The sequence below is a fragment of the Acidovorax sp. LjRoot194 genome (assembly GCF_964253015.1).
Classification (GTDB): Bacteria; Pseudomonadota; Gammaproteobacteria; order Burkholderiales; family Burkholderiaceae_C; genus Acidovorax.
In genome coordinates, this window is sequence record NZ_CAXUQB020000001.1 from 1 (window position 1) to 111,581 (window position 111,581).

General features: G+C 67.0%; 101 protein-coding genes and 2 pseudogenes (1 of these 103 running past the window's edge). 63 read left to right on the plus strand and 40 right to left on the minus strand.

From position 1 onward, the window contains the following. From dnaA to ACSQ3N_RS00050, 10 genes are all read left to right on the plus strand, one after another. On the plus strand, positions 1-1,365 hold a 1,365-nt coding region (dnaA, locus tag ACSQ3N_RS00005), incomplete at its 5' end, for a chromosomal replication initiator protein DnaA (RefSeq protein WP_436145289.1). 166 nt (positions 1,366-1,531) lie between these two features. Further along, positions 1,532-2,650, plus strand: coding sequence for a DNA polymerase III subunit beta (dnaN, locus tag ACSQ3N_RS00010; RefSeq protein ID WP_056171502.1), 1,119 nt, complete (start codon positions 1,532-1,534; stop codon positions 2,648-2,650). Positions 2,651-2,831: 181 nt separating this feature from the next. Further along, on the plus strand, positions 2,832-5,447 hold the full coding sequence (gyrB, locus tag ACSQ3N_RS00015) for a DNA topoisomerase (ATP-hydrolyzing) subunit B (protein ID WP_436145290.1): 2,616 nt from the start codon (positions 2,832-2,834) through the stop codon (positions 5,445-5,447). A gap of 165 nt (positions 5,448-5,612) precedes the next feature. Continuing rightward, positions 5,613-5,930 (plus strand): hypothetical protein, encoded by a 318-nt coding sequence (locus tag ACSQ3N_RS00020; RefSeq protein ID WP_436145291.1) that lies wholly within the window; start codon positions 5,613-5,615, stop codon positions 5,928-5,930. Positions 5,931-5,947: 17 nt separating this feature from the next. Further along, a complete protein-coding gene (locus ACSQ3N_RS00025) occupies positions 5,948-7,687 on the plus strand; it encodes an N-6 DNA methylase (RefSeq protein ID WP_436145292.1) in 1,740 nt (579 codons plus the stop codon). Between the two features lie 38 nt (positions 7,688-7,725). Continuing rightward, a complete protein-coding gene (locus ACSQ3N_RS00030; protein ID WP_436145293.1) occupies positions 7,726-9,357 on the plus strand; it encodes an N-6 DNA methylase in 1,632 nt (543 codons plus the stop codon). After that, a complete protein-coding gene (locus ACSQ3N_RS00035; protein ID WP_436145294.1) occupies positions 9,357-10,601 on the plus strand; it encodes a restriction endonuclease subunit S in 1,245 nt (414 codons plus the stop codon). Before ACSQ3N_RS00030 ends, ACSQ3N_RS00035 begins: the two co-directional genes overlap by 1 nt. A 6-nt stretch (positions 10,602-10,607) precedes the next feature. Beyond that, the gene (locus tag ACSQ3N_RS00040) at positions 10,608-11,534 is read left to right on the plus strand and encodes an OST-HTH/LOTUS domain-containing protein (RefSeq protein ID WP_436145295.1); all 927 of its coding nucleotides are present in this window, start codon (positions 10,608-10,610) and stop codon (positions 11,532-11,534) included. A 37-nt stretch (positions 11,535-11,571) separates the two neighbouring features. Further along, positions 11,572-14,868 carry a type I restriction endonuclease subunit R gene (locus tag ACSQ3N_RS00045; protein WP_436145296.1) on the plus strand — a complete coding sequence of 1,099 codons (3,297 nt, stop codon included), beginning with the start codon at positions 11,572-11,574 and terminating at the stop codon, positions 14,866-14,868. A 3-nt stretch (positions 14,869-14,871) separates the two neighbouring features. Next, complete coding sequence (locus ACSQ3N_RS00050) at positions 14,872-15,582, plus strand: M48 family metallopeptidase (RefSeq protein ID WP_436145297.1); 711 nt, start codon at positions 14,872-14,874, stop codon at positions 15,580-15,582. 68 nt (positions 15,583-15,650) lie between these two features. On the opposite strand, the gene ACSQ3N_RS00055 is transcribed toward ACSQ3N_RS00050, so the two are convergent. Then, positions 15,651-17,447, minus strand: a complete 1,797-nt coding sequence (locus tag ACSQ3N_RS00055) for a GmrSD restriction endonuclease domain-containing protein (protein ID WP_436145298.1) — start codon at positions 17,445-17,447, stop codon at positions 15,651-15,653. 119 nt (positions 17,448-17,566) lie between these two features. Here ACSQ3N_RS00055 and ACSQ3N_RS00060 point away from each other — a divergent pair, with 119 nt between their 5' ends. After that, entirely contained in the window at positions 17,567-18,673 is a 1,107-nt protein-coding gene (locus ACSQ3N_RS00060; protein ID WP_436145299.1) for a suppressor of fused domain protein, read from the plus strand. Positions 18,674-18,935: 262 nt separating this feature from the next. Here ACSQ3N_RS00060 and ACSQ3N_RS00065 read toward each other — a convergent pair. Continuing rightward, positions 18,936-19,257 (minus strand): annotated as a pseudogene (locus ACSQ3N_RS00065) (hypothetical protein); the annotation flags it as partial. Positions 19,258-19,451: 194 nt separating this feature from the next. On the opposite strand from ACSQ3N_RS00065, the gene ACSQ3N_RS00070 reads away from it, so the two are divergent. Next, positions 19,452-19,868: a YkgJ family cysteine cluster protein gene (locus ACSQ3N_RS00070; RefSeq protein WP_056171517.1), complete on the plus strand. Its 417-nt coding sequence runs from the start codon at positions 19,452-19,454 to the stop codon at positions 19,866-19,868. A gap of 105 nt (positions 19,869-19,973) precedes the next feature. On the opposite strand, the gene ACSQ3N_RS00075 is transcribed toward ACSQ3N_RS00070, so the two are convergent. After that, on the minus strand, positions 19,974-20,285 hold the full coding sequence (locus tag ACSQ3N_RS00075) for an acylphosphatase (RefSeq protein ID WP_056171755.1): 312 nt from the start codon (positions 20,283-20,285) through the stop codon (positions 19,974-19,976). Between the two features lie 220 nt (positions 20,286-20,505). Here ACSQ3N_RS00075 and ACSQ3N_RS00080 point away from each other — a divergent pair, with 220 nt between their 5' ends. Both ACSQ3N_RS00080 and ACSQ3N_RS00085 read left to right on the plus strand, forming a co-directional pair. After that, positions 20,506-20,757 (plus strand): ATP-binding protein, encoded by a 252-nt coding sequence (locus ACSQ3N_RS00080; protein ID WP_056171757.1) that lies wholly within the window; start codon positions 20,506-20,508, stop codon positions 20,755-20,757. Positions 20,758-20,888: 131 nt separating this feature from the next. After that, positions 20,889-21,326, plus strand: a complete 438-nt coding sequence (locus ACSQ3N_RS00085; protein WP_056171519.1) for an OsmC family protein — start codon at positions 20,889-20,891, stop codon at positions 21,324-21,326. A gap of 157 nt (positions 21,327-21,483) precedes the next feature. Here the strand turns inward: ACSQ3N_RS00085 and ACSQ3N_RS00090 are convergent, their stop codons facing one another. From ACSQ3N_RS00090 to ACSQ3N_RS00105, 4 genes are all read right to left on the minus strand, one after another. Next, complete coding sequence (locus ACSQ3N_RS00090; protein ID WP_436145300.1) at positions 21,484-22,806, minus strand: serine hydrolase domain-containing protein; 1,323 nt, start codon at positions 22,804-22,806, stop codon at positions 21,484-21,486. Between the two features lie 82 nt (positions 22,807-22,888). Then, positions 22,889-23,470, minus strand: a complete 582-nt coding sequence (locus tag ACSQ3N_RS00095; RefSeq protein ID WP_056171523.1) for a thioredoxin family protein — start codon at positions 23,468-23,470, stop codon at positions 22,889-22,891. Positions 23,471-23,496: 26 nt separating this feature from the next. Next, positions 23,497-24,237, minus strand: a complete 741-nt coding sequence (locus ACSQ3N_RS00100) for a cytochrome c biogenesis CcdA family protein (protein WP_082517060.1) — start codon at positions 24,235-24,237, stop codon at positions 23,497-23,499. Continuing rightward, entirely contained in the window at positions 24,234-24,788 is a 555-nt protein-coding gene (locus ACSQ3N_RS00105) for a DUF2147 domain-containing protein (protein ID WP_056171525.1), read from the minus strand. The genes ACSQ3N_RS00100 and ACSQ3N_RS00105 overlap by 4 nt, the downstream gene beginning before the upstream one ends. A 178-nt stretch (positions 24,789-24,966) precedes the next feature. Between ACSQ3N_RS00105 and ACSQ3N_RS00110 the strand changes: the two genes are divergently transcribed. The 5 genes from ACSQ3N_RS00110 (at position 24,967) to ACSQ3N_RS00130 (ending at position 30,042) form a co-directional block, all read left to right on the plus strand. Next, on the plus strand, positions 24,967-25,728 hold the full coding sequence (locus ACSQ3N_RS00110; protein WP_056171527.1) for a response regulator: 762 nt from the start codon (positions 24,967-24,969) through the stop codon (positions 25,726-25,728). Continuing rightward, the gene (locus tag ACSQ3N_RS00115; RefSeq protein WP_056171528.1) at positions 25,725-27,050 is read left to right on the plus strand and encodes an ATP-binding protein; all 1,326 of its coding nucleotides are present in this window, start codon (positions 25,725-25,727) and stop codon (positions 27,048-27,050) included. The genes ACSQ3N_RS00110 and ACSQ3N_RS00115 overlap by 4 nt, the downstream gene beginning before the upstream one ends. Positions 27,051-27,187: 137 nt before the next feature. Then, on the plus strand, positions 27,188-28,036 hold the full coding sequence (locus ACSQ3N_RS00120) for a DUF72 domain-containing protein (RefSeq protein WP_235507454.1): 849 nt from the start codon (positions 27,188-27,190) through the stop codon (positions 28,034-28,036). A gap of 320 nt (positions 28,037-28,356) precedes the next feature. Continuing rightward, complete coding sequence (locus tag ACSQ3N_RS00125; RefSeq protein WP_255354974.1) at positions 28,357-28,488, plus strand: hypothetical protein; 132 nt, start codon at positions 28,357-28,359, stop codon at positions 28,486-28,488. Between the two features lie 144 nt (positions 28,489-28,632). Further along, a complete protein-coding gene (locus tag ACSQ3N_RS00130) occupies positions 28,633-30,042 on the plus strand; it encodes a homoserine dehydrogenase (RefSeq protein WP_436145301.1) in 1,410 nt (469 codons plus the stop codon). 229 nt (positions 30,043-30,271) lie between these two features. Here ACSQ3N_RS00130 and ACSQ3N_RS00135 read toward each other — a convergent pair whose 3' ends face one another. Together ACSQ3N_RS00135 and ACSQ3N_RS00140 are read right to left on the minus strand one after the other, a co-directional pair. Then, a complete protein-coding gene (locus ACSQ3N_RS00135) occupies positions 30,272-30,910 on the minus strand; it encodes an FMN-binding negative transcriptional regulator (RefSeq protein ID WP_436145302.1) in 639 nt (212 codons plus the stop codon). A gap of 1 nt (position 30,911) precedes the next feature. Continuing rightward, a complete protein-coding gene (locus ACSQ3N_RS00140) occupies positions 30,912-31,397 on the minus strand; it encodes an OsmC family protein (RefSeq protein WP_436145303.1) in 486 nt (161 codons plus the stop codon). Positions 31,398-31,502: 105 nt separating this feature from the next. On the opposite strand from ACSQ3N_RS00140, the gene ACSQ3N_RS00145 reads away from it, so the two are divergent. Together ACSQ3N_RS00145 and ACSQ3N_RS00150 are read left to right on the plus strand one after the other, a co-directional pair. Further along, the gene (locus ACSQ3N_RS00145; protein ID WP_436145304.1) at positions 31,503-33,047 is read left to right on the plus strand and encodes a PLP-dependent aminotransferase family protein; all 1,545 of its coding nucleotides are present in this window, start codon (positions 31,503-31,505) and stop codon (positions 33,045-33,047) included. A 32-nt stretch (positions 33,048-33,079) separates the two neighbouring features. Continuing rightward, positions 33,080-34,072 (plus strand): hypothetical protein, encoded by a 993-nt coding sequence (locus ACSQ3N_RS00150; protein ID WP_436145305.1) that lies wholly within the window; start codon positions 33,080-33,082, stop codon positions 34,070-34,072. 41 nt (positions 34,073-34,113) lie between these two features. Here ACSQ3N_RS00150 and ACSQ3N_RS00155 read toward each other — a convergent pair whose 3' ends face one another. Beyond that, complete coding sequence (locus tag ACSQ3N_RS00155; protein ID WP_436147898.1) at positions 34,114-35,190, minus strand: MBL fold metallo-hydrolase; 1,077 nt, start codon at positions 35,188-35,190, stop codon at positions 34,114-34,116. Positions 35,191-35,329: 139 nt separating this feature from the next. Here ACSQ3N_RS00155 and ACSQ3N_RS00160 point away from each other — a divergent pair, with 139 nt between their 5' ends. The 5 genes and pseudogenes from ACSQ3N_RS00160 to ACSQ3N_RS00180 all read left to right on the plus strand — a co-directional run bounded on the left by ACSQ3N_RS00160 (position 35,330) and on the right by ACSQ3N_RS00180 (position 40,396). Then, complete coding sequence (locus ACSQ3N_RS00160; RefSeq protein WP_056171540.1) at positions 35,330-35,983, plus strand: TetR/AcrR family transcriptional regulator; 654 nt, start codon at positions 35,330-35,332, stop codon at positions 35,981-35,983. Between the two features lie 99 nt (positions 35,984-36,082). Then, entirely contained in the window at positions 36,083-36,631 is a 549-nt protein-coding gene (locus tag ACSQ3N_RS00165; RefSeq protein WP_056171542.1) for a gamma carbonic anhydrase family protein, read from the plus strand. Positions 36,632-36,870: 239 nt separating this feature from the next. Continuing rightward, entirely contained in the window at positions 36,871-38,751 is a 1,881-nt protein-coding gene (locus ACSQ3N_RS00170; protein WP_436147899.1) for a B12-binding domain-containing radical SAM protein, read from the plus strand. Positions 38,752-38,974: 223 nt separating this feature from the next. Further along, positions 38,975-39,577 (plus strand): hypothetical protein, encoded by a 603-nt coding sequence (locus tag ACSQ3N_RS00175; RefSeq protein ID WP_436145306.1) that lies wholly within the window; start codon positions 38,975-38,977, stop codon positions 39,575-39,577. Between the two features lie 173 nt (positions 39,578-39,750). Further along, positions 39,751-40,396, plus strand: a pseudogene (locus tag ACSQ3N_RS00180) (HAD family hydrolase). Between the two features lie 148 nt (positions 40,397-40,544). On the opposite strand, the gene ACSQ3N_RS00185 reads toward ACSQ3N_RS00180, so the two are convergent. Next, positions 40,545-40,832 carry a hypothetical protein gene (locus ACSQ3N_RS00185; RefSeq protein WP_396504168.1) on the minus strand — a complete coding sequence of 96 codons (288 nt, stop codon included), beginning with the start codon at positions 40,830-40,832 and terminating at the stop codon, positions 40,545-40,547. Positions 40,833-40,993: 161 nt separating this feature from the next. Between ACSQ3N_RS00185 and dinG the strand changes: the two genes are divergently transcribed. From dinG to ACSQ3N_RS00220, 7 genes are all read left to right on the plus strand, one after another. Next, positions 40,994-43,174: an ATP-dependent DNA helicase DinG gene (dinG, locus tag ACSQ3N_RS00190; protein WP_436145307.1), complete on the plus strand. Its 2,181-nt coding sequence runs from the start codon at positions 40,994-40,996 to the stop codon at positions 43,172-43,174. A gap of 49 nt (positions 43,175-43,223) precedes the next feature. Further along, positions 43,224-43,583, plus strand: a complete 360-nt coding sequence (locus ACSQ3N_RS00195) for a zinc ribbon domain-containing protein YjdM (protein ID WP_396504170.1) — start codon at positions 43,224-43,226, stop codon at positions 43,581-43,583. Positions 43,584-43,589: 6 nt separating this feature from the next. After that, positions 43,590-44,075 (plus strand): macro domain-containing protein, encoded by a 486-nt coding sequence (locus ACSQ3N_RS00200; protein WP_436145308.1) that lies wholly within the window; start codon positions 43,590-43,592, stop codon positions 44,073-44,075. 118 nt (positions 44,076-44,193) lie between these two features. Next, a complete protein-coding gene (locus ACSQ3N_RS00205; protein ID WP_056171553.1) occupies positions 44,194-44,700 on the plus strand; it encodes a pyridoxamine 5'-phosphate oxidase family protein in 507 nt (168 codons plus the stop codon). Between the two features lie 74 nt (positions 44,701-44,774). Further along, positions 44,775-45,038: a hypothetical protein gene (locus ACSQ3N_RS00210; protein WP_436145309.1), complete on the plus strand. Its 264-nt coding sequence runs from the start codon at positions 44,775-44,777 to the stop codon at positions 45,036-45,038. Positions 45,039-45,215: 177 nt separating this feature from the next. Beyond that, positions 45,216-45,644, plus strand: a complete 429-nt coding sequence (locus ACSQ3N_RS00215; RefSeq protein WP_056171770.1) for a hypothetical protein — start codon at positions 45,216-45,218, stop codon at positions 45,642-45,644. Between the two features lie 38 nt (positions 45,645-45,682). Beyond that, complete coding sequence (locus ACSQ3N_RS00220) at positions 45,683-47,071, plus strand: extracellular catalytic domain type 1 short-chain-length polyhydroxyalkanoate depolymerase (RefSeq protein ID WP_436145310.1); 1,389 nt, start codon at positions 45,683-45,685, stop codon at positions 47,069-47,071. A gap of 58 nt (positions 47,072-47,129) precedes the next feature. Here ACSQ3N_RS00220 and ACSQ3N_RS00225 read toward each other — a convergent pair whose 3' ends face one another. Next, the gene (locus tag ACSQ3N_RS00225) at positions 47,130-47,411 is read right to left on the minus strand and encodes a hypothetical protein (protein ID WP_056171556.1); all 282 of its coding nucleotides are present in this window, start codon (positions 47,409-47,411) and stop codon (positions 47,130-47,132) included. A gap of 226 nt (positions 47,412-47,637) precedes the next feature. Between ACSQ3N_RS00225 and ACSQ3N_RS00230 the strand changes: the two genes are divergently transcribed. Continuing rightward, positions 47,638-48,282 carry a 3'-5' exonuclease gene (locus ACSQ3N_RS00230; RefSeq protein WP_436145311.1) on the plus strand — a complete coding sequence of 215 codons (645 nt, stop codon included), beginning with the start codon at positions 47,638-47,640 and terminating at the stop codon, positions 48,280-48,282. A gap of 18 nt (positions 48,283-48,300) precedes the next feature. Here ACSQ3N_RS00230 and ACSQ3N_RS00235 read toward each other — a convergent pair whose 3' ends face one another. The 4 genes from ACSQ3N_RS00235 to ACSQ3N_RS00250 all read right to left on the minus strand — a co-directional run bounded on the left by ACSQ3N_RS00235 (position 48,301) and on the right by ACSQ3N_RS00250 (position 53,654). Next, a complete protein-coding gene (locus ACSQ3N_RS00235) occupies positions 48,301-49,518 on the minus strand; it encodes a PepSY-associated TM helix domain-containing protein (protein ID WP_436145312.1) in 1,218 nt (405 codons plus the stop codon). A 15-nt stretch (positions 49,519-49,533) separates the two neighbouring features. Next, positions 49,534-51,981, minus strand: coding sequence for a TonB-dependent siderophore receptor (locus ACSQ3N_RS00240; protein WP_082517062.1), 2,448 nt, complete (start codon positions 51,979-51,981; stop codon positions 49,534-49,536). Positions 51,982-52,068: 87 nt separating this feature from the next. Further along, positions 52,069-53,118, minus strand: a complete 1,050-nt coding sequence (locus ACSQ3N_RS00245; RefSeq protein ID WP_056171563.1) for a FecR family protein — start codon at positions 53,116-53,118, stop codon at positions 52,069-52,071. A gap of 14 nt (positions 53,119-53,132) precedes the next feature. Beyond that, positions 53,133-53,654: a sigma-70 family RNA polymerase sigma factor gene (locus tag ACSQ3N_RS00250; RefSeq protein WP_056171565.1), complete on the minus strand. Its 522-nt coding sequence runs from the start codon at positions 53,652-53,654 to the stop codon at positions 53,133-53,135. 131 nt (positions 53,655-53,785) lie between these two features. On the opposite strand from ACSQ3N_RS00250, the gene ACSQ3N_RS00255 reads away from it, so the two are divergent. Both ACSQ3N_RS00255 and ACSQ3N_RS00260 read left to right on the plus strand, forming a co-directional pair. Beyond that, the gene (locus ACSQ3N_RS00255) at positions 53,786-54,055 is read left to right on the plus strand and encodes a DUF3297 family protein (protein ID WP_056171566.1); all 270 of its coding nucleotides are present in this window, start codon (positions 53,786-53,788) and stop codon (positions 54,053-54,055) included. 55 nt (positions 54,056-54,110) lie between these two features. Beyond that, positions 54,111-54,614 (plus strand): reverse transcriptase-like protein, encoded by a 504-nt coding sequence (locus ACSQ3N_RS00260; RefSeq protein WP_056171568.1) that lies wholly within the window; start codon positions 54,111-54,113, stop codon positions 54,612-54,614. Positions 54,615-54,736: 122 nt separating this feature from the next. Here the strand turns inward: ACSQ3N_RS00260 and ACSQ3N_RS00265 are convergent, their stop codons facing one another. From ACSQ3N_RS00265 to ACSQ3N_RS00285, 5 genes are all read right to left on the minus strand, one after another. Then, positions 54,737-55,261 (minus strand): GFA family protein, encoded by a 525-nt coding sequence (locus ACSQ3N_RS00265; RefSeq protein ID WP_056171569.1) that lies wholly within the window; start codon positions 55,259-55,261, stop codon positions 54,737-54,739. Between the two features lie 167 nt (positions 55,262-55,428). Beyond that, positions 55,429-56,721 carry an RNA polymerase sigma factor gene (locus ACSQ3N_RS00270; RefSeq protein WP_056171571.1) on the minus strand — a complete coding sequence of 431 codons (1,293 nt, stop codon included), beginning with the start codon at positions 56,719-56,721 and terminating at the stop codon, positions 55,429-55,431. 19 nt (positions 56,722-56,740) lie between these two features. Then, positions 56,741-57,148, minus strand: coding sequence for a VOC family protein (locus ACSQ3N_RS00275; protein WP_056171573.1), 408 nt, complete (start codon positions 57,146-57,148; stop codon positions 56,741-56,743). Between the two features lie 65 nt (positions 57,149-57,213). Continuing rightward, a complete protein-coding gene (locus ACSQ3N_RS00280) occupies positions 57,214-57,753 on the minus strand; it encodes an SRPBCC family protein (protein WP_436145313.1) in 540 nt (179 codons plus the stop codon). Between the two features lie 27 nt (positions 57,754-57,780). Then, on the minus strand, positions 57,781-58,194 hold the full coding sequence (locus ACSQ3N_RS00285; protein ID WP_436145314.1) for a YciI family protein: 414 nt from the start codon (positions 58,192-58,194) through the stop codon (positions 57,781-57,783). A gap of 242 nt (positions 58,195-58,436) precedes the next feature. Between ACSQ3N_RS00285 and ACSQ3N_RS00290 the strand changes: the two genes are divergently transcribed. The 4 genes from ACSQ3N_RS00290 (at position 58,437) to ACSQ3N_RS00305 (ending at position 64,645) form a co-directional block, all read left to right on the plus strand. Next, the gene (locus tag ACSQ3N_RS00290; protein ID WP_436145315.1) at positions 58,437-62,405 is read left to right on the plus strand and encodes a WG repeat-containing protein; all 3,969 of its coding nucleotides are present in this window, start codon (positions 58,437-58,439) and stop codon (positions 62,403-62,405) included. Positions 62,406-62,544: 139 nt separating this feature from the next. Next, entirely contained in the window at positions 62,545-63,111 is a 567-nt protein-coding gene (locus tag ACSQ3N_RS00295; RefSeq protein WP_436145316.1) for a hypothetical protein, read from the plus strand. Positions 63,112-63,164: 53 nt separating this feature from the next. Next, on the plus strand, positions 63,165-63,998 hold the full coding sequence (locus ACSQ3N_RS00300) for a hypothetical protein (RefSeq protein WP_436145317.1): 834 nt from the start codon (positions 63,165-63,167) through the stop codon (positions 63,996-63,998). Between the two features lie 104 nt (positions 63,999-64,102). After that, positions 64,103-64,645, plus strand: a complete 543-nt coding sequence (locus tag ACSQ3N_RS00305; protein WP_156372150.1) for a hypothetical protein — start codon at positions 64,103-64,105, stop codon at positions 64,643-64,645. Positions 64,646-64,725: 80 nt separating this feature from the next. Here ACSQ3N_RS00305 and ACSQ3N_RS00310 read toward each other — a convergent pair whose 3' ends face one another. Then, positions 64,726-65,091 (minus strand): YciI family protein, encoded by a 366-nt coding sequence (locus ACSQ3N_RS00310; RefSeq protein ID WP_436127256.1) that lies wholly within the window; start codon positions 65,089-65,091, stop codon positions 64,726-64,728. 444 nt (positions 65,092-65,535) lie between these two features. Here ACSQ3N_RS00310 and leuA point away from each other — a divergent pair, with 444 nt between their 5' ends. From leuA to ACSQ3N_RS00325, 3 genes are all read left to right on the plus strand, one after another. Continuing rightward, positions 65,536-67,224 carry a 2-isopropylmalate synthase gene (leuA, locus tag ACSQ3N_RS00315; protein WP_056171591.1) on the plus strand — a complete coding sequence of 563 codons (1,689 nt, stop codon included), beginning with the start codon at positions 65,536-65,538 and terminating at the stop codon, positions 67,222-67,224. A 138-nt stretch (positions 67,225-67,362) separates the two neighbouring features. Continuing rightward, positions 67,363-67,887: a C40 family peptidase gene (locus tag ACSQ3N_RS00320; RefSeq protein ID WP_056171593.1), complete on the plus strand. Its 525-nt coding sequence runs from the start codon at positions 67,363-67,365 to the stop codon at positions 67,885-67,887. Positions 67,888-68,077: 190 nt separating this feature from the next. Further along, entirely contained in the window at positions 68,078-69,178 is a 1,101-nt protein-coding gene (locus ACSQ3N_RS00325; RefSeq protein WP_056171595.1) for a 3-deoxy-7-phosphoheptulonate synthase, read from the plus strand. Positions 69,179-69,218: 40 nt separating this feature from the next. On the opposite strand, the gene ACSQ3N_RS00330 is transcribed toward ACSQ3N_RS00325, so the two are convergent. Beyond that, positions 69,219-69,608 carry a PaaI family thioesterase gene (locus ACSQ3N_RS00330; RefSeq protein WP_200912377.1) on the minus strand — a complete coding sequence of 130 codons (390 nt, stop codon included), beginning with the start codon at positions 69,606-69,608 and terminating at the stop codon, positions 69,219-69,221. Positions 69,609-69,703: 95 nt separating this feature from the next. Next, the gene (locus tag ACSQ3N_RS00335) at positions 69,704-70,192 is read right to left on the minus strand and encodes a MerR family DNA-binding transcriptional regulator (protein ID WP_056171600.1); all 489 of its coding nucleotides are present in this window, start codon (positions 70,190-70,192) and stop codon (positions 69,704-69,706) included. A gap of 277 nt (positions 70,193-70,469) precedes the next feature. On the opposite strand from ACSQ3N_RS00335, the gene ACSQ3N_RS00340 reads away from it, so the two are divergent. Continuing rightward, positions 70,470-75,356, plus strand: a complete 4,887-nt coding sequence (locus ACSQ3N_RS00340) for an EAL domain-containing protein (RefSeq protein WP_056171602.1) — start codon at positions 70,470-70,472, stop codon at positions 75,354-75,356. A 1,194-nt stretch (positions 75,357-76,550) separates the two neighbouring features. Here ACSQ3N_RS00340 and ACSQ3N_RS00345 read toward each other — a convergent pair. After that, a complete protein-coding gene (locus tag ACSQ3N_RS00345; protein WP_056171604.1) occupies positions 76,551-77,156 on the minus strand; it encodes a Spy/CpxP family protein refolding chaperone in 606 nt (201 codons plus the stop codon). A gap of 339 nt (positions 77,157-77,495) precedes the next feature. Between ACSQ3N_RS00345 and ACSQ3N_RS00350 the strand changes: the two genes are divergently transcribed. Next, positions 77,496-78,572 (plus strand): recombination-associated protein RdgC, encoded by a 1,077-nt coding sequence (locus ACSQ3N_RS00350; RefSeq protein WP_056171606.1) that lies wholly within the window; start codon positions 77,496-77,498, stop codon positions 78,570-78,572. A 41-nt stretch (positions 78,573-78,613) separates the two neighbouring features. Here the strand turns inward: ACSQ3N_RS00350 and ACSQ3N_RS00355 are convergent, their stop codons facing one another. Beyond that, the gene (locus tag ACSQ3N_RS00355; protein WP_082517063.1) at positions 78,614-79,420 is read right to left on the minus strand and encodes an enoyl-CoA hydratase/isomerase family protein; all 807 of its coding nucleotides are present in this window, start codon (positions 79,418-79,420) and stop codon (positions 78,614-78,616) included. 194 nt (positions 79,421-79,614) lie between these two features. On the opposite strand from ACSQ3N_RS00355, the gene ACSQ3N_RS00360 reads away from it, so the two are divergent. Beyond that, positions 79,615-80,472: a TetR/AcrR family transcriptional regulator gene (locus ACSQ3N_RS00360; RefSeq protein ID WP_436145318.1), complete on the plus strand. Its 858-nt coding sequence runs from the start codon at positions 79,615-79,617 to the stop codon at positions 80,470-80,472. 264 nt (positions 80,473-80,736) lie between these two features. Here the strand turns inward: ACSQ3N_RS00360 and ACSQ3N_RS00365 are convergent, their stop codons facing one another. The 4 genes from ACSQ3N_RS00365 to ACSQ3N_RS00380 form a co-directional block, all read right to left on the minus strand. Continuing rightward, positions 80,737-82,365, minus strand: coding sequence for an ATP-binding protein (locus ACSQ3N_RS00365; RefSeq protein ID WP_056171608.1), 1,629 nt, complete (start codon positions 82,363-82,365; stop codon positions 80,737-80,739). Positions 82,366-82,542: 177 nt separating this feature from the next. Next, positions 82,543-83,031 carry a Cu(I)-responsive transcriptional regulator gene (cueR, locus tag ACSQ3N_RS00370; protein ID WP_436145319.1) on the minus strand — a complete coding sequence of 163 codons (489 nt, stop codon included), beginning with the start codon at positions 83,029-83,031 and terminating at the stop codon, positions 82,543-82,545. After that, positions 83,028-83,258, minus strand: coding sequence for a heavy-metal-associated domain-containing protein (locus tag ACSQ3N_RS00375; protein ID WP_056171610.1), 231 nt, complete (start codon positions 83,256-83,258; stop codon positions 83,028-83,030). The genes cueR and ACSQ3N_RS00375 overlap by 4 nt, the downstream gene beginning before the upstream one ends. Before the next feature lie 217 nt (positions 83,259-83,475). Continuing rightward, the gene (locus ACSQ3N_RS00380; RefSeq protein ID WP_436127266.1) at positions 83,476-84,585 is read right to left on the minus strand and encodes a flavodoxin family protein; all 1,110 of its coding nucleotides are present in this window, start codon (positions 84,583-84,585) and stop codon (positions 83,476-83,478) included. Between the two features lie 259 nt (positions 84,586-84,844). Between ACSQ3N_RS00380 and ACSQ3N_RS00385 the strand changes: the two genes are divergently transcribed. The 3 genes from ACSQ3N_RS00385 to ACSQ3N_RS00395 all read left to right on the plus strand — a co-directional run bounded on the left by ACSQ3N_RS00385 (position 84,845) and on the right by ACSQ3N_RS00395 (position 89,747). After that, positions 84,845-87,145 carry a heavy metal translocating P-type ATPase gene (locus ACSQ3N_RS00385; RefSeq protein ID WP_436145320.1) on the plus strand — a complete coding sequence of 767 codons (2,301 nt, stop codon included), beginning with the start codon at positions 84,845-84,847 and terminating at the stop codon, positions 87,143-87,145. Positions 87,146-87,256: 111 nt separating this feature from the next. Beyond that, positions 87,257-88,936 carry a methyl-accepting chemotaxis protein gene (locus ACSQ3N_RS00390; protein ID WP_436145321.1) on the plus strand — a complete coding sequence of 560 codons (1,680 nt, stop codon included), beginning with the start codon at positions 87,257-87,259 and terminating at the stop codon, positions 88,934-88,936. Between the two features lie 232 nt (positions 88,937-89,168). Next, positions 89,169-89,747 carry a hemerythrin domain-containing protein gene (locus ACSQ3N_RS00395; protein WP_056171618.1) on the plus strand — a complete coding sequence of 193 codons (579 nt, stop codon included), beginning with the start codon at positions 89,169-89,171 and terminating at the stop codon, positions 89,745-89,747. Between the two features lie 224 nt (positions 89,748-89,971). Here ACSQ3N_RS00395 and ACSQ3N_RS00400 read toward each other — a convergent pair whose 3' ends face one another. Then, entirely contained in the window at positions 89,972-91,075 is a 1,104-nt protein-coding gene (locus ACSQ3N_RS00400; protein WP_436145322.1) for an alkene reductase, read from the minus strand. A 210-nt stretch (positions 91,076-91,285) separates the two neighbouring features. On the opposite strand from ACSQ3N_RS00400, the gene ACSQ3N_RS00405 reads away from it, so the two are divergent. From ACSQ3N_RS00405 to ACSQ3N_RS00420, 4 genes are all read left to right on the plus strand, one after another. Beyond that, entirely contained in the window at positions 91,286-92,548 is a 1,263-nt protein-coding gene (locus ACSQ3N_RS00405) for a YbfB/YjiJ family MFS transporter (RefSeq protein WP_056171621.1), read from the plus strand. 189 nt (positions 92,549-92,737) lie between these two features. After that, the gene (tauA, locus tag ACSQ3N_RS00410) at positions 92,738-93,757 is read left to right on the plus strand and encodes a taurine ABC transporter substrate-binding protein (protein ID WP_436145323.1); all 1,020 of its coding nucleotides are present in this window, start codon (positions 92,738-92,740) and stop codon (positions 93,755-93,757) included. Beyond that, on the plus strand, positions 93,747-94,580 hold the full coding sequence (locus tag ACSQ3N_RS00415) for a taurine ABC transporter ATP-binding protein (RefSeq protein WP_056171623.1): 834 nt from the start codon (positions 93,747-93,749) through the stop codon (positions 94,578-94,580). The genes tauA and ACSQ3N_RS00415 overlap by 11 nt, the downstream gene beginning before the upstream one ends. Further along, positions 94,573-95,484, plus strand: coding sequence for an ABC transporter permease subunit (locus tag ACSQ3N_RS00420; protein WP_156372151.1), 912 nt, complete (start codon positions 94,573-94,575; stop codon positions 95,482-95,484). The genes ACSQ3N_RS00415 and ACSQ3N_RS00420 overlap by 8 nt, the downstream gene beginning before the upstream one ends. Positions 95,485-95,654: 170 nt before the next feature. Here the strand turns inward: ACSQ3N_RS00420 and gstA are convergent, their stop codons facing one another. The 9 genes from gstA to ACSQ3N_RS00465 all read right to left on the minus strand — a co-directional run bounded on the left by gstA (position 95,655) and on the right by ACSQ3N_RS00465 (position 101,829). Beyond that, on the minus strand, positions 95,655-96,263 hold the full coding sequence (gene gstA, locus ACSQ3N_RS00425; RefSeq protein WP_056171625.1) for a glutathione transferase GstA: 609 nt from the start codon (positions 96,261-96,263) through the stop codon (positions 95,655-95,657). Between the two features lie 116 nt (positions 96,264-96,379). Further along, positions 96,380-97,150 (minus strand): class II aldolase/adducin family protein, encoded by a 771-nt coding sequence (locus ACSQ3N_RS00430; protein WP_436145324.1) that lies wholly within the window; start codon positions 97,148-97,150, stop codon positions 96,380-96,382. A 146-nt stretch (positions 97,151-97,296) separates the two neighbouring features. Next, positions 97,297-97,737 (minus strand): GNAT family N-acetyltransferase, encoded by a 441-nt coding sequence (locus tag ACSQ3N_RS00435; protein ID WP_436145325.1) that lies wholly within the window; start codon positions 97,735-97,737, stop codon positions 97,297-97,299. 59 nt (positions 97,738-97,796) lie between these two features. Beyond that, the gene (locus ACSQ3N_RS00440) at positions 97,797-98,261 is read right to left on the minus strand and encodes a carboxymuconolactone decarboxylase family protein (RefSeq protein WP_056171631.1); all 465 of its coding nucleotides are present in this window, start codon (positions 98,259-98,261) and stop codon (positions 97,797-97,799) included. Positions 98,262-98,455: 194 nt separating this feature from the next. After that, entirely contained in the window at positions 98,456-99,364 is a 909-nt protein-coding gene (locus tag ACSQ3N_RS00445; protein ID WP_436145326.1) for an RNA polymerase sigma-70 factor, read from the minus strand. Between the two features lie 213 nt (positions 99,365-99,577). Continuing rightward, a complete protein-coding gene (locus ACSQ3N_RS00450; RefSeq protein WP_436145327.1) occupies positions 99,578-99,853 on the minus strand; it encodes a YkgJ family cysteine cluster protein in 276 nt (91 codons plus the stop codon). A 79-nt stretch (positions 99,854-99,932) separates the two neighbouring features. Then, positions 99,933-100,541: an NADPH-dependent FMN reductase gene (locus ACSQ3N_RS00455; RefSeq protein WP_436145328.1), complete on the minus strand. Its 609-nt coding sequence runs from the start codon at positions 100,539-100,541 to the stop codon at positions 99,933-99,935. Positions 100,542-100,610: 69 nt separating this feature from the next. Next, positions 100,611-101,174, minus strand: coding sequence for an anthrone oxygenase family protein (locus tag ACSQ3N_RS00460; RefSeq protein ID WP_436145329.1), 564 nt, complete (start codon positions 101,172-101,174; stop codon positions 100,611-100,613). A gap of 61 nt (positions 101,175-101,235) precedes the next feature. Further along, the gene (locus ACSQ3N_RS00465; RefSeq protein ID WP_436145330.1) at positions 101,236-101,829 is read right to left on the minus strand and encodes a Crp/Fnr family transcriptional regulator; all 594 of its coding nucleotides are present in this window, start codon (positions 101,827-101,829) and stop codon (positions 101,236-101,238) included. 161 nt (positions 101,830-101,990) lie between these two features. Between ACSQ3N_RS00465 and mnmG the strand changes: the two genes are divergently transcribed. The 10 genes from mnmG to ACSQ3N_RS00515 all read left to right on the plus strand — a co-directional run. Next, on the plus strand, positions 101,991-103,979 hold the full coding sequence (gene mnmG / locus ACSQ3N_RS00470) for a tRNA uridine-5-carboxymethylaminomethyl(34) synthesis enzyme MnmG (RefSeq protein ID WP_436145331.1): 1,989 nt from the start codon (positions 101,991-101,993) through the stop codon (positions 103,977-103,979). 2 nt (positions 103,980-103,981) lie between these two features. Then, entirely contained in the window at positions 103,982-104,662 is a 681-nt protein-coding gene (rsmG, locus tag ACSQ3N_RS00475; protein WP_436147900.1) for a 16S rRNA (guanine(527)-N(7))-methyltransferase RsmG, read from the plus strand. Between the two features lie 140 nt (positions 104,663-104,802). Continuing rightward, positions 104,803-105,417: a LysE family transporter gene (locus ACSQ3N_RS00480; protein WP_056171646.1), complete on the plus strand. Its 615-nt coding sequence runs from the start codon at positions 104,803-104,805 to the stop codon at positions 105,415-105,417. 128 nt (positions 105,418-105,545) lie between these two features. Then, a complete protein-coding gene (locus ACSQ3N_RS00485; protein ID WP_436145332.1) occupies positions 105,546-106,388 on the plus strand; it encodes a ParA family protein in 843 nt (280 codons plus the stop codon). Positions 106,389-106,422: 34 nt separating this feature from the next. Then, positions 106,423-106,974: an RBBP9/YdeN family alpha/beta hydrolase gene (locus ACSQ3N_RS00490; protein ID WP_436145333.1), complete on the plus strand. Its 552-nt coding sequence runs from the start codon at positions 106,423-106,425 to the stop codon at positions 106,972-106,974. After that, positions 106,971-107,258: a hypothetical protein gene (locus tag ACSQ3N_RS00495; RefSeq protein WP_056171651.1), complete on the plus strand. Its 288-nt coding sequence runs from the start codon at positions 106,971-106,973 to the stop codon at positions 107,256-107,258. Before ACSQ3N_RS00490 ends, ACSQ3N_RS00495 begins: the two co-directional genes overlap by 4 nt. Positions 107,259-107,344: 86 nt before the next feature. Continuing rightward, a complete protein-coding gene (locus ACSQ3N_RS00500) occupies positions 107,345-107,641 on the plus strand; it encodes a cupin domain-containing protein (RefSeq protein ID WP_436145334.1) in 297 nt (98 codons plus the stop codon). Between the two features lie 61 nt (positions 107,642-107,702). Continuing rightward, the gene (locus tag ACSQ3N_RS00505; RefSeq protein WP_436145335.1) at positions 107,703-108,620 is read left to right on the plus strand and encodes a ParB/RepB/Spo0J family partition protein; all 918 of its coding nucleotides are present in this window, start codon (positions 107,703-107,705) and stop codon (positions 108,618-108,620) included. A 605-nt stretch (positions 108,621-109,225) separates the two neighbouring features. Then, positions 109,226-109,972, plus strand: a complete 747-nt coding sequence (locus tag ACSQ3N_RS00510) for a hypothetical protein (protein WP_056171657.1) — start codon at positions 109,226-109,228, stop codon at positions 109,970-109,972. A gap of 332 nt (positions 109,973-110,304) precedes the next feature. Next, positions 110,305-111,581, plus strand: partial view of a COG3014 family protein gene (locus ACSQ3N_RS00515; RefSeq protein WP_436145336.1) — the 5' portion only. Its footprint extends 262 nt past the window's final position; the window shows 1,277 of its 1,539 coding nt (coding positions 1-1,277); its start codon is at positions 110,305-110,307; its stop codon lies beyond the right edge, outside the window.

The following is a 111,581-nucleotide window of genomic DNA, read 5'->3' on the forward strand; positions in this document are numbered from 1 at the left end:
CTGTGGCAAGCCTGCGTAGAGCAACTGGCGCAAGACCTGCCCGAGCAGCAGTTCAACACCTGGATCAAGCCACTCACCGCCCAGGTGGCCGAAGACTTTTCCAAGGTCACCCTTCTGGTGGCCAACCGCTTCAAGCTCGACTGGATCCGCGCGCAGTACGCGGGCCGCATCGCGTCGCTGCTTGAAGGCCTGTACGGCCAGCCCGTCACGCTGGAGTTAGCGCTCGCTCAGCGGGAATCCGTGGCCCGTACTTACGTTCGCCCCGCTGCAGCCGAGCCATCCAACACCCCGCCGCCCGCCGAATCGCCCGCCGCCAGCAGCGACGATGCCTCGGCCGGCGCCTTCCGCAACCGCCTGAACGCGGCCCTCACCTTCGAGACCCTGGTGGAGGGCACGGCCAACCGCATGGCACGCTCCGCGGCGATGCACGTGGCCGGCATGCCGGGCCATCTGTACAACCCGCTGTTCATCTACGGCGGTGTCGGCCTGGGCAAGACCCACCTGGTGCACGCTGTGGGTAACCGCCTGCTGCAGGACAAGCCCGACGCCAAAGTTCTCTACATCCATGCCGAGCAGTTCGTGTCGGATGTGGTTAAGGCCTACCAGCGCCGCACGTTTGATGAGTTCAAGGAGCGTTACCACTCGCTCGACCTGCTGCTCATCGACGATGTGCAGTTCTTCGCCAACAAGGACCGCACGCAGGAAGAATTCTTCAACGCGTTCGAGGCCCTGCTGGCCAAGAAGTCGCACATCGTGATGACGTCGGACACCTACCCCAAGGGCCTGGCCAACATCCACGAACGGCTGGTCTCGCGCTTCGATTCGGGCCTGACGGTGGCCATCGAACCGCCCGAACTCGAAATGCGCGTGGCCATCCTGATCAACAAGGCCCGCGTCGAAGGCACCGAGATGCCCGAGGAAGTCGCCTTCTTCGTCGCCAAGAACGTGCGCTCCAACGTGCGCGAGCTCGAAGGCGCGCTGCGCAAGATCCTGGCGTACTCGCGCTTCAACCAGAAGGAAATCTCCATCCAGCTGGCCCGCGAGGCGCTGCGCGACCTGCTGTCCATCCAGAACCGGCAGATCAGTGTGGAAAACATCCAGAAGACGGTGGCCGACTACTACAAGATCAAAGTCGCCGACATGTACAGCAAGAAGCGCCCGGCCAGCATTGCCCGCCCGCGCCAGATTGCGATGTACCTGGCCAAGGAACTGACGCAAAAGAGCCTTCCGGAGATCGGAGAATTGTTCGGCGGGCGCGACCACACCACCGTGCTGCATGCCGTTCGCAAGATCTCTGGCGAGCGCCAGCAGCTCACCGAGTTGAACCAGCAGCTGCACGTGCTGGAGCAGACGCTGAAAGGCTGATGCCCCATGCGCTGCGCGAGGCCCGCTTTTGTAAGAACTTGTTCATTGGCCCCCCAAGGAAACGAACAGCCGCTTACAGGGCAAAATGACGGATTGGGCAGCAGGGGGGCACCACCCGTGCCGCTGCCGACGCACCGGTTTAGAAAATCCACTAGAGGTTGATGACATGATCGTCCTGAAGGCAACACAAGATAAGGTTCTCGCGGTACTCCAGTCCGTGGCTGGCATCGTCGAGCGCCGGCACACCCTGCCCATCCTGGCCAATGTGCTGATCCGCAAGACGGGCAATGCCCTGCAGCTGACGACCAGCGACCTCGAAATCCAGATCCGCACCACGGCCGAGCTGGGCGGCGACACCGGCGACTTCACCACCACCGTGGGCGCGCGCAAGCTGATCGACATCCTGCGCACCATGCCCAGCGACCAGACCGTGAGCCTGGAGTCGCAGCAGTCCAAACTCATCCTCAAGGGCGGCAAGAGCCGCTTCACGCTGCAAAGCCTGCCGGCCGAAGACTTCCCGCTGGTGCAGGAATCCGCCGCCTTCGGCCCCGCGTTCAGCGTGCCGCAGAAGGTGCTGAAGGATCTGCTGTCCCAGGTGTCGTTCGCGATGGCCGTGCAGGACATCCGCTACTACCTCAACGGCATCCTCTTCGTGGCCGAAGGCAAGCAGCTGTCCCTGGTGGCCACCGACGGCCACCGCCTGGCCTTTGCCAGCGCCACGCTGGACGTCGAAGTGCCCAAGCAGGAAGTCATCCTGCCGCGCAAGACCGTGATCGAACTGCAGCGCCTGCTGTCGGACGCCGGCGGCGAGAACCAGCCCCACATCGAGATGCAGTTCGCCAACAACCAGGCGAAGTTCACCTTCGGCGGCATGGAGTTCGTCACCAAGCTGGTCGAGGGCAAGTTCCCCGACTACAACCGCGTGATCCCCAAGAACCACAAGAACAGCATCACCCTGGGCCGCGCGCCGCTGCTGGCCAGCCTGCAGCGCACCGCCATCATGACCAGCGACAAGTTCAAGGGCGTGCGCCTGAACCTGGAGCCCGGCACCCTGCGCGTGGCGTCCAACAACGCCGAGCAGGAAGAGGCCGTGGACGAGCTCGACATCGACTACGGTGGCGACACCATCGAGATCGGCTTCAACGTGACCTACCTCATCGACGCCTTGGCCAACATGGGCCAGGACATGGTGAAGGTGGAGCTCTCGGACGGCAACAGCTCCGCGCTGATGACCATCCCCGACAACGAAAGCTTCAAGTACGTGGTGATGCCGATGCGCATCTAGCCACCGGCCCCGGCCCGGCATGCCTGTGCGTCCGCATGTGCATGGCCTGAACGGGGCTGCTTCGCTTTTGCTACTGTAATGATAGCTGCTACCGCAGGATAGACAAGCGGTAGAGTGCTATTAGACCCCTATTGAACACATTGGACGCCGACCCCGGCCTCCACGGATCCCAAGGCCCACCATGACCGCAGACAACATCCCTTCCGAGCCCGAAGACACCGGCGTCTCCGGCCATGTTGAGCCCACCCTCGCCAAGATCGACACCAACCAGGCAGGGGCCAGCGAAAGCTACGGCGAAGGCGCCATCACCATCCTGGAAGGCCTGGAGGCCGTGCGCAAGCGCCCCGGCATGTACATCGGCGACACGTCCGACGGCACCGGCCTGCACCACCTGGTGTTCGAGGTGGTGGACAACTCCATCGACGAGGCCCTGGCCGGCCATTGCGATGACATCGTGGTGACGATCCACAGCGACAACTCCATCAGCGTCACCGACAACGGCCGCGGCATCCCCACCGGCGTGAAGATGGACGACAAGCACGAGCCCAAGCGCAGTGCCGCCGAGATCGCGCTGACCGAACTGCACGCCGGCGGCAAGTTCAATCAGAACAGCTACAAGGTGTCGGGCGGCCTGCACGGCGTGGGCGTGAGCTGCGTGAACGCGCTCAGCAAAATGCTGCGCCTGACCGTGCGCCGCGAAGGCAAGGTCCATGTGCTGGAGTTCAGCAAGGGCTTTGTGCAGAACCGCATCGTCGAGACCGTGAACGGTGTGGAAGTCTCACCCATGCAGGTGCTGGACGACACCGACAAGCGCGGCACCGAAGTGCACTTCTTGCCCGACACCGAGATCTTCAAAGAGAACAACGACTTCCACTACGAGATCCTGGCCAAGCGCCTGCGCGAACTCTCGTTTTTGAACAACGGCGTGCGCATCCGCTTGAAGGACGAGCGCAGCGGCAAGGAAGACGACTTCTCGGGCGCCGGTGGCGTGCGCGGCTTTGTCGAGTTCATCAACAAGGGCAAGACGGTGCTGCACCCCACCTCGTTCTACGCGGCAGGCGAGCGCCCCGCCGAGACGTATGGCGGCATCCCTGGCACGCACATCGGCGTGGAAGTGGCCATGCAGTGGAACAGCGCGTACAGCGAGCAAGTGCTCTGCTTTACCAACAACATCCCCCAGCGTGACGGCGGCACCCACCTGACCGGCCTGCGCGCCGCGATGACCCGCGTCATCAACAAGTACATCGAAGAAAACGAATTCGCCAAGAAGGCCAAGGTCGAAGTGACCGGCGACGACATGCGCGAAGGGCTGTGCTGCGTGCTGAGCGTGAAGGTGCCCGAGCCCAAGTTCAGCAGCCAGACCAAGGACAAGCTGGTATCGAGCGAAGTGCGCGCCCCCGTGGAAGACATCGTGGGCAAGCTGCTGACCGACTACCTGCAGGAAAAGCCCAACGACGCCAAGATCATCTGCGGCAAGATCGTCGAGGCCGCCCGCGCCCGCGAAGCCGCCCGCAAAGCCCGCGAAATGACCCGCCGCAAGGGCGTGCTCGACGGCATGGGCCTGCCCGGCAAACTGGCCGACTGCCAGGAAAAAGACCCCGCCCTGTGCGAGATCTACATCGTCGAGGGTGACTCCGCCGGCGGCTCCGCCAAGCAAGGCCGCGACCGCAAGTTCCAGGCCATCCTGCCCCTGCGCGGCAAGATCCTGAATGTGGAAAAAGCCCGCTACGAAAAGCTGCTGACCAGCAACGAAATCCTGACGCTGATCACCGCCCTGGGCACCGGCATCGGCAAGGCCGGCGGCACCACCGGGGGCGACGACTTCGACGTGGCCAAGCTGCGCTACCACCGCATCATCATCATGACCGACGCCGACGTCGACGGCGCCCACATCCGCACCCTGCTGCTGACTTTCTTCTACCGCCAGATGCCCGAGCTGGTCGAGCGCGGCCACATCTACATTGCGCAGCCACCGCTGTACAAGGTCAAGGCCGGCAAGGAAGAGCTGTACCTGAAGGATGGCCCCGCACTCGACGGCTTCTTGCTGCGCATCGCGCTGAACCACGCCAGCGTGAGCACCGGCGGCGCCAACCCGCAAGTGCTGGCCGGCGAAACTTTGGCCGAACTGGCGCGCAAGCACCAGGTCGCTGAAAGCGTGATCCACCGCCTGTCCAACTTCATGGACGCCGAAGCCCTGCGCGCCGTGGCCGACGGCGTGAGCCTGAAGCTCGACACAGTGGCCGACGCCGAAGCCAGCGCCGTGGCCCTGCAGGTCAAACTGCGCGAGCTGAACGCCACCGGCACCCCCGCCGAAGTGGCCGGCGAATTCGACGTGCGCACCGACAAACCCATCCTGCGCATCAGCCGCCGCCACCACGGCAACGTCAAGAGCAGCGTCATCACGCAAGACTTCGTGCACGGCGCCGACTACGCCGCCCTGGCCGAAGCCGCCGAAACCTTCCGCGGCCTGCTGGGCGAGGGCGCCAAGGCCCTGCGCGGCGAAGGCGAGAAGCAAAAGGAAGAAAAGGTCGGCGACTTCCGCCAAGCCATGAAGTGGCTCATCACTGAAGCCGAACGCACCACCAGCCGCCAGCGCTACAAGGGCCTGGGGGAGATGAACCCTGAGCAGCTGTGGGAAACGACGATGGACCCGAACGTGCGGCGCCTGCTGCGCGTGCAGATCGATGATGCGATCGAGGCGGACCGCGTGTTCACGATGCTGATGGGGGATGAGGTGGAGCCGCGGCGGGATTTCATTGAGACGAATGCGCTGCGGGCGGGGAATATTGACGTTTGACACCTGTAGAGCGCCCCATAAGGCGCGAAATTGAGCCCCATAAGCTGCGAAAGCTATGGGGCTCACACATTTGATCGACAACGTAAAGAGCAGTGCGCTCCTTAAAAAACTGCAAAAACTAGTTGCAACACAATTTCGTAGCGTGCTACACTTCATTTCATCGACATGGAGGTGAACGCCGTGGGCTACAGCAACGAAGGTTATCAAGCGAGCACTCGTCGCGTATCGCGGGTCTCGCGGCACGCTGAGAAGCGAGCGCAGCAACGCTGCATCGACAAAACGTCTCTCCCGCTGGTGCTTGCGTACGGGCAGCGAGAGTTCGACGGACAGGGCGGAATCCGCTATTTGATGACGGCGGACTCCATCGCGTCCCTCCGGCGGGCTGTTGGGCACACCCAGCGCGTCGATGCGCTGGCTGGCGTGTACGCCGTCGTCAGCGCTGAGGACAGCACCCTCATCACCGTCGGTCATCGCTTCGGTTGACGTCAGGAGTTCCATACATGACTCGAACCGAATCGCCGGCGTCTCTCGCGTACTTGCGGCTGGTGGACCTGGCCCGCAAAGACATGTTCGGGGAAGTCTGGCTATTTGCCCTGGCCTGGTTGGCTGCTGGTCGGATGGCAGTCGCCCGCAACATGAGCGTGGACCAACTGGCTGAGGTCGATGCCTGGAAGGCCTTGGTCGACGCAGGCTTCCCGGCGGAAGCGGCGGACCGGGCCGTCCCCCAGCGGACCTCCACGTCCGTTGCGGACATGGGGCGTCGTGCTGCGGCAACGAGCGTCGTTGCGGAACTGCATCGCGAACTCGGAAACCTGCGCTGGGACGTTGTGCCCTGCTTCCTTGATGGAGGCGCACGCCAAGCCGAAGGCTTGGTGGTCCCTGAGCTCACGGCACTGCTGTTCGACCTGGTGGGTGAGCCGGACGGCAGCGAACTTTGGATTCCGTTCGACCTTCGCGGCCAGTTGACCGTTGAAGCCCTGCGTCGTGGATGGCGAGTCCTGGCCGCCTCACCGCTCTCGGTTTGGTCACTTCCCGCCCAGCTACTGTTGACCATCGAAGTGGGTCATCCCGAGCATCCCAAGGTTCGCCGCGAAGTAGAGCGAGACGGCATGGGGCGCCCCATCAGCAGTGCTGACTACGCCTTGGTCATGCCGCCGTTTGGTATCCAGGTAAAGGACAGCAGCATGTCCCTGTGGGACACCACCGGAGGCAAAGGACTCGAGCAATTCGCCCGCAGCGAGTCCTGGGCCATCCACGAGTTCGTGAACCGGACTAAAAAGCGCGCCGTATTCGTCTCCGGGCAAGGCGTGCTCTTTGCCAAAGGTCAGGAGCAACGTCTACGGGAGTACCTCGTGCACCGTGGAGGCGAGTGCAATGAAGTCGAGGCTGTCATCTCCTTGCCGCCCGGCGTGTTCGGTGCCGCGGCCATTGCCGGAGCGGTGCTCATCGTCAATCCAGGCGGTCACACCGACGACGTCTACATGGTCGACCTCGGCAGCGGCCGTAGGTCTTTGCAAGAGGCCGGAGACATCGTCACAGCGGGGCGCGACATCGCACTGGGTAAGGTGCCTACAGACAAGGCGCGCTCCGTGACTCGCGACGAAATTGCGGCCAGTGAATACAGCCTGGCACCGTCCCGATACCTACGCCGTGTCGCAGACCTCGGAGCCAATGCAGTGGCCCTGGGCGAAATCTGCACCGCATTGCGTCCTCCGGCAACCTCCAAGGACCCGAGTCCGTTCGAGATGGCTGAAGTCGGTCAGCAGGACCTGAACCAGTGGTCCGCCATCAGCCACGAGCTTACAAAGGCAACCTACCTGAAAGCGCACCCGAAAGCCGGTACCTTGGTTCAGCCGGGAGACATCGTCTTCTCCATCAAGGGGACGGTTGGCAAGGCAGCCCTGATGGGGAGCGCAGCGCAAGCGAAGCCGACCGTGGTCTCCCAGAGCTGCCTGGCACTTAGGCCTCTGACAGATCGGGTCATGCCGCAGTACCTTCTCATGTACCTGCGGTCACCCCATGGGCAAGCCCAGTTAGAAGGGTTGCAAGTCGGTGCAGGCGTGCAACACATCAGTCCAAGCACTTTGCTGGCCATGCAGGTTCCAGTACCGCCCCTCAATGAGCAACGCGCTGCGTGCCCGGACTACGACCGGCTCTGCGAGCTCGAAGATCAAGTTGCCCGGCTTCAAGGCGAAATCGCTGACCTGACCCGTCATCGCTGGCCCGTTGACGTGCAGTAAGCGGCGGCCTCTGAAAGACACACGACGAACAAACCGACATGGCAAAACAACTCACACTCGACACCCTCGAATCCTGGCTCTGGGAGTCCGCCAACATTCTGCGCGGCTCCATCGACTCGTCGGACTTCAAGAACTACATCTTCGGCCTCCTGTTCCTCAAGCGCTTCAACGACGTGTTCGAGGAGCGCGTCCGGCAGCTAGAGCAGGAAGAAAAGCTCAGCGAGAAGGAAGCGGCCGTGGAGGTGCAGGCCAAGTGGGGCATCTTCCCGCCCGATGCGCGCTGGCCCAGCCTGATCGCGCGCACCGAGAACATCGGTGAGGCGCTGGACAAGGCCTTCGCGGACATCGAGGCCAACAACACCGAGCTGCAGCATGTGCTGACGGCCACGCAGTACGGCGACAAGCGCGTGCTGTCCGACGCCACGCTGCAGCGCCTGCTGCGCCATTTCAACCAGTACCGCCTGGGCAATGCCAACCTCTACAAGGCCGACATGCTGGGTGATGCCTACGAGTACCTCATCAAGCAGTTCGCCGACGATGCCGGCAAGAAGGGGGGCGAGTTCTACACGCCCAAGGCCGTGGTGCAGCTGGTGGTGGAGCTCATCGACCCGCAGCCCGGCCACAGCGTGTACGACCCCACCTGCGGCAGCGGCGGCATGCTGGTGGAAAGCGCCCACCACATCGCAAGGCTGCCCGGCGGCACGCTGATGGGCGACCGACCCAACGCCCTGCTCTACGGCCAGGAGAAGAACCTGGGCACCTGGGCCATTGCCAAGCTCAACCTCTACTTGCACAACATGCGGGCCGAGATTGAGCGCGGCGACACCCTGGTGGAGCCCAAGCACCTGGACGGCGGCTACTTGAAGACTTTCGACCGCGTCATCGCCAACCCACCCTTCTCTGCCAAGGCCTGGTGGACGCCGCTGGAGCTGGAAGCCGAAGCCACACAAGACAGCGAAGGCGGCGCAGGCAGCAACAAGAAGCCCAAGACCCCCAGCTACAAGACCGTCAGCGACCCCTTCGGTCGCTTCAGCTACGGCGTGCCGCCGCGCGGCTATGCCGACCTGGCTTTTGCCCAGCACATGCTGGCCAGCCTGAAGGCCGACGGCCGCTTAGGCATCATCCTGCCGCACGGCGTGCTGTTCCGCAGCGGCGAGGAGGGCAAGATTCGCGAGGGCCTGCTCTTCGGCACCGATGCCGCCAGCGGTGGCCAGCCGGGCGACCTGATAGAGGCCATCGTCGGCCTGCCGCCCGCGCTGTTCTACAACACCGGCATCCCGGCCTGCGTGCTGGTGCTGAACAAGCGCAAGCCCGCCGCGCTGCAGGGCAAGGTCATCATCATCGACGCCAGCCGAGAGTTCCTTGAAGGCAAGGCCCAGAACAGCCTGCGCCCTTCGGACATCGAACACATCGCCCGCACGCACAAGGCTGCCTTCGAGCAGCAAATCGAGGTGGAGAACTACTGCCGCGTGGTCTCGCTGGACGAGATTCGCGGCAATGACGGCAACCTCAACATTGCGCGGTACATCGAAAACGGGGAGACCGAGGAGACCGTCGATGTGGCGGCTACCTTGGTGCAGTTGCAAGCATTGGCCGAGGAAGAGGCGCAGATTGATGCGCGGCTGAACGGGTATTTGGCGGAACTGGGGCTGGCGGAGGGCGTTGAATGATGAATTCAGGCATTCCCGGCAACAGGGAAACGGACGCCGGTTGGATACCGGAGGACTGGACCCCGCTGTCGCTTGGAACTATCGCGTCCGCCAGGAAAAGCAAGGCTGTAGCGCAGCACGGAGTTCGCTGCATAGAACTTGAGCACATTGAACCAGAGACAGGTCGTCTACTGGGATGGGACAGCAGCGGCGCGCAGGCCAGCATCAAGACTGCGTTCAAGCAGGGCGATGTGCTCTTCGGGAAGCTACGGCCGTACCTTCGCAAGTACGCCGTTGCTCCGTTCGACGGAATCTGCACCACGGAGGTACTGGCGATTCACCCAAAGGATGACCTTACCGACAGGACCTTCCTGTTCCAGTTGATGCAAGGCGATGGCGTCTTTTCAACCGTTGAGGCGCTGTCGTACGGCACCAAGATGCCGCGTGTGAGTTGGTCCGACTTGGCAGATATCGTGGTCGGTGTCCCACCGCTACCTGAGCAACGGCATATCGCCGCCATCCTGACAGCCGTGGACGACAAGCTGGACGTGATTTCGCGCCAGATTGAAGCCACCCAAACCCTCAAGCAGGGCCTGATGCAGACGCTGTTCAGCCGTGGCACCAGTAGTCAGGCCGCCGTGGACTGGCCTACCGTTGAACTGCATACGGTGGCCCTAGTGCGGACAGGCGTGGCGAAGGGGAAGAAGGGGCTGAAAGAGCCGGTGGAACTGCCATACCTTCGCGTGGCGAACGTACAGGCGAGGCACATCGACCTTAGCGAGGTGAAGACGATTGAAGTCGAGGCCAGCCACGTGCAGCGCTATGCGCTTCAGGCCGGCGATGTCCTCATGACCGAGGGCGGCGACTTCGATAAGCTGGGCCGCGGAGACGTGTGGCTCGGCCAGATTGAGCCGTGTCTTCATCAGAACCACGTTTTCGCAGTGAGACCCGATCCCACGAAGTTGAACTCGCACTACTTGGCGGAATATGCAGCCAGCGAGCAGGGCCGCAAGTATTTCCTGGCGTGCGCGAAGCGGACCACCAACCTGGCGAGCATCAACTCATCCCAGTTGAAGGCGTTCCCCATCCCGCTGCCTCCCCTGAAAACACAGGTGGAGATTGCAGCGGTTGCGGCATCGGTCAACGCGAAGATCGAACTGCTTGAGGCAAAGCAGCGCGAGCAAGAGAAGCTCAAACGCGGCCTAATGCAAAAGCTCCTGACCGGCGAGTGGCGCATGCAGATCGACGCTGAAATGGCTGCCTGATCCACCATGGACGCTGCCGCCTCGCCAGCCCCCGACAGCACCCGCCTGGCCGAACTGCAGCGCGCGGCGCAGCTCAAGCTGGGAGGCTGCCTATTGCGTTTGCAGCAGTACGAGCGTCTGCTGAAGGCTATGGTGGCGAGCACCGATCTGGCGGGCGAGCCGGGCCAGCTGCAGGCCTTGCGCGACGCCCGGGTGGCGAGCGTCAACAAGACCACGCTGGGCGGACTGGTGACTCTGTTCACGGGCGGCTATCTGCGTGCAGAGGACGAGCCCGCCTCGGCGCAGGAGCGCGACGACACGGCCTCCGGCGACAGGCTCTGGTTCAGCTTCCAGCAGCGCATGGAGATAAGCGCCGAGCGCCTGGAGGCCATCACGGCCGAGCTGAAGGAACTGGTGGAGTTGCGCAACGAGCTGGTGCATCACCTGCTGGAGCGCTTTGACCTGGGCCAGCTCGACCGCAGCGAGGCCGCCGTGGCCTACTTGGACGACAGTCGGGCGACCATCGACCGGCACTACCAGACGCTGTGCAGCTGGGCCAAGGGGATGGACAACGTCAGAGCCTCGGCGGCATCCTTCATGCAGAGCGATGCCTTCAAAGACTTCCTCATCAACGGCATCGCGCCGGATGGTCAGGTGGGCTGGCTTGCTAGTGGAATCGTACGTGGCCTGCGTGCTGCGGAGCAGGCGCTGGCACCCACGGGCAGCCAGGGACACTGGGTCGAGTTGAACGCAGCCATCACCTGGATCGCCAAGCAGCACCCGGGCCAAAACCCCAAGCGCTACGGCTGCAGCAGCTGGCGGCAGGTGCTGCATGAGAGCCGCGAGTTCGAGGTCATGAAGAAGCCGGCCCCGGCGCCCAACACAAGCGCTGGCACGACAACGACAACCGGCTCGGTGGTTTGCTACCGTAGCCGCAGGGAGGATCAAACATGAACAAAAGGCTGACCGCCTTGGCCCGTGGAGCGCACGCATGAGCCAGGCCCCCGAGAAAACCGGCGTGGAAACGCCGGCCCTGGATTGGCTGGTGCGGCTGGGCTACACCCACTTGCCCGGCGCGGCGGTGAAGGTGGAGCACCGCCATCTGGCCCCGGTGCTGGAAGACGTGCTGCGCCCGCGGCTTCTGGCGCTGAACCCCTGGCTGGCCGAGGCGCCCGGCGGCGTGGATGCGGCGCTGATCGAGCTGCGCAAGCGCGCCAACGACGAGCTGCTGGCGGCCAACCAAGCGGTGTGGCAGCAGGTGCTGCACCGCTCGGACATCCAGGTGAAAGACCTGGCGGGGCAGCCGCGCAGCGTGCGCTTTCTGGATGCCACCGACGCCAGCTACAACGACTTCCATGTGGTGGACCAGTATGTGGGCCGCAACGCGGATGGCGAGCTGTTCCGCCCCGACCTGCTGCTGTTCGTCAACGGCCTGCCGCTGGGCATCATCGAGTGCAAGGCTAGCCACCACCGGCTGGACGAGGCGTTGGCCCAGCTGGACGGCTACCAGCGCAGCTTTTCGGCACAGTTCGTGTTCAACCAGGTGTGCGTGGGGCTGAACCGCCGCCAGGGCCTGTACGGCGCCATCCTCACCAAGCCGGCCTTCTACGCACGCTACCGGCTTGAAGCGCCTGAGCTGGCCGAGGTGGTGGAGCTTCTTGGCAGCGAGCCTGCGGAGCAGGAGCAACTGCTGTGGGCGCTGTTCGAGCCCAGCCGCTTCCTGGAGCTGGTGGCGCACTTTGTGCTGTTCGAGACGCGCGACGGCAAGACGGTGAAGAAGCTGCCTCGCTACCAGCAGTGGCGCGCCGTGCGCAAGACGGTGCGGCGGCTGACCGGCGCGACGCCGCTGGGCGGCGTGATCTGGCACACGCAGGGCAGCGGCAAGTCGTTGACCATGGCGCTGCTCGCCCGCCTGCTGCGCGCGGACAGCACCGGCCTGGCCAACCCCACGGTGCTGGTGCTGACCGACCGGCGGGACCTGGACAAGCAAATCTTCGACACCTTTCACGCCGTGGGCATCCGGGCCATCCCGGCGGTGTCGGTGGCCGGGCTGGTGAGGATGCTGGGCAATGACTACGGCAGCGTGTTCACGAGCACGGTGCAGAAGTTCCAGGAGGGTGACGAGCCCTCCGCCCAGGCCGAGGACGGCGCTGATGGCGAGACCGATGACTCGGACGAGGTCTTGCAGGCCACCCGGCACCGACGCGTGCGCGTGGGCAAAGACTTCTTCATGGTGGAGGAGCGCAATGAGCACTTCGGCCAGCATGACGCCGATGGTGTGCTCCTCGACGCAAAGTGGGTGGAACTGAAGCGCGAGAAGATCAGCTTCCGCGTGCTGAGCGCCAAGCCCAACTTCTATGTGCTGGTGGACGAGGCGCACCGCAGCCAGTACGACTTTCTGGCCGCCTTCATGCGCGCCAGCCTGCCCAATGCCAAGTTCATCGCCTTCACCGGCACACCGCTGCTGAACGACGACAAGCACACGCTGGCCGAGTTCGGGGGCGAGACCTACATCGACGAGTACCGCCTGCACGAGGCGGTGGCCGACGGCGCCACGCTGCCCATCAAGTACCAGGACGCCTGGGTCAGGCTGGCTGCCGATGCCAGGCTGGACGAAGCCTTCAACGAACAGTTCGCCCAGGCGCCTGAGGCGCACCAGCTGGCCCTGAAGAAGGCGCTCCTGGCCCGCTGGCGACATGCCGGTGACCGCATGGAGCAGGTGGCGGCGCACTTGGTGGAGCACTTTGTCAGCCACGTCCAGGCCAAGGGCCTGAAGGCCATGCTGGTGTGCAACGGCCGCGACATGGCCGTGCGCTACAAGGACCTTCTGGACGAGCTGATGGCCCAGCGCGCCGCGCAGAGCCTGCCGACCTTCCAGAGCCAGGTGGTCGTTTCCCTGGCTGGGGTCACTGGCACGCGGACGGGCGCTACGGTCGAGGAAGAGGCGGCCGAGTACAAGCTGCCAGTCACCAAGGTGCAGAGCATCGAGGAGCGTATCCGCGATGAGCTGAAGGCCGGCAAGCGGCCGGTGGCCCTGCCAGCCGAGCAGATCAGCCAGTTCGTCAGCAAGCTGTTCCCGCTGTCCTATGGCGACGAGAGCAAGGGCCAGGATGGCCAGCCACATGCGAACAACGTGGGGCTCATCATCGTGTCCGACATGCTGCTGACCGGCTGGGATGCGCCCATCGTGAGCACCATGTACCTGGACAAGCCGCTCAAGGAGCACACGCTGCTGCAGGCGATTGCGCGGGTGAACCGCACGCTGCCGGGCAAGAACGCGGGCTACATCGTGGACTACCACGGTGTGGTGGAGCACCTGGACCAGGCGCTAAAGCTGTACGGCGGCGAGGTGCAGCCGGCGCAGGTGTGGCAGGGCGTGGAGACCGAGCTGCCCAAGCTGCAGAGCACGCAGGAGCGGCTGCTGAAGCTGCTGCCCAAGCAGCACGACCCGGTCAGCGAGCGCGAGGCCTACAAGGACGATGCCGAGCGTTTCCTGGACCCGGCGAGCCGGCTGGATGCGGTGGAGGACTTCCTGACGCTGGCCAAGCAGTTCAACCGCAGCATCGACATCATCCTGCCCGATGTGCGGGGCCTGCCCTTCAAGCCCTACTTCACGCTGTTCGCCGAAATCCGGCTGATGCTGCGCGACAAGCTGCCGGACGCCACCTACCGCGAGCGCATCACGAAGCTGGAGTCCGCCCTGCTGCAGCGGCTGTTGGACGAGTACATCGCTGCCAGTCCGGCCAAAAGCCTGCTGGGGCGCGAGGTGTCCATCCTGGATGCCAGCGACATGGCGCGACTCAAGCAGATGGCCAGTCCGGGCAGCCAGGCGCTGGTGATGAAGAACCAACTCAAGCACACCATCGTCACCGGCCGCGATAAAGACCCGGCCTTCTTCGACAAGTTGGCCGAGGAACTGGAGAAGCTGCTGGAGGAAGAGAAAGCTGGCCGCATCAGCCAGTCGCAGTTCCTGGAACAACTCGAGCTGTTCGGTCAACGCGTGACGGGCAAGGACAAGACGGGCTTCGAGACGCCAGCGCACTCAGCGGTGTACCGCTACCTGGCCAACTTACTGGGCGAGGACACGGCGCGCGCGGCAACGACAAAGCTCTTCGAAGACCCATCGCTGAGGCAGACGCTGGCGGCCAGCAACTGGAAGCAGATGCTGGACCTGCTCCCCGAGATGCGCGACCTGCTGCGCAAGCTGCTGATGCCGCTGGCCGGCTGGGAGCGCGGAGTGGCGCGTGAGCACGCGGCCCGCATCCTTGACATCCTGCTGAGGAACTGAGCCATGCCCCGCCTGCAATACGGTCAGACGACCATTGAGTGGCGCTTCAAGGCCGATGCCACGCTCAAGCGGCACTACGTGACCGTGGAGCGTGGCCGGCCGGTACTACTACGCGGGCCGGCGGTAGGGCTCGAAGAGCAGGAGGCACTGGTGCGGCATCGCGCCCGATGGATTCGCGAGAAGCGGGTTCTGGTCGAGGCGCCGGCCGCAGACGAACAGATCGTCACCGGCAGCCGGCTGCGCTACTGCGGGCGCACCTACTTCACCGAGGTACGGCATGCGCCGAAGCTGGCGCATGCCACGCTGCATTTCACTGCATCACGCTTTGTTATCGAAAACCCGACGGGGCGCACCATCGGGACTGAAGCCTTGGCACCTCTACTATCCGCGTTTTACCGAGACCGCGCGCACGAAAAGCTGCTGGCGCGGGTTCGGCATTGGGAACGGCAGTCCGGTCTGCAGGCTCGGGGGGCCCGCATCAGGACCTTTCAAAGCCGCTGGGCCAGTTGCAGTGCCCACAACGTTCTGGAATTCCATCCTCGCGTTATGGAACTTCCTGCCAGCGTTCAAGACTATGTGGTGATTCACGAACTCTGCCACACGGTAGAAAAAAGTCACACGCGGGCGTTTTGGGCGTTGGTGGCCAAGCAAATACCTGACTGGAAGCGCCAGCACGAAGTACTAGAGCGGGCTGCCTTTGGCGACATGATTTAGCTCAATGGCACGAGCGCTCACTCACTACTCCGGCTAACGCGGCATCGCTTACTTCTCCTTTGTTCTCTTCACAACGCTTTGTAGTAGTCACGGATCTTTGAAGCCATGAGTACGCGCCTCTGGGCCAAGAACTCGGGAAAGTTCGATGCCGTCATCGTCAGAGCGGACGTAGGTACGCAGTTTGCTCGCAGGTTCTCGAGCAGTTCCTCCTGCTGGTCAATGCCACCCAGTGTCATTGGTTGCCCTTGGCACTGAGCTTGCGCATCCGCGAAGTAAAGATGGGGCGATCTGCTGCCAATCTTGATGTTGATCGCGTCTTGCGTATACGCATAGTTGGCGATCTGGTTGTAGTCACCACGACCTTTCCCGTTCGCCTTGAGCAACTGTCTTGGAAAGATGTGATGCACGTCTCCTAAATTGCTGACCAGCTCGCGTACTGTGACATCGCGAGAAAGCAATCCCTTGTCATTAGCTTTGATTTGTGCAGCAACAAACACCCAAAAAAGTGGGTGATTGGTGGAGGCGACATCGAGCGCCTGCACCAATCCGAACTGCCAGAACGCGTCCGAAAGCTCAGCTTGCTCAATTCGAGCGAGGACATCTGCAAAATCCGGCTCATTGATCAATCGAATGTCTCGCTCAAACTGAGTTTCAGCAGCGCCAGAGAATCTGCTCGTCAGAATGGACAACACAAACCAGCGCCGGACCAATCGTTCAATCTTTGACTCATCGACTCCACGCGCACGAAGTCCCAGATAAAGCGCGTATGCAAAGTTCAGTGCGTTCTGCGACCGCACCATGTTGTTCACGATGAAACCCGCTGATTTGATGATGATGACAAATCGCTGGAAGTGGGTTTCGTTGATGTAACGCCGCACCCCGTTGGCCAGTTTTGCAAAGGACTCTTCTGCGATGCTCTCTTCAAATTGCTTCGTGGCGAAGTTACGACCCGAAAGCAAGCTCACCAGATCAGCTAGTTTGCCCCGACCAAATTCGGTACCGAATGTGACACGTAACACGTCCGTGTAGCTTGGGTCATACAGGGTGTCGTTGTCGTTGCGCAGCCAGCTGATTTTTTGGAAGAAGTCACTTGCGGCGAACTCTGGGTCACGCTCCTTCAGCTGATCATGGAAGCCAGGCTCCATTGCCATGTGGCAAAAATAGTCAATGGCTTTTCGAAGCTCTGGACCTCCGAACCTTGTGTCAGCCGCGATCTTGGACATGGCAAAGTCCGCTTGCGAAAGCACGGTGCCTTTTGAGTTGATGCGAATGAAGATCTCAGTCACTGTCTCTATGTCGAGATCGTGATCCAGCTCGATTAGGCCGATCTGCTTTTTAGCGATGTCGGTGAGCGCACTCAATGCCTTCTCGATCAATTCTTCATCTACGCTAGGGTTGGCTTGGTAGTACTCACGGATGGCCTTGAGAAGACTGATCTTGCCACTCACAATGGGAGCTATGTCAGCGATCCAGGAAGCATCGCGCTCAATGGCTGTATTCGATACTTCGAACACTTCCTTCAATGGGTGAAACGCTATTCGAATGTTGACTTTGCGGTAGTCCTTGTTGATGACCTGCTGCCCCAGCACTGCGGCTGTGAGTGCCGTTACGCGCTGTTGGCCGTCGATAAGGATCATCTTCCCCAGCGCCATGCGTCCGTCTTTCAACTTCACATCGGGATTGCGCCATGCGATCAGATAGCCAACTGGATAGCCCTTGTAGAGACTGTCCATAAGGTCACGAACCTGAGACCCGTCCCAAACAAAGGGGCGCTGGATCTCGGGAATGGCGATCTCGCCTTCTCGCACTTTGGCAAGAACACTTTCGATCATGTATTGGTTAACCGCATAACGCTGAACGCCCATTTGTTCCCTCACTCATTGACTAAAAGTTACATGTGAAGTGTAGAGGGCATGTACAACAACCCAGCGCAGAAAATGACCAGTTGTGTGACGCTGACCCACAGCCCTTTACCTCCCCAGACATGACCAGCACCGACGACACCGACGCCCCCTCCCCCGGCTGGGACGCCATCTCCGCCCGCCTGGACAAGCTTTACCACGGCCAGGAGCCCAAGCACTTTGGCACGCTGGTCTCGCACATGCTGGGCGGGCCGGACCCGCTGGATGGCATCAGTGCGTGGCGGCGCACGGACCCGGTGCCGCACTGGCACTTTGTGACTTATGGGCTGAGCGAGCTGTATGCCAAGGAGTCCGATGACCCGGAAGTGAGCGGCTATGGCTTCGAGCTGACCTTTCGGCTGGCCATGGAGCCCAGCGAGTTGTCCGATGCCAATGCCGAGCCGCCGGCCTGGGCGCTGAATTTTTTGCAGAATCTGGCGCGCTATGTGTTCCAGAGCGGCAATGTGTTTCGCGATGGGCATTGGATGACGGCCAACGGCCCGATTGCGCTGGAGCGGGCCACGCAGATCTGCTCCATGGGCTTTGTGACCGACCCGAAGCTGGCCGAGCCGCTGGCCACGCCCAATGGGTCGGTGGAGTTCTTGCAGGTGGTGGGCCTGACGGTGGAGGAGGAGCGCGCGGCCAAGCAGTGGCGCACGCGCAACCTGCTGGAGGTGGTGCTGCCGCACATGCCGCTGTGGGTGACGGACCTGGGCCGCGCGTCGTTACTGGCCCACCCGGCGGTGAAGCAGCAGGTGGCCGAGGGCTTGAGGCGCGATGGGTCTGCCAGCGGGGTCCTTTTCACCGATGTGCTGGGCCTCAAGCAAGTGAAGCGGCTGCTGCGCAAGCCGATCACGCAGGTCACGGTGGGCGCTCGCCAGGTAGACGAGTTGGTGACCCTGCTGCCGCTGCGCCTGCCGTTTGGCCGCCCGCTGCGCGTGGCGGGGCATGAGTGGCAGTTGGTGCTGGAGCCTGCTGGCGCCTACGGCAACAATGCGGTGGAGTGGCAGGGCGAGGGCGACCATGTCGTGGTAATGCGCCTGACCGATGCCACCGTGCAGCAACTGGCGCAGACGCTGCGGCCGCATCAGGGCAGCTATGTAATGCCGCTGCTGCCGCAGGTGGAGTGGGTGGTGGAAAAAACGACGATCAAGGATTCGGCCGGCAAGGTGGTCGATGTCATCGGCTGATTAAATGCCGGCTTGTAATGCGGGCAGCGGTGTGGCCGCTGCTGAGGCACCACACATCCCGCTAACCGCAAGCGTGTGCCGCTCTCTTATTCTTGCTTCGTCTGCTTCCAAATCCGATCCGCCCGTTCCCAAGCCGCCTTGGCTGCAGGCTCCGCATCCTTCCAGTTCAAACGGCTGCTCTCGCGTTCAGTGTCCCAGCGCGTCTGCAGATGGTCGCGGGCGTCGTTCCAGTCGCGGTGGCGTCCGTCGATCACGCTCTGATATCCATGGCGGTACGCAGGGGCGTAGTCGTCGTAGGTAAAGGCATCCGAGTAGTACGGCTCCCGGCCATACGCGTCGCGCCAGTAGGCGTCTTCATCCGTGGGGTTGACGGCTTCGGCCGCGCCCTTGCCGGCCAGGCCGCCCACGACGGCACCGACCACGGCACCCACTGCCGCGCCGATGGGGCCGCCGATGGAGCCAGCGGCTGCGCCCGTGACGGCGCCGCCTGCGGCACCGATGCCCGTGCCGATGGGATGGGCGCCGGGTTCTTTGGTGATGGGGTCCAGGTTCATGTCGCGGGTGGGGTCTTGGGGATGGGTCATGGTGGTCTCCTGTTGGTAGATGTGCATACGTCCAGAACTCCATGTTCCACAGCAATGCGCCACGCTGGCGTAGGCCAAGCGCCACAGGCGGCGACAGGTTTGGAGACCGTGGCGCGGATAGTCGCTGCACCCAGCGCGGGCGGGTGACCGCGATGGCTGCGTGGGGCCAGCCGCCCAGGCACAATTGCAGCCCCATGCGTTCCCCCATTGCCATCGTCGACGTTGACCGTCTGGACACCTGGACCCGCTACCGCGCGGGCCTGTGCGATACCTGTGCGGCCAACTGCTGCACGATGCCGCTGGAGGTGCAACTGCCAGACCTGGTGCGGCTGGAGCTGGTGGACCCTTTCGAGGCCGAGCATGAAGAGCTGCGGCACATTGCCAAGCGGCTTCAGAAGGCGCGGCTGATCGACCACTTCAACCACAAGAACGCGGTGTTCACGATGGCGCGGCGGGCCAGTGGGGACTGCAATTTTCTGGACCCGGCCACACGGCGGTGCACGGTATACGACAAGCGGCCCGAGACGTGCCGCCTGCACCCGCAGACGAAGAGCCCCAAGCCGGGGTACTGCGCCTACGGGGCGCGGGACTTGAAGCGCAAGGGCTGGTGAGAGCGCTGGGCCTGGCCTGCATGCGGGCTGTTGGCCCGCACAGGCAGCAGGTGGGCCGATGTTGCGACAAGGCTTGCAGGCATGCCTACGCCACAGCCCCGCTGGCTACACGGTATCGCGCTGCACAAACCCTGACACAGGCTCCGAAGGGGCAGGCACGCTGCGCGCCTCCACCGCATCCACCCGCGCCTGCGGCGGCCCGTGGTGGGCCCACTCGATGAGGGACTGCACAGCGTCTGCAGGGCCGGTGGCCAGGGCTTCGACGCTGCCGTCGCGGCGGTTGCGCACCCAGCCTTGCAGGCCGCGTTGCTGGGCAGCCTGCACCAGGGACCAGCGGTAGCCCACGCCCTGCACGTGGCCGCGGATGAAGAGGTGCTGGGTGACGTCGGCGTGAGGATGGTCGCTGTGGGGTTGCATGGGCGGCACTGTACCGCCAGCCGGGCGCGGTAGGCCACAGACAGGCCTGGCGTGTCGGTGCTCGACCCGGGCGGTGCAGCGCGGTAAGCTGTGGCGCAGCCGTGGACTCTGCCCCGCCTCTGCACACCCTGCACACCCTGCACACCCTGCACACCCTGCACACCCTACGCGCCTTGTACACAGGCCCAGGCCCCCAACCACGCCCTGAATGCCCCACCGCATGACCCCACCCCGCAAAGCCCTGCCCGCCATCGACACCGACCGCTGCACGGGCTGCGGCTGGTGCGTGGCGGTGTGTGCGCCGCATGTGCTGTCGCTGCAGGTGCAGGGCGATGCCAGCTGGGGGCCCAAGCGGTCTGCGCTGCACGATGCGGCGGGCTGCACCGGGTGCGCGCTGTGCGCCGTGCGCTGCCCGTTCGATGCGATCCGCATGGTGCGCACGGGTGCTGCGCCTGGCGTGCACAACGGTTGACAGGGGCAGAGAACGAAGCGGTTTTGTCCCACAGCCGGGGCACTGTGCCTGTGGTGTGATTCAGGGCCCCGGGTTTTGGCCCGGCCGTTCACCCACCACCACTGCATGCACCATGCACAAGGAGCCACGCCATGTCTGAAAAGAAAGCCAGCGTTCACTGGGAGGGCGCCGGCAAGGCCGGCCAAGGCCAGATCAGCACCGAAACCGGCGCGCTGAACAAGTACCCCTACGGCTTTGCCAGCCGCTTCGGCGACGACCGCAAGGGCACCAACCCCGAAGAGATCGTGGGCGCGGCGCATGCGGCCTGTTTCACCATGGCGTTTTCATTCGCTGCCGACAAGGCAGGCATTGCCACCGAAACCGTGGACACCACGGCCAGCGTGCGCCTGTCCAAGGATGGCGACGGCTTCGTCATCGACCGCATTGCGCTCACGCTGACGGCCAAGGTGCCGGGCCTGGACGATGCGGCGTTTCAAAAGCTGGCGGCCGACGCCAAGGCCAACTGCCCGCTGTCCAAGGCCCTGGCTTCGGTGCCAGAGATCACGCTGACCGCCAAGCTGGTGGAATAACGGCGCCGGGCGGGGGAGGGTGCAGCGCGGTCTGCACACCAGCCCCGGCCCGCGACATGCATCCGACGCCCAGGCGGTGATCGGACCCCAGCGCAGCGCAGGTGCACACGCCCGTCGCTGCGTTTTGCCGTCTGCGTTGCACTGCCGATCGTCTTCGTCACCGTGCCCGCACCGCTGCGGCCAGCGCGGCAAACGCCTGCCGGTCCACCGCATGCGTGAAGGCGGTGTTGGGCACGGGGTGGGTGGACAGCTTCACCACCACCAGCTCCGCCGCCGGGTTGATGTGGATGTGCTGGCCCATCAGGCCTTTGGCTTCCAGCGTGCCGTCCGCATCGTGCGGCACCCACCACTGGTTGTGGTACGAGTAGCCCGCGCGCATGGCTGTGCCGGGCGCCTTGCTGAAGCGGGCCGGGTCCGCACCCTTGCGCAGCTCTGCGATGGTGGCCGGCGCGATGATCTGCTGGCCGTTGTAGCGGCCGTTGGCGCGCAGCATTTCTGCCAGGCGGCCCAGGTCGCGCAGCGTGGCGTTCACGCCCACGCTGGTGGACTGGCCGCCGTTGGGGTCGGCAAACACATACCCATCTTCCTGCGCGCCCAGGCGCGACCAGATGCGCTCGGACAGCAGCGTGGCGTAGCTCTGGCCCGTCACGCGCTGCAGCAGCCAGCCCAGCACTTCCGTGTCCACCGACTTGTAGGCGAACGCGGCCCCGTGCTCGCCGTCCTTCTTCAGCGTGGGCAAGAACTCGGCCATGCTTTTGGGCGCGCTGCTGCCGGGCGGCGCGGGCTGCAGGCCTGCAGCGGCCAGATACTGAAAGACGCCGGACGCGGGGTCGGCAAAGTTCTCGGCGTACTGCACGGCGGTGGTCATGTCCAGCGTCTGCTGCACGGTGGCGTCGGCCCAGGCGCTGGTGGCCAGCTCGGGCAGGTAGCGGGGGATCAGCGCTGTGGGGTCGATCACGCCTTCGTGGATGAGCTCGGTCACCAGCAGGCCGGTGAGCGATTTGCTCATGGACCACAGCACGTGCGGCTGGTGGGGCTGCATGCCGGTGTGGTGGCGCTCGTACACCACCTGGCCGCGGTGCAGCACCAGCAGGCCGTCGGTGTAGGTGGCCTTTTGCCAGTCGGCCAGCGTGGTGGTGCCGCCCTGGCCGTCGGGCAGGGGCAGTGTGTCGTTCAGCGGGCGGTTTGCCGCGGGCAGTGCGCTGGGCGTGCCTGCACCGCGCCACACAGTCGCCGTCGGCCCCAGCTCGCGCAGGTGGTGCGCGGCCCAGCGCACGTTGGGGTACTGCAGGATGTTGGCCAGGCGCACGACCTTGTCGGGCGGCGGCGGAAAGCCCTGCATCAGCCGCAGCGCGGCAGACTGGGTGACATCGGGCGGCGGCAACTGGGGCGCCTGGGCGTGGCCGGCAGAGGCCATGCAGACAGCGGCTGCGGTGGCAGCCAGCGTGACCAGGGCGAAGTGAAGGCGGGGGTAGGGCATGGTGCAAAAGTCCTGCAAAGGTGGGTGGGATGGGGCAGAGCAACGAGGTGACAAGAAAGGGTGAGCTGCTGGTTTGCAGGCCTTAGCCCCGCGCCGCCAGCAGCGCGCGGATCGCTGCCTCGGTGCGGTCGTACTCGCCTTCGCCAAAGTGCTTGTAGCGAATGCGGCCCTGCGCATCGATGAGGTAGGCGGCGGGCCAGTACTGGTTGCTGTAGGCCTTCCAGGTGCCGTAGCGGTTGTCTTGCGCCACGGGGTGCTTCACGCCGTGGCGGCGCATGGCGACCTCGACGTTGCTGGTGGTGCGCTCGAACGGAAACTCCGGCGTGTGCACGCCCACCACGGTGAGGCCCTGGGGCGCGTACATCTCGGCCCAGCGGTTCACGTGGGGCAGGGTGCGTATGCAGTTGATGCAGGCATACGTCCAGAAATCCACCAGCACCACGCGGCCGCGCAGCTGGGCCAGGGTGACGGGATCGGAGTTGAGCCAGCGCTCGATGCCGGTGGACTCGGGCGCGGGGCCCAGGTCGGGCAGCGTGGCGGCCTGCATGGCGGAGCCTGCCGCGTGGGTAGTGGCGGGTGCCGCCACGGCTGCGGCCACGCCAGCGGCAGACGCGAGGAAGGCGCGGCGCTGCAGCGCAAAGGGTGAAGAAGGGTGCGATGTCATGGTGAAAACTCCTTGCTGCGGGCCGCTCACAGCCCGCCAGAAAACGATGGGTAGAACTGCGACAGCCACGCCGTGACCTGGCCATCGATCTCCAGCAACATGGCCAGCGCGACGGCGATGACCACCACGCCGACGACCTGCTGCACGCAGTACGCGTGGCGCGACAGGCGGCGCACTTGGTTGGCCGCCGCCTGGCCGCCGTAGGCGATGGCCAGCATGGGCAGCGCGGCGCCGGTGGAATACGCCAGCAGCAGCACGGCGGTGCCCACACCGGGCGGCTCGGTGGCGATCAGGGTGAGGATGGACGCGAGCACCGGCCCGGCGCAGGGCGTCCACACCGCGCCCAGGCTCAGCCCCAGCAGCAGTCCGCCCCAGTTGCCGCCCGATGACCCCATCCCCACACTGCCCACGCTGCCCATGCGGTGAAGCACGCCCCCCGCGTATTGGCTGAGCCACTGGAAGGGCCGGGGCCACACCGTGAGCACGCCGAACACCAGCAGCATCACGGCGGCGAAGCGGCGCAAACCCTCGGGCGATACGCCCAGCACCTGCGTAAAGCTGCTGAACAGCAGTGCCACGGCCGCGAACGACAACGCAAAGCCCAGCGCGATGAACAGCGGGCGCGTGCGCTGCGCGGGGCCGCCCGCCACCGATGCGCCCAGCACCACCGGCAGCATGGGCAGTACGCAGGGCGCGCCCACGGTCAGCATGCCGGCGGCCACGGCCAGCCAGGGCGATGTGGCAACGGCGGTGGCGGCCATGGTCATGGCGCACCCCCGTGCTCTGCGGCCGGGCGGCGCCACACCTGCGTCTTGCCGAACAGCGGGATGCCGACATAGGCGCGCACCAGCAGCTGGTCGGGCTCGGCGGGGGTGAGGGTGGCGCGGTAGGTCTTGGCGTTTTCGCGGTGGTAGATCTCGCCTTGGTAGTCACCGCTGCCGGTGTCGCGCAGGCCAGACAGCAGCGTCATGCCCAGCGCAGGGCGGGCATCGGCGGCGGCCATGTCGGTGCCGGGGGCGCTCATCGACCGGTGGGCCAGCACGCGCACGACGTTGCCGCACAGGGTGGGGCTGCCACCGGGTTTTGCGCTGATGGAAGTAGCAGTGTTTTTTGCGTCGGCGGCGCACGGAGCGACGTCCACTTCCAGGTTGCCGCTTTCGGTGATCCAGCGGCCCAGCGGGGCCTGGGGGTGGGGGGCTGGTGCCGATGCCGACTGCCCGGCAGTGGCGGGCTGCGCGGCGGCCTCTTGCGCGCTGGCAGCCTGCGCCAGACCCATGGCCAGCGCAGCAGCGGTACCCATGGCGATAGTGGGTTTCATGGCAAGTCCTCGTGAAGTTCAGGAAGACTGCATTGAAGCCAGCGCACGTATCGGCGGTTTGTCGTGCGCGGGCCTTTTGGTATGCGCGCTTGTCGGCAGCGGCGCCAGACAAGTTCAGATACATGCGGGCCTGCTGGGGCATCACCACGCGGCGCCAAAGTCTGGACAATCAACGCCCATGACGACCACGCCCCCGCCCGACCACATCCTGATCGTCGATGACGACGCGGGCATCCGCGAGCTGGCGGCCGAGTACCTGCAGCGCCAGGGCCTGCAGGTCAGCGTGGCGGCCGACGGCCGGCAGATGCGCGAGGTGCTGGCCACGCAGCGCATCGACCTGCTGGTGCTGGACCTGATGCTGCCGGGTACCGACGGCATCACGCTGTGCCGCGAGCTGCGCAGCCCCGGCGCGCCAGCGCTGCCCATCATCATGCTCACCGCACGCAGCGACGAAGCCGACCGCATCCTGGGCCTGGAGCTGGGTGCGGACGACTACCTGACCAAGCCCTTTGCCGCGCGCGAGCTGCTGGCGCGCATCCACGCGGTGCTGCGGCGCACGCGCATGCTGCCGCCCAACCTGGCGGTGGCCGAGCCCGCGCGCCACCTCGCGTTTGGCGACTGGCGGCTCGATACCACGGCGCGCCACCTGCTCGATGCCACGGGCGCGGTGGTGGCGCTGTCGGGCGCCGAATACCGGCTGCTGCGCGTGCTGCTGGACCACCCGCAGCGCATCCTCACGCGCGACCAGTTGCTGCAGCTCACGCAGGGGCGCGATGCCGATGTGTTCGACCGGTCCATCGACCTTTTGGTCAGCCGCGTGCGCCAGCGGCTGGGGGACGGTGCCCGGGGCTCTCGCTACATCAAGACCGTGCGCAACGAGGGCTACGTGTTCTGCGCCGACGTGTTGCCCACGGCAATACCCAAAGAGGCCGCCGCATGACGCTGCGCTGGTGGCCCCGCTCGCTGTTCGGGCGCATCCTGCTGGTGCTGGCGCTGGGCCTGGCGCTGGCGCATGCGCTGACCTTCGTGCTGGCCATCACCGAGCGCAGCATGACCATGCGCCGCGCCATGGTGTCGTACATGGCGAGCGACGTGGCCAGCTCCCTGGCCATGCTGGACCGCCTGCCCGCCGCAGAGCGCGCGCAATGGGTGGATCGGCTGGCACGCCGCAACTACCGCTTCACGCTGACCGCGCCGCTCGACGCGTCCGAGGACCCGTCCGCCATGGCCCGCCTGATTGCCGGCGCCGTGGGTGCCACGCTGCCACCCGGCCGCTCGGTGCGCGTGATCGACCCGCGCATGCCCGGCACCGAGCTGCGCCTGCAGCTGCAGCTGGCCGACGGCACCCCACTGGCCGTGGACATGGCAGAGCCCCGGCTGCAGGTCTCGCCCTGGGTGCTGGGCGCGCTGGCGCTGCAGCTGGCGCTGCTGGTGGGCCTGTGCGCCTGGGCCGTGCGCGCGGCCACGCGGCCCCTGCGCACGCTGGCCGACGCGGCCGATGCGCTGGGTGCCGACCGCCCCGCCGTGCCCCTGGCCGAAGACGGCCCGCGCGAGGTGCAGCGCGCCGCCCAGGCCTTCAACCGCATGCAGCAGCGCATCCAGGCGCACCTGGAGGAGCGCATGCGCATCCTCGCCGCTGTCTCGCACGACCTGCAGACGCCCATCACCCGCCTGCGCCTGCGCGCCGACCTGCTAGACGACACCGCGCTGCAGGGCAAGCTGCACGCGGACCTGGCCGAGATGCAGTCGCTGGTGGAAGAGGGCATTGCCTACGCGCGCTCGTCCCAGGCCGTGCAGGAGCCACTGCAGCGCGTGGACCTGCGCGCGCTGCTGCAGAGCATTGCGTTCGACTACGCCGATGCGGGCCTGCCGGTGACGCTGCTGCACGCCGACCCGGGCACCTGCGACACGCGACCGCGGGCGCTGCGCCGGCTGGTGTGCAACCTGGTGGACAACGCGATCAAGTTTGCAGGCGCAGCCGAACTGAGCCTGGAGGCGCAGGCAGAGGCACAAGCGCAAGGCCCGTGGCTGCTGCGCGTGCTGGACCGCGGCCCCGGCATTGCGCAGGCCGACCTGGCCGCCGTGCTGCAGCCCTACGTGCGGCTGGAGGATTCGCGCAACCGCGGCACGGGCGGTACGGGGCTGGGCCTGGCGATTGCGAACGAGCTCGCCAAGGCGCTGGGCGGCCGCCTGGTGCTCGGGCCGCGCGCCGAGGGGCCGGGGCTGGAGGCGCGGGTCGAGCTGCCCGGGCAGCAGCCGTAGCGCGCGGCAACTTCCCCAAAAGTTCGAAGCGCGTGTGCAGGCGCGCCGCCGCCACCGCGCGCACCCGCCCCACGCTCACGCCAAGACCCAGGCCGCTGCTACAGTGCCTGTTCCGTGGACTCAGCAGGGGAAACGCCGTGGACAGCACCAGCATTAGCAGCACCAGCAGCACCACTACCAACGCAAGCAGTGGCAGTGGCAGTGGCAATAGCAGCAACAGCAGCAGCCCTCAAATCCGCATCGGCATCGGCGGCTGGACCTTCGAGCCCTGGCGCGACAACTTCTACCCCGGGGGCCTCGCGCACAGCAAAGAGCTGCAGTACGCCAGCCGCCAGCTCACCGCCATCGAGGTCAACGGCACCTACTACAGCACCTTCAAGCCGCCGACGTTCGCCAAGTGGCATGGCGAGACGCCCGAGGGCTTCATGTTCTCGCTCAAGGCCAACCGCTTTGCAACCAACCGCCGCGTGCTGGCGGAGGCGGGCGATTCGATCACGCGGTTTGTCGAGAGCGGCATCTCCGAACTCAAGGACAAGCTCGGGCCCATCGTGTGGCAGTTCATGCCCGGCAAGGTTTTCGAGCCCGGCGACTTCGAGGCCTTCCTTGCGCTGCTGCCCCAGCAGGTCGATGGCCACCGCCTGCGCCATGTGCTCGACGTGCGGCACGAGAGTTTTGCCACACCAGATTTCATCACGCTGGCCCGCCGCTACGGCTGTGTGCCGGTGCACACCGACTCCGACAAATTCCCGGCCATCGCCGATGCCGAGGCAGACTTTGCCTACCTGCGGCTGATGCGCAGCCAGGCCGATGTGCCTACCGGCTACACGCCCGAGGCGATTGCGCAGTGGGCGGATGGCGTGCGCGCGTGGACGGGTGGCGAGCGGCCGCGCGATGTGTTCGTGTACTTCATCAACGGCGCGAAAGAGCGGGCCCCGGCAGGGGCGATGGAGCTGATGGCGCAGCTGGGGGTGCGGGGGTTGGAGTGAGTGTCTGAAGCCTTGCGTCGGGGCGTGTCCGCGGCATGCGTGCGGGCCCTGGCTTCGACAGGCTCAGCCCGAACGGGTGGGGTGGGGTGGGGTGGGGTGGGCAGGTAAAACCTTGGGGGCTTCGGCACAGCGTACGACGTCATTTACAAACCAAATCGGCCCCTAACGCTTGCCTGCAAAGCGCTAACAGCTATATTTTTCATAGCAAATCCGCACGAGTGCATTGACACCACAGCCCCGTGCCGGCGCTTGCGCGCAACACTCGCAGGGCGCCGGCGCTTGACGTCCTCCCAAGCCCGTCAGGTACACTGCGCCTCTTCATGCCGTACACCACCCCCGCCCTCGCCGCACGCGCCACTGCCTTCCAAGGCATGGGCATGATGCAGCGCGCGTTCTTCGCGCGGGCTGTGGTTGCACGAATGATTACCACCATTACCCCCGCGGCCACCTGAGCACGCGCAGGTGGCCGTTTCGGCAGCCACCTGGTGATCGCTCTCTTCTCCCCCAAGACGAATGTGAATGAAACCCAGCTCTGGCAGCTGGGTTTTTTTGTTTGTTCGTTTGATTGATTGTTTTGCAGTCGTTTGGAGAAGCCCATGTTCCGCGATCCCGTCCAGTCCCTAGAAGACCCGTCGTTCCAGCCCACAGCTGCGGCCATGCGCCCCCTGCGCGTGGGCATGATCGGCATTGGCACCGTGGGCGCGGGCACCTTCCGCGTGCTGGCGCGCAACCAGGCGCTGATCGCGGGCCGCGCGGGCCGGGGCATCGAGGTGGTGGTGGTCGCAGCGCGCAACCTGGCCCGCGCCGTGAGCGTGGTGGGCAAGGACGTGGCGCTGACCAACGACCCGATGCAGGTCGCCACGCACCCCGACGTGGACGTGCTGGTGGAGGCCGCGGGCGGCACGGGCCCGGCGCGTGACTGGGTGCTGGCCGCCATCCGTGCGGGCAAGCATGTGGTCACGGCCAACAAGGCGCTGCTGGCCGAACACGGCAACGAGATCTTCGCCGCCGCACGCCAGCACGGCGTGGCCGTGGCGTACGAGGGCGCAGTGGCCGTCAGCATCCCCATCGTGAAGGCGCTGCGCGAGGGCCTCACGGCCAACCGCATCGAATGGGTGGCGGGCATCATCAACGGCACCACCAACTTCATCCTGAGCAAGATGCGCGATGACGGCGTGGGCTTTGCCGAAGCGCTGGCCCAGGCACAGGCGCTGGGCTACGCCGAGGCCGACCCGACCTTCGACATCGAAGGCATCGACGCGGCGCACAAGATCACGCTGCTGGCGGCCAACGCGTTCGGCATGCCGCTGCGCTTTGCCGACGCGCAGGTGGAGGGCATCACCGCGCTGCAGGGCCTGGACGTGGCCTGCGCTGAGCAGCTGGGTTTTCGCATCAAGCTGCTGGGCGTGGCCCGCCGCCGCGAGCACGGCGATGGCGTCAACGGCGATGGTGCCGACGGCGTGGAACTGCGCGTGCAGCCCGCGCTGGTGCCCGCCACGCACCTGCTGGCGCATGTGAACGGCTCGATGAACGGCATCATGGTCAAGGGCGACGCCTCGGGCGTGACGATGTACTACGGCGCGGGCGCGGGCTCCGAGCAGACCGCGTCGGCCGTGATCGCCGACCTGGTGGACGTGGCGCGGCTTCACGGCACCCACGCGGCGCAGCGCGTGCCGCACCTGGGCTTTCATGCCCCGGCCATCCACGACCATCTGGCCGTGCTGCCCCGCGCCGCCGTGCACACCCGCCACTACCTGCGCGTGCCCGTGCACCAGGCCCAGCAGATCGAGGCGGTGGGCGCGTGGCTGGCGGCCCAGCACGTGCCCGTGGCGCAGGTGCAGTTGGCCTGCGCGCAGCACCTGCCCGCCGGCGGCACGCCCCAGGTGCTGGTGCTGACCGACGCAGTGGCGCAGGCCACGGTGGACCTGGCCGTGCACGCACTGGGCGCGCACCCTGCGGTGGCGGGGCCGGTGGTGTCGCTGCGGGTGGAGATGCTGGAGGGGTGATGCCGAGGGGTTGCCGCGGGTGGTGCCGAGCTGCACGTCGCGCCCTGCCATCGCCACCCCGCACTCACCCCCACCACCGTTCACGCTGAGCCTGTCGAAGCGCCGCGCAAGGCGTCGACAAGCTCAGCCCGAACGGTATGGGTGGGTTTGACGGTGCTTGAAGACCCCAGCAGGCCCCATCGCTTGCCTATCAAGCGCCAAGAGCTATGAATGGCATAGCAAACAGTGGCTAGATGCCAGGCCCTCGTTCCACCAGCGCCGCCATGGCCAGCGCTTGCGGCGTGCCTTCCGCCGTCAGCCCCTCGACGACGCCGGCGCGGTCCGTGTCCGTGCGGTTCTGGCTCACCTTCCAGATGCCTTCCCAGCGCTCCACCGCCAGCTCCACGCCCACGATGGCGCCCAGCAATTTCTGCAGGTAGTCGGCGGGCGCGTCGTCCACGTGCCAGGGGTGCGGGCGGTGCGATTCATGCGCCTCGGTCAGGGTGTGCAGGATCGCGCGCAGGCGCTCTGGGTCGCCGTCTGTGGCGCTCAACGTGCCGTGGGCATGCACCGCGGCGTAGTTCCAGGTGGGCACCTGTTTGCCATCGATGGCCTTGGACGGGTACCACGACGGCGACACATACGCCTGCGGCCCGTGGAATACGGCCACTGCATGCTGCGGCAGCAGCGCCCACACGCCGTTGCCGCGGCCCACGTGGCCCACCAGCGTGCCGTGCGGGCCGCGCGTGGGGTCGAGGTACAGCGGCACGTGGTTGACGTGTAGGGCGCCTTCGTGCGAGACGACCAGGGTGGCCAGGGGCTGGGCACGCACCAGGCCTTGCAGAACGGCTGGGTCGGTCACCTGAAACTGGCGGTTGGCAATGGTCATGTCAGGCCCCTTCCCCTTCAACTTCCAGCACGGGCGCACAGTCGATCTGCGTCATGACCGAGTTGGCCAAAAAGCACGCCGCATGCGCCTGGTGGTGCAGGTCGGCCAGCACCTCGGTGCTGGGCGCGTGCGCCGCGTCGAAGCGCGTGACGGGCCGCAGCTGCACGTGCGCGACGACCAGGCGGCCCTGCGCGTCCTTGGCCATCGTGCCCACCGCTGCATCGGTGTAGCTGTCCACGCGCCAGCCGGCGCGGCAGGCGAAGTCGAGGAACCACAGCATGTGGCAGCTCGACAGTGCGGCCACGTAGGCTTCTTCAGGGTCCACGGCCGCGGCGTCGGAGTAGGGCAGCGGCACCACATGCGGCGACGATGACCCGGCCACCACGGCGCCGCCATCGAACTGCCAGCTGTGCGCGCGGTGGTAGCGCTTGTCCAGAAAGTCGTCGCTGCCACGGGACCAGGTGATGGTGGCGGTGTGCTCGGCCATGGAAGGGGTCTTTCCTGTGGGGACCGGGCCTGGCAGGCAGCCCGGATGGTTTCTAAAATGGTTCTTCAGTTTATGGCTGCATTGCCACAACGAAGGGGCCAATTCATGCCGGTTGCCAGAGCCAATCCCAAGACTTCCATCGCCGCCGCAGACGCCGCATCCAGCCCACGCCAGGGCCTGTTGCGCCAGCAGGTGTACGAGCAGCTGCGCAGCGCCATCGAGCAAGGGCGGCTGCCCGCAGGCACGCGCCTGCCACCGTCGCGCGAGCACGCGGCCGGCCTGGGCGTGTCGCGCAACACCGTGCTGTGGGCCGTGCAGCGCCTGCAGGCCGAAGGGTATGTGGAGGCCCGCGTGGGCGACGGCACCTATGTGTCGCAGGCCGCGGGTACGGCGCCCACGCAAGGCCTGGTGGCGCCGCCGCGCGGGCTGTCGAAGCGCGGGCAGCTCATTGCCGAGACGGCGGCACGCTGGCGGCCGCCTCACGTGGCGGCGCGCGCGTTTCGCATCGGCGCGCCCGAGGTGGACACCTTTCCGTTCGCGCTGTGGGACCGCCTGGCGCGCCAGGCCAGCCCCGGCCAGCGCAGCGCCCGCGCACAGTACCTGGACCCTGCGGGCGACCCCCAGCTGCGCCAGGCCATTGCGCTGTGGCTGTGGGCGTCGCGCGGCATCCGTTGCGATGCGGCGCAGGTGGTGGTGTGCTCGGGCTCGCAGCAGGGCATCGATCTGATCGCCCGGCTGCTGCTGGACGCAGGCGACGAGGTGCTGGTGGAAGACCCGGGCTACCCCGGCATCCGCGCCAGCCTGCTGGGCCACGGCGTACTGGCGCGGCCGGTGGCGCTGGATGCGCAGGGTCTGCGCATCGGCGAGGGCGCCGCGCAGTGGCCCGGTGCGCGCATGGCCGTGGTCACGCCCACGCACCAGTTCCCCACCGGCGTGTGCATGCACCTGGCGCGGCGCCAGGCCCTGCTGCAGTGGGCCCGCACACACGACGCCTGGGTGGTGGAGGACGACTACGACGGCGAATTCCAGTACGGCAAGCACGACGGCAAGGCCCAGCGCGTGCCCGCGCTGTGCAGCCTGCCGGGCTCGGAGAGGGTGCTGTATGTGGGCACGTTCTCCAAGACCCTGCACCCCGGGCTGCGCCTGGGCTTCGTGGTTGTGCCGCCCGCGCTGGTGGAAGCCTTTGCCATGGCCCGCGCCATCACCGACCGGCACGCGCCGGGCGACGCGCAGGCGGTGCTGGCGCGCTTCATCGCCGAAGGCCACCTGCTGCGCCACCTGCGCCAGATGCGCGAGCTGTACCAGCAGCGCCAGCAGGTGCTGATCGATGCCTTGGCCCAGGCCAGCGACGGCGCACTGCAACTGGCACCCAGCGACCGGGGCATGCACCTGCTGCTGGAGACCGCGCCCGGCAGCAACGATGAGGCCCTGAGCCGCAGCGCGCTTACCGCCGGGGTCATGCTGGCACCCTTGTCACGCTATGCGATGGAATCGAACCGTAGAGGCTGGCTGTTCGGCTATGCGGGCTACAGCGAGGCCGAGATCGTGGCCGCGGCGCGGGTGGTGGCAGCTTTGTCCTTGCTACACGTGCGCGCGCCGCATACAAACGTGTCGTCCACCCCGCCACACACCCGCAGAAAGACGGCATGACCACTTTGAAGAAAATCGCGTTCACCTCGTGCATGTCGACCGAGGTCTACTCCGCCAGCCAACCCATCTGGAACGATATCGGTCACCAGAACCCTGACGTACTGGTACTGCTGGGAGATTCGATCTACATCGACTGTCCGTGGCCCAAGGGGCCCGACGGCATGGTCACCGAGCCGGCGTTGCTGAACCCGGGCGATTTCGCGGCGCATGTGCACCGCCTGTACCGCAAACAATTGGAAGTGCCCGAGTTTCGAAAGCTGCTGCATCGGGAGAAGCTGGCCACGTATGCGATCTGGGACGATCACGATTTTTTGTGGAACGACGCGCGCCAGCAGCAGGCCTTGAGCCACTTGGAACACGCGGTCTACTCCAGCAATCTGTTCCAGTGCTGGACGGACGCGCTGGCGGGTTTGGCGCCTTTCCCAGTCTCAGCGATGGACCCGCGGGTGCGCCGAAACATCGGCCTGCCGCGCGGCCATGTGCGTTATGACGAGGCCATGCCCGGCTACCGCTGCCAGGTGTTGTTTGGTGGGCTGGCGGTGCTGCACCTGACGGACGGGCGCTCCTGGCGCGACGGGCCCACGCTGCTTGGAACCACCCAGAAAGCCACCATCCAGGCACGCATGGCGGACTACCCTAACGCACTGCATCTGATCGCCAGCGGCTCCACGATCAACGGCTGGGAGATCAACGGGTGGAAGCACTACCCCGAAGACCTGAGGTGGCTGTTGGCGTTGGCCGAAACGTACGACGTGCGCGTGCTCAGCGGCGACATCCACGAGATTGATCACAAGGCCACATGGACGGAAAAGGGCGGCCGCCAGTTGCACGAGTACATCGCATCTGGGGCAGCAGTGGATTTCGCTCCACCGCTGCTCGCCGGGTTTTTTCCAGACAACATTCCTGTGACGGCACAGCGCCAGTTCGGGCTCATCACCCTTCGGGATGGCCTGCCGCCCAACGTGCAGTTCTTCAAGGATGGACAGCGGCAGGGCGAAATCAGCGATCCAGTGCCGGGCATTTGAGGCGATGGGCGGGCGCTGGACCCAACATCGCAGCACCGCAATTAACGCGCTGCAGTGCCCGCGCCTGCGTCCGCCGCCGCCCCGCGCCACCACTGCTTCGACAGCGCAGGCTGCCGAATATCCAGCCGCTCTCCCATCACGGGCGCCACCAGCGGCACGCCCGCCTTGTCGGCCAGTGCGGTGATGCGGTCGAACGGGTCGGTCCACACGTGCATCGCCAGATCGAACGTGCCGTTGTGGATGGGCATCAAATGGTGGCCCTTCACGTCCAGGTGGGCCTGCAGGCTTTCCTCGGGCTGCATGTGCACGTCGGGCCACTGCGCGTCGTAGGCGCCGGTTTCGATCATGGTCAGGTCGAACGGGCCGAAGCGCTCGCCGATGGCCTTGAAGCCGTCGAAGTAGCCCGTGTCGCCGCTGAAGAAGAGGCGCGTCGCACCGGTGCCTTCGCCTGCCTCCATCACCCACGACGCCCACAGCGTGCGGTTGCCGTCGGACAGCGTGCGGCCCGAGAAGTGTTGCGCGGGCGTGGCTACCAGCTTCACGCCGGCGATGGTGGTGCCTTGCCACCAGTCGAACTGCTGCACCTTGGCCGCCGGCACGCCCCAGGCGATGAGGCGGTCGCCCACGCCCAGCGGCGTGACGAAGTGCGCGACCTTGGGGGCCAGCTGCAGGATGGCCGCGTGGTCCAGGTGGTCGTAGTGGTCGTGCGACAGCACCACGCCGGTGATGGGCGGCAGCTCGTCGATGGCAATCGGCGGCGCATGGAAGCGCTTGGGGCCCATGAAGGAAAACGGCGAGGCACGCTCGGAGAACACCGGGTCGGTCAGCCAGAACTGGCCCTGCAGCTTGAGCAGCATGGTCGAGTGGCCCAGGCGCCACAGGCTCAGGTCCGGCGCGGCCAGCAGGTCGGTCTGCGTGAGCGGCAGCACCTGGGGCGGCTTTGCGGGCACCGCATCGGCGGGCTTGTCGGTCATGAAGCGCCACATGATGCCCATCGTCTTGGCAAAACCCGGCGCCTGGCGCGGCGCGGCGTTGCGGAACTTGCCGTCCACCTGTTGGGGCGACTGTTCATACGATGTTGCCGGCAGGGAGGTGCAGGAAAGGATGCTGTAGGCCATGGCGGTGACGACGGTAAGGATGAGGAAGATGCGGGGAATTGGTGGAATGCGGCGAAGCATAAGTGCTTTTTCCGAAAAGTGCACTGCACAGTGTAGTTCACTTTTATAAAAAGTAAACTCCCCGGTGTAAAATGGGGCCATGACCGAGCCTGCCACAGTGATTGCCCCCACCCGCCTGACCGACCGCAAGCGCGAGGCCATCGTGCAGGCCGCCATCGGCGAGTTCCGCGAACATGGTTTCAACGGCACCAGCATGGACCGCGTGGCCGCGGCGGCCGAGGTGTCCAAGCGCACGGTGTACAACCACTTTCCCAGCAAGGACGAGCTGTTCGGCGCCATCCTGGACCACCTGTGGGACCGCAGCCATTCGCTGCCCGACGTGGCCTACGACGCGCACCAGCCGCTGCGCGCACAGTTGCTGGCGGTGCTGGACCAGAAGATGGAGCTGCTGAACGACGCGAGCTTCATCGACCTGTCGCGCATGGCGATGGCCGAGATGATGCACACCCCCGAGCGCGCCCGGGCCATGGTGGCGCGCCTGTCCGAGAAGGAGGAGGGCCTGCCCCGCTGGATTCGCGCCGCCCAGCAGGACGGCGCACTGCGCGCGGGCGTGGACCCGCAGTACGCCGCCCACCAGCTGCACGGCATGGTCAAGTCGTTCGCCTTCTGGCCCCAACTGGCCATGGGCGGCGCACCGCTCACCGCGCCCGAGCAGCAGCAGGTACTGGGCGATGCGGTGGACATGTTCCTGGGCTTCTATGCGGTACCGCGCCAGGGCGCTGCAGCCGTTTGAAGCCGTTTTGATGGCGCCTTGATCCTGCCTTTTTGAAACCGCGAGCCGTTACGCTCGCCGCTCCACCGGTCTCTTCATCCACTCACCCGCAGCGCCGCCATGCCCCTCGCCCCCTACCTCGATACCTTCCCCACCGTCGATACCGGCGTCTTCGTGCACGACTCCGCCCAGGTCATCGGCGATGTCACCCTGGGCCGCGACAGCTCGGTGTGGTGCAACGCGGTGCTGCGCGGCGACGTGAACCGCATCGTGGTGGGCGAATGCAGCAATGTGCAGGACCTGACCATGGGCCACGTGTCGCACCGCAATCCAGCCAAGCCCGAGGGCTCGCCGCTCGTCATCGGCAACTACGTGACCATCGGCCATTCGGTCATCCTGCACGGCTGCCGCATCGGCGACGAGTGCCTGATCGGCATGGGCTCGATCGTCATGGACGACACGGTGATCGAAGACCGCGTGATGTTGGGTGCTGGCAGCCTAGTCTCGCCCGGCAAGGTGCTGGAAAGCGGCTACCTCTACATCGGCCGGCCCGCGGTGCGCCAGCGCGCGCTGACCGAGGCTGAGATCGCGTACCTCAAATACTCGGCCGAGCACTATGTGCGGGTGAAGAACAACTACCTTGCGGGCGGCACCGCGATGGGGACCTAGCCACCGGACGGACAGGGTCCCGCCGCCCAGGCGCCCCGCGGGTCCGCACGCATCACGATGCCCGCACCAGCCAGCGTTTGCCGCTGGGCAGCCCGTTCCGCGATCGCATAGCGATGTGTGCACCCAGCCAATGTCTTTCGCCTGCGCCGATAATCGGCATCCGCCCCATGGCGGCCCCCACCATGCCTGCCGCCGCCCTCTCCCCCACCACCACGCGCGTGCTCGCCGTCATCCCGCCGATGACGCAGCTGAACACGCCCTATCCGTCCACCGCGTACCTCACGGGCTTTCTGCGCTCGCGCGGCATCACCGCGTTCCAGGAAGACCTGGCGCTGGCCCTGGTGCTGCGGCTGCTGTCGCCCGACGGCCTGAAGGACGTGGCGGCGCGCGTGGCGGCCCTACCTGCCAAACAGCGCAGCCCCGCCGTGCAGTCGTTTGCCGCGCAGCAGGACCGGTACCTGGCGACCATCGGCCCGGCCATTGCCTTTTTGCAGGGCCGCGACAGCACGCTGGCGCACCGCATTGCCGGGCGGCACTACCTGCCCGAGGGGCCGCGCTTTGCGACGCTGGACGTGTATGTGGACGACGAAGGCGGCGACCCGCTGGGCTGGGCGTTCGGTGCCCTGGGCCTGCACGACAAGGCCAAGCACCTGGCCACGCTGTACCTGAACGACCTGGCCGATGTGCTGCGCGACGCGGTGGACGAGCGCTTCGAGTTTGTGCGCTACGCCGAATCGCTGGCGGGCAGCCAGCCCACGTTCGACCCGCTGGCCACGGCGCTGGCCGCACCGCCCACGCTGGTGGACGACATGCTGGTGCAACTCACGCACGAGGCCATCGAGCGCCACCAGCCCACGGTGGTGCTGCTGTCGGTGCCGTTCCCGGGGTCCGTATACGCGGCATTTCGCATCGCCCAGGCCGTCAAGGCCCGCTGGCCGCGCATCGCCACGGTGCTGGGCGGCGGCTTCGTGAACACCGAGCTGCGCGAGCTGGCCGACCCGCGCGTGTTCGACCATATCGACTTCGTGACGCTGGACGCGGGCGAACGCCCGCTGCTCGCGCTGCTGGAGCACCTGCAGGGCCAGCGCGGCCGCCAGCGGCTGGTGCGCACCTTTGTGCGCAACGACGGCGAGGGTGGCGACGGAGCAGTGCAGTACATCAACATGATGGAAGCCGACGTGGCCTTTGCCGAAGTGGGCACGCCCACCTGGGACGGCCTGCCGCTGGACCGCTACCTGTCGCTGCTGGACATGCTCAACCCCATGCACCGCCTGTGGAGCGACGGGCGCTGGAACAAGCTCACCGTGGCGCACGGCTGCTACTGGAAGAAGTGCAGCTTCTGCGACGTCAGCCTCGACTACATCAGCCGCTACGAAGGCGCGAGCGCCGAGGTGCTGGCCGACCGCATCGAGGCGATCGTCCGCGAGACGGGGCAGACAGGCTTTCACTTCGTGGACGAAGCCGCGCCGCCCAAGGCGCTCAAGGCCCTGGCGACCGAGCTGATCGCGCGCAACGCCGGCATCAGCTGGTGGGGCAATGTGCGGTTCGAGAAAACCTTCACGCCCGACCTGGCCGAACTGATGGCCGACAGCGGCTGCATCGCGATATCGGGCGGGCTCGAGGTCGCATCCGACCGGCTGCTGCAGCTGATGAAAAAAGGCGTGTCGGTGGACCAGGTGGCGCGTGTGACCAAGGCCTTCACCGACGCGGGCATCCTGGTCCATGCGTACCTGATGTACGGCTTTCCGACGCAGACGGTGCAGGACACGGTGGACGCGCTCGAATACGTGCGCCAGTTGTTCGCCAACGGCTGCATCCAGAGCGGGTTCTTCCACCGCTTTGCGTGCACGGTGCACTCGCCCGTCGGCAAGAACCCCGAAGAGTACGGCGTGACGCTGGCACCTTTGCCACCGGGCGACTTTGCGAAGAACGACGTGGCCTTCATCGACCCCACGGGCGTGGACCACGATGCGCTGGGCGCGGGCTTGAAGAAGGCGATTTACAACTACATGCACGGCATCGGGGTGGAAGAGGACGTGCGCATGTGGTTTCCGTTCAAGGTGCCCAAGACGACGGTGCGGCGGGACCGGATTGAGCGGGCGCTGCGGGAGCGGGGTTAGTGCAGACTCAGCATTGTTCGACGGTCGTCTCCACCATTCGCCGAGGGTCGCCACCAGCATGCAGTGCGCGCGCTTGAAGAACGCATAATCCGCCCAAAACAATGTGCCTCCCATCCAGGCACCGGCGGAGGCCGAAATGATGAAGGATCGGAGAGAACCATTACTTCTTGCCCGTCAGCCCACGGCCTGTGTCAACGGGATCAGGCCGGCTGTTGGGGCTGCGATGGCATCCATTTTTCTGTCGCTTCCGGGTTCATTGCTGGCGGCCGGAGGCCCCGGCTTCGGAGGCAGCGCCTTGTGGGAACTGTGGGGGTTGCCCATGCTGGGGTTGGCCGCGACTGGTGTGGTCATGGCTTTGCGAGGGAAAGCGGGCGCGTGGGGTATTACGGTCGGTTGTTTGGGCGCTTTGATGGCCTTGATCTGCTTGAGCGATAAAGGTCTGCTCGGAACACTCTTCCTAGGCCCCTGGGCACTTTTTATCGGCACGCTGCTGTTGGGTGTGCTTCCGGCATTTTTACCCAGCAGCCCACCCCCGGCTCCGGCGTCTGATTGCCACTACGCTGACGGAACTGACATTCAGGTTGGCGATCGGGTGTCCCTGACGGACCTTGACAATTCGCTCGGCACCATCGCCGCTGTTGTCGGCACCAACCAATGGGGTGCGGGGTACTCCAAAGAGTCCTTCAACAACATTTCGCAGGGATTTCTCGTCGTATTGGATGATGGGCGCAAGCTGTTCTTCGACCGATCAAAACAAGCCCTCCATTTCATCGCGAGAGCACGCGACGGCGTGCCGCTTGAAACACTTCCTTCGCGCATGGGCTAGAACTTTCGGTATGGCATGCCGAGCCGGCTGGAGTGCCGCACATTGGCCGGACTGGCCGCGAGGAAGGGGTATCAACACCCAAGGTAGCGACAACGTAGAAGTACAAAGTGCATGCCCGTGCTGTCCACTGCGGCTATCCAAAATGGCTGCCCACTGCGGAGCAACGCAGTCCCATGACTGAACCACAACGCGCACCCCGTTTCCGAGCCGCCATCTTCGACATGGACGGCCTGCTCATCGACTCCGAACGCGTGACCCTGCGCGCCTGGATCGATGCGGCGGCATCTTTGAATTGCGTACTGGCGCAGGCGGACTACCTGCAGGTGGTGGGCCGCGCCTCGCGCGACTCGGACGCCCTGCTGACCGCGATGCTGGGCGGGCGGCCGATGTTCGAGCAGGTGCTGCACGAGGTCGCCACCCGGCTCGCAGACACCGGCAGCGAGCCGCTGTTTCCCATCAAGCCCGGTGCCGCGGTACTGCTGCAAACCCTGCGCGATGCAGGGGTGCCGTGCGCGGTGGCTTCGTCGTCACGCCGCGATGAGATCGAGCACCGCCTCGCCCGCGTGGGCATGCTGCTACCGGCTGGCCGCCGCGCGGCTGGGGGTGGACCCGGCGCAGTGCTTGGCTTTCGAAGACAGCGAGAACGGGGCGCGTGCAGCGCAGGCGGCGGGGGTGGCTGTGGTGGTCGTGCCCGACCTCAAGCACCCTGCGGACGACATCGCAACGCGCTGCCACAGCGTGCTGGCGTCGCTGGAGGTAGCGCACGGACATGTGGGGCGGTGGTTTATCGACACCAGACCAACGCAGCAACGCCTATGAAGCCAGGCCTTGAGGGCAGGGCGCTCTGGAAGACCTGAGCACCTCCGAGCGACGTGTTCTGGTACTCAAACAGGGTTTTCGCGCGCTTGTATGCTGCGCCACTAGCTACCGAATGTGTAGCAAGGCGGCTGCCCCCACCGCGCTATTTCTATTTCTGCTTCTGGTACGCGTTGTGCGCAGGCACCCCGCGGTCCGTGTCCTGCAGCCCGCGTTTGACATCCTTGTACGCCTGCTCGATCTCCGGATGGCGTTCGCCGTCGGTCATGTCGGTGGCCTGGTCGCGTTCGTGGGGCAGGCGGGCCTCCGGGCCGCCCAGGTCTTCAGGGCCGCTGCCGGGCTGCTCTGTCGGGTTGGTGGTGTTCGTGCGGCGCTCGGTACGGGCCGGCACGGGGGCGGATGGGGTGACGTCTTTTTCTTGGCTGGGGGATTGGGCCATGGAGCCTCCGGATACTGGTGGGCGTCGCGCTGCGACGGGGCGGCCGCTGAAGCCGGTGAGCCATGCTATGCAGCCCATGCACGCGCCTGTGTAGGCGGGTGCGCCCACCCGGCGCGGGGCGGTGACCGATCTGCAGCCCGCTCGGCATGCGACACTACTGTATGTCTCAACAGGTGTGGGCCGCGCAGGCCCTTGAATCGTTCGATGCGGTGGTGCAGGCCACCCCGGGTTTTCGCAGCCGCCACGGCCAGCGGCGCATGGCCGAGCAGGTGGCGCACACGTTCAGCTCTGCCACGCTGGGCAAGGTGGACAGCGAAGACGGCGACGCCGCCCCGCCCACGCGCGCCATCGCGGTGATCCAGGCCGGCACGGGCGTGGGCAAGTCGCTGGCCTACTGCGCCCCCGCCATTGCCCTGGCGCTGTCGCGCGGCACGCGGGTGCTGATCTCCACCGCCACCGTCGCGCTGCAGGAGCAGCTGGTCAACAAGGACCTGCCCGCGCTGGCCGCGCTCATGCCGCAGCCCTTCAAGTTTGCGCTGGCCAAGGGGCGCGGCCGCTATGTGTGCAAGCTCAAGCTCGATCGCCTGGCGGGCACGGGCGAGGCCGAAGAGGAGTCCGAGGACGACGATCTGTTTGCAGAGGAAGAGGCCGCCGCCCGCGCCAAGCGCCCGCGGCAGGAGACCGAGGCGCGCATCCAGTTCTACGGCGCCATGGCGCAAACCCTGGCCAAGGGTGCGTGGGACGGCGACCGCGACAGCCTGGAGACCCCGCCCGAGCCTGAGGTGTGGAGCCCCGTGGCGGCCGAGGGCGCGTCGTGCACCGGCAAGCACTGCCCCGCCTTCAGCCAGTGCACCTACTACGACAAGCGCAAGGAGCTGGTGGGCGCGCAGGTCATCGTGGCCAACCACGACCTGCTGCTGTCGTCCCTGGGTGCGCGCGTGCTGCCCGAGCTGGACAACTGCCTGCTGGTGCTGGACGAAGCCCACCACCTGCCCGCCACTGCGCTGCAGCAGTTTGCGTGCAGCATGGACCTGTCGCGCCTGACCTGGATCGACCGCCTCTCCAGCCGGGGCCTGCGCATCGGTGCGCTGCTGGAGGTCGAAGAGATTGCCGACATCCCGCGCCACGCGGCGCAGCTGCGCCAGACGCTGCAGGACCTGGCGCGCATCGTGATGGACGTGTACGGCGCGGCGCTCAAGAGCCAGAAGGACACCTGGGGCCCGGCGCGCGTGCGGGTGCCGCGCGGCGAGCTGCCCGAGCCGCTCATCGCCCCGCTGGGCCTGCTGGCCGCCAGCGCCGACGGGTTCCTTGAGGCTCTGCGCGCCATCAGTAAGGCGCTGCGGGCCGAGATGCGCGACAAGCCGGAGGAGGCCAAGCGCCTGTCCACCCTGTACGCGCAGATCGGCATGCTCGCGCCGCGGCTGGAAGAGCTGCACGCCACCGCGCAGCTGCTGCTGCAGGACGCACCCCAGGGCGCAGACCGCAGCTTCGTGCCGGCCGCCAAGTGGTTCACGCTCGAGGTCGACGGTGACTTCATCGTCGTCAAGGGGCACGCCAGCCCCATCCTGCCCGGCACCACGCTGCGCAACCACCTGTGGAATGCGGTGCGCGGCGCGGTGCTCACATCGGCCACGCTCAACAGCTGCGGCAATTTCGACTTCTTCCTGCGCGAAGCAGGCCTGCACGGCGACGACACCACGACCACGCTGGAGGTCCCGAGCCCCTTCAACTACGCCGCGCAGGGCACGCTGATCGCGGCCGAGACGCGCGCCGACCCCAAGAACGCCGCGCAGTTCACGGCCGAGATGGTCGATGCGCTGCTGCACGACATCGCCCGCGTGGAATACGGCGCGCTGGTGCTGTTCACCTCGCGCGAGCAGATGCGCCAGGCCGTGGATGCGCTGCCCACCGCCATGCGCAGCGTGGTGCTGGTGCAGAACGCGCTGCCGCGCACGCAACTGCTCAAGCGCCACCGCGAGCGGGTGGAGAACGGCGAGCCCTCGGTCATCTTCGGCATGCAGTCCTTCGGTGAAGGGCTGGATTTGCCCGGGCGGCTGTGCGAGTCGGTGTTCATCACCAAGCTGCCGTTCGCCCCGCCCGACGACCCCGTGGGCGAAACCCGTGCCGAGTGGCTGCGCGCCGTGGGGCGCGACCCGTTCAGCGAACTGGTGGTGCCTGCCACCGCCATCCGCCTGGCGCAATGGGTGGGACGCGCCATCCGCACCGAGGACGACCAGGCCCACGTGTACTGCTACGACAAGCGCCTGATGCGCACGAGCTACGGCCAGCGCCTGCTCAAGGGCCTGCCGCCCTTTGCACTGCAGCAGCGTGCGCCGCTGTAGCGCCAACGGCCCCGACGACCATCCACCGATTCCCTGACCTGACACCCCGATGCCCCACACCACCCCCGCCTGCCCCCAATGCGGCCAGGAGAATACCTACCCCGACGCCAGCCTGTACGTGTGCCCCGACTGCGGGCTGGAGTGGCCCCAGGCCGCTGCAGCCGCCGACGAAGAGGCTGCGGACGCAGGCGACGCCACCGTGCGCGATGCCAACGGCAACCCCCTGGCCGACGGTGATGCGGTGATCCTGGTGAAGGACCTCAAGGTGAAGGGATCGTCATCGACGCTCAAGAAGGGCACCAAGATCAAGAGCATCCGCCTGGTGGACGGCGCCGACGGCCACAACGTGGACTGCAAGACGGACCTGGGCAGCATGCTGCTGAAGTCCGAGTTTCTGAAGAAGGCGTGAGCCCCTGTGCAACGCAGCACCGCGGCAGTGAAGGTGGTGGAGGGCGACCTGCTGGACCAGCACGCCGACGTGATCGTCAATGCCTGGAACCGTAACATCGTCCCGTGGTGGTTGCTGCTGCCGCAGGGCGTCTCGGGCGCGATCAAGCGGAGGGCTGGGTACCAGCCGTTTCGCGAACTGGCCCGCCATGGCCCCATACCGCTGGGCGGTGCCGTGCTGACGGGGGCAGGCCGGCTGCCCCACCAGGGCATCATCCACGTGGCGGGCATCAGCCTGTGGTGGGTGTCGTCGCAGCGCTCCATCCAGCAGTCCGTGCTGTCGGCCATGGCGTTGGTTCAGCAGCATGGCTTCGGGTCGGTGGCGTTTCCGATCATCGGCGGCGGGACCGGCGGCACCCGCGCAGACCAGGCGCTGCAGTGGATGCTGCAGAGTCTTGAGAGCGTGGATTACGCGGCTGCAGTGACCATCGTGAAGTACACCGCGCGGCGCTGACGCGGGGCTGCGGCGCATGTCAGACAAGCGCCCACGCACAGGCGGGCAGGCAGACGACGCCGGGCACACGCCAACGGGCCGACAGTCGCTTCATACCTCATCGCACTGGAGCCCTTTCATGCCTAGCAACAGCACACCCGCCCACGACACCCTGTGGAAACTCATCAAGGACATCCGCTTCGGGATGCTCACCCACCGCACCGCGTCGGGCATGCTGCATGCACACCCCCTGACCACGCAAAACCGCAGCATCGATGAGCACAACGAGCTGTACTTCTTCATCTCCAAGTCCGGCGAGCTGTACGAGCGCCTGCTGACCGATGGCGAAGTCAACGTGTCGTACGCCGACCCAGGCGACGACAGCTATGTCTCGCTGTCGGGCCAGGCCCGCTTCATCGACGACCTGGCACAAAAGGAAGCGCTGTGGTCGCCCATGGCCAAGGCCTGGTTCCCGGGCGGCTACACCGATGCCGACCTGGCCCTGCTGGCCGTGCGCATCCGCCACGCCGAGTACTGGGACGTCAAGGAAAGCAAGATGGTCCAGCTGTTCAAGATGGCCAAGGCGGCCGTCACCGGCGAGCCCCCGCGCGAGCTGGGCGAGCACAAGGAACTGACCCTGTCCTGATCCGCAGGCGCTGCCGCACCGCCGGCGCGCCACCTCTGCACACCCACATCCAGCACCGACACCCAGGAGGCTTTATGAGCAGCAAGGAAAACCGCCGTGACGATGGCGACATGAGTACCGAGGCCGATCGCACCACCCAGGACAACGAAGGCTCCGGCAAGGTCGCCCAGGCCCACAACAGCACCGGCGACAAACCCGCTACGCAGCTGAACCAGGGCCGCCGCTCCCCCGAGAGCCGCCACGACCGCGACGCCCACATCGGCAGCGGCAACCAGGTGCAGTCGCGCCGGGGTGCCGCAGCCAGCACCGGTGGCGGCGGCAGCCGCGGCGCGGGCTGAGGCGGCGCAGCGCAGCGCTCCACATCCGGGTTTCCATGGCCCGCTACGAAAAGAGCCTCCGGGCTCTTTTTTATTTTGGGGACGAGCTCTTGAAAAGATGTCGAAGCCATCCAATTGACATCCATAAACCATCCAATAAACATCCATATGGATGGTTAGTCAACAACCGAGAGTACTATGGCATCCACCCCACCTGCACCCGTGGCCGTGCGCGGCAAAGTCCCCGATTCGGAAAAAATCACCATCAACCTGGGGTTCGTGGACCTGGGCCACATCGACCTGCTGGTGTCCGAAGGCTTTTATGCCAACCGCACGGACTTCATCCGCACCGCCATCCGCAACCAGCTGACTGCCCAGGGCGACGCCGTGCGGCAGGTGGTGGCCCGCAAGATGCTTGTGCTCGGTCTGCAGCGATTCGGCCGCGCCGAGCTGGAAGCCGTGCAGGCGGCAGGGCAGGTGCTGGAGATCCGCGTGCTGGGCCTCGTCAGCATCGATAACGACGTACCCGCCCCGCTGGCGGAGGCCACTATCGCCTCCGTCACGGTGCTGGGGGCCTTTCATGCCAGCACCGCCGTCAAGGCGGCGCTGGCCGGGCGCATCCACTGACGGCAGCGCCGCCCACCCTACAACCCCAAGGAACCCCGATGGACTGGAACCACAAACTCAAGCAACTGATGGGAGAAGCCACCCAGCTGGTGCGCACCGGCCATCTGGCGGATGCCACCCGGGCCATTCAGCAGGCGCTGGGCCAACCAGCGACGGCGCCCGCCGCTGCGCAAGGCACCGGCACACCGAATGAACACGCCCCCAGCACCGCCGTGGAGCAGCCGCCAGTGCCCGGTGCCAGCTTTCGCACCGCCGCGCCGTGGCGCACCGGCGTGGCGCCGGATGTGGAAGACGCCGTGGTCATCGAGCGAGACACCCGCCCTGGCGAGGGCAGCGCCGCTACCGACCATGCAGGCCATGCAGGCCACCAGAACGCGGGCACCGGGCAAGCCAGCCCTGCTACCGCCACTTCGCCATCTGCAACACCGTCTGCAGCTCCATTCGCAGCGCCCTCGGGCCCCGCAAAGGCTGCGCGGGCAGGCAATGCCCCCAGTGCCGAGGCACCCGGCAGCTTCACCCGCGTGGTCTTCACGCAGCCCGGCGCGCCACACACTCCGCACCACTACCACCTGTACGTCCCACCCGGCGCGGCGGCTGGCACCCCCATGCCCCTGGTGCTGATGCTGCATGGCTGTACGCAAAACCCCACGGACTTTGCCACCGGCACCGGCATGAACAGCGCTGCCGCACCCGCCAACGCACTGGTGCTGTACCCCGCCCAGCCGAACAGCGCCAACCCCAACGGCTGCTGGAACTGGTTTCGCCCCGAAGACCAGCGCCGCGGCAGCGGCGAGCCCGCGCTGCTGATGGCCATGGTGCGCGACGTGATGGCACGCCACCCGGTGGATGCCCAGCGCGTCTACGTGGCAGGCCTGTCCGCCGGCGGCGCCATGGCCGCCTTGCTGGGCCGCGAGTACCCGGACGTGTTTGCCGCCGTGGGCGTGCACTCGGGCCTTCAGGCCGGTGCCGCACACAACGTGATGGGCGCACTGTCGGCGATGAAAACGGGCGCCAAGCCCCATCCCCGCGGCAACCCTGTGGCAGCGCCAGGCCAGCCGGTCACCCCGGTGATCGTCTTCCATGGCGATGCAGACGCCACGGTCAGCGCGCGCAACGGCGAGCAGGTGGTCGAAGCCGCGCTGGGGGCCGTTGCTGGTGGCGCAGCGGTGCTGCACAAAACCGTGCAGCAAGGCCAGTCAGGCAGCGGACAGCGCTACACGCGGGCGGTTCACCGCCGCGCGGAGGCCGCTGGCGGTGAGTCCGTCAACGCAGGCCCCGTGGTGGCAGAGCACTGGGTGCTGCATGGCGCAGGCCACGCCTGGGCCGGTGGCAACGCGCAGGGCAGCCACACCGACCCGCGCGGGGTGGATGCCACGGGCGAGATGCTGCGGTTCTTTCTGGAGCAGCGGCTTGCGGCCCAAGGTTGACATCGGGGCACACGCCCCGGGTGCGAGAGTCCGCGCCGCGTCTTGGCGACGGGCTGCCTCAATAGGTCACGGTGATGTTGGCATTCCGGGCGCCGACCCTGACATGCTCGGATTCCAGATCTGTCTTGAGAACGTCCTTGGTTCCGCCAGCAGAGACGTTAAACGGATTGCCATAACCGGCTGATGCCTTGATGGCGCTGCTGTAGGTTTTTGAGCCGGCGGGCAGATAGTCGACATGCACTCTGGCCTGGGCGCCAGGGGCGGCAATGTGCATGCCGGTGGAATTGCCGAGATCGATCTCCTTAGAGTCGTCTTGGGCGATGTTGACGGTAGTAGGCATAGAGGATCTCCTGGAAGTTGAGGGAAGCCCGGCGACGTGCCAGGCCCGGAAAGCCAATGTAGGCAGGCGAGATCGGAATGGCGATGACAGGCGATTACATGGCGCCGCGCCGGGCTCTGCATAAAGCCGCACTCCAGACACGCGGGGGTGGGCACACAGCACGCACCGGCTGGCGGGACCTGCGGCAAACACGGCGGCACAATCCTTCTTTTTCGCATCCACACCCATGCCCCCCATCGCCGTCATCGACTTTGAAACCACCGGCGTCTCGCCCGGCCAGGGCGCACGCGCGACCGAAGTCGCCATCGTGCTGCTGGAAAAAGGCCAGGTGGTGGACCGCTTTCAGAGCCTGATGAAGACGGGCGCGTGGATTCCGGCATTCATCACGCAACTGACCGGCATCACCAACGCCATGGTGAACGCCGCGCCCGATGCTGCAGGCGTCATGGCCGACGCGGCGCGGTTTGTGGGGGATGCACCGATGGTGGCGCACAACGCGGCGTTCGACAGCAAGTTCTGGCAGGCCGAATTGGCACTCGCCGGCGTGGCCGCACCGCCCCCGTTTGCCTGCACGGTGCTGCTGTCGCGCCGCCTGTATCCCCAGGCGCCCAGCCACAAGCTCGGGACGCTGGTGGACTACCACGGCCTGCCGCGCACCGGCCAGGCCCACCGCGCGCTCGCCGATGCCGAGATGGCCGCCGCGCTGCTGGCGCGCATCCAGCACGACCTGCGCACGCAGTGGCGCGTGGCCGAGCCAGGCCATGCGCTGCTGATGGCGTTGCAGCGCTGTGCGAAGCCGGGCATAGGAAAACTGCTGGCGCAGCATGGCGAGAGTGCGCCGACCGCGCTGCAGGCCGTGCCGCCCGCGTGATCGTTCTGCCAACGCTGGTCAATCAGAGCGGCCGTGCGCCCTTGCACGGCGCTTGCGGGCCCAGACCATGATGCCGGTCACGCTGAGCATGGCGACCACGACACCCACCAAGCCCACGGCAATGCGGTAGGCCAGGCCCCCGATTTCTCCGGTATGCAACACGCGCAGCCAGGCCGATACCTGGTCGCCTCCCAGTCCCCGGCCCTCGAAGTTCGTGAGCAGCACCGCCCCGGTGTCCCCGTCAATCCAGAGATCGGAGCGTCCGACTTCGTCGCGCAGGTCCCAACTGGTGCGTGTGCGATACAGGTAGGCACCCTGGGCGGGCCGGTACCACAGGCTGTCCTCACGCAGCACCTGGAACCCCTGGCTCGATGCCAGGGACTGCAGGCTGTCGCGCGCGCGGGCATGCGCCACGCGCCAGTCCAGCCCGGGCTCCCACCGCGGCGAAGGCAGGCGGGGCGGCCGCTGCCGCGCTTCGTCCTGGAAAGAAAAAGCGGTCGACATCACCGGGCGGTAGATAGCCTCGCGCAGGTTGAGCATGACACTGGACCAGGCGAACACGAGCAATGCAACCCACAGCCACAAGCCGAATGCACGGTGCAGGTCCAGTGTGAAGCGGTAGGCGGAGGCACCGCGCTTGATGCCCCATGCCGGACGCCATTTGCGCAGAAATGGCTGGCCCCGAGGCAAGGTCAGCCACAGGCCTGTGAAGCAGTCGAGCGTCCACACGAGCGCGACGGCGCCCATGAACCACTTGCCCCACGGATGCGGCAGGGCCAATGCCTCGTGCAGGCGCCAGACGAAGGGCACGAGGTTTTCGGCGTGCCATCGGCCTTCGGACCACAACACGCCCCATTGCCGGTCGCCCAGTACCGCTCCGGTGTACGGGTCGACAAAAACCTGATCCCGCGTGGGCACGATGGGATCGCCCGAGATGGCGTGGGGCCGCGGCATGAGGAAGAACATCAGCGAGTGACCCGGTTGCGGAAAGCCCAGGTAGTCTGCCCGTGCCGCGGGGTAACGCTGCTGCAGCTGCTCGCGCAGCACGAACGGGTCCTGCAGGCTGCGAACCGTGTCTGAACCGTGCGGCACTGCGACCTGAAACAGCTGCGGGTTGAGCAGGGCCTCGAGCTCGTTCTTGAAAGCGAGCACGCTGCCCGTAAGGCCCGCCGCAGCGAGAAACAACGCCGTTGCCAAGCCTGCCCAGCGGTGCAGCCGCCCAGCCAGGACGCGCACTCCAGCCACTCTTTGCTACCAGCGGTAAGCGACGCTGGCGGCCACCGAACGCGGCGCGCCGTAGTCGCAGCCGGTGACACCGTTGTAGCAGACCGAAGGTATGTAGCGCTTGTCAGCCAGGTTGCTCACGTTGACTGCGTAGTGCCACGGACCCTGTTCATAGCCTAGCCGCAGATCCGCCAAGGTGTAGCCTGGCACGCCGGTGCTGGCACTGGCCGCGCTGCCAGGCTTGGCGGACACGTAGCGCACGCCCGCACCCAGTGTCCAACCGGGCAGCCCCCAGTTGCCCAGCCGGTAGTCCGCCCACAGCGAGGCCACATGGTAGGGCGACGCAAAGAACCGCCCACCGGCCTCGCCGGGCACATTGCTGCGGGCCACGCGCGCGTCGGTGTAGGTGTAGGCGGCCATCAGCTGCACGGCCTGACCGAGGCGGGTGTGCGCTTCGATTTCCAGGCCGCGCGACACCACTTCGCCGGTCTGTACGGAAAAGCCCGGCTCTACCGGATCGGGCGTGAGCACGTTCTTGCGCTTGAGCTGGTAAACGGCAGCCGACACGGATGTATCGCGTCCTTCGGGCTGGTAGCGAACGCCGGCTTCGTACTGCAGGCCCTTGTCGGGTGCGAAGGACTTACCCGATCGGTCGGTGCCGCCCGTAGGGTTGAACGATTGGCTGATGCTCAGGTAAGGCGCGAGCCCGCTATCGGTCAGGTAGACCAGACCCGCGCGACCGGTGGTAGCGGTGTTCTTCTGCGTCTGGCCTGCGCCGTTGAAGACATCGTCGTTGCGGAAGCGGTCGTGGCGCCCGCCCACCAGCAGCACCCAGCGGCCGTCGATCTTGATCTGGTCCTGCAGGTAGACGCCGAACTGGCGCCGGTTGTCCTTCAGATGCCGCCAGGTGCTGGTGGTGAAGGGCGCGCCATAAACGGGAGCGAAGACGTCGATGGGCGCCAGCGTGCCGCGCTCGCGCACGGTGTCGTATTCGGAGCGGGCATAGTCCACGCCGCCGAGCAGCGCGTGCTGCACGGCGCCACTGCCCAGGCGGTACTGCAGGTGGGTGTCGGTGGTGAACACCGCCGTGTGATCGTCGTGCATGCGCGACTGGCGGGCGAGCCTCTGGCGAGTCGGCCCGGCCACCCAGCCTCCGCTCAGGAAGTAGTTCGAGTCCAGGCTGGACTGAAAACGGCGCAATGCGTGGCTCAGTTGCAGGGTGTCCGATAGCGCGTGCTCGACGACGTAGCCCAGGGTGCTGATAGTGGTGTCGAAACGGTTGTAGCCCGGCTCACCAAGGTAGCGGCTGCGGGGAATCTCGCCAAGCGGGTGGTCTTGCAACGTACCGATGATGGGCAAGGTGCCGGCATCGCTCTGCCGCGACTTCTGGTGGCTGGCCAGCAGCGTGACCGCTGTGGCCGCCGACGGGCGCCAGGTGAGCGCTGGCGCCACATAGATGCGGTCGTCCCGGCCGAAGTCGATGAAGGTGTCGCTCTTGCGTGCCAGGGCCGTGAGGCGGTAGGACCACACGCCTTCGGCGCCGATGGGGCCCGTGAGGTCGGCCGACACCTGGCGGCGCTGGTGGCTTCCCACTTCGAGATTCACTTCGCGGTAGGCCTCGCGCTGGGGCCGCTTGGTCACGGTGTTGACCACTCCGCCCGGTGCCGCGGCGCCGTAGAGGATGGACGATGGGCCTTTGAGAAACTCCACACGCTCCAGGCCATAGGGTTCCTGCTTGCCGTTGTAGATGTTGGCCATGTAGCGCATGCCGTCGCGGTAGAAGCTGCCGAACTGCATGTCGGCCTGGAAACCGCGCAGGAAGAACGAATCACCCTGGCTGGGGTTGATCGCCGCAGCCCCGGAGGCGATGCCGGCGGTGTAGCCCAGGGCGTCCTGCAGCGTCTGCGCGTGCTGGATCTGCATCTGCTGGCTGCCCACGACCGAGATCGATTGCGGCGTCTCGATCAGCGGGGTGTCCGTGCGGGTGGCGGTGGCGCTACGGGTGGCCGTGTAGCCGCGCAGCGGGCTGGTGGCCGTCTCTACCTCGGCGGCGGCGGTGACGCGCACCTGGGGAAGCGTCTTTCCCGCATCGACAGGCAGAGAGTCTTGTACTCCGGCTTTTTGCGGTGCGGCCACCAGCACATAGCCCGCCGGCGTACGGCCGATGGCGTGGCCACTGCCTCGCAGCAATTCGGAGAATCCGTCCTCCACACCGTAGCTGCCCTGCAGGCCCGGGGTGCGAAGGCCCTGCACACGTGCCGCGTCCACCGCGATCGCCACGCCCGCCTGCTGGGCAAATCGGTTGAGCGCCTCCGCCAGGGGGCCGGCGGGAATGTCGTAAGACCGCGCTGCCTGGGCGGCAGGTTGCGCCTGTACGGGCAACGCGGCCGCCGCCAGCCCGGCCAGGGCCATCTGCAGCGCCAAAGGGGCGAGCCGGGCTCTCAGAACCGGGCGTGCGGGGAGGGTGAAGAGCATAGAAGGGATTCCTGGGGTGACGTTGTTCACTGCATGACGCACGAGAACGCCACAGCGGAACCGGAAACTCCCAAAAATCCAAAAAAATCAGGACTGGACGTCTACCAGAACCAGCCAGGGAGTGAGGGTGCGCACGCGCAGCTGCGGGAAGCTGGTGAGCAGCAGTTGCAAAGCCTGGTCGGTGTCGTCCAGTGGCAGCACGGCCGAAACGCGGATGCCCTCGATGGCACTGCGGTCATAGCGGAGGTGACCGGGACGGTGGCGGGCCAGCTCGTCCAGCACCTCGGACAGCGGCCGGTCGTTGGCCACCAGTTGGTGCGCGGCCCAGGCCTGCGCGGCGCTGCGTACATCGACGGGCTGCACTGCGCCGACGCCGTGGCGGGTGATGCGCACGCGTTCGCCAGCATGCACGCGGGTACCCTCGCCGCCGGCTGGGTGGCCATCAGCCTGCTGCACTGCGACGGTGGACTCCAGCATGGTGAGTTCGGTGACCGGTCCTTCGGCCATATCCATGCGCCGCACAGCGAAACGGGTGCCCAGCGCGCGGATGCGGCCCTCGGGCGTCTCCACATCGAAGGGGCGCGGACCTGCAAGCGCCTGGCCGTCGCGGGCCACGTCCACAAGGATCTCGCCCTGCACCAACTCCACGGTGCGGCCGTCCGCGCCATAGCGGACATTCACGGCACTGGCGCTGCCGAGGGTGAGGTGGCTGCCGTCGGCCAGGATGTGGGACTGCCACTGTCCCGTGGATGTTCGCAGGCCCGCCAGCAGATAGCCAGCAGGCCAGGCCTGCAGCGCGCACCAGGCCGACACGGCGAGCGCGCAGGCCATGGCCACACCAACACGCCGCGCACCGCTGCGCGGGCGTGCCAAGCCGGCGCGCAAGGCGGCCTTGGCAGCCTGGGTGGTCTGGGGGAAACCACCGGCACGTTCACGCATAGACTGGACCTGGCCCAGCAGGGATTCCATCTCGGCCGCGGCGGCCGCATGCCGGGGGTCCGTGGCCTTCCAGGCCTCAAAACCGCGCCGGGCCCGATCCCGCTCGTCTGCACCATCGGCCGTGAGCTGAACGATCCACTCGGCAGCCTGGCGGGCCATCTCCTCCTGAGCGACAGGATCAGGGATAGGGGTGCGCATGGATATGCCCGCGATCAGACCGGGGCACCGTTGGCACGGCACTGCAGCAGAACCTGCACCAGATACTTGCGCACCATGCGATCGGACACACCCAGGCGTGCCGCCACACTGGCATGGCTCTCACCGTCGAGGTAATGCAGAACAAAAGCTTCTCGCGCCTTGGCAGGTGTTCCTTGCAACGCCGTGCTGATCTGCACCAGCGCCTGCACCGCCATCAGCGTGTCTTCCGGGGAGTGGTGGCCGGTTGCGGCACCCGCGGCGTGCGCCAGCTCGGCCAGGTAGGCCTGCTCGACCTGCTGGCGGCGAGCACGGTCTACGAGCAAGCGCTTGGCGGTGGTGGTGAGATAAGCGCGCGGCTCGCGCATGCCCGTCAAAGCATCGCGCGAGGCAATGATGCGCACGAAGGTGTCCTGCGCAACGTCGGCCGCGTTGTGCGCGCAGCCCATGCGCGCACGCAACCACCCGAACAGCCAGCCATGGTGCTTGCTGTACAGAGCGTGCAATTCCTGCTGCAGGGCAGGCTCGGCGGCTGGCATGGGGCCCGTGTTGTAACGAATGAGAATTATTCACAATTGTATCGCCATGCCCTCGACGGTATGTGGCATCTCGCAGGCCCGCCAGCGAATCAAAGAAAATACGCGCTTTTGCTTTGCAACCAGACCACCGCATGACCGACACCACGCCAGCCGCCACGACCGCCACCGGCCGTCCCGCACTCCCCGACCACCTGAGCGTGGACCCGCGCAGCCCGCACCACGTGGCTGCGGTGTTCCAGCATGACATCGGCATCCGCTTCAACGGCAAGGACCGCACCGATGTGGAGGAATACTGCGTCAGCGAGGGCTGGGTGAAGGTGCCTGCGGGCAAGACGGTGGACCGCAAGGGCCACCCGCTGATGATCAAGCTCAAAGGCAAGGTCGAGGCTTTCTACAAGTGACACGGGGCCCGCGCGGCTGCGCCGCGCCGGGATCTGCCGCGCGTCTTTTTTTTCCATGCCTGACGACAACGCCGCACCCTGGGTGATCCATTGCGACGGCAGTGCGGTGCCCAACCCGGGGCGCATGGGCCTGGGTGCCGTGGTGTGTGCGCCCGATGGCACGGTGGCGCAGCAGCTGTCCGAGGCCACCACCTTCACCGGCTGCAACAACGAGGCCGAGCTGCGGGCGCTGGCCCTGGCGCTGCGCTGGCTGCAAAGCCAGGGTGGCGCTGCCGGCAGCGCCGTGATGGCCTACAGCGACAACAGCGTGCTGGTGGAGCAACTGGGCACCACCCGCCCCGCCGGGAGTCCGCGGGTGCCTCCCATCGCCAGGCTGGCCGGCTTGTTCGATGAAGTGCGCGCGATGATGCAGGCCTGCGGCGATGTGAGCGTGCAGTGGATTCCACGCCATCGCAACGGTCAGGCCGATGCACTGGCACGTGGGGCGCTGGGGTTGGCGCCCAAGCCGTCCACGGGGCATCACACCCGTACGAAGAAGAAACGACAGAAGCGGCGGTGAGGAGCCGGGGGCTGGCGCATGCCATCTGCACGCGCCCCTGCCTTGTTCCCTCTCCCGCAAGGGAAGAGAGCGTGAAGACAAGTCCCGCGTGACACGTTCTGTGTGCGAAACCCCAGGCCCCCTCAATCCAGCCCCAGCGCCTCCCGGTACGCCGTGATCCTCGGCAGCAGCACCTGGCGGCGTGCCAGGCTGTCGGGCGGCCAGTGGGTGTCGCGCTCGTAGTACTCAGGCACGGCGGGAGTGCCGGGCGGCAGCACCACCCAGGGCTGTTTGGACTGGGTGTAGATGTGGATGTCGGGCGGCAACAGGTCCGGCGCGTCCAGCGTGCCCACGCGCACAAAGGCCACCAGCGGGCCCGCGCCGGAGTAGTGGCTCCACACCGCCACGCGGCAGTGCGGGCAGCGCGCGATCTTCTGGCCGAAGCCGCTGTCCGACGGTGTGTCCACCAGATCGACCGCGCCCACCTGCAGCGCCATGCGGTCGGACTCGATCATGGCGTTCAATGCAAACGACGCGCCGCTCTCGCGCTGGCACCAGCGGCAGTGGCAGCAGTGCACGAACAGCGGTGCGGTGAGCATGCGGTAGCGGACATGGCGGCAGGCGCAGCCGCCTTCCAGGGGGAACGACGCAGTGTCAGGGTGTGTCATGGCGCAGCGATGATGGGGTGGCCCGGGATGGCCCCATTCTGGCGAAAACGCGCCACAAAATCACGCGGTCAACGCACACGCTGACACCACCGCCGCTGAGCGCCTGCGTGGTGGGTTCGAGGTGCGTACGGGCGGGGTTGGGATGGACGCATGCAGCGCGACGCCTGTCAGCCGCCCGCGCGCGCCAGCAGCAGGGCCTTTTCCTGCGCGTTGCGCGTGAGGCCCGCCGCACGCTCGAACTCGGCGCGCGCCTCGGCCACGCGGCCCAGCTTGGCCAGCAGGTCGCCGCGCACGCTGGGCAGCCAGTGGTACTGGGCCAGCACAGGGTCGGCCGCGATCTCGTCCACCAGGCGCAGCGCGGCCGCCGGGCCTTCGGCCATGCCCACGGCCACGGCGCGGTTCAGCGCCACGACGGGCGAGGGCGCCACCTGCACCAGCGCGTCGTACAGCGCCACGATGTGGGCCCAGTCGGTGTCCTCGGCGCGCCGTGCGCGCGCATGGCAGGCAGCGATGGCGCCCTGCAGGGCGTAGGGGCCCCAGGCATGGCCTGCGCGCGCCAGCTGTTCGGCCTTGTCCAGGGCGGCCAGGCCCCGGCGCACCAGCAACTGGTCCCACCGCGCGCGGTCCTGGTCCATGAGCAGCACGGGCTTGCCCTCGCCATCGGTGCGTGCGGGCAGGCGCGAGGCCTGGATCTCCAGCAGCGCCACCAGGCCATGCACCTCGGGCTCGTCGGGCACCAGGCTGGCCAGCACGCGCACCAGGCGCTGGGCCTCACCGCACAGCGCGGGGCGCATCCAGTCGTCGCCCGCCGTGGCGGCATAGCCTTCGTTGAAGACCAGGTAGATGACTTCCAGCACCGACGCCAGGCGCGGCGCGCGCTCGGCCTCGCCGGGCACCTCGAAGGGCACGTGGGCGGCCGACAGGCTGCGCTTGGCCCGCACGATGCGCTGCGCCACCGTGGGCTCGGGCACCAGAAACGCCCGCGCGATCTCGGCCGTGGTCAGGCCGCCCAGCAGCCGCAGCGTGAGCGCCACGCGCGCCTCGGTGGGCAGCACCGGGTGGCAGGCGGTGAAGATGAGGCGCAGCAGGTCGTCGCCGATATCGTCCTGCTGCGCGGCCACCAGTGTGTCCACCACGTCGGGCGCGTACTGGGCTTCGAGCGCCTCCAGGTCCTTGCCCAGCGCCTCGTGCTCGCGCGCGTGCAGGGCCTGCTGGCGCAGGTGGTCGATGGCACGGCGCTTGGCCGTGGTCATGAGCCATGCTGCAGGGTTGGCCGGCAGGCCGGTGGCGGGCCAGTGCTCCAGCGCGGCCACCAGCGCGTCCTGCGCCAGCTCTTCGGCCCGCCCCACGTCGCGCGTCATGCGCGCCACGCTGGCGATGATGCGGGCGGCCTCGATGCGCCAGACGGCATCGATGGTGCGGTGCAGGGCATCGGCATCGGGACTGCGGGGGTCGTGCATCGGTGGCCTCGGTGAACGCTCAGCCCAGCGCCTTGCTGGCATCCACCATGTGCACGAACTCCCAGCTGTGGCCATCGAGGTCGTCAAAACTGCGCGAGTACATGAAGCCCAGGTCCTGCCCCGGGCGGGGCGAGGTGCCGCCGGCCGCCACAGCCTTGGCCACCAGGGCGTCGACCTCTTCGCGGCTATCGCACGAGAAGCACAGCAGCACTTCCGACGTGGTGCGCGCGTCGGCGATCGCCTTGCTGGTGAAGGTCTGGTAGAAGTCCTTGACCAGCAGCATCACGAAAAGGTTCTCGCCCACCACCAGGCAGGCACCCTGTTCGTTGGTGAAGTCGGGGTTGAACTCGTAGCCCAGTGCGCGAAAGAACGCCTGCGAGCGGGCCATGTTCTCGATGGGCAGGTTCACGAAGATTTGTTGGTGCATGAGAGGCTCCTGAAGGGGTGTGAAGGTAAAGGGAAACGAAAGCTTTGGCAAAGGGGTGGCGGGTTTCAGGCTGCGGGTTTGCCCAGCGCCACGGCCTGCAGATTGGCCAAGCCGTCCTCGAAGTCCTGCCCCACCATGCGGTCCATGTTGAAGAACAGGTGCGCGATCTTGGCGAGGTAGGGCACCGGGCCCTGCATGGCCCAGGTGACGCGGGTGGCGCCCGCACCTTCGGGCTGCAGCGTGAACTCGACCTGGTTGTGGGCTTCGAAGGGCTTGACGAAGTCGAGCTTCATGCCCACGCGGTGGGGCGCCGATGCCTCCACGATCTCCATGCTGCCGGTGCCCACCTTGTCGCCCTGCCAGGCGTAGCGTGCGCCAGGGCCGGCGGTGGTGGCGCTGTACTCACCCTGGATGGCGGGGTCCTTGCGTTCGTATGGGTTCCAGGTATTGAACTGGCGCAGGTCGTGGATCAGCCCGTACACGCGCTCGGGCGGGGCGGTGATCACACGGCTGCGTTCCACGCGGAAGGTGTCGGGGCGGGTGGCAGCGTAGGCCAGCAGCAGCGCCAGGGCGGCGAGCAGCACGAGGGCGATGGTCTTGATCATGGTGATGGCTCCAGGTCGGGTAGGAGGTCAGCCCCGGGCTTCGAGTTCGCGAAAGTGCTCCACGCCCTTTACGGCGGCGAAGTCCTCCATCTCGTACAGGGGGCGCACCTCGATCTCGGCCGCCAGGCCCTCGCCGCGGGGGTTGGGGAAGCGGCGCGTCCATTCCAGCGCCTCGTCGCGGTTGCGCACCTGGATCAGCGTGTACCCGGCGATGAGCTCCTTGGTCTCGGTGAACGGGCCGTCGGTGACGGTCCGTTCACCGGCAGCACCATAGTGCACGCGCCAGCCCTGCGCGCTGGGCTTGAGGCCGCTGCCATCGAGCAGCACGCCGGCCTGTGCCAGCGCCTCGTGGTAGCGGGCCATGGCGGCCATCAGGGGTTCGGTGGGCATGTCGCCGCGCTCGGACTCGGCGGTGGCTTTCACGATGATCATGAATCGCATGGGGTTCTCCTGGCAAGGGTTCGGGGTGCGGGACGCAGCGAATGGTCGGCCTTCATCTGCACGACGAACGAACCTGCGCCAGATCGACACGCTGTCGGCAGATTGCGGGTTTCTACGTAGAAAAAAACTCGGCATGCCCCTGCGCAAGGGGCTCCTGTGGCGTATCTGCCAAGCCGTGCAAATGGTTACCGGCCGCACCCGGATGCATCGTTAGGATGCCCCGCGAGGGACCCCCACCAACAATGACCAGCGACAGCAACAACAACGACACCGAACCGACACCCCCGTGGCTGGCCAGCATTCCGCTGGAACCCAGCCACCAGACCCTGGCAGTGCTCATCGTCCACCCGGGCCGGGCGGTGGTGCCGCCCGAGGGCCTGGCCGAGGTGCTGCGTTTCTGGGCCGACGGCCGCGGAGGATGGATCGGCGCGGCCCGGGCCGCCCACGGGCTGTGGGGCTACATCGACGGCGAGGGCCGCTGGCGCGTACCGCCCACGCTGCACAACGCACGCAGCTTTTCCGAAGACGGCCTGGCGCGCTTTTGCGATGGCGGGCGCTGGGGCTTCATCGACCTGACCGGCGCGGTGGTCATCCCGCCCGCCTTCGACAATGCCCAGCCGTTTCGCCACGGCCTGAGCGCGGTGCAGGTAGGGCAAGATGCCTGGCGCATCATCAACCGCACCGGCCGCACCACCTGCGACGAGGTCTTTCATGAGCTGGGCGCTTTCGGTGCCAACGGCTTGGCGCGCGCCACGCTGTGGAAGAAGTCCCGCAACGAACGCACCCACGGCTTCGTGGACGGCACGGGCCGCTGGGTGATCGAGCCGCGATTTCGCGACGCGCGGCCCTTTGGCGAGTCGGCCACGACCGCGGCCACGCTGGACGGAGACCTCTACGGCCTCATCGACGCCAAGGGCCACTGGGTACTGCAGCCGCGCTACCCGCGCATCGACGCCTTCAACGCCGAGGGCCTGGCCTTCTTCGACGAACCCAACGCCTGGGACAACGGCCACGGCTACCTCAATGAACGCGGCAAGGTGGTGGTCAAGGGCGGGCGCCACCTCTCGCCGCGCATGGCGTGCGGCGTGGCCGCCAACAGCTACGACGGCACGAGCTTCCTCATGGCGGACGGCACGCCGCTGCCCACCCCGCCGCTGAGCTACGGCACGGATTTTTCGACCGAGAGCTGCTATGCCGTGGCACGCACCGCCGCCGCCCGCAGCGGTGCCACCGCCCCGGCGCACTGGGGCCTGCTGCACCCCGAGGGCCGCTTCGTGCCCGCGCCCGAGCACCTGCTGGAGCCGCTGACGGATGGCGACGGCTGGATGGTGGCGCACCCGCCGGATACGCCGCTGGTGCCGTTTCTCACGCGCGACGGGCAGCTGGCCTTCATCGACGGCGAAGGGGCCATCACCTGGCGCGCCCACTACGACGGGCAGCAGGTGGCCCTGCTCGACGCGGCCGGCACACCGCTGTGGCGCAGCGGCGTGCGCGAGAACTGCTGGCCCCCAGGCCCGTTCTTCAACGCGCCGCTGACCGACCACCTTGAAAACCTGGAAACGCTGGACGGCATCGTGCCGCTGGCGCTGGACCTGCTGGCCGATGCGGAGGCGCGGCTGCACCGACTGGCCGCGGGCGATGAACTCGCGCCGGACGGGCCCGTGGACGGTGAGAACGGCGATGGCGACGACGGCGATTCCGACGAAGACCAGGAGCCCGACCAGGTGCAGGCCGACCGCACGGTGGTCGTGCGCCGCGTGATGCGCGCCTACCTGAGCGAGTCGCACAACGGGCCGTACGAATTCCTGTGCACCGACCTCAACCGCGCGGTCGACGAAGCCCGCGTGGCCATGGTGCAGCAGCTGACCGAGCGCCTGGGCGCCGCCGACCCCAACCCGGAGCACGCCGCCCCGTGGCACCGCCGGGGCGAGTACACCCAGGCCTGGCCCGTGGCGCTGGCCAAGCCGCTGCCGGGCGACAGCGGCGCGCTGCACGAAGCGCGCGAACAATGGCTCACGCTGTACAAGCACTCGGACTCGGGCGACGGCGATGTGTGGTGGGAGCTGTGGCTCATGGCCGCGCCCAGCATCGATGCGCTGCAGCTGGCGCAGCGCACCCGCACGGCAGCCCCCGCCACGCCGGCCGCGCTGCCCGCTCACAGCGACCCACGGGAAGGCCCGGACAGCGATGGCCCGTCGCTACCGCAGAGCCAGCCGCCCGATGACGAGCCCGACACGCCGATGCCCCAGACCCGCGGCGACTGGCTGCGCGCCGTGCAGGACGACCGCTACGCCATCGCCCACGTGTCGGCTGAATGGCTAGACGACGCCCTGGTGGACGCTGCGCTGACCGCGAACGTCGCGGCGCTGGAGTCCGTGCCCCCCGCCTGGCAGACGCCCGCGCGGCTCGCAGCCCTGGTGCGCCGCGGCCTGCGCGAGGCGGCCGACATCCCGCCCGAATGCATGACCGCCGAAGCGCTGGCGCTGGCGCGCAGCCTCTATGCCGGCCAGCCCGAGTGGGACTGGCGCGACGAACGCAACAGCCGCATCCCCACCGCCTGGGACCACAACAGCCTGTGCGACGTGTGGGGCTGCCTGCTCACGCCCGAGCTGGCGCTCAAGGCCGTGCGCGCCCAGGCGCCGCTCAAGGACCTGGCGCACTGGCTGCGCACCGATGCGGTGGAGCAGGCCGCGCTGCAGGCCGACATCTACAACATCAGCTACATCGACCCGCGCAAGATCACGCCCGCACTGGCCGAGCGCGCCGTGCGGCACGACTACGGCTGCCTGATCGAGCACATTCCCGCCGACATGCTCACGCCCGCGCTGTGCCTGGCGTCGGCGCGCGCCAACGGCCTGTCGCTGGACAAGATCCCTGCGCCGCTGCGCACCACCGAGGTGTGCGTGGCCGCGCTGCAGGACCGCTGGGACATGTTCCCCGCAGTGCCCGATGCGCTGCGCGAGGCGGTGACCACGCGGCTGATCGACGACGACCTCGCGCAGGCCCGCCAGGACGGCGAGCCGCGCGAAAGCAGCCACTGGCACGTGCAGCGCGCCTGGGCGCGGCTGTGGGCCGGCGACCACGAAGGCGCGGTGGCCGACGCCCGACTGGGCCAAGGCCGCGTGCGCCACGCAGAGCATGCGCACTACATCCTGGCCAGCGCCTTGCGCGCCCTGGGCCGCACGCAGGAGGCGGCGCTGGAAGCCTCGTCCGTGCTGTCGCTGCAGTCGCCCTACACCGCGCAATGGGACAGCGATGAGGACACGCGCTGGCTGCAGTCCCTGGCGCAAGCCCAGGCCCACGCGGCCGATGACGCCACGCTGATCGCGCAGCTGGCCTCGCACCCGCGCACGCTGGCCGACGTGCCGCGCGAACGCATCACCCACGCCATGGTCGATGCCGCCGTGGCGGCCGACGAAGACACGGTGCGCTTCGTGCCCAAGCGCCTGATGACGCCCGCGCGGTACGCGGCAGCCCTGCGGCAGGGCGTGAAAGCGTTCGACCAGATTCCTGCCGACATGCTGAGCGAGGACGCCTGCATTGCGCATGTGCAGGACAGCGGCTGCCGCCTGGCCGAGGTGCCGCCCGCGCTGCGCACCGTGGCGGTCTGCGCCCATGCGCTGCGCGACAGCCACAGCGCCCTGGAGCATGTGCCCGAACCCCTGCGCAGCGACGCCCAGGAAGCCGCCGCACGCCTGCCGCGCGACAGGGATGAGGATGAGGACGAGAGCGCCCGCTCCAGCGGAGCCGGCCACTGGCTGAGCCGCCGCCTCGTCGAGTCCGCCCTCAAGGGCCAGGACACCGCCGCACGCCGCCTGCAGCACAAGGGCATGGTGGCCGCGTTCATGGTGGAGGCCGCCGTGACCGCCCGATCCAGCGAACCGCCCACGCTGCGCGGCCTGGCCGGCTGGTTCGAGCAGCGCGCGGTGCTGGCGCTGGTGACCAACCTGCTGCTGGGCCTGGCCGCACTCGTGGGCCACGCTTTCGTGTCGGTGGCCGCCTGGCGCGCCGAAGGGCCGTGGATCGGGCTGCTCACCTTTGCGCTCATGGGCTTTGCCGACGCATACTGGGCCTGGCGCTTCCTCTTTGCCACGCCCGCCAGCGCGGCGCTGGCCGTGACGGCCATCGTGGTCGTGGTGTATGTGTTCGGCTGGCGGCGGTTGTACCGGCGTGTGGGTCTGGCGTTGGCGGCGCGGGGGGAGAAAGACTGACCCTGGCACGCTCTGTGTCCGCATGTCTGGGCATGGCGCCCTGGCATCACAACGGTGGAGTAAGACATTGCAACCCGCGCGTTGGGTTACACCACCGCCCGGATAATCCTTTGCGCCCCAAGCCCCAACCGATGCTCCTATGGTCTCATTGAACAACGCGCGCACGAGAATATGGCTGACTGCAGTTTGCTTTGCAGCCAGCAGCCTGGCAGAAGTGTCAGCCCAAGGCGATCAAGCTGCCGTGGCCAGGTCAGCGGGTGACACGCACCGCTCAACGGAGGTTTTTTTACGGCCTTCGACGGCGGAAATCAGCACTCCCGCAACACTACGAGCCTACCTGCGGACCAAGGACGAGGTACACCACAGCCGGTATGCGCAGCGAACCAACCGCTTTTGCTTCGTCAAGCAACCTCCCCGCAGCGACGTGGAGGGGGACACTGCCAGCCTGTGGATGATTTGGCACGAAGGCGGGGAAATTTTAGATAGCGCTGGAAGCATTGGGCCCGGAGACGATGCGGCATTGCGGGGGCGGTCTGAAGCGCTGGCCAAATCGATCAATCTGGCCACGGACGTGGTCGAGTCCAAAGAACAAATCGCTGGCAGCACCTTTCTGATAGACCGTGCCTGGGTGGACAACATTATCAATGCGTGCAAAACCACGGGCCGCACTGTCAGCATTGCACCACTTCGAAAAACCAGGCACTGACTCTCGCCTGCACGGTGCGCTACATCAGGCTCGCATCACATCAAGGAACCCACGTGCCAAGCGCGCTTCTCAAATTCACGAACAACATGACTGCGCCGAGCGTACTCACGCTGGTGGAAGGCAACACGCTCAAACTGAAACTGGAGGGGATTCCCAAAGCCTATGTGCTGAAGACTCTGGTGGACCAGACGCCCATCGTGACAACGGGCGGTACCAAACACAACGCACGTGCCGATAGTTGGCAATTCGAGTTCATCGCGAAGCAGGCAGGCCTGGCGCGCATCAGCATCATCTCCAGCCAGGGCTCTTCCGCACTGTCGATCTCTCCCTCTGCCATCACGATCCGGGTGGAAGCGGCCATGAAACTCCCGCCGCTCGACACCGAAGAGGGCATGCTAGTGCGGCTCCTGCTTGCGGAAAGTCGCTCTCCCGAAAAAATGGACAGTGCCACCGCCGAGGAAGTCAAAAAGGGCATGCAGTGGATGCGCAGGGTGATCGTCAACCGGCTGCGCAGCGACAAGCCGGAGGAGTTCATGGCCCGAGGTGCCAGCGGCATTGTCGACATCGTCAAGGCCGACGACCAAGGCTCAGTGCAGTTTCACGGCTTCAATCAATATCCTCGTCTGGAAGAAGGGATCGCAAAGAACCTAGACGACTCGCTATCGATCGCCAATGACGGAACGCATCCGAAGCGCGCGGCATATGCGCAGTTCGTACAAAGCGCAATCGATGTGGCCAACGAAGCCCTGCCCATGGACCCTTCACCCAACGGCCTGTTCGCGTGGCGGACCAGACGCGCCACCTCACCCAGCGCGGAGTTCAAGCTCTTTGCGATGGCTGCAGGAAACGATTTCTACACCCACACCCGGCTGAAGAAGAAGGACTGAGCCCGCGCTTTCGGCCCGGGCGTAGAGGCAGTCGGTGTCTGCTTTTTCCATGTGCTCAAAGCTGCTCGCTCAATGCGATAAGTCCACGGCGCCAAGTGAATCCCATGAACACCATTCACGCCAGAACCTGGCTGGCCGCAACCTGTGCTGCTCTATGCAGTGTCGCGAGCGCAGCATCAGCGGTCTCTGCCGAACAGCCTGCCGCTGCTATTCCTGAGGCAGCCATCTCCCGCCCATCGCTTGCGGAAATCAGTTCTCCTGCCGTACTTCGGGCCTATCTGCGTACCAAAGATGAAGTCCGAAACAGCCGGTATGCACAGCAAACCAACCGCTTTTGCTTTCTAAAGCTTGCGCCCCGTACTGGCTTGCAAGGTTCTAGGGGCAACATGTTGATGATCTGGCACAACGGGGGGGAAATACTCAACAGTAGAGGCCGTGTTGCTACCGGAGACGAGGCAGCGTCACTGGGACAAGCGGAGGCGCTTGCCAAGTCAGTCAATCTGGCCACCGACGTCGTCGAGTCCGAAGAGCAAATCGCCGGCAGCACTTTTTTGGTGGACCGCGCCTGGGTCGAGCGCATCGTGAGCGCATGCCACAAGACCGGCCGGACCGTGACCATCACGGCTCCGCGAAAGGGCAGGCGCTGACGTCTCGATGCTGCGGGGCTTGCACGCAGCTGCTCAGGGCATTCGGCCACCAAGGCTTGGCAGCCGCGGTGGGCCGGATTTCAGCTCTCAGCCCCGTGATAACAAGGCGCCACTTCCCGCACCTCGATGGTCGCCCACTCCGCCGCGGGGCACGCCTGCGCGATGGCCACAGCCTCGTCGCGGGTGGCGCAGTCGATCAGGAAGAAGCCGCCCACCATTTCCTTCGTTTCGGCAAACGGCCCGTCCACCAGGCGCGACTGGCCGTCGCGCACCTGCAGGCGCACGGCCTGGTCGGTGGAGGCCAGTGATTCGGTGGCGCGCAGCAGGCCGCGGGCCTTGAGGCTGTCGCCAAACTCCACCATGCGCGCATAGGCCTGCTGCCCGCCGGCCAGCCCCCGCTCGGCGCGTTGGCCGTGGGGTTCCATGATGAGCAGCATGTAGGGCATGAAAGGTCTCCAAAGATGACGACGGGGGCGTGCAGCAGACTGTGCTGGCGGGAGTGCGCCATGCTAACAGCGGTAATTTGCTATTGTTTCAGTAGCTGCTTGCGCTTGCCCAGCGAGCGGTAGCGGCCATTTTCATTTGTATTCTTGCGCACTGCAGCAAGCCTGTGCTATCTTAGGCACCCTATGCAACGCAGCATGATCCTATCCACCCTATCGCTAAGCCTACTAGTGCTTGGCCGGGGTCTGCCTGCGTTCGCCACCGTTGCCTGACTCGCTCAGCGCAACACCTGATCTCCCCCTGACCCCGGCCCGCGAACCAGCCTTTGCACACGCAAAGGGCTGCAGGGGATGTCACACGTTTTGTTTTTTCATTCATTTCGTCTGACCCGTGCACCGCGCCTGTTTTCTTTCAGCGCACCGCACACACCGTTCGTGGAGCCTCTCATGATTGCCAAGCCCGCCACCAAGTACCAGCCCATCGCCCCGGTCGCTTTGACCGACCGCCAGTGGCCCACCCGCAGCATCACCCGCGCACCCGTGTGGCTCTCCACCGATCTGCGCGACGGCAACCAGGCACTGTTCGAGCCGATGAACGGCGAGCGCAAGATGAAGCTCTTTCACGAGCTGGTGCGCATCGGCTTCAAGGAGATCGAGGTCGGCTTTCCCGCCGCGTCGCAGACCGACTTCGACTTCGTGCGCCGCCTCATCGACGAGGACCTGATCCCCGACGACGTGACCATCATGGTCATGACCCAGTCGCGCGAGGACCTGATCGCGCGCACTGTGGAGGCCGTCAACGGCGCTCCCCGCGCCATCGTGCACCTGTACAACGCCACCGCGCCTGCCTGGCGGCGCATCGTCTTCGGCATGAACGTGACGCAGGTGATGCAGCTGATCGCGCACCATGTGGGCTATTTGAAGCAGCTCACCGACGCGCAGCCCGCCACGCAGTGGACGCTGCAGTACTCGCCCGAGACCTTCAGCGCCACCGAGCTCGACGTGTCGCTCAAGGCCTGCCAGACGGCCATCGGGGCCTGGAACGCCGGCCCCGGCCGCCCCATCATCATCAACCTGCCCACCACGGTGGAGAACGCCACGCCCAACGTGTTCGCCGACCAGATCGAATGGATGGACCGGCGCCTCGCCCCCCGCGAGCACATCACGCTCTCGGTGCACCCGCACAACGACCGCGGCACCGGCGTGGCCGCGGCAGAACTCGCGATGATGGCCGGTGCCGACCGCGTGGAAGGCTGCCTCTTTGGCAACGGCGAGCGCTGCGGCAACGTGGACATCGTGACGCTGGCGCTCAACATGTACACGCAGGGCGTGCACCCGAACCTCGATTTTTCGGACATCACCTCGGTGGCGCGCATCGCCGAGGAATGCACCTCGCTGCCCGTGCACCCACGCCACCCCTACGCGGGCGACCTGGTGTTCACCGCGTTCTCGGGCTCGCACCAGGATGCGATCAAAAAAGGCTTTGCCGCGCAGGACCCGAGCGCGCTGTGGGAAGTGCCGTACTTGCCCATCGACCCTGCGGACCTGGGCCGCACGTACGACAGCGTGATCCGCGTGAACAGCCAGTCGGGCAAGGGCGGCATCGCCTTCTTGCTGGAGCGCGAACACGGCGTGGTGATGCCGCGCCGCATGCAGGTGGAGTTCAGCGCCGTGGTGCAGCGCCAGACGGATGCGAGCGAGGGCGAGATGAGCGGCGAGGCACTGTGGGACCTGTTCCAGGCCACCTACCTGCGCGCCCCGGCCCAGGCGGCCATCATCTGCCACAGCCACCGGCTCGATGAAGACGGGCAGGGCATCGAGCTCGACGTGACCATCGACGGCACGCGCCAGCACTTGCGCGGCCAGGGCAACGGGCCGATCGCCGCCACGGTGGATGCCCTCGGCCTGCCGCTGCGCGTGGACCACTACGAAGAGCGCGCCACCGGCACGGGCGCCAACGCCCAGGCGCTGGCCATCGTGGAGGCTGCGATGGAAGGCGTGGCAGGCTCCACCTTTGGCGCGGGCATGAGCCACAACATCGTGACGGCGTCGGTGCTGGCCATCGTGAGCGTGGCCAACCGGCTGGCCGAGCGGCGCCAGGGCGTGGCCGCCACGGGGACGGTGACAGCGGCGTAACCTTGTGGTTGCGGCCGTTGCAAAAAGGATAGCTGCCAGCGCTGGTCCTTCCATCGCTGGTGGCCATCCGGACCAATAGCCCCAGGCCGCGGGCGGAGTCCGGGCAGGCACCGGGGTCCATCCGTTACCCTTCGGGCCATGCGCGTTGTTTCTCACAGACTGGCCCTGGCCGCCTGCACCGCCGCCCTGCTGGCCCTGGCGGGCTGCGGTACCTCGCGGCCCCCCTCGTCTTCTTCGTTCCCTTCGTCATCATCGTCGTCGGCGCCGGTGCGCACCACGCCGCCCCTGACCGCGGAGCAGGCGCACGACATCGCCATCCACGCGCTGGGCCTGGTGGGCACGCCGTACCGCTACGGCGGCAACACGCCGGACTCTGGCTTCGACTGCAGCGGGTTGATCGGCTATGTGTACCGCAACCAGGTGGGCACCCCGCCGCCCCGCACGGTGGCGCAGCTCAACAGCTGGGGGTATCCCATCGACGGCAGCGAGCTGCGCGCCGGGGACCTGGTGGTGTTCGGCACCGGCCGCCAGCCTAACCATGCGGGCATCTATGTGGGCGAAGGGCGCTTTGTGCACGCGCCGTCCACCGGCGGCACGGTGCGGCTCGACCAGCTGCAGTCGCGGCATTGGTCGCGGCAGAATGCGGCGTTCCGCAGACCGTAGCGGCTCCCCCTGAGTCGCCTTCGGCGCCTTCCCCCTGAGGGGGACGACGCCCTTGCTGCGGGGCGGCCCTTGCTCGGCGTCTCTCGCCTGGGGCGCGCCAGTCTTTACCAATGTCGCCCATGGGTAGAAAGGTGTTCGCCCGAATCTGCCAGCAGCGGCTGTCCAGCGCCGCGCGACAATCGGGGCCACCATGACCCACGCACACCGCTCCGCCACCCCGATTTCCACCCACGATACGACGCGCGTCGATGACACGCGCATCAAGGCCGTGCGGCCGCTCATCACGCCGGCTTTGCTGCAGGAATGGCTGCCCGCGCCCGATGCCGCCCAGACGCTGGTGGAGACCAGCCGCACCGCCATCTCGCGCGTGCTGCATGGGCAGGACGACCGGCTGGTGGTGGTGGTGGGGCCCTGCTCCATCCACGACCATGGCCAGGCGATGGAGTACGGGCGCCAGCTGAAGGTGCAGGCCGATGCGCTGCAGCAGGACCTGCTCATCGTGATGCGCGTGTACTTCGAGAAGCCGCGCACCACCGTGGGCTGGAAGGGCTACATCAACGACCCGCACCTGGATGGCAGCTTTGCCATCAACGAAGGGCTGGAGCTGGCACGCCAGCTGCTGCTGGATGTGCTGGCGCTGGGCCTGCCAGTGGGCACGGAGTTTCTGGACCTGCTGTCGCCGCAGTTCATCAGCGACCTGGTGAGCTGGGGCGCCATCGGCGCGCGCACGACCGAGAGCCAGAGCCACCGCCAGCTGGCCAGCGGCCTGTCGTGCCCCGTGGGCTTCAAGAACGGCACCGACGGCGGCGTGAAGGTGGCGAGCGACGCCATCCAGGCGGCGCAGGCATCGCACGCGTTCATGGGCATGACCAAGATGGGGCAGGCCGCGATCTTCGAGACGCGCGGCAACCAGGACTGCCACGTGATTCTGCGCGGCGGCAAGCAGCCCAACTACCAGAAGGCCGATGTGGATGCCGCCTGCACCATGCTTCAGGCGGCGGGCCTGCGCGAGCAGGTGATGATCGACGTGAGCCACGCCAACAGCAGCAAGCAGCACCAGCGCCAGATCACCGTGGCGGGCGAAGTGGCCCAGCAGATCGCCGCGGGCGACCAGCGCATCACCGGCCTCATGATCGAAAGCCACCTGCAGGAAGGCCGCCAGGACATCGTGCCCGGCCAGCCGCTCGCGCCCGGCGTGTCGGTGACCGATGCCTGCATCAGCATGGCGCAGACCATTCCGGTGCTCGAAGGCCTGGCGGCGGCGGTGCGGGCGCGGCGCGCACGCGGCTGACCTTCCGGCCCTGCGCTCTGCGGTGGGCCGACAGCAGCAACTACCGCGCTGCCGTGGTGTCGATGTTGCGCGCTGTGGCCAGCAGCGTGGCGCACAGGGTTTCCTGGCCGTCCGCATCCACCGCAAACACGTCGGACGCGCACACCGTGAGCAGCCGCGCCGCGTCGATCACGCGCCCGCGTGCCCGCAGGCACACGCCCCGTGCCGGGGCCACGAGCTTCACGGTGGCGTCCACCGTGGCATTGACCCAGCCCGGCGGCAGCACGCTGCCGGCCGCGCCCACCGCGGCAAAGTCGGCCACCGCAAAAACGGCCGTGGCCTGCAGCTGGCCGGGGCGAAAGCAGAACGCGTCACTCACCGGGATTTCCACCTCCACCGCGCCCGGCTCGACGCGCACGAAGCGCAGGCCCAGCGTGCGCGCCATGGGCATGGCCAGCACCAGCGATTGCAGCTGGGTCAATGAAGTGGAGGATGGGACTGATGAAATGGACGCCGTGGCGGGACCAGTGGCAGGTGCAGAGGGGGTCATGGTGCTTTCCTGGTGGGGCGGGGGGATCGTGAAGCCGGTGGTGGTGGCGGTGCGGGTGCGGCCGGCGCAGGGGCGGGCCGCACGCGGGGCCACGGGGCCTTGGCTTTGGGTGCCGCGGCCTGGGCACGCCGCGCCGTGGCCTGCTTTGCCCGAAACCACGCCGCGTGCTCCAGCACGCGCTGCTTCTGGGCCTGCAGCCCGGCGATCTGCTGGTCCAGCGCCAGGGCGCGCTCGCGCAGGTCTTGCACCATGGCGTCGATGCACAGCGTGCCGGCGCGGTAGGCGGCCAGGCGCGGCGCGATCTGCGGCAGGGTGAAGCCCAGCTGGCGCGACATGGCGATGAACACGACCTCGCGCTGCAGGGCCACGGGATAGTCGCGGTAGCCGTTGGCGCGCCGGCGCGGGGTGAGCAGCCCCAGCCGCTCGTAGTGGCGCAGGGCATGGACCGAGACCGAGGTGCGCTGGGCCAGTTCAGAGATCTGCATGGCGCAAAGCCTAGCAAGCCTGGCGCTGCACGAAGGTTGCCTGTGCGACTGCTTTTGGGGCAAACCCCCATGCCCAGCGCCGCGGGCAGAGCGCGTCGCGGTGTAGCATTCACCTTTTACCGTCCTGGCCTGGGCACTGCGGCCTGCGGCGACGGTTTTCATCCCCACTGCGAAGACCCTTGACGATGCTTGAGCTCCACGGCAATGCCACCCAGGCCGCTCCAGGCGCCGGGACGGGGTGCGCGCCGCTGGGTCGCTGCACGATAGCTGCCTGACCATGTCATCAGCCCACGCACCCGAAGAGGCAGCGCGGCTTTTGGCACTGCAGTCCTACGCGATCCTCGACACCCCTGCCGAGGAAGGCTTCGACCAGTTGGCGGCCCTGGCCGCGCAGGTGTGCGGCTGCCCCATCGCGGTGGTCAACTTTCTCGACGGCGAGCGCCAGTGGTTCAAGGCGTCGGTGGGCCTGGCGTTTCAGCAGACCGAGCGCGCCATCGCGTTCTGCGCGCATGCGCTGGACGGCCGCCGCGACCCGATGGTGGTGCCCGACGCCGCCCTGCACCCCGTGCTGGCCAGCAACCCGCTGGTGGTGGGCGATCCGCATGTGCGCTTTTATGCCTGCGTGCCGCTGGTCACGCCCGAGGGCTTTGCCCTGGGCACCCTGGCCGTGGTCGACACCGTGCCGCGCACGCTGCAGGACGCACAGATCGACGCCCTCAAGATGCTGGCGGGCCAGGCCATGGTGCAGTTGGAGCTGCGCCGCCAGAAGCGGCTGCTGGCCCACCTGGTGCGCGAGCGCGACCAGATGCACGCCGAGATGGTGGCCCAGGGCGAGGCGCTGCGCGCGGCCGGGCGCATCGCGCGCATCGGCGGCTGGACGGTGGAGCTGCCCGGCCAGCAGTGGACCTGGTCGCAGGAGATCGCGGCCACCTACGGGCTTGCGCAGCGGCAAAGCGGCCTGGCGCAGGTGCTGCAGCTGTACACGCCGCCCTACCGCGGCGTGATGCAGCGGGTGCTGGACGACTGCCTGCAGCACGGCACGCCGTTCGACATCGAGGCAGAGGCGCTGATGCCGGGCGAGCGGCACTTCTGGGTGCGCACCGCGGGGCAGGCGGTGCGCGGTGCCGAAGGGCAGATCCTGCGCATCCAGGGCGCCTTCCAGGACATCACCACCCAGCGCCGCGCCCACCAGGCACAGCGCGAGAGCGAGGAGCGCTTTCACCTGGTCTCGCGTGCCACGGCCGATGCGGTGTGGGACTGGAACCTGTTCACCGACCACATCTGGTGGAACGAGGGCATGCAGACCTTGTTCGGCGTGCCGCCCGACCAGCTGCAGGCCGACAGCAGCTCCTGGACGTCACGCCTGCACCCCGAGGACAGCGGTGCGGTGACCACCGGCATCCACGCGGTGATCGACGGCAACGACACGCACTGGTCGAGCGAATACCGCTTTCGCCGCCACGACGGCAGCTACGCCTGGGTGCTGGACCGCGGCTTCGTGATCCGCGACGGCAGCGGCAAGGCGGTACGCATGGTGGGCGGCATGGCCGACATCAGCCGGCAAAAGCTTGCCGAGATCGATGCGCAGCGCGATGCGCAGAACCACGCCGAGCTGCTGCAGGTGCAGCAGCGCATCTCGTCGATGGCACTGCCGCTGCACGAGGCGCTTCAGCTCGTGGCCGACACGGTGCTGCACCAGACCCAGGCACGCGGCGCGCTGGTGGAGCTGCTGCGCGACCAGCAGCTGGTGGCGCAGGCGGCAGCGGGCGACCATGTGCGCCCGGTGGGCCACCTGCTGCCGGTGGACCAGAGCCTGCTGTGGCCCACGCTGCGCGAGGGCCGCACCGTGGTGTGCAACGACACCGAGGCCGCGGGCTGGGACATGGCCTCGCTGCCGCACCGCCAGGGCGTGCGCTCGGTGATGGCAGTGCCGCTGCGCACGGCCGAGGGCGTGGTGGGCTCGCTCAAGGTCACGTCGGACCAGCCCCAGGCGTTCTCGCGGCGCGATGTGGCCCACCTCGAGATCCTGACCGAGTCGCTCGGCTCCATGGTGCAGCTGCGGCATGTGGCCGCGCAGCTGCGCGCGTCCGAGCAGCAGTACCGCATGCTGTTCGACGAGCACCCGCACCCGATGTGGGTGTACGACAAAGCAACGCTGCGCCTGCAGGCGGTGAACCAGTCCATGGTGACGCACTACGGCTACGCTGAGGCCGAACTGCTGGCCATGCAGATGACCGACCTGTGGCCCGCCGAGCGCCGCGCAGCCATCAAGGCCAGCATCGATGCGATCCCGATGGACCAGCGCAACCGGCCTGTGGTGAGCCGCCACCTCAAGAAGGACGGCTCGATGATGGACGTGGAGATCACGGCCGGCAGCATCAGCTTCAATGGTCGCCCCGCGCGCCAGGTGCTGGCCACCGACGTGACCGAGCGCCTGCGCACCGAGCGCGAGCTGGCGCGCATGGGCCGCGCGCAGCGCCTGCTCAGCGCCTGCAACGAGACCCTGGTGCGCGCCACGTCCGAAACTGCGCTGCTGCAGGCCATCTGCCAGATCGCGGTGGACATCGGCGGCTACCGCATGGGCTGGGTGGGCTTTGCACGCGACGACGAGCGCAAGTCCATCGAGCCCGTGGCCCATGCCGGCTACAACCAGAACTACCTGGAGAACCTGCACCTGTCGTGGTCGGCCGACGACCCGTACGGGCGGGGCCCGGCGGGCACGGCGGTGCGCTCGGGCAAGCCGGTGATCGTGCAGGACATCCGCGCCGAGGGCGACTTCGCCGACTGGACAGAGCGCATGCTGGAGCACGGGTTCCATGGCGTGATCTGCCTGCCGCTGCAGCAGCGCGACCGCGACCAGGACCGCACGTTCGGCCTGCTGTACCTGTATGCGCCCGACATCCTGCAGATCAGCGCGCAGGAGGCCGCGCTGCTGCAGGAGCTCTCCAACGACGTGGCCTTCGGCATCACCAGCCTGCGCGCACACAAGGCGCAGCAGCGGCTGCAGGCCTCTGTGCTCAAGGTGGCGGCGGCCGTGTCGGCCAGCACGGGCACCGAGTTCTTCGTGCAGCTGGTGCGCAACATGGCCGATGCGCTGGGCGCTCAAGGTGGCTGCGTGGTGCGGCTGCTGCCCGGCAGCGAAGGTCAGCCCGACCGGGTGACCACGCTGGCGGCCGTGCTCGACGGCCACATGCTGTCCAACGACGAGTACATGCTGGAGGGCACGCCCAGCCAGATGCTGCTCAGCCAGCGCGAGTACGTGGTGGCCGACAAGGTGCAGCAGGCGTTTCCGTCCGCGCCCATGCTGCGCCTGGTGGGCGCGCAGGGCTATGCGGGCCAGCAGCTGTGCAACGGTGACGGCGAGGTGGTGGGCATCGTGTTCGTGCTGTTCCGCCAGCCCATCGCCGAGACGGATTTCATCACCTCCACGCTGCAGATCTTTGCCGCGCGCGCCTCGGCCGAGATCGACCGGCAGCTGGCCGATGCGCGCATCCGCCACCAGGCGTCGCTGCTGGACAAGGCGCAGGACGCCATCCTGGTGCGCGACCTGACCCACCGCATCATCTTCTGGAACAAGAGCGCCGAGCGCCTGTACGGCTGGTCGAAGCTGCAGGCGCTGGGCCAGTCCATCGAGACGCTGCTGTACGACGACCCCGCGCATTTTCGGCATGCCACGCAGGCGGTGCTGGAGCAGGGCGAGTGGACGGGCGAGATCGTGCAGTACCACCGCGACGGCAGCACCATCGAGGTGGAAGGCCGCTGGACGCTGGTGCGCGGCGACGACGGCCACCCGCAGTCCATCCTGGCCATCAACACCGACATCCGCCAGCGCAAGGCCAGCGAGCGCGAGATCCAGCGCCTGGCGTTCTACGACGCGCTCACCGGCCTGCCCAACCGCATGCTGCTGATGGACCGCATCGGCCACGCGCTGGCCAACGCCAACCGCCGCCACCACGGCGGGGCGCTGCTGTTCATCGACCTGGACAACTTCAAGACGCTGAACGACACGCTGGGCCATGACCAGGGCGACCTGCTGCTGCAGCAGGTGGCGCAGCGCCTGAACACCTGCGTGCGCAGCGTGGACACCGTGGCGCGGCTGGGTGGCGACGAGTTCGTGGTGATGCTGGAAGAGCTGAGTGCCAAGCCGCACGAACTGGCTCTGCACGCGCGCGGCGTGGGCGAAAAAATCCTCACCATGCTGGCCGTGCCGTATGCGCTGGCAGGCTACCAGTACCGCAGCACGCCCAGCATCGGCATTGCGCCGTTCACCGGCGAGCAGACCAGCGTGGGCGAGCTGCTCAAACAGGCGGACCTGGCCATGTACCAGGCCAAGACGGCGGGGCGCAACACGCTGCGCTTCTTCGACCCCGACATGCAGGCGGTGGTGACGGCCCGCGCGGGCCTGGAGACCGACCTGCGTGCAGCCCTGGCGCAAGAGGAGTTCCTGCTGCACTTTCAGCCGCAGATGCACCAGACGGGCCTGTGCGTGGGGGTGGAGGCGCTGGTGCGCTGGGCCCACCCGCAGCGCGGCATGGTCTCGCCCGCGCAGTTCATCCCGCTGGCCGAAGAAACCGGGCTGATCCTGCCGCTGGGCCGCTGGGTGCTGCACACCGCGTGCAAGCTGCTGTCGAGTTGGCAGGACGACCCCGCCCTGGCCCACCTGACCATGGCGGTGAACGTGAGCTCGCGCCAGTTCCGCCATGCCAGCTTTGTGGACGACGTGGCCCGGGTGCTGGCCATCACCGGCGCACCGGCCCATTTGCTCAAGCTCGAGCTCACCGAGAGCCTGCTGGTGGAAGACATGGAAACCACCATCGCCACCATGGCCGCGCTGCGCAGCTACGGCGTGGGGTTCTCGCTGGACGACTTCGGCACCGGCTATTCGAGCCTGAGTTACTTGAAGCGCATGCCGCTCGACCAGCTCAAGATCGACCAGAGCTTCGTGCGCGACCTGCTCACCGACCCCAACGACGCGGCCATCGTGGACACCATCATCGGCTTGTCGCGCAGCCTGGGCCTGCAGGTGATCGCCGAAGGCGTGGAGACGCCCGAGCAGCGCGAGCTGCTGGCCCATGCGGGGTGCATGCACTACCAGGGCTATCTGTTCAGCCGGCCGCTCTCGGCCGACGTGCTGGCGACCTTTCTCAAGCCCGCCGCGGGCTGATCCATAGTTTTTTCAGACGCTGCCCAGGGCACTGGGTGGCGTCTATGCGTGTTTTGCGTCCGCTGCCGCCCATGGCAGGGAGTGCGATGGCGCACTGAGAGCCTCATGTCGGGCCCTTGGCTCGTCTTGCGGGGGGAGGGGTCTGCCCCAGGGCTTACCGGCCTTCACGGCCTCTCAGGCTGTGTCCAGCGGCCTTTGCTGAACGCCACCCCTTCTGGAAGCTTCTGCTCCGTCGACCCCTTCCCCCTTGCAGTACCCATCCGGCGCCAGCTTCAGCGTGGGCCAGGGCTTCGGGAAGTTGTCCCTGTTTTCTTCTTTATTTTCTTTATAAATACATAGTCGTAGTAGTAGAGGCAGGCTTTTGGTGTGGACAACTGCCTTTTTCCCAGACACGGCAAGCACTTGCGCGCCGCCTAACCCTGTGGGTCAGCCCCTCTTTCCGCTGTCGCACCGGCGGGGACAACAACCAGGAATCGTCGCTGCCTGTGGACAACCGGGTAGTTGTGCAAAAACTATCCCCAGTTTTACGCACCGGCAGATGGTGTCGCAAACATCTGCATAAAAACCCGGTCTACCGCTTGACTGGTAAAGGTTAATAGCTACTGAATTTGTAGCAAACACTGGTTTTCGACGCCGCTGCGACGCGGTGACGGCCCCTTTTTCCTGATGGGTTTCGGCACCGTGGACAGCGTCGGCTCCCCGTTCATGAAGTCGCGGACGGCAGAAACCCATCGCTCATCCCCATCCAAGTTCAGCGTCTACGGCCTGGCCGAAGGGCGAGGCAACGTGTCCACCCAACGGCTGCATTGCCCCGGATTTAGGGTGTCTTGTTATTCATTGATAGTTCTATTTATAAATAGCAGTAGTAGTAGAGCAGGCCTGTTTCTGTGGACAAGGCTGGTTTCCCCAATGCTGGCGCGCACTTGCGTCGCTTCAAACACTGTGGGACGCAGGCCTTGAACTTCGGGGCTCGCAGACAACAACTTCGGGCCGCGGCATTTTTGTGTGGATAACTGCCCGGTTGTGCCAGAACTGCCCCCAGACTTATCCACAGTGGGGCCTGGGGCCTGTGCGCTGTCGCCGACGACCCCTTGACCCGCAAAAACCGCTGGTCCGGCTACCCCCGCAAAAAAGCCCGGGGTCCTGGACAGGACCCCGGGCTCCGGGTGGGCTGCCGGTGGGCAGCGGTGGGCGTTACTTGGCCGGTGCAGCGGCGGGCGCTGGCTTGCCTGAGGCGTCACCATGGTGGTGGCGGTCGCCGCCCTTGCCGTGGCGGCGGCCTTCACCGTCGCCGTGCGGGCCGCCGCGGTGGTGGCGGCTGGCTTGTGCATCGAAGGTCTTTTGCTGTTCGGGCGTCAGCGTGGTGTAGAAGGCCTTGGTCGCCTCGCCACGGCGGTCGGCCTCGGCGGCATGCTGGGCGCGCAGGGCCCGCATGCGGTCGATGCGCTCGGGCGTCGTCAGCTTGTCCATGTCCTTGCGGTCCAGGCGTGCGGTGCGCTCGCCGGGTTGCAGGGCCGTGGTGAAGGTGGTCCAGCCCGATTCCTGTGCAGGCGTCAGCTTGAGCTGGTCCTTCAAGGCGGCCATGCGTTTTGCCTGGTGGGCCTGACGGGCCTGGTGGCGTTCGTGGTGGTCCCGGCGCGGCTCGCCGGCTTGGCGGGTCTGGCGGGCTTCAGGGGCGGTGGCGCTGGTGGCCGACGGGGCGGTTGCAGGGCTGGCAGGTGCCTGTTGCGCCAGAGCGGGCAGGGCCAGGGCAGCCAGAACAGCGGTGGCAACAAAGCGGCGTGGAAGTTGGAAAGCCATGGTGTGAGTCCTTTCACAGGGGGTTGGTATCCGCTGCACCCAGGCTGGTCAGCGGTTGAGAGTCAGTGTCCGCCCGCCATGTATCGCCGCCGTGCCCACTGGGTGAGGCTGTGTAAAGTTGTGACAAGAAGCTCCGTACGCGGAGCGGGTTTTGAGGTGTTATCAGCCTCTACCGCCTGTCTATCCAGCGCTGGCAGCTATTGAATTTGTAGCGGTGCTGCGTGTGGATGTTGCGAAGCCTGCGGTGCGGCGCGAGACCGGCGCCCACAGCCCCGACAATGGCGGATTCGCCGTTTGCCCGTTGTTCGCTCAACGCCTAGAAGAGAAGAAGGTTGTCCCGTGTTCAAGAACATGATCGTGTACCGCATTGCCCCCCAATGGCAGGTGGAGTTGACCCAGGTCGAGGAAGCGCTGGCCAAGGCGCCTTTCATGGAGTGCGGCGCCACGCAGGAAAAGTCGCTGGGCTGGGTGCCCCCGCGCGGCGACGCCCACGGCCCGCTGGCCGAATCGGTCGGGGGCCAGTGGATCCTGCGTTTCATGGTCGAGTCCAAGGTGCTGCCCGGCAGCGTGCTGGCGCGCAGGGTGAAGGAAAAGGCCGAGCGCATCGAGCAGGAAACCGGCCGCAAGCCCGGCAAGAAGGAAAGCAAGGAGCTCAAGGACGAGGCCAAGCTCGACCTGCTGCCCATGGCCTTCACCAAGCAGGGCTCGATGTGGATCTGGATCGACACGGCGTCCCGCCTGCTGGTGCTCGACACCTCCAGCCAGGGCCGCGCCGATGAGGTGGTCACGCTGCTGGTCGAGTCGCTGCCCGGCCTGTCGGTGTCGCTCATCAACACCCAGACCAGCCCGCAGGCGGCCATGTCCCACTGGCTCAAGGAGCAGGAGCCACCCGTGGGCTTCACCGTGGACCGCGAGTGCGAGCTCAAAAGCGCCAGCGAAGAAAAGTCCGTGGTGCGCTACGCCCGCCACGCGCTCGACATCGAAGAGGTGCAGGCCCATATCGACGCCGGCAAGCTGCCCACCAAGCTCGCGATGACCTGGGACGACCGCGTGTCGTTCATGCTCACCGAGGGCTTCCAGATCAAGAAGGTGTCGTTCCTCGACACGGTGTTCGAGGGCACCAAGGCCGACGGCGGCGGCTTCGATACCGACGTGGCGATTGCCACGGGCGAGCTGGTGAAACTGATCCCCGACCTGATCGAGGCGCTGGGGGGCGAGGCAGAGAGCGGCGTGGCCAGCGCTGCGCAGGCGGTGGCGGCGGGTGGTGACAGCGCTCCGTCATCAGCCCCGGGTTCCGGCTCCGGCCTGGCTGCGGCCGCGCCAGCGCCACCCAAAGGCAAGGACGTGGCGAGCCGCTCGATCACCGGGCCGGCCACGGCGCCGGTGGACACGGACCCGGAAGCGGCGCCGTTCTGACGACCCTCGCCAGAGCCGAGTTCAACACCGGAGAGGCGCTCTCAACGCCCGGTGAACTGCGGGCTCTGGCGCGCATGGAACGCCTCGACCCCTGCCTTGAAGTCCTGCGTGCCCGCGCACTGCACGAACGCTGCGGCCTCGGCCGCCAGTTGCTCGGGCAGGCTGCGGTCCATTGAATCGCGCATCAGCCGCTTCATCGCGCCGTAGGCCAGCGTGGGGCCGCTGGCAAAGCGTGCGGCCAGGGCGGCGGTGGCCGCGTCCAGGTCCGCCGCTGGCACCACGCGGTTGACAAGGCCCAGGCGCAGGGCGTCCTCGGCCGTGAAGGCGTCGCCCAGCAGGGCGATCTCCAGCGCCTTGCGCACACCCACCAGCCGCGGCAGCGCCCACGATGCGCCCACGTCGCAACTGGTGCCCAGGTTGATGTAGGCCAGGTTGAAGCGCGTGCCCTCGGCCACCAGCACGTAGTCGGCCATCAGCAGCAGGCTCAGGCCCGCGCCCGCGGCCACGCCGTGCACCTGGGCGATGACGGGGGCGTTCATCTGTGCGAGCAGCGGCAACGCCTGGTTCAGCGGCGTGAGGATGTCGATGGCCCCCTGCACCGGCTGGGCCCGCAGCGTGGCCAGGTCGCCACCGGCCATGAAGCCCCGGCCGTTGCCGCGCAGCACCACGGCGCGCACGGTGGGGTCGGTGGCCAGCGCCTGCACAGCGGCCAGGAAGGCGTTGGCCATGGCCACGTCGATGGCGTTGAGCGCGTCGGGCCGGTTCAGGCGCAGCGTGGCGATGGGCCCGTCGCGTTCCAGCAGCACGGGGGCGGCGGGGTCGGTAGGTTCGGTCACAGTGCTTTTCATGGTCGATGTGTGTCTGGTGCCGGATGGCTGTGCGCTGATAGCTCCTGTTTTGATAGTGGCGGCGTGGCCGGCATGGGGCATCGGTGTTTTCCCCCGCCCGGGCGCCGCCGCCAGGGCCCTGCGGCACCATGGGCCTCCGTTGGCAGGCCATTGAGCAGGCGTCGACCACGCGCCGAACAGGCTTTAATACGCACATGACCAAGACGACCACTGCTGCTGCGACGACCCCAGCGCCCCGGCGGCGCCAAGGTGCTGCCGCTGCCCCTGCTGTCCCCGCCGTCCCTGCAGTGGCGGCCGCGCCGCGGGCCCCCGAGTCGCCCCGCGAGCGCCAGCGCGAGGCCAAGCGCAACGCCGTGCTGCAGGCGGCGGCGCAGCTGTTCAACGAGCGCGGCTTTCACGCCACCTCGCTCGACGACATCGCCGCACGCCTGAACGTGACCAAGCCCACGCTGTACTACTACGTGAAGAACAAGGACGAGATCCTGCTGCAGTGCGTGGGCCAGGGCCTGGCCATGATGCTGGAAGGCATCGACGCCTCGCGCGCAGCGGGCGGCCAGGCCGTTGACCAGCTCATCACCTGCATGCAGGTCTATGCACGCATCGTCACGCAGGACTTCGGCATGTGCCTCATCCGCGTCGGCGACGAGCAACTGCCACCCGAGGCCCGCAGAGAGCTGCGCCGCCTCAAGTCCGCCGTCGACCAGGAATTCCGCCGCCTGGTGGCCGAGGGCGTGGCAGAGGGCTCGCTCGCGCCGTGCGATCCGAAGATGACGGCGTTCGTCATCGCCGGCGCTCTGAGCTGGATCGGCCGCTGGTACCAGCCCGGCGGGCAGTACACGCCAGAGCAGGTGGCGGCGCAGTGCATCGGTACGTTGATGGGTGGGGTGGTGCGGCGGGTGGATGGCACGGGGATGGCACAAGCGCCACAGCCAGCGCGTGTGCATGCATCAGTGGTTGCATCTGAATCTTCAGCTTACGCAGAGCCTGTGCGTAAACGCCGCGCGGTGTCTTCGGGGAAGGCGTCGATAAAAGTGAATGGGAAAAATAGCTGACACGATTTTCGCACCTCAACTTCGAGTGCGGCAAGCATGACATCGGCAGTGCATGCCTCGTCAACAGGGCAGGCGGGAAGCAATCGAAGCTTAAGAACGCATGAGACCTCTCAAATGTCAGAACTATCGTTCTATAGCTTCAACTAAAGGCCTGAAATGGATTGGTGCTTTAAGCAAAGCTTTATAACTTATTGTTTTTGAAAGAATTTTTAAGAAATTACGAATCCTTAAAGTTTTTCAATCGATGTCCAAACTTTAGAGAATTTAGCGCTGGACAAGATGCCAACGTGCCCAACGGCGCTCACCGAGCAGCATAAGGTTGCCTTCTGTGCGCAGCTCGCGCAACAGTTCCCGCACAGCACTTTCGGGTAGTGACGGCAATACTTGCCGCAGCTCTGCCAGTGGCGCACCTTGGCCCTCCTGTTTGCTCAGATGCTTGATCAGAAGCGCTTTATTCGTTTCGCGGTCCAAGCCTCGTTGGCGGGTGTGTGTTCCCTTGGATCCCAGAGATGCATACAACGCCTCGGACAAGATGTACCGTGTGTTCTTTCCACGCCCTATCGATTCGACCGCGCCAGCTGCCACAAGGCTTGGCAAACGCTCTTTGAGCGATGTGCTCAGTTCTTTTTCCTGATGCAGTCGCTCCAGCGCCAAATAGTCCAGTGTCGAAAAGGTGCGCAACGTCTCTTCGCCCAATCGTTCCATGAACCGCACAAACGCCGGATTGCGTACACCGCCTTCCAATGTCAGACGTACCTCGTGCGCGGCCGTGCCTGCGAAGCTTGGCAAGGGCTTGCCCTGTCGCACAGCGCTTTCCATCATCAAGTTCATGCCCTGGCCTGAACGTTCGATAAGCCCGCAGCGTGCCAGAGCCTCTGCCAAGCGGCGATTGCGAGGATATTGCTGATCAATGATATTTTCCGGAGTGATGCCTGGAGGCAAACCGCCGGGGCTTACCACTTCCAATCGCTTGGCAAATTGCCGAATGAAGATAGATCCACCTAGACGGTAGTCGCGATGGGCGACCGCGTTCAATATGGCTTCGCGAACCGGTACTTCGGCGAACGTAGGCAGGTCCATGCGAAAGAAGTCGTCCTGGTAGCTCTGCCGGTCATTGCGCAGATTGATCTTTTTCCACAGATCGTCCTGCCAGGCGAAGAATCCAGCGCGATACTCTTCCCGGTCGGCCGCCGGGCCTGCGGCTTCAGACGACCGGTATTCGAATACGAGTTCCGCCTGAGCCAGCCAACGCGTCAGTCCTGCACGTGTGCCTAGCAGAACGAGCGCTGCGTAACTCACCTGATCGCCTTCCACCAACAGTTCGGCGTCGCGCAGAACCTGTAGGTCGCTCCTCTCGCGCTTGCGTGGATCATTGCTTTTTCTGGCCCAGCGATCGCGAAAAAGTGCGATGGATTCAGGCGACAGGTCGGCCAGCGTGGCGCCAGGACAAGGCTGCGCAGAAAAGTCTGGGCCAGTCTCGGCAAAGATATCGCGCAATTCTTGACTGCCCAATGCGGCAAGGTCATCACCGGCCCGTTTGAAGTAGCAGCCGTCGATTTCCCATGCCGTGCCTGGCAAGCGGGAAGGCACGTGCACGATGACTACACGCCCTTCGGGCAGGTGGAGTTCTTCGACTGGAATGCGATGCCCCAATCGTTGGTGCAAACCTGCTTCCGTGCGCTCTGGTGCTTCGAAGGCCAACGAACCGACAATTCGTCGAGGTCGCTTGTCTGTCACGCCCAGCACCATGGTGCCGCCACCTTCGTTGGCCAGTGCAACGCAGTACTTCAGCAGCTTTTCAAAATCGTAGCGTTGCTTGGCCTCCTTGAACTCCAGGCGCTGGCCTTCGGGTTCAAGCAACCACTGTTGGAGTTGGGTGACGGACGTTGGCATGACTGCAGTTGCGGACGATGGGCTCAAAGATTTCAGTAGCGCTGTCAGGCTTCGGGCCGAAGCATGCCGATTTATATCGGGTAGCAGTCCTTACGGTCCCAAGTCTAGCTTTGCGCACCGACCAAGGGCGCAACTGCCTGTTTCTCAAATATGACCTGGACGGGGCAGTCGGTCACATCAACGCTCCGCCACCCTCGCCAGGTCATCCAGGATCGGGCAATCCGGCCGCTCGTTCCCCTTGCAGCACGACACCAGCGTCTGCAGGCTGCGTTGCATGGCCTGCATCGAGGCAATGCGCTCGCTCAGGTCGTCGATGTGGGACTGGGCGATGCGCTTGACCTGGCTGCTCGCGCGGCTGCGGTCGTGCCACAGGGCGAGCAGCTCGGCGATCTCTTCCATCGAGAAGCCCAGGTCGCGGCTTCTGCGGATGAAGTGCAGGGTGTGCACGTCCGCCTGGGTGTACTGGCGGTAGCCGCTGTCGGTGCGGGCCACGGCGGCCAAGAGGCCCAGGGACTCGTAGTGGCGCACCATGCGGGCCGAGATGCCCGCGCTGCGGGCGGCCTCGCCGATGGTCAGGGGCCGGCCGTGGGGGATGGCTGCTTTGCCAGTGCCTTTGCTGCTGCTGTCCGCAAGGCCCGGGGCGCGGGGGGCGGTGGCGGCGCTCATGGCGCGACGGTATAGCCTTCTTCGGCGATGGCCGCGGCCAGGGCGGCGCGGGGCGTGGTGGCGTTGCCGACTTCCACGCGGCCGGTGCTGCGGTCGATGCGCACGGTGGCGCCGGGGTCGGCGGATTGCACGGCCTGCGTCACGGCGCGCTCGCAGTGGCCGCAGGTCATGCCCTGCACGTCAAAGAGCTGGGTGGCGGCGGCATAGGGGGTGTCGTTCGTGGTCATGGTGGCTCCTGGAAGTCCTGTGGGGGTGGTCCGACGGGTATCGGTAAGGTGTCAGGACGCCAGCGTAAACCTTCACACGATGGCAAGGTCAAGGCCCATGCAACGACCCCACGGCCTGTGGGCAGGCCCGGCGCGGCTGTGCGGACTGTCTGCTATTAAAAATATAGCTGCCAGCGCGCTTCCATCCAGCGGTAGGGGCTTTTTTTGCTCGAACGAACTACTTGGGCCGGGGGCGGCGCACGCCGGCGTCGGGCTGCACCAGGCGGCCTGCGCGCAGTTCGGTGATGGCCACGGACAGCGCCTCGGCCGCGCCGCGCACTTCCGCCTGCATGGCGGTGTCGCGGTCCAGCACCTCGTGGCTTTGGGCGTAGCTTTCGTAGTAGCCGATGTAGCGGTCCAGGCGTGCCTTGGGGCCTGCGTCGATGAAGCCCATCCAGTCGAGCCAGTCCGACAGGCCCCGGCGCGTCATCTCGATGCCGGCCACGTCGCCGTGCACGGCCAGCGCGTAGGCGCGGCCGGCCAGGTGCTTGGGGTAGTCCCAGCCTGCCAGCTCCAGCGCCTTGGCCTCGGTGGCCTTCTTGCCGTGGGTGGTGGTGGGGTCGGGGTTGCCGCCGTCGGCGCAGACCAGGCGGTCGATCATGAGCTTGAGCGGGCTCGGGGCCTGGTACCAGTACACGGGGGTGATGATCATCACGCCGTGCGCGGCGGTGAAGCGTTCGTAGATCTCGTTCATCCAGTCGCCGGTCTGGCGCTCGGCATGGTTGGGGTAGCAGCTGCACGGAAAGTGGCACAGCGGCATGGCGGTGGACACGCAGCCCTTGCACGGATGGATGTGGCGCCCGTAGTCGGAGGTGACGCGGCTCAGGTCGAGCAGGTCGACTTCGATCTGCGCGCCCGCCAGCACGTCGCGCGCCATGTTCAGCATGCGCCAGCTCTTGGAGATCTCGCCGGGGCAGGTGCCGTCGTTGCGGGCCGATCCGCACACCAGCAGCGCGCGGGCTGGCGCTGCCTTGTCGGCCCAGCGGGTGCGGGCGGCGTCGATGCGCTCCTTGGCCTCGATCCAATCCACCGACAGGTCGTAGTCCGGGTCGGCATAGCCCGGCCCGGCCTTGCGGGTGCGCGGGGCCTTGCGGCCTTCGTCGTAGTTGCGCCAGGCGATGGCCTCGATGCGGTCGAGCGCATCGGGGGCCTCGTCGGCAAAGCGCGGGTCGCGGAAGTCCTGCAGGAACCGCTCGCGGAATTCGGCGCGCTCCAGTGGGGGCGGGGCCTGGCCGGTGCGGGGTTGCGGGGGCGTGGTGTTTTGGGTGGGTGTGGGGCCGGTCGTCATGCGGCCATTGAGCGCTGCAGGGCAAGGCGGTGCTATCGGACAACATGCCGTGAAGGACTCGGAGCCGCTTGACCTTGCCATCATGTCAAGGTGTACGGTAGAGCATGCACCCCCCTGAGATGCTGCGCATTTCCCCGCTCTCCTTCGGGAAGGGGACGCACCCGGTGGCCCGGCACAGCCGGTTCCACGGGTGCACTGGCATCGGCCGCGCTGGTGCGTTGGCAGCGGGCGACATACGCAACCCAGAACTCATAAGTACATGACGACAAACACTATCGGTACCTCTCCCACACCCCTCGCCGCGGTCACGGACTCGCTCGACCTGGGCATCGGCGGCATGACCTGTGCCAGCTGCGTGTCGCGCGTGGAGCGCGCGCTGCGCAAGGTGCCCGGCGTGCAGGACGCCACCGTGAACCTGGCCACCGAGTCCGCGCGCGTGGCCTGGGCGCCGGGCGCGGCGGCCGGTGCGGCAGACGCGGCGGCCATGGACACCTTGCTGCGCCGCGCGGTGCGCAACGCCGGCTACGAGCCGCGTGCCGCCGGGCAGGCCGATACTGCCGAAGACCTGTCGCCCTGGGCGGGCTTCCTGCCCGTGGGCATCGGCCTGCTGCTGTCGGCGCCGCTGGTGGTACCCATGTTGGGAGACCTTTTCGGCCAGCAGTGGATGCTGCCCGCCTGGGTGCAGTTCGCGCTGGCCACGCCGGTGCAGTTCATTCTGGGCGCACGCTTCTACAAGGCCGGCTGGCATGCGCTGAAGGCGCTGGCGGGCAACATGGACCTGCTGGTGGCGCTGGGCACGAGCGCGGGTTGGGGGCTGTCGGTGTGGCTGTGGCTCACTGCGCCCGCGGGCCACCCGGGGCAACCCGGGCATGTGCCGCACCTGTACTTCGAGGCCTCGGCCGTGGTGATCACGCTGGTGTTGCTGGGCAAGTGGCTGGAGGCCCGTGCCAAGCGCCAGACCACGGCGGCCATCCGTGCGCTGCACGCGCTCAGGCCCGAGGTGGTGCACCTGTTGACCCAGGCCGGCGAGGCGGATGTGCCCGTGGCCGAGGTGATGGTGGGCGACCGCCTGGTGGTGCGCCCGGGCGAGCGCATCCCGGTGGACGGCACGGTGCACGAGGGCCACACGCAGGTCGATGAATCCATGCTCACCGGCGAACCGCTGCCCGTGGCGCGCGATGTGGGCGCGGGCCTGACAGGCGGCTCCATCAACGGCGACGGCCGCATCGTGATGGCGGTCACCGCCGTGGGCGCCGAGACGGTGCTGGCCCACATCATCCGCCTGGTGGAAGACGCGCAGGCCGCCAAGGCGCCCATCCAGCGCTTGGTGGACGAGGTCTCGGCCATCTTCGTGCCGGTGGTGCTGGGCGTGGCGCTGCTCACCCTGCTGGGCTGGCTGTGGGCCGGCGCGGGCGGGGAGGTGGCGCTGATCCACGCCGTGGCGGTGCTGGTGATCGCCTGCCCCTGCGCGCTGGGCCTGGCCACGCCCGCGGCCATCATGGCGGGCACCGGCGTGGCGGCGAAGCACGGCATCCTCATCAAGGATGCGCAGGCGCTTGAGCTGGCGCACAAGGTGGACACGGTGGCCTTCGACAAGACCGGCACGCTCACCGTGGGGCAGCCGCGCCTCACCGCGTTCGAGGTGGTGGCGGGGCAGGACGAAAGCGTTGTCCTGGCGGCCGTGGCCGCGGTGCAAAGCGGCAGCGAGCACCCGCTGGCCCGCGCCGTGGTGGCCGCTGCCCGGGCGCGCGACCTGCCCATGGCGCAGCCCGATGCCGTGCGCGCCGTGCCCGGCCGCGGCACGGAGGGTGAGGTGCAGGGGGCGAGCTACCTGGTGGGCAGCCTGCGCTGGATGCAGGAGCTGGGCATTGACCTGGGTCCGCTGGCCGCGCGCGCCCAGGCATTGCAGGCCGAAGGCGCCAGCGTGTCGGCCGTGGCCCAGCGCAGTACACAGGGCGCAGAAGGCACACACGGAGCAGGGGGCCTGGTGCTGCGCGCCGTGATGGCCTTTGGCGACGAACCCAAGCCCGGCGCGCGGGAAGCGCTGGCGCAACTGAAGGCGCGGGGCATCCGCACCGTGATGATCTCGGGCGACAACCGGGGCGCGGCCGAAGCCATGGCCCGGCGGCTGGGCCTAGACCCCGCGGCGGGTGAGGTGATGGCCGAGGTGTTGCCGGGGGACAAGGCGGCGCAGGTCGTGGCTTTGCAGGCGGGCGGCAAGACAGTGGCTATGGTGGGAGATGGTGTGAACGACGCACCGGCGTTGGCCGCAGCCGATGTGGGCATGGCCATGGGCAACGGCACCGATGTGGCCATGCATGCAGCCGGCATCACCCTGATGCGCGGAGACCCCCGGCTGGTGGCGGCGGCGCTGGACATATCGCACCGCACGGTGATGAAGATCCGCCAGAACCTGTTCTGGGCCTTTGCTTACAACGTGGCCGGTATCCCCCTGGCGGCGCTGGGTTATCTGAGCCCGGTGGTCGCCGGCGCGGCCATGGCCTTGAGCTCGGTCAGTGTGATGGCGAATGCCCTCTTACTGAAGCGGTGGCGCATGTGATAAATACGTACAGCACGGTCATCGATGTCTGGCAAACTGCAACTTTTTGTTGCAGAGCAGCGCGGGGGCGCGGCTCGCGGCTTCTCCATACCGATACAAGGACGACACATCATGAATCTCTTTTCGTTCATGCGGCAGTTCACCATCCGAATGCGCATGCTGGGGGCCATTGCGGTGGTCCTGGGCCTGCTGGGCCTGCTCGGTGGCGCAGGCATGCTGGGCATGTTCCGCATCCACGACATGAGCCAGGACTTCGTGGACAACTCGTTCGCCAAGGTGGGCTACATGGCCGAGTTGCGCGGCGAGATGGGGGCCATCCGCCAGCACGAAAAGGACATGATCATCGGCTATGAAAAGACCGAGGCCGTGAAGGCCGCGCACGCCAAGTGGCTGGCCAGCCAGGAGAAGGCCAAGAAGATCGCCGCGAAGTTCCTGGAAGGCGAGGAAGACGCGGACAACGTGGTGGTGCGCAAGGTCATCGCCAAGCTGGACAGCTACCGCGATCTCTTCGGGCACGTGGCCCGCCAGCTCGAAGCCAGCGGCTACGACACCGCCACCATCGCCAACCGAATGAGCGGCAAGGCCGTGGCCGAGTTCGACCAGGCCGACACGCTCGTGAGCGAGCTCGACACCGTGCTGCGCGCCGATGTGGACACGGCCATTGCGCAGCAGGCGCGCGTATCGAGCGAGACCAAGTGGCTCTTCGTGCTGGCGGTGCTCATCACCGTGGTGGTGGTGGTGCCGACCACGCTCATGAACATGAACTCCATCTGCAACCCGCTCGAAGAAGCCCGCCGCATGGCGCAGGCGATTGCGGGCGGCGACCTGTCGCAGAAGATCGAGGCCGAAGGCAAGGACGAAGTGGCCGACCTGCAGCGCGCACTGCGCGAGATGCAGCAGGGCCTGGGGTCGCTGGTGGCGCAGGTGCGTGATGCCAGCGGCAACATCGCCACGGCCAGCCAGGAGATCGCCACGGGCAACCAGGACCTGTCGCAGCGCACCGAGCAGACCGCCAGCAATGCACAGGAGGCCGTGTCCTCGCTGTCGCAGCTCACGTCCACCGTGCAGCAGACGGCGTCGTCCTCGCAGATGGCCAACCAGCTCGCCGCATCGGCATCGAACACCGCCACGCACGGCGGCTCGGTGGTGCAGCAGGCGGTCTCCAGCATGCAGGAAATCTCGGCGTCCAGCCGCAAGATCGGCGACATCATCGGCCTGATCGACTCCATCGCCTTCCAGACCAACATCCTGGCGCTGAACGCCGCGGTGGAGGCCGCCCGTGCGGGCGAGCAGGGCCGGGGCTTTGCGGTGGTGGCCAGCGAGGTGCGCAGCCTGGCCCAGCGCAGCGCGGCCGCGGCCAGCGACATCAAGGGCCTGATCAACAACAGCGTGGCGGCCGTGGACGGCGGCGTGCGCCATGTGGAAGGCGCGGGCACGGCCATGAAGGAGATCGTCGCCAGCGTGCAGCGCGTGGGCGACATCATCGGCGAGATCACCGCGGCGGCGTCCGAACAGTCGGCCGGCATCGGCCAGGTCAACCAGTCGGTGGGCGAGATCGACCGCATGACGCAGCAGAACGCGGCGCTGGTGGAACAGTCCGCCGCCGCTGCCGAGTCGCTGCGCGAGCAGGCCGCGCGCCTGTCGCAGGTGGTGCAGCAGTTCCGCCTGGCCGATTCGATGGGGCACGGTGCGGGGCACCATGGAGCCCACCATGCGCCTGTGGCGGCTCCGGCGCAGCAGCGGCAGGCGCTGGCCGGCGGTGCATCGGGCCGGGCACTGCTCACCCGTTGATATAGCGCGCTGACGCCGCCCGCGCCACGGGCACACAGGCCCTGCAGGCTTTCTTAGCTTGCAGGGCTTTTTTCATGGGCGGGCCGCACCAGCGCTTTCGTTCTGGCTTCGGCCTCGGCTGCCGAGCCGGTGGCGTGGCTGGTTGCGGAGTGTTTGACCTGCGTCATGCGCCGCGGCGCGGCTGCATGCCATTCTCGGGCTGTTGTTGTGTTGTCCACCCGGGAGAGTTGCCATGCCGTCCATCAGCCTGCGCACCATTCGCGAAGAGCATGCGTCGCTGGCGGCGGTGCTGCATTCACTGCGCCTGTTGCTCGACCAGGGGCCGGGCGACGCACCCGCCGCGTTCTTCGACGTGATGCGCGCGATGCTGTTCTACATCGACGAGTTTCCCGAGCGCCAGCACCACCCCAAGGAATCGCAATGGCTGTTCCCCAAGGTGGCCGAACGCTCGCCCGATGCCGCTGCCGCCATTGCACAACTGGAGCGTGAACACGCAGGGGGCGAGGCAGCGGTGCGCGAACTGCAGCACCTGCTGCTGGGTTGGGAGCTGATGGGCGAGTCGCGCCGCGAGGTGTTTGCACAGGCGCTGCGCAGGTATATCGGCTTTTACCTGGAGCACATGCGGCTGGAGGAGGCCGTGGTGCTGCCGGCCGCGCAGAAGTGTCTGGAGGAGGCCGACTGGGCCGCCATCGACGCCGCGTTTGCAGGCAATGCCAACCCGCTGGCGCACGGCCCGGCGCGGGACCCGTCGTATGACCGCCTGTTCACCCGCATCGTGATGCGGGCGCCGAGCCCGATCGGGCTGGGTTGAGCGAGCGGTGGGCACAGGGCGAGCGCAGTGCCCAGACGTTCACAGCCTTCCGTGTCTGGAGTGTGGGCTGTGTCTACAACCTTGACCGTCGATCTCCCCCACACCGTTCACGCTGAGCTGGTCGAAGCGCGGCGCAAGGCTTCGACAAGCTCAGCCCGAACGGTGGGGGATGGGCCAGCTTGCGGAACGATCCGAAGGTTGGGATTGATCGGACGGTGTCACGCTCAAGCAGCCAGCGCAGGGTAGTCCGTGTACCCCTCCGCACCGCCGCCGTACAGCGTGGCGCGGTTCACCTCGTTCAGCGGCGCGTCCTTTTGCAGGCGCTGCACCAGGTCCGGGTTGGCGATGAACGGGCGGCCGAAGGCCACGATGTCCGCGCCGTTCGCCAGCGCCGTTTCGGCCAGGGCCTTGTCGTAGGCGTTGTTCACCATCCACGCGCCCTGGCCGCCGGCTGTGCGGTATGCGGCCTTGAGCGCGGTGTAGTCGAAGGGGCGGTCCGGAATGTCGCGCGGGCCGCCCGTGGCGCCTTCGATCACGTGGATGTACGACAGGCCCAGCGGGCCCAGCTGGCGCACCACGTAGTCGAACAACGGCTGCGGGTCGGCGTCCACCACGTCGTTGGCGGGCGTGACGGGCGACAGGCGGATGCCGGTGCGGCCGGCGCCGATCTCTGCGGTGATGGCGTTGACCACTTCGAGCAGCAGGCGGGCGCGGTTCTCGATGCTGCCGCCGTACGCGTCGGTGCGCTGGTTGGCACCGGTCTTGAGGAACTGGTCGATCAGGTAGCCGTTGGCGGCGTGCACTTCCACACCGTCAAAGCCCGCGTCGATGGCGGCACGCGCGGCGCGGCGGTAGTCATCGACGATGCCGGGCAGCTCGGACAGCTCCAGCGCGCGGGGCACCGATGTTTCGGTGAAGGTGGGCACGCCGTCCTTGATCAGCACGGTCTTGGTCTTGGCCTGGATGGCCGACGGTGCGACGGGTGCGGCGTTGCCGGGCTGCAGGTCGGTGTGCGAGACGCGGCCCACGTGCCACAACTGCACCACGATCTTGCCGCCCGCGGCATGCACGGACTCGGTGACCTTCTTCCAGCCCGCGATCTGATCGGGCGCGTACAGGCCCGGTACGTCGGCATAGCCCTGGCCCTGGTGCGAGATGGCGGTGGCCTCGGAAATGATCAGACCGGCGCTGGCGCGCTGCGTGTAGTAGGTGGCCACGAGGTCAGTGGGCACGGCATTGGGCGAGCGGTTGCGCGTGAGCGGCGCCATGGCGACGCGGTTGGCCAGTTGCAGGTCACCGGCTTGGACGGGGTCGGACAGGAATGGCATGGGATGAAAACTTCCAGATAAAGCGTTGGTTGAAAACGTCGGCAGGGGCCATCGGTCGAAGGCCGAAGGTTAATGCTGCAGCGCAAAACGTGCAGCGCACTGGCGTCAACAAGGGCTCTGGTTTTGTGCTATTGGTCCCAGCGGCCCCGCTGCGGGCCGTGGCGCTGCCCGGCCAGCGCGCGAAAGGCGGCTGCGGCAAAATTGCACGCCATGCCCTCCCACCCTGCACCGCCCGGCGCGGTCCGGCCCTTGGCCACGTTGCCTGCCACGTTGCCCGCGCTGTGGCTGGCGGTGGCGCTCTCCATGGGCGCTGCGGTGTCGCTGGGCATCACACGCTTTGCGTATGCGCTGTTGCTGCCCCCCATGCGCGAGGACCTGGGCTGGACCTACACGCTGGCCGGGGCCATGAACACGGTGAATGCGCTGGGCTACCTGCTGGGCGCGCTGGCCACACCGTGGCTGCTGCAGCGCGTGGCGCCGGGCAAGGTGCTGGTGGCGGGCGCCGTGCTGGCGTCAGTGTTCATGGGGCTCAGCGGCTTTTTTGTGGATGCGGTGCCGCTGCTGGTGCAGCGCCTGCTGGCCGGTGGGGCCAGCGCGCTGGTGTTCATTGCCGGTGGTTTGCTGGCGGCGCGCCTGGGTGCGCATGCGACGGGGCGCGAAGGGCTGCTGCTGGGGCTGTACTACGGCGGCACGGGCTGGGGCATCAGCCTGTCGGCGCTGCTGGTGCCTGCAGTGCTGGCGGCCGCGCCCGGGCCGCATGCCTGGACGTGGGCCTGGTGGGCGCTGGCCGTTGCCTGCGCCGGTGCCACCGCGGTGTTGCTGTGGCCCGCGCGCCGCCTGCAGGCCCTGGCCGCACCGGCAGCGCCTGCCACGCCGTTCAACCTGCAACATCCGCCCGCCCGGGTGAGCTGGCGGGCCCTGGGGCCTGCGCTGCTGGGCTACGGCCTGTTTGGCGTGGGCTACATCGGCTACATGACCTTTGTGGTGGCGCTGCTGCGCGAGCAGGGCGCCAGCGGCACCGCGGTGACCTGGTTCTATGCGCTGCTGGGGCTGGCCGTGCTGCTGTCCTCGCGCATCTGGGCGGGCCTGCTGGACCGCAGCCGGGGCGGGCAGGCGCTGGCGCTGCTCAACGGCCTGCTGGGCGTGGCCACGGTGCTGCCGGCGCTCACGTCCGCGTGGCCGGTGGTGCTGGGATCGGGCTTGCTGTTCGGCGGGGTGTTCCTGTCGGTGGTCGCATCCACCACGGCGCTGGTGCGCCACAACCTGCCCCAGGTGCTGTGGGCCAGCGGCATCAGCGCGTTCACCATCGTGTTCGCGGCCGGGCAGATCGTCGGGCCCACGGTGGTCGGCTGGATCGCCGACGGCCCGGGCGGCCTGGCGCGCGGGCTGGTGTTCTCGGCCTGTGCGCTCTGGGCGGGGGCGCTGGTGGCGTCGCGGCAAAGGCCGCTGGCGGGGTCTGGCGCAGGCGGCTGACCGGGGGTGTGGGGCGAGCAGGACCCTGCACAGATGCCGCGCTGGCGGTTAGTTGGTTTTCGCATATCCAAGTGCGAAACCAGTGCAAGCCGCCAACGGCCCGCTGCCTAGAATTTTTCTCTCATGCCATGGGCGGACCCGCGCCGCACCGTGGCCGCATCCGACGCATCCCGAGAGGACATTCCCCCCATGGCAACGACAACACGCAGAAAAAGCATCCAGGCCGCGGCCTTGCTGGTAGGCACGGTATTGGGCTTCAGTGCCCTGGCGCAGACCCGCGAGGTGGTCATCGGCTACCAGGACATGGTCGTGCCGTGGCGCCATGCACAGGAAACGCGCGAGGTCGAAAAGCGCACGGGCTACAAGGTCACCTACCGCAAGCTGGGCAGCGGCGCCGAGGTGGTGCGCGCGCTGGCCTCCGGCGCCATCCACATCGGCGAGGCGGGCTCGTCGCCCTTCGCATCGGCCATCTCGCAGGGCGTGCCCATCGAGGTTTTCTGGGTGCTGGACAACATCAACGATGCCGAGGCCCTGGTGGCGCGCAACGGCTCGGGCGTGAACACGCTGGCGGACCTGAAGGGCAAGAAGATCGGCCTGCCCTTTGTGTCGACCACGCACTTCCACGCGCTGGTGGCGCTGCAGGACGCGGGCGTGGACCCCAAGAGCGTGCAGATCGTGAACCTGCGCCCGCCCGAGATCTTGGCGGCCTGGGGGCGCGGCGACATCGACGCGACCTTTGTGTGGGACCCGGTGCTGGCCAAGGCCAAGACCAACGGCAAGGTGATCATCACGTCGGGCCAGATCGCGGCCAAGACCGGCAAGGCGACGTTCGACGGCCTGGCCGTGACCAAGGCCTTTGCCAAGGAGCATGACGGCTTCCTCGCGCAGTTCGTGCAGGTGCTGGCCGATGCCGACAAGGCCTACACCGGCCACAAGGCTGCCTGGACCGCCGAGTCGGCCGAGGTCAAGTCCGTCGCCAAGTGGAGCGGGGCCGAGGCGCCCACCGTGCCGGCCAGCCTGGCGCTGTACGCCTTTGTGCCGCCCGCCGAGCAGGCATCGAACCAGTGGCTGGGTGGCGGCAAGGACTCGGGCGTGGCCAAGTCGCTGGCGGCTACCGCGGCCTTTTTGAAGGAGCAGGGCACCATCCAGAACGTGCTGCCCGACTACTCCGTCGGCGTGAACCCCGCCTGGGTGCGGCGTGCCAAGTAGCCACGGCGATGGCGCAGAACAAGGCCTGCAGATACGGGGCCTGAACGTGCGCTATGCCGGTGCGCGACATGCGTCGCCGGTGCTTGCGCTGCAGGACGTGGACCTTGACATCGCGCGCGGCGAACTCGTGGTGGCGTTGGGCGCATCGGGCTGCGGCAAGACCACGCTGCTCAACTGCATCGCGGGCTTTACCGAGGCGTCGTCCGGCAGCATCACGCTGAACGGCCGCGCGGTGACCGGGCCTGGCGCGGAGCGCGGCGTGGTGTTCCAGAAGCATGCGCTGATGCCCTGGCTCAACGTGGTCGACAACGTGGCACTCGGCCTGCGCCTGCGCGGTGTGCCGCGCGCAGAGCGGCGTCGATTGGCTATCGAGAAGCTGGCCCTGGTGGGCCTGGAGGCCTTTGCCGACGCGCCCGTGTGGCAGCTGTCGGGCGGCATGCAGCAGCGCGTGGGCATTGCCCGCGCCCTGGCCAGCGACCCCGACGTGCTGCTCATGGACGAGCCGCTGGGCGCGCTCGACGCGTTCACCCGCGAGTCGCTGCAGGAGCTGGTGCTGCAGCTGTGGCAGCGCACGGGCAAGACGATTTTCTTCATCACCCACGATGTGGAGGAGGCGCTGTTCCTGGCCTCGCGCCTCATCGTGATGACACCGCGCCCCGGCCGCATCGCGCAGCAGCATGCGCTGGCGTTCAACACCGAATACCTGGGTGGCCGGGCTGCGCGCGCCGTGAAGTCGGACGCGCAGTTCATCGCCTGGCGCGAACGCGTGCTGGACTGGATCGCGCCCGGCGTGGTGGCAAATGCGGAGCCTGCGCATGCCTGATGCCATGAGCCAGATCCTGGTGGTGCCGGGCATTGGACGCGATGCGCCTGGTGCGGCCGTGTCCGATGCACCTGCCGCGCCGCACGTTGCACACGTAGCGTCCTCGCTGCGTGCCGTGGCGCCGTTCCGTCTGCCCGGCAGCGGACCGAGCCGCGGCATCAGCGCCGTGTGTGTGGTCGCGCTGGTGGCGCTGTGGTGGCTGGCCACGCACCTGGCCTGGGTGCCGCCCCTGTTCCTGCCCGCACCCGATGCCGTGCTGCGCGCGTTGGGCGATGCCTGGCGCGGCAACATCCAGGGCGGTGAGCCGCTGTGGAAGCACCTGCAGTGGAGCGCGATCCGCGTGTTCGGTGCGTTCGCCTTGGCGGCTGTCACAGCCGTGCCGGTGGGCATCGCCATGGGCGTGAGCCGCGTGGCGCGCGGCGTGTTCGACCCGCCCATCGAGTTCTACCGCCCGCTGCCGCCGCTGGCCTACCTGCCGCTGATCGTGATCTGGCTGGGCATCGACGAGGCGTCCAAGATTTTGCTGATCTACCTGGCCTGCTTTGCCCCCATCGCGCTGGCCGCCAAGGCCGGCGTGCGCAGCGCGAGCGTGGAGCAGATCAACGCCGCCCTGTCGCTGGGCGCGGGCCGATGGCAGCTGGTGCGGCACGTCATCGTGCCCGCTGCGCTGCCCGAGATCATGGTGGGCCTGCGCATCGCCATCGGCTTCGGGTGGACCACGCTCGTGGCCGCCGAGATGGTGGCAGCCACCGTGGGGCTGGGGCAGATGGTGCTCAATGCCTCCAACTTCTTGCGCACCGATGTGGTGGTGATGGGCATCCTGGTCATCGGCCTGGTGGCGTGGACCTTCGACTGGTTCATGCGCTGGCTGGAGCAGCGCTTCGTGCCCTGGAAGGGGCGTTAGTCTTTGAGTCAGTCTCGGAACTGTGGCCCGCCACAGCGCATGAAACTGGCGCGGCCCAAGGCCAGTGCACTTGCGCAAGGGCCGCCCCGCCGCGCTGGGTGCGTCCCCCTCCCGAATCGCGCAGCGAGTCGAGAGAGGGGGAAGGCGCGCAGCGCCTCAGGGGGAGCTTATTACTTCAACAAGCCTTCGGCCTTCATGGCCTCCTGCACCGCAGGGCGGGCGGCCACGCGGTCACGGTAGGCGGCCAGGTTCGTTAGAGCGGAAATATCCACGTTGGTCGGCTTGGCCCAGTTGGTCACGGTGAACAGATAACCGTCGGCCACGGTGAACTGGTCGCCCATCAGGTACTGCTTGTCGGCCAGCTGGCTGTCCACCCACTGCAGGCGCTGCAGCAGCTTCTCGCGCGCCATGGTCTTGTATTCCTCAGGCGTGGCGGGGTTGAACAGGGGGCTGAAGCCCTTGTGGATTTCGGTGCCGATGAAGGTCAGCCATTCCTGCAGGCGGTAGCGCTGCAGCGAGCCGTTGGTGGGCGCCAGCATCTTCAGGGGCACCTGGTCGGCGATGTACTGCACGATGGCCGGGCCTTCGCGCAGGCGCGTGCCGTCGTCCAGCTCCAGCATGGGCACATAGCCCAGCGGGTTGATGCTGTAGTAGTCGGTGCCGTCCTGCAGCTTGTGGCTCTTGGTGCTGGCCAGCACCGGTGTGAAGGCCAGGCCTGCTTCGTGCAGGGCGATGTGGGGGGACAGCGAGCAGGCGCCGGGGGAGTAGTACAGCTTCATGATGAAAAGGTCCTTCTGAGAAAAAGTGACGAAAAGCCCCGCATCCTATGCCTTGCGCGTGACCCTGGCCGTCGTCTTGGGGTGTGCGGCGTTGTGGGACGCCCCCTGCACAAGCCTCAGCTGTCGTAGCCGGGCGCCTCGCGCTGCACTTTGCGCAGCAGCGCAGGCCACGCAAACGCGCCGCCCAGGCCCCCGGTCTGCACACGCATGGCCTGCGCCACGCCGCTCACGATCTGCGGGTTCACGGCCGTGAGATCGCCGCCGGCCTGCGCATCGATCTGGATGCGGCAGGTGTTCTCGAAGGTGTACATCGACAGAAACGCATCGGCAATCGTCTTGCCCACCGTGAGCAGCCCGTGGTTGCGCAGCATGAGGAAGTTGGCCTCGCCCAGGTCGGCCTGCAGGCGCGGCTTTTCCTCGTCGCGAAAGGCCACGCCCTCGTACTCGTGGTACGCCAGCGAGCCCAGCACGAACGTGCTCTGCTGGCTGATGGGCAGCACGCCGCCCTTTTGCGCGCTGACCGCCACGCCCGCGCGGGTGTGGGTGTGCAGCACGCAGCCGGCGTCGGGCCGGGCCTCGTGCACGGCGCTGTGGATCACGAAGCCCGCGGGGTTCACGGGGAAGGGCGAGTCGTGCAGCTTGTTGCACTGCATGTCCACCTTGATCAGGCTCGACGCGGTGATCTCCTCGAACATCAGGCCGTAGGGGTTGATGAGGAACTGGTGCTCGGGGCCCGAGACCGACTCGGGCAGCTTGGCGCTGATGTGGGTGAAGACGAGATCGCTCCAGCCGTAGAGGCTCACGAGCCGGTAGCACGCGGCCAGGTCGCAGCGCAGCTGCCATTCTTCGGGACTGACGCTTTCTTGCAGGGAGGGGGTGGCGATCATGGGGCGTGTCTCCGGATGTTGTGGACTGAAACGCCCACTGTAGGCCGCCCCGCCGCGTGGCGCTGTCAGGCAGGCTACACAAGCCGCAGAAAGGGCTATGGGCCCCAGCCGGAGGCCCGCCGGGCAGGCCGGCAGACAGGCGGGCTTCAGCAGGCCGCAGGGCCGTCCGCGTAGATTGACGGAAAGTACCGCTCCATCAGCGACTGGGGCTTCAGCGGCGCGGTGAACCCGAAGCCCGCATACAGGCCATGCGCGTCGCCCGTGGCCAGGGTGAAGCGGCGCAGGCCCTGCAGGCGGGGGTGGGCCATGACGTGCTGCATCAGCACCTTGCTGTGGCCGTGGCCGCGGTGCTCGGGCAGCACGAACACGTCGACCAGGTTGGCGAAAGTGGCGTAGTCCGAGATCACCCGCGCAAAGGCGACCTGCGACGGGCCCAGGAATCCGCCGAAGCACAGCGAGTGCTCCATGGCGCGCTGCAGCGTGGCCAGGGGAATGCCCCGCGCCCAGGTGGACTGCTCTGACAGGAAGCGGTGGATGAGCGCGGTATCGAGCTCGTCCGCGTGGGTGGTGACGCGCAGGGTGTGCATGCGAAAAGTATACGAACGGCATGCAGTCGGACCAGGCCGCCTGGAGTTCCCGGCCGGCCTTAAACCCCCACAGGCTGGGTCGGGATGGGGCTGCGCATGCCCGCGTTGAGCAGGTTCCACGCGTTCATCACGGCGATGGCAAAGCCCAGGTCCGAGATCTCTGCGTCGGTGAAAACGGCTTTGAGCTTGTCGAACTCTTCGTCGCTCGCGTCGCTGTGCGGCGTGGCGGTGAGGATCTCGGCCCAGCGGAACGCGGCGCGCTCGCGGTCGTTGAAGAACGGTGCCTCGCGCCAGCCGGCCACGGCGTTCAGGTGGCGCGGTTCCATGCCATCCTTGACGAGGAAGTTCCAGTGCATGTCCATGCAGTAGGCGCAGCCGTTGATTTGCGAGACGCGCAGGAACACGAGCTCTGCCAGGCGCGCGCCCAGGGCGCCCTTCTTGATGGTTTCCGACACGTTGACCAGGCCCATGAAGGCCTTGGACGAGAGCTGGTGGTAGGGCAGGCGGGCGGTGTGCTGGGACATGGAAGACTCCTGGGTTGCGCTGTGGTTGAAATGAAAGGGCGGTGGGTGCGAGGCACGGGCCATCGCATTCCATACCTTTCAAGACGTGCGCGTGTTGTCCGGTGTGACAGCGGGCGGTGATTTTTTCGCTGCCTCCACTCCACCTCCATCCACGTCACCACGTCACCACCACCACGCCCAGCCCCGTAGCCGTGTCAGTCCAGCGAGAGCGGGATGCCCGCGAGCTTGTCCGGGTTGCGGATCGCGTAGATCGCCACGATGCGCTCGCCGTCGGTCACGAAGGCCTGTGCCGATTCGAGCTGGCCGTCCAGGTAGCGCAGCAGCCCCGGCTCGCCGTTGATGAGAGCCATGCGGTAGACCACCTGCGTGCCCAGGCGGCGGAACAGGGCCCAGTACAGGTTGGCGATGCGGAAGGGGCCGACCAGCGGCTTGGGGAACGACGGCACCTTGCCACCACCGTCGCCGATGAGCTGGGCGTCTTCGCTGAGCAGCGTTTCGATGGCGTTGCGGTCGCCGCTTCGCGCGGCCAGCATGAAGTGCTGCAGCAGCTGGTGGTGCACGTTGCGCGGCACCTCGAAGCGGGTGCGCGCCTGCTGCACGCGTTCGCTCGCGCGGTGCACCATCTGCCGGCAGCTGGCCTCGGTCTTGCCCAGCTGGGCCGCGATCTCGGGGTAGTCGTAGTCGAACACCTGGCGCAGCAAAAAGGCGGCGCGCTCCTCGGGCCCCAGGCGCTCCAGCACGTACATGAACGCCACCGACAGCTCGCCCGCCAGCTCGGCGGCCGACTCGGGCGTGTGCGCACCGTCCAGCTCCACCAGCGGCTCTGGCAGCCACCAGCCCACATAGGCCTCGCGCTCGGCCTTGAGCGCGCGCAGCCGGTCGATGGACAGGCGCGTGACCACCGTGACCAGCCAGGCTTCTGCGGACTGCAGGGCGGCGGGGTCGGTGCGGCTCCAACGCAGCCAGGCGTCCTGCAGCACGTCTTCGGCATCGGCGCGCACGCCGAGCATGCGGTAGGCAATGCCGAAGAGGCGGGGGCGCAAGGTGGTGAAGGGGTCGGTGGCGCAAGCGCCGGAGGGGGCTGGGGGGGCTGCGGGGGTCATGGGCTGGTGCCTGGTCTGGGGGTGGTGGAGCAGATCAACCGCCGCTGCGCGTTGTCTGGCCATATGGACCAGACGGAGGAGACTGCCGGTGTGTGACAGCTTGGAGGAGTTTGCTCCTGTTTTGATAGCTGGTTGCGCTTGCCAGATGAGCGGTAGGGCCGGTTTTGATCGTAAGCCGCAGCGCGTGACACCGGTGTGGTGGCCCGTTGCAGCTCAAGGCCGGAACGGCGCCGCGCCCGGCTGGGTCAGCCGCTCCAGCCGCTCCAGGTACACGAAGGCCGATGCGGTGCTGGCGCCGCACATCTCGGCCGATGGCATGAGCCCGCCGCACACCGCGGGGCGCTCGGGCTGCCCAAAAATGAGGCAGCGCTCGCCCGCGCCCAGCTGCGCGCACCGCACCCCGGCGGGCTTGCCCTGCGGCATGCCCGGGATGGGAGAGCTGATGGAAGGTGCGGTGCAGCAGGCGCCGCAGCCGGGGCGGCAGTTCACGGCTGTTTGCTATTGTTTATATAGCTGCTAGCGCTGGATGGGCAAGCGGTAGCGCCCATTTTTAACGGAATTTTTGCGTTCACTGCGCGGCGCTGTCGCCATGCAGGCGGCTGGATGCCCACAGCACCTGCTCCACCACACCCCGCACGCGGTCGCGGTGGGCGGGCTGCACCAGTGCGCCCGCCTCGTCAAAGGCAGTGCCGGCCGAACCCAGTGCAAACGCCTTGGGCGCCAGCCAGCATTCGGCGTTGATGAGCAGCGGGGCCAGGTGGCTTTGCGAGCGCAGGCCGCCCAGTGCGCCGGGCGACGCGCTGAGCATGCCCACCACCTTGCCGCGGAAGGACTTGCCGCCGTCTTCCCAGTCGGGGTTACCCTTGACGGGGCTGGAGGCCCAGTCGATGGTGTTCTTGAGCAGGGCGGTGTAGCTGCCGTTGTACTCGGGCGAGCAGATCACCCAGGCCGGGTGTTGCCACAGCACTTCCTTGAGCCGGATCACGTCGGCCGGCGTGCCCTGGGCTTCGAGGTCGGCGTTGTACAGCGGGATGTCGAAGTCCGACAGCTCCAGCAGCGTGACGGTGGCACCGGCATCGCGCGCGATGGCTGCGGTGGCGTGGGCCAGCTTGCGGTTGAAGGACTGCTGGCGGGTGCTGCCGGCGAAGATGAGGAGAGAGGGGGTAGTCTGGGGCATGGTGCCTGCGATTGGAGCACAGGCGTGCAGCAGGAATACTGCAAGACACTGCCAAGGCGCGGGCGTGCCTTAGCGGTCGTGCGTGGTTGCCGCATGCAGCCCAGGCCGGGTCCGCGTCGCGCTGCGCCACACCAGCGTACCCAGCGCGGCGGCAAACGCCGCCAGGCTGAGCCCCGCGCGCCAGAGGTTGGCGGCGTTCCACCGGTCGCGCACGCCCGCCCAGTCGGCCGGCAGCGCCTGGGGGTTCCAGGATTCGGTGGTGTGGTTCAGCGGCAGGTTCACCTGCTGGGTGAAGAACACGATGCCCAACACATAGGCCGCCCCCACCAGTGCGAGCCCGCGCCACCAGCCCGCCCGGTGCTCCCGCCAAGCCGCGAGCAGGGCCAGTGCACACCATACGGGCGGGCCGAAGAAGAGGGTGAAGAACAGCGCATGCCGCACATTGCGGTTGAGGGCCGACTGCACGGTGGCGTAGGTGGCACCGTCCATCTGCAGCAGCGCCATGTTGACGTTGGCGCTGTAGGTGCCGAAGAACCCGGCCATGAGGCCCAACCACAGTACGGTCAGGGCATGGGGTGCGAGTGCGAGCGGAGAGGGGACGGAGTTGGCGAATGTGGGATGGGGGTTGGGCATGGTCTGAGGGTGCGAGGGAGTGGCGAGTTGCCCACTCTCGCAACGTTCGGCATCCAGCGCCTTAACCTTTAATAAGCCCCAGCTCGCTGCGCACCCGCGACAGGGTGACGTCCGTCATGCCCAGGTACGAGGCCAGGTGCCGCAGGGGAATGCGGTCGGCCCACTGGGGACGCTCGCGCACCAGCTTCTCGTAGCGCTGGCGGGCGCCGAGTTGCAAGAACTCCTGCTCGCGCTGCATCTTGCCGTCCAGCAGGGCGCAAAGCGTGCGGTGTTCCAGGCTTGTCCACGCGGGCCAAGTGGCGGCCGGCCTGTCTGCGGTCGGCCAGGGCAGGGCCCACAGCACGGTGGCGTCTTCCATTGGTTCCACGTGAAACATTGCCGGTGTTTCGCGCAGCCAGGGGGTGACAGGCCAGAGCATGCTGCCATCCAGGAAGAAGTTCTTGTTGGACTCCGCTCCTTTGCTGTCCAGGTAGTACAGGCGCAGGGCTCCGCGCTCCACCCACCACAGGTGCCGCCAGTGATCACCTGCCTGAAGCAGCGGTTGCCCGCGCTGCAATTGCAGGCGCTGAGCGCTGGCCCACCAGTCCAGAACAGGTGGTGGCGCAGAGCCCAGCAACTGGGTCAGGAACAGGGTAAGGGGCGTAGAAACAGACACGGCCAGCGCAAAGTGGGAAAATCGCGGGTTACCCGCCGGGCGCCGGGGCCGTTGTGCCCAAGCTGCGGAGGCGGGCCGAGGGGCTGCGCGCCTGCCAGTCAGCGGCTGCAGCAGCACCCCGGGTTTTCATTATCGGGCCCACCAGGCCCCGGAGTTGTCCCATGTTGTACCCCCAGGAATTTGATGTGATCGTTGTCGGCGGTGGCCATGCAGGCACCGAGGCTGCGCTGGCCGCCGCGCGCATGGGCAGCAAGACGCTGCTGCTCACGCACAACATCGAGACGCTGGGGCAGATGAGCTGCAACCCGAGCATTGGCGGCATCGGCAAGGGGCATCTGGTCAAGGAAGTGGACGCATTGGGCGGTGCGATGGCGCTGGCCACGGACGAGGGCGGCATCCAGTTCCGCATCCTCAACAGCTCCAAGGGCCCGGCCGTGCGTGCCACCCGGGCCCAGGCCGACCGTATTTTGTACAAGGCCGCCATCCGCCGCATGCTGGAGAACCAGCCCAACCTGTGGCTCTTCCAGCAGGCGGTGGATGACCTGATGGTGGAGGGCGACCGGGTGGTGGGCGCCGTAACGCAGGTGGGTATCCGCTTCCGGTCGCGCACAGTGGTGCTCACGGCCGGCACCTTCCTGGACGGCAAGATCCATGTGGGTCTGAACAACTACGCAGCTGGCCGGGCAGGGGACCCGCCCGCGGTGTCGCTGTCCGCACGCCTCAAGGAGCTGAAGCTGCCCCAGGGTCGCCTCAAGACCGGCACGCCCCCGCGGCTGGATGGGCGCAGCATCGACTTTTCGAAGTGCGCGGAGCAGCCCGGTGACGGCATGCCCGGTGGCGTGAACGAGGGCACCGTGCCGGTGTTCAGCTTCATGGCGCATGCGCACGGTGGTGCCGCCATGCACCCGCGCCAGATGCCGTGCTGGGTGACGCACACCAACGAGCGCACGCACGAGATCATCCGCAGCGGCTTCGACCGCAGCCCCATGTTCACCGGCAAGATCGAGGGCGTGGGCCCGCGCTACTGCCCGAGCGTGGAAGACAAGATCAACCGCTTTGCCGACAAGGACAGCCACCAGATCTTCCTGGAGCCCGAAGGCCTGACGACCCACGAGTTCTACCCCAACGGCATCTCCACCAGCCTGCCGTTCGACATCCAGTACGAGCTGGTGCGCAGCATGCCGGGGCTGGAGAACGCGCACATCCTGCGCCCGGGCTACGCCATCGAATACGACTACTTTGACCCGCGCTCGCTCAAGAGCAGCTTTGAGACGCGGCAGATCCAGGGTTTGTTCTTTGCGGGACAAATCAACGGCACCACCGGCTACGAAGAGGCGGCTGCGCAGGGCCTGTTTGCCGGTATCAACGCGGCGCTGCAGTGCCGTGGCGATGCGCCCTGGCTGCCTGGCCGCGACGAGGCGTACCTGGGCGTGCTGGTGGACGACCTGATCACCAAGGGTGTGACCGAGCCGTACCGTATGTTCACCAGCCGGGCCGAGTTCCGACTGCAGCTGCGTGAGGACAACGCAGACATGCGCCTGACCGAAGCAGGGCGCCGCATGGGCTTGGTGGACGATGCGCGCTGGGATGCGTTCAGCCGCAAGCGCGATGCTGTTTCACGTGAAACAGAACGCCTCAAGTCCACCTGGGTGAACCCACGCAGCCTGCCCGCGGCCGAATCGGAGCGCGTGCTGGGCAAGAGCATCGAGCATGAGTACAACCTGTTCGAGTTGCTGCGCCGCCCCGATGTGAACTACGCCAACCTGATGTCGCTGGATGGCGGTAAGCATGCTTCGGCCGATGTTTCACGTGAAACACTGGGTGCGTTGGCCGAGTCGGTGCTGGAACAGGTGGAGATTGCCGCCAAGTACGCCGGCTACATCGACCGCCAGCGGGACGAGGTGGAGCGTGCCGCGCACTTCGAGAAGCTGCGCCTGCCGCCCGACCTGGACTACTTGCAAGTCACGGCCCTGAGCTTCGAGGCCCGCCAGGTGCTCAGCCGCCACCGGCCCGAGACGCTGGGGCATGCGTCGCGCATTACCGGCATCACACCGGCCACGATATCGCTGTTGATGGTCCATTTGAAGAAGGGCGGCTTCAAGGAGTTTGCTGTCGCTCCGGCCAAGGCAGAAGGCGAAGTGGCGGCATGACGATGGTGGTACCCCATAACGACGCGCTGCGCAGCCAGCTGCAGGCAGGCGCAGAGGCTTTGGCCCTGGGCCTGGGTGACGCCCAGATCACGCAGTTGATGGACTTTCTGGCGCTGCTGCAGAAGTGGAACAAGGTCTACAACCTGACCTCGGTGCGCGACCCGCAGGAGATGATGACGCACCACCTGCTGGACAGCCTGGCGGCGGTGGCGCCGCTGCGCCGGCATGTGGCCGCGCTGGAGCAGCAGGGCATGGCGGCAGGCACGGTGCGTCTGCTGGACGTCGGCTCGGGGGGCGGGCTGCCGGGAGTGGTGTTTGCCATTTGCTGCCCGGGGGTGGATGTGAGCTGCGTGGACACCGTGGGCAAGAAGGCGGCTTTCATCCAGCAGGCGGCAGTGTCCTTGAAGCTGCGCAACCTGCATGGCGTGCATGCTCGGGTGGAGACGTTGACGACCCCGTTCGACATCATCAGCTGCCGTGCGTTTGCTTCGCTGCAGGACTTCGTGACCTGGTCGCAGGGCGCACTGGCCACGCCGCACGGTGTCTGGCTGGCCATGAAGGGCAAGCACCCGGAGGATGAAATCGCGGCGTTGCCTGCGGCAGCCAAGGTGTTTCACGTGGAACAACTGACTGTGCCGGGCCTGGAGGCCGAGCGCTGCATCATCTGGTTGAAGCCGGCCTGAGGGGCTCCAAGGGTTTTTGAACGGGCGCCGATGCGCCAATAGGCAGCTAATTGAGGGCCAGGGCAGGATGGTCGCTTAAACTCGGCTGCTCGTCGTGGATGCACCTTCCGCAGCACCCACCCAGTACACCGGGAGAGATCTTGTTCGGCATCGCAGACTACGGCGCCTTTGTCGCCGCCATCGTGTTGTTCCTGGCCATTCCCGGCCCCGGCAATCTGGCGCTCATCACCTCGACCAGCAAGGGCGGCGTGCGGGGTGGCCTGGGTGCGACGATGGGTGTGATTGCGGGTGACCAAGTGCTGATGTGGGCGGCGGTGGCCGGTGTGGCCACTTTGCTGGCCACGTACCCTACAGCCTTCAACGCAGTGCAGTGGCTGGGCGCGGCCTACCTGGCCTGGCTGGGCTTCAAGATGCTCACGGCCAAGCCTGGCGCCAAGCCCATCCTGAACATCGAGCCGCGCCACTACTTCAAGCAGGCGGCGCTGATCACCTTGCTCAACCCCAAGGCCATCGTTTTCTACATGGCGTTCTTTCCCCTGTTCGTGGACCCGGCGCGCCACCAGGGCATGCTGACCTTCGGCGTGATGGCCGCCACCGTCGCCGCACTGACGTTCGCGTACGGCCTGATCGCCGTGCTGCTCACCCACTTTCTGGCCGAACGCATGCGCGCCAATCCGCGCATCGGCCGGGGGCTGGAAAAGCTGGCCGGCGTGTTCCTCATCGGCTTTGGCATCAAGCTGGCCATCTCCAAATAAATCCTACTCACCCATATGCATACGAACGGACAAACCAGTTTTGCCGCCGGGCCGCCCCAAGGCAAAACGCGGCCCCCTCGGGGGGCAGGGAGTAACACGAAGTGCACGACCGTGGGGGCGACATTCTGATGGCCAAGATCTTTTGCGTTGCCAACCAGAAAGGTGGGGTCGGCAAGACCACCACCACCGTCAACCTGGCCGCCGGGCTGGCCAAGATCGGGCAGCGCGTGCTGATGATCGACCTGGACCCCCAGGGCAATGCCACCATGGGCTCGGGCGTGGACAAGCGCAGCCTGGAGCTCACGGTGTACGACGTGCTGCTCGAATCCGCCTCGGTGAAAGAAGCCGCGGTGCACTCGGACAAGTGCGGCTACTGGGTGCTGGGCGCCAACCGGGAGCTTGCGGGCGCCGAGGTTGAGCTGGTGACCCTGGAGCACCGCGAAAAGCGCCTGAAGGCCGCGCTGGCCGAGGTGGACGGCGACTACGACTTCGTGCTCATCGACTGCCCGCCGTCCCTGTCCATGCTAACGCTCAACGGCCTGTGCAGCGCGCACGGCGTCATCGTGCCTATGCAGTGCGAGTACTTCGCGCTCGAAGGGCTGACCGACCTGGTCAACACCATCAAGCAGGTGCATGCCAACCTCAACACCGACCTGCAGATCATCGGCCTGCTGCGCGTGATGTTCGACCCGCGCATCACCTTGCAGCAGCAGGTGAGCGACCAGCTCAAGGGCCACTTTGGCGACAAGGTGTTCAACAGCGTGATCCCGCGCAACGTGCGCCTGGCGGAGGCGCCCAGCTACGGTCTGCCGGGCGTGGTGTTCGACCCGGCGGCCAAGGGCAGCCAGGCGTTTGTCGAGTTCGCGCAAGAGATGGTCGAGCGCGTGCAGACCATGCCGGCACCGGGAACGGTGCAGGCAACGGCAGGGTCAGCGCCAGATTCCGTGGTCAAAATGGCCCCTACCGCTTGATAGGCGAGCGCTAGCAGCTACTAAATTCATAGCAATGAAGGCATCCAACATCTTGCTCTTGCCTGGCTGGCAGAACTCCGGCCCCGGCCATTGGCAAAGCCGCTGGGAGGCCGTGCACGGCTACCACCGCGTGGAGCAGCACGACTGGATGCGCCCGCTGCGCGGCGACTGGTCGGCCCGGCTGGAGGAGAGCGTGGTCGATGCCGACGGCCCCGTGGTGCTGGTGGCGCACAGCCTGGGCTGCATCCTGACCGCGTGGTGGGCGGCGCATTCGGCCAACGCCCACCGCGTGCGCGGCGCGCTGCTGGTGGCCCCGGGCGATGTGGAGCGGCCCGACCTGGCCGCGCAGATCCACGGCTGGGCGCCCATTGCGCGGCAGCCCTTGCCGTTCCCGGCCCTGCTGGTGGGCAGCCGCACCGACCCGTACTGCATCCTGGAGCGTGCCCAGGGCATGGCGCAGGGCTGGGGCGCCCGTTTTGTCGACTACGGCGAGCGGGGCCACATCAATGCAGAGTCGGGCCTGGGCGACTGGGACGAAGGCCATGGCTGGCTGCAGTCGCTCGCGCAGGAGTCGTCGGCGGCATGACATTCACCCCATGGCCGTTCTTCAGGCGCCGGGGCGCTGTGCCACCTCCTGCTGCCGCCCCTGCCGCTGCGCCCGCAGCTGCCCCACGGCGGATGGCGCCTTTCTGGCTGGGCGATGCGCTGCAGGCGGTGCTGGCCTGGCTGCTGCCCAGCAGCGCGGTGGTGGTGGCTGCGCTGGGACAGTTCGTGCTGGCCGCCGTGCTGTGCATCGTGGCCTGCGGCATCTGGCTGCGCCTGTGGCGCGGGCGGGTGCGCAGGCGCAGGGCAGGGCGCCACACAGGCTGACGCTGCCTGCCTGCACCGGTTTGCACCGGCCTGTCTTGAGGCAGCCCTCACCTCCACACGCTCCCCCATTTCCCTGGCTACCCACCATGTCCCAGACCCATCTTCTTTCCGTCGCGCAGACTTTGCCCCACGCCTGGCGTTCCACCATCGTGGGCCGGGCGGCGGGCGCCAACGTCAAGGTGCTGCGCATGGATGCGCTGGCCTACCCCGACGAAACCCACGACTTCGACGAAGCCCTGCTGGTGCTGGACGGGCAAATGAACCTCGACCTGCAAGGCCGGCGGGTGCAGGTGGGCGCGGGTGAGGTGTATATCGTCCCGGCCGGCATCCCGCACGCGGTGGCCGAGGGCAGCCACGGCACGCTCGTGATCATCGACCGCTGAGCGGCGCTGATCGGCATTCATCGGCACCCATTCTTTCCATCCATCTTCCGGACACTCACCCATGGTCACCAAGAAACCCAAGGGCCTCGGCCGCGGCCTCGAAGCATTGCTGGGCCCCAAAGTCGCTGAAAAAGCAGAGCAGGCGCAGGCCGCCGAAGCCGGCCTGCCCAACACCCTGCCTCTGAGCGAGATGGTGGCCGGCATGTACCAGCCCCGCACCCGCATGGACGAAGGCGCGCTGTACGAACTGGCCGAGTCCATCAAAGCCCAGGGCATCATGCAGCCCATCCTGGTGCGCCGCCTGTCCGAGGGCGACAACGCCGGCAAGTACGAAATCATCGCGGGCGAGCGGCGCTTTCGCGCGGCCCGGCTGGCGGGCCTGGACACGGTGCCGGTGTTGGTGCGCGACGTGCCCAACGAGTCCGCCGCGGCCATGGCGCTCATCGAGAACATCCAGCGCGAAGACCTGAACCCGCTGGAAGAAGCCCACGGCCTGCAGCGCCTGATCCGCGAGTTCGGCCTCACGCATGAGCTGGCCGCGCAGGCGGTGGGCCGCTCGCGCAGCGCGGCCAGCAACCTGCTGCGCCTCTTGAACTTGGCCGACCCCGTGCAGACCATGCTGATGGCGGGCGACATCGACATGGGCCACGCGCGCGCGCTGCTGTCGCTCGACCGCGCCGCGCAGATCACGGCGGGCAACCAGATCGCGGCCAAGAAGCTGTCGGTGCGCGAGGCCGAGGCCCTGGTCAAGAAGATCGGCGCCGAGTTCAGCCTGGTGCCGCAAAAGCCCCAGAAGGAAAAGTCGCGCGACCTCAAGCGGGTGGAAGAAGAACTCTCCGACCTGCTCATGGCCGAGGTCGAAGTGCGCGTAAAGAAACGCGTCAAGCGCCACGGGCGTGTGGAAGACATGGGCGAGCTGGCGATCCAGTTCGGCTCGCTCGAAGCGCTCAACGGGCTGATCGAGCGCTTGCGGAAGTAGGGCGCCTTCGGGGCTCGGGTGACTGGCGCAGCGGCACCCAGGCTCTCGGTTCGCAGGGATTAGACGTGGGGGTAGGGCAGGCACAGCGCTCTGCCTCAGCAAGCGCGCTCTCGAGCCTGTGTACAGGGCCCTAAGTGGTGAAAATTGCAAGCCAGCCTCTGCAAACCGTGCACCGTGCTGGCGGGTTGTTGCTTGCCCACCCGTTGTGTGAAATAGCGCACATAAGCAGTTTCCACACGTAACTTGCACAGGCAAAATGTGGGACTGCGGGGCCTACACTGCGCTGCGGTCAACACTCCCGGGTTGTCCGCAAGGCCTCTCCAGCACCGCAATCCCCATTGGTGCGTGCTGCAAGTCCACGATGGTTTGCCGGGTGATCGATGCACCTCCTGGAATCCACAGACCATGCCCTCTTTCGCGTTTCGTTCGTCCCCCCGCAAGCCCCGCGACCGGCGTGGTTCCGGCCTTGCCGCCGGTGCGCGCACGAACGACACAGGCGCTCCAGGCTCACCCGCCATGCCCAGCCCTGCAGGGTGCGCTGATGGCTGGGTAGCCTCCTCTGGCAACGCTCTGCGTCGGCCGTTCGGCCGCTGAAACGCCAACCGATGCTGTCCCTGCGCATGCCCTGGCCCCTGCCCGCGTTGATTGCGTGGGCTTGCGCCTGGCTCGTGTTTGTGGCGCTGCAGCGCGCAGCGGTGCCGTCCGTCGCTGCGCTGGGCGTGGCCTGTGTGCTGGGCACGGCCGCCAGCCTGCTGGGCGGCAGCTGGTGGCGGCGTGGGTTGATTGCTGCAGGGTTTCCGCTGTCGCTGGCGCTGCTGGGCGCAGCGAGCCTGCCCACCTGGGCCTGGCTGGTACCCCTGGCACTGTTGCTGATGGTCTACCCGCTGAACGCATGGCGCGATGCGCCGGTGTTCCCTACGCCCCCGCATGCGCTCAAGTCGCTGGCATCGCAGGCGCCGCTGGCGCTGGACGCCCGCATTCTGGATGCCGGCAGCGGCCTGGGCGATGGCCTCAAAGCGCTGCGCCAGGCATATCCGGCCGCGCAGCTGGAGGGCGTCGAGTGGAGCTGGCCCCTGCGCCTGCTGTGCGCCCTGCGCTGCCCGTGGGCCTATGTGCGCCGCGGCGACATGTGGGCCGTGGACTGGAGTCCTTACCGCATGGTCTACCTGTTTCAGCGCCCTGAAAGCATGGCCCGCGCCGCCGCCAAGGCCGAGGCCGAGCTGGCCCCTGGCGCCTGGTTGGTGAGCCTGGAGTTCGCGGTGCCCGGCGTGCTGCCCAGCGTGCAGTTGCGCGTGCCGGGCGGGCGCGTGGTGTGGCTGTACCGCCTGCCCCTCAACCGTGTGGAGGCCTGAAATGGCCCACGTCGCAAAGATTGCACGGGTTGAGAACGGTTACAGAAAAGATACAAGCTTTTGCTACATTGCGTGCCTGGCTACAACCCCATACAAAACAACCAAGAAACTCACAGCCAGAGGTGGTTGCCAGCAGCACGACACAGCGCCGAGAGGGGGCGCACGTGCAGCCAGCAGCGTCCTCATCCGGTATTTCCGTCCTGCACACACAACCCCCCGGGCATTCACGGCAACGCGCGTTCGCAGCGGCGCCAGCGTGGAACAGGGGCGCTTTGCGCGTGGGCGGTGCCGGGGTTTTCTGGTGCGCAACCGACCGTCCTGCTAGGAACATCATGACCACCCAACTGTCCCGTTTTCGTCCACGCCTGCTGTGGGTGCTGACGCTGAGCGCTGCCCTGACCGGCTGCGCCACCATGCAGAGCCACGACAAGCTGGCTACCGACATGCAGGCCGCAGGCCGCACAGGCGGCATCCCTGCAGCGCTGGCGCAGCTGGAGAGCACGGCCAAGTCCGAGGATGAAAAAACGGCGCTGCTGTACAACATGGAGCGCGGCGAACTGCTGCGCATGGACCGCCGCTACCCCGACAGCACCAACGCCTTCCTGCTGGCCGACACCAAGGTCAAGGAATGGGAAGAAACCGCCAAGACCAACCCCAGCAAACTCATGGGCACCGTGGGCGCGGCGCTGATCAGCGAACGTCTGAAGGTCTACGAAGGCCAGGACTACGAAAAGGTGTGGGTGACCACGCGGCTGGCCTTGAACCGCATGGCCGTGGGCGACTTCGAGAACGCCCGCGTGGACATCAAGCGCACGCACGAGCGCGAAGCCATCATTGCCGAGTTCCGCGCCAAGGAAACCCTGGCGGCTGAAGAAGAAGCCAAGTCCAAGGGCGCGACCTCGGGCGGCAAGGAACTCAACGGTTACCCCGTCGAGACGCTCAACGACCCCGAAGTGCTGGCGCTCAAGAACGGCTACTCCAACGCCCTGAGCCACTACCTCGCGGGTTTCCTGTACGAAATGCTCAATGAGCCCGGCCTGGCAGCGCCCGGCTACCGCAAGGCCATCGAGCTCAAGCCCGAAACCGGTGTGCTCGAAGAAGGCCTGCGCGGCCTGGACACACGCACCGGCTTCACCTGGAAGCGCCGCCAGCGCATGACGGACGTGCTCTTCATCGTCGAAGCCGGTGACGCACCTGCCCGCAAGCCCAAGGCCTTCACACTGCCCGTGCCCACGGGTCGCGGCCTGGTCACGGCCAGCATCTCCTACCCGGTGATCGAGCCCTCCAAGGACGCGCTGCTCAGCACCATCTCGGCTGCCGGCACCAACCTCAAGCTGGAAAAAGTGGTGGACGTGAACGTGATGGCCCGCCGCGCGCTGAAAGACGAAATGCCCGGCATGGTGCTGCGTGGCTTCACCCGCGCCGTGGCCAAGGGCGTGCTGCAAAACGAGCTGCAAAAGCGCGGCGGCCTGGTCGGCGGCCTCATCGGCGCGGCAGCGTCTGTCACCACCGAGCAGGCTGATGACCGCATGTGGCGCATGCTGCCCGGCCGCGTGTACGTGGCCCGCGGCTACCTGCCGCCGGGCGAGCACGTCGTGACCGTGAACGG

What these genes read in the sequence shown, in the direction of transcription:
- dnaN (WP_056171502.1), top strand. Translation starts at nt 1,532, where the DNA reads ATGATCGTCCTGAAGGCAACACAAGATAAGGTTCTCGCGGTACTCCAG.
- gyrB (WP_436145290.1), top strand. Translation starts at nt 2,832, where the DNA reads ATGACCGCAGACAACATCCCTTCCGAGCCCGAAGACACCGGCGTCTCC.
- ACSQ3N_RS00020 (WP_436145291.1), top strand. Translation starts at nt 5,613, where the DNA reads ATGGAGGTGAACGCCGTGGGCTACAGCAACGAAGGTTATCAAGCGAGC.
- ACSQ3N_RS00025 (WP_436145292.1), top strand. Translation starts at nt 5,948, where the DNA reads ATGACTCGAACCGAATCGCCGGCGTCTCTCGCGTACTTGCGGCTGGTG.
- ACSQ3N_RS00030 (WP_436145293.1), top strand. Translation starts at nt 7,726, where the DNA reads ATGGCAAAACAACTCACACTCGACACCCTCGAATCCTGGCTCTGGGAG.
- ACSQ3N_RS00035 (WP_436145294.1), top strand. Translation starts at nt 9,357, where the DNA reads ATGAATTCAGGCATTCCCGGCAACAGGGAAACGGACGCCGGTTGGATA.
- ACSQ3N_RS00040 (WP_436145295.1), top strand. Translation starts at nt 10,608, where the DNA reads ATGGACGCTGCCGCCTCGCCAGCCCCCGACAGCACCCGCCTGGCCGAA.
- ACSQ3N_RS00045 (WP_436145296.1), top strand. Translation starts at nt 11,572, where the DNA reads ATGAGCCAGGCCCCCGAGAAAACCGGCGTGGAAACGCCGGCCCTGGAT.
- ACSQ3N_RS00050 (WP_436145297.1), top strand. Translation starts at nt 14,872, where the DNA reads ATGCCCCGCCTGCAATACGGTCAGACGACCATTGAGTGGCGCTTCAAG.
- ACSQ3N_RS00055 (WP_436145298.1), bottom strand. Translation starts at nt 17,447, where the DNA reads ATGGGCGTTCAGCGTTATGCGGTTAACCAATACATGATCGAAAGTGTT.
- ACSQ3N_RS00060 (WP_436145299.1), top strand. Translation starts at nt 17,567, where the DNA reads ATGACCAGCACCGACGACACCGACGCCCCCTCCCCCGGCTGGGACGCC.
- ACSQ3N_RS00070 (WP_056171517.1), top strand. Translation starts at nt 19,452, where the DNA reads ATGCGTTCCCCCATTGCCATCGTCGACGTTGACCGTCTGGACACCTGG.
- ACSQ3N_RS00075 (WP_056171755.1), bottom strand. Translation starts at nt 20,285, where the DNA reads ATGCAACCCCACAGCGACCATCCTCACGCCGACGTCACCCAGCACCTC.
- ACSQ3N_RS00080 (WP_056171757.1), top strand. Translation starts at nt 20,506, where the DNA reads ATGACCCCACCCCGCAAAGCCCTGCCCGCCATCGACACCGACCGCTGC.
- ACSQ3N_RS00085 (WP_056171519.1), top strand. Translation starts at nt 20,889, where the DNA reads ATGTCTGAAAAGAAAGCCAGCGTTCACTGGGAGGGCGCCGGCAAGGCC.
- ACSQ3N_RS00090 (WP_436145300.1), bottom strand. Translation starts at nt 22,806, where the DNA reads ATGCCCTACCCCCGCCTTCACTTCGCCCTGGTCACGCTGGCTGCCACC.
- ACSQ3N_RS00095 (WP_056171523.1), bottom strand. Translation starts at nt 23,470, where the DNA reads ATGACATCGCACCCTTCTTCACCCTTTGCGCTGCAGCGCCGCGCCTTC.
- ACSQ3N_RS00100 (WP_082517060.1), bottom strand. Translation starts at nt 24,237, where the DNA reads ATGACCATGGCCGCCACCGCCGTTGCCACATCGCCCTGGCTGGCCGTG.
- ACSQ3N_RS00105 (WP_056171525.1), bottom strand. Translation starts at nt 24,788, where the DNA reads ATGAAACCCACTATCGCCATGGGTACCGCTGCTGCGCTGGCCATGGGT.
- ACSQ3N_RS00110 (WP_056171527.1), top strand. Translation starts at nt 24,967, where the DNA reads ATGACGACCACGCCCCCGCCCGACCACATCCTGATCGTCGATGACGAC.
- ACSQ3N_RS00115 (WP_056171528.1), top strand. Translation starts at nt 25,725, where the DNA reads ATGACGCTGCGCTGGTGGCCCCGCTCGCTGTTCGGGCGCATCCTGCTG.
- ACSQ3N_RS00125 (WP_255354974.1), top strand. Translation starts at nt 28,357, where the DNA reads ATGCCGTACACCACCCCCGCCCTCGCCGCACGCGCCACTGCCTTCCAA.
- ACSQ3N_RS00130 (WP_436145301.1), top strand. Translation starts at nt 28,633, where the DNA reads ATGTTCCGCGATCCCGTCCAGTCCCTAGAAGACCCGTCGTTCCAGCCC.
- ACSQ3N_RS00135 (WP_436145302.1), bottom strand. Translation starts at nt 30,910, where the DNA reads ATGACCATTGCCAACCGCCAGTTTCAGGTGACCGACCCAGCCGTTCTG.
- ACSQ3N_RS00140 (WP_436145303.1), bottom strand. Translation starts at nt 31,397, where the DNA reads ATGGCCGAGCACACCGCCACCATCACCTGGTCCCGTGGCAGCGACGAC.
- ACSQ3N_RS00145 (WP_436145304.1), top strand. Translation starts at nt 31,503, where the DNA reads ATGCCGGTTGCCAGAGCCAATCCCAAGACTTCCATCGCCGCCGCAGAC.
- ACSQ3N_RS00150 (WP_436145305.1), top strand. Translation starts at nt 33,080, where the DNA reads ATGTCGACCGAGGTCTACTCCGCCAGCCAACCCATCTGGAACGATATC.
- ACSQ3N_RS00155 (WP_436147898.1), bottom strand. Translation starts at nt 35,190, where the DNA reads ATGGCCTACAGCATCCTTTCCTGCACCTCCCTGCCGGCAACATCGTAT.
- ACSQ3N_RS00160 (WP_056171540.1), top strand. Translation starts at nt 35,330, where the DNA reads ATGACCGAGCCTGCCACAGTGATTGCCCCCACCCGCCTGACCGACCGC.
- ACSQ3N_RS00165 (WP_056171542.1), top strand. Translation starts at nt 36,083, where the DNA reads ATGCCCCTCGCCCCCTACCTCGATACCTTCCCCACCGTCGATACCGGC.
- ACSQ3N_RS00170 (WP_436147899.1), top strand. Translation starts at nt 36,871, where the DNA reads ATGACGCAGCTGAACACGCCCTATCCGTCCACCGCGTACCTCACGGGC.
- ACSQ3N_RS00175 (WP_436145306.1), top strand. Translation starts at nt 38,975, where the DNA reads ATGGCATCCATTTTTCTGTCGCTTCCGGGTTCATTGCTGGCGGCCGGA.
- ACSQ3N_RS00185 (WP_396504168.1), bottom strand. Translation starts at nt 40,832, where the DNA reads ATGGCCCAATCCCCCAGCCAAGAAAAAGACGTCACCCCATCCGCCCCC.
- dinG (WP_436145307.1), top strand. Translation starts at nt 40,994, where the DNA reads ATGTCTCAACAGGTGTGGGCCGCGCAGGCCCTTGAATCGTTCGATGCG.
- ACSQ3N_RS00195 (WP_396504170.1), top strand. Translation starts at nt 43,224, where the DNA reads ATGCCCCACACCACCCCCGCCTGCCCCCAATGCGGCCAGGAGAATACC.
- ACSQ3N_RS00205 (WP_056171553.1), top strand. Translation starts at nt 44,194, where the DNA reads ATGCCTAGCAACAGCACACCCGCCCACGACACCCTGTGGAAACTCATC.
- ACSQ3N_RS00210 (WP_436145309.1), top strand. Translation starts at nt 44,775, where the DNA reads ATGAGCAGCAAGGAAAACCGCCGTGACGATGGCGACATGAGTACCGAG.
- ACSQ3N_RS00215 (WP_056171770.1), top strand. Translation starts at nt 45,216, where the DNA reads ATGGCATCCACCCCACCTGCACCCGTGGCCGTGCGCGGCAAAGTCCCC.
- ACSQ3N_RS00220 (WP_436145310.1), top strand. Translation starts at nt 45,683, where the DNA reads ATGGACTGGAACCACAAACTCAAGCAACTGATGGGAGAAGCCACCCAG.
- ACSQ3N_RS00225 (WP_056171556.1), bottom strand. Translation starts at nt 47,411, where the DNA reads ATGCCTACTACCGTCAACATCGCCCAAGACGACTCTAAGGAGATCGAT.
- ACSQ3N_RS00230 (WP_436145311.1), top strand. Translation starts at nt 47,638, where the DNA reads ATGCCCCCCATCGCCGTCATCGACTTTGAAACCACCGGCGTCTCGCCC.
- ACSQ3N_RS00240 (WP_082517062.1), bottom strand. Translation starts at nt 51,981, where the DNA reads ATGCTCTTCACCCTCCCCGCACGCCCGGTTCTGAGAGCCCGGCTCGCC.
- ACSQ3N_RS00245 (WP_056171563.1), bottom strand. Translation starts at nt 53,118, where the DNA reads ATGCGCACCCCTATCCCTGATCCTGTCGCTCAGGAGGAGATGGCCCGC.
- ACSQ3N_RS00250 (WP_056171565.1), bottom strand. Translation starts at nt 53,654, where the DNA reads ATGCCAGCCGCCGAGCCTGCCCTGCAGCAGGAATTGCACGCTCTGTAC.
- ACSQ3N_RS00255 (WP_056171566.1), top strand. Translation starts at nt 53,786, where the DNA reads ATGACCGACACCACGCCAGCCGCCACGACCGCCACCGGCCGTCCCGCA.
- ACSQ3N_RS00260 (WP_056171568.1), top strand. Translation starts at nt 54,111, where the DNA reads ATGCCTGACGACAACGCCGCACCCTGGGTGATCCATTGCGACGGCAGT.
- ACSQ3N_RS00265 (WP_056171569.1), bottom strand. Translation starts at nt 55,261, where the DNA reads ATGACACACCCTGACACTGCGTCGTTCCCCCTGGAAGGCGGCTGCGCC.
- ACSQ3N_RS00270 (WP_056171571.1), bottom strand. Translation starts at nt 56,721, where the DNA reads ATGCACGACCCCCGCAGTCCCGATGCCGATGCCCTGCACCGCACCATC.
- ACSQ3N_RS00275 (WP_056171573.1), bottom strand. Translation starts at nt 57,148, where the DNA reads ATGCACCAACAAATCTTCGTGAACCTGCCCATCGAGAACATGGCCCGC.
- ACSQ3N_RS00280 (WP_436145313.1), bottom strand. Translation starts at nt 57,753, where the DNA reads ATGATCAAGACCATCGCCCTCGTGCTGCTCGCCGCCCTGGCGCTGCTG.
- ACSQ3N_RS00285 (WP_436145314.1), bottom strand. Translation starts at nt 58,194, where the DNA reads ATGCGATTCATGATCATCGTGAAAGCCACCGCCGAGTCCGAGCGCGGC.
- ACSQ3N_RS00290 (WP_436145315.1), top strand. Translation starts at nt 58,437, where the DNA reads ATGACCAGCGACAGCAACAACAACGACACCGAACCGACACCCCCGTGG.
- ACSQ3N_RS00295 (WP_436145316.1), top strand. Translation starts at nt 62,545, where the DNA reads ATGGTCTCATTGAACAACGCGCGCACGAGAATATGGCTGACTGCAGTT.
- ACSQ3N_RS00305 (WP_156372150.1), top strand. Translation starts at nt 64,103, where the DNA reads ATGAACACCATTCACGCCAGAACCTGGCTGGCCGCAACCTGTGCTGCT.
- ACSQ3N_RS00310 (WP_436127256.1), bottom strand. Translation starts at nt 65,091, where the DNA reads ATGCCCTACATGCTGCTCATCATGGAACCCCACGGCCAACGCGCCGAG.
- leuA (WP_056171591.1), top strand. Translation starts at nt 65,536, where the DNA reads ATGATTGCCAAGCCCGCCACCAAGTACCAGCCCATCGCCCCGGTCGCT.
- ACSQ3N_RS00320 (WP_056171593.1), top strand. Translation starts at nt 67,363, where the DNA reads ATGCGCGTTGTTTCTCACAGACTGGCCCTGGCCGCCTGCACCGCCGCC.
- ACSQ3N_RS00325 (WP_056171595.1), top strand. Translation starts at nt 68,078, where the DNA reads ATGACCCACGCACACCGCTCCGCCACCCCGATTTCCACCCACGATACG.
- ACSQ3N_RS00330 (WP_200912377.1), bottom strand. Translation starts at nt 69,608, where the DNA reads ATGCCCATGGCGCGCACGCTGGGCCTGCGCTTCGTGCGCGTCGAGCCG.
- ACSQ3N_RS00335 (WP_056171600.1), bottom strand. Translation starts at nt 70,192, where the DNA reads ATGCAGATCTCTGAACTGGCCCAGCGCACCTCGGTCTCGGTCCATGCC.
- ACSQ3N_RS00340 (WP_056171602.1), top strand. Translation starts at nt 70,470, where the DNA reads ATGTCATCAGCCCACGCACCCGAAGAGGCAGCGCGGCTTTTGGCACTG.
- ACSQ3N_RS00345 (WP_056171604.1), bottom strand. Translation starts at nt 77,156, where the DNA reads ATGGCTTTCCAACTTCCACGCCGCTTTGTTGCCACCGCTGTTCTGGCT.
- ACSQ3N_RS00355 (WP_082517063.1), bottom strand. Translation starts at nt 79,420, where the DNA reads ATGAAAAGCACTGTGACCGAACCTACCGACCCCGCCGCCCCCGTGCTG.
- ACSQ3N_RS00360 (WP_436145318.1), top strand. Translation starts at nt 79,615, where the DNA reads ATGACCAAGACGACCACTGCTGCTGCGACGACCCCAGCGCCCCGGCGG.
- ACSQ3N_RS00365 (WP_056171608.1), bottom strand. Translation starts at nt 82,365, where the DNA reads ATGCCAACGTCCGTCACCCAACTCCAACAGTGGTTGCTTGAACCCGAA.
- cueR (WP_436145319.1), bottom strand. Translation starts at nt 83,031, where the DNA reads ATGAGCGCCGCCACCGCCCCCCGCGCCCCGGGCCTTGCGGACAGCAGC.
- ACSQ3N_RS00375 (WP_056171610.1), bottom strand. Translation starts at nt 83,258, where the DNA reads ATGACCACGAACGACACCCCCTATGCCGCCGCCACCCAGCTCTTTGAC.
- ACSQ3N_RS00380 (WP_436127266.1), bottom strand. Translation starts at nt 84,585, where the DNA reads ATGACGACCGGCCCCACACCCACCCAAAACACCACGCCCCCGCAACCC.
- ACSQ3N_RS00385 (WP_436145320.1), top strand. Translation starts at nt 84,845, where the DNA reads ATGACGACAAACACTATCGGTACCTCTCCCACACCCCTCGCCGCGGTC.
- ACSQ3N_RS00390 (WP_436145321.1), top strand. Translation starts at nt 87,257, where the DNA reads ATGAATCTCTTTTCGTTCATGCGGCAGTTCACCATCCGAATGCGCATG.
- ACSQ3N_RS00395 (WP_056171618.1), top strand. Translation starts at nt 89,169, where the DNA reads ATGCCGTCCATCAGCCTGCGCACCATTCGCGAAGAGCATGCGTCGCTG.
- ACSQ3N_RS00400 (WP_436145322.1), bottom strand. Translation starts at nt 91,075, where the DNA reads ATGCCATTCCTGTCCGACCCCGTCCAAGCCGGTGACCTGCAACTGGCC.
- ACSQ3N_RS00405 (WP_056171621.1), top strand. Translation starts at nt 91,286, where the DNA reads ATGCCCTCCCACCCTGCACCGCCCGGCGCGGTCCGGCCCTTGGCCACG.
- tauA (WP_436145323.1), top strand. Translation starts at nt 92,738, where the DNA reads ATGGCAACGACAACACGCAGAAAAAGCATCCAGGCCGCGGCCTTGCTG.
- ACSQ3N_RS00420 (WP_156372151.1), top strand. Translation starts at nt 94,573, where the DNA reads ATGCCTGATGCCATGAGCCAGATCCTGGTGGTGCCGGGCATTGGACGC.
- gstA (WP_056171625.1), bottom strand. Translation starts at nt 96,263, where the DNA reads ATGAAGCTGTACTACTCCCCCGGCGCCTGCTCGCTGTCCCCCCACATC.
- ACSQ3N_RS00430 (WP_436145324.1), bottom strand. Translation starts at nt 97,150, where the DNA reads ATGATCGCCACCCCCTCCCTGCAAGAAAGCGTCAGTCCCGAAGAATGG.
- ACSQ3N_RS00435 (WP_436145325.1), bottom strand. Translation starts at nt 97,737, where the DNA reads ATGCACACCCTGCGCGTCACCACCCACGCGGACGAGCTCGATACCGCG.
- ACSQ3N_RS00440 (WP_056171631.1), bottom strand. Translation starts at nt 98,261, where the DNA reads ATGTCCCAGCACACCGCCCGCCTGCCCTACCACCAGCTCTCGTCCAAG.
- ACSQ3N_RS00445 (WP_436145326.1), bottom strand. Translation starts at nt 99,364, where the DNA reads ATGACCCCCGCAGCCCCCCCAGCCCCCTCCGGCGCTTGCGCCACCGAC.
- ACSQ3N_RS00455 (WP_436145328.1), bottom strand. Translation starts at nt 100,541, where the DNA reads ATGCCCCAGACTACCCCCTCTCTCCTCATCTTCGCCGGCAGCACCCGC.
- ACSQ3N_RS00460 (WP_436145329.1), bottom strand. Translation starts at nt 101,174, where the DNA reads ATGCCCAACCCCCATCCCACATTCGCCAACTCCGTCCCCTCTCCGCTC.
- mnmG (WP_436145331.1), top strand. Translation starts at nt 101,991, where the DNA reads ATGTTGTACCCCCAGGAATTTGATGTGATCGTTGTCGGCGGTGGCCAT.
- rsmG (WP_436147900.1), top strand. Translation starts at nt 103,982, where the DNA reads ATGGTGGTACCCCATAACGACGCGCTGCGCAGCCAGCTGCAGGCAGGC.
- ACSQ3N_RS00485 (WP_436145332.1), top strand. Translation starts at nt 105,546, where the DNA reads ATGGCCAAGATCTTTTGCGTTGCCAACCAGAAAGGTGGGGTCGGCAAG.
- ACSQ3N_RS00490 (WP_436145333.1), top strand. Translation starts at nt 106,423, where the DNA reads ATGAAGGCATCCAACATCTTGCTCTTGCCTGGCTGGCAGAACTCCGGC.
- ACSQ3N_RS00495 (WP_056171651.1), top strand. Translation starts at nt 106,971, where the DNA reads ATGACATTCACCCCATGGCCGTTCTTCAGGCGCCGGGGCGCTGTGCCA.
- ACSQ3N_RS00500 (WP_436145334.1), top strand. Translation starts at nt 107,345, where the DNA reads ATGTCCCAGACCCATCTTCTTTCCGTCGCGCAGACTTTGCCCCACGCC.
- ACSQ3N_RS00505 (WP_436145335.1), top strand. Translation starts at nt 107,703, where the DNA reads ATGGTCACCAAGAAACCCAAGGGCCTCGGCCGCGGCCTCGAAGCATTG.
- ACSQ3N_RS00510 (WP_056171657.1), top strand. Translation starts at nt 109,226, where the DNA reads ATGCTGTCCCTGCGCATGCCCTGGCCCCTGCCCGCGTTGATTGCGTGG.